This is a genomic window from Micromonospora sp. WMMB235 (genome assembly GCF_001855515.1).
Classification (GTDB): Bacteria; Actinomycetota; Actinomycetes; order Mycobacteriales; family Micromonosporaceae; genus Micromonospora; species Micromonospora aurantiaca.
Genome location: NZ_MDRX01000001.1, coordinates 3,060,713 through 3,173,570 on the forward strand (window position 1 = coordinate 3,060,713; position 112,858 = coordinate 3,173,570).

102 protein-coding genes, 1 tRNA gene and 1 pseudogene (1 of these 104 only partly in view) are annotated in these 112,858 nt (G+C 72.8%); 38 read left to right on the plus strand and 66 right to left on the minus strand.

All coding sequences use genetic code 11. The features are described 5' to 3' along the window. The 4 genes from BFV98_RS12780 to BFV98_RS12795 form a co-directional block, all read right to left on the minus strand. A protein-coding gene (locus tag BFV98_RS12780; protein WP_013284520.1) for a VWA domain-containing protein crosses the window boundary here: on the minus strand, nt 1–893 show its 5' portion. It extends 67 nt beyond the left edge of the window; the window shows 893 of its 960 coding nt (coding positions 1–893); it begins with the start codon at nt 891–893; its stop codon lies beyond the left edge, outside the window. Beyond that, entirely contained in the window at nt 890–1,906 is a 1,017-nt protein-coding gene (locus BFV98_RS12785; RefSeq protein WP_013474326.1) for a DUF58 domain-containing protein, read from the minus strand. The genes BFV98_RS12780 and BFV98_RS12785 overlap by 4 nt, the downstream gene beginning before the upstream one ends. After that, nucleotides 1,903–2,952 (minus strand): MoxR family ATPase, encoded by a 1,050-nt coding sequence (locus BFV98_RS12790; protein WP_013284518.1) that lies wholly within the window; start codon nt 2,950–2,952, stop codon nt 1,903–1,905. The genes BFV98_RS12785 and BFV98_RS12790 overlap by 4 nt, the downstream gene beginning before the upstream one ends. Nucleotides 2,953–3,144: 192 nt before the next feature. Then, complete coding sequence (locus BFV98_RS12795; RefSeq protein ID WP_013284517.1) at nt 3,145–3,666, minus strand: hypothetical protein; 522 nt, start codon at nt 3,664–3,666, stop codon at nt 3,145–3,147. Between the two features lie 289 nt (nt 3,667–3,955). Between BFV98_RS12795 and BFV98_RS12800 the strand changes: the two genes are divergently transcribed. Then, entirely contained in the window at nt 3,956–4,939 is a 984-nt protein-coding gene (locus tag BFV98_RS12800; protein ID WP_071098858.1) for an endonuclease/exonuclease/phosphatase family protein, read from the plus strand. 1 nt (nt 4,940) lies between these two features. Here the strand turns inward: BFV98_RS12800 and cimA are convergent, their stop codons facing one another. After that, entirely contained in the window at nt 4,941–6,539 is a 1,599-nt protein-coding gene (cimA, locus tag BFV98_RS12805; RefSeq protein WP_013284515.1) for a citramalate synthase, read from the minus strand. Between the two features lie 315 nt (nt 6,540–6,854). On the opposite strand from cimA, the gene BFV98_RS12810 reads away from it, so the two are divergent. The 4 genes from BFV98_RS12810 (at nt 6,855) to BFV98_RS12825 (ending at nt 9,398) form a co-directional block, all read left to right on the plus strand. Continuing rightward, nucleotides 6,855–7,415 carry a peroxiredoxin gene (locus BFV98_RS12810; protein WP_013474324.1) on the plus strand — a complete coding sequence of 187 codons (561 nt, stop codon included), beginning with the start codon at nt 6,855–6,857 and terminating at the stop codon, nt 7,413–7,415. A 2-nt stretch (nt 7,416–7,417) separates the two neighbouring features. Continuing rightward, nucleotides 7,418–7,948 (plus strand): carboxymuconolactone decarboxylase family protein, encoded by a 531-nt coding sequence (locus BFV98_RS12815; protein WP_013284513.1) that lies wholly within the window; start codon nt 7,418–7,420, stop codon nt 7,946–7,948. A 193-nt stretch (nt 7,949–8,141) separates the two neighbouring features. Beyond that, the gene (locus tag BFV98_RS12820; protein ID WP_013284512.1) at nt 8,142–8,606 is read left to right on the plus strand and encodes a hypothetical protein; all 465 of its coding nucleotides are present in this window, start codon (nt 8,142–8,144) and stop codon (nt 8,604–8,606) included. 51 nt (nt 8,607–8,657) lie between these two features. Continuing rightward, nucleotides 8,658–9,398 carry a tyrosine-protein phosphatase gene (locus tag BFV98_RS12825; RefSeq protein ID WP_071096414.1) on the plus strand — a complete coding sequence of 247 codons (741 nt, stop codon included), beginning with the start codon at nt 8,658–8,660 and terminating at the stop codon, nt 9,396–9,398. A 52-nt stretch (nt 9,399–9,450) separates the two neighbouring features. Here the strand turns inward: BFV98_RS12825 and BFV98_RS12830 are convergent, their stop codons facing one another. Further along, on the minus strand, nt 9,451–10,545 hold the full coding sequence (locus tag BFV98_RS12830) for a branched-chain amino acid aminotransferase (RefSeq protein ID WP_013284510.1): 1,095 nt from the start codon (nt 10,543–10,545) through the stop codon (nt 9,451–9,453). 188 nt (nt 10,546–10,733) lie between these two features. Then, nucleotides 10,734–11,765, minus strand: coding sequence for a 3-isopropylmalate dehydrogenase (locus tag BFV98_RS12835; protein ID WP_013284509.1), 1,032 nt, complete (start codon nt 11,763–11,765; stop codon nt 10,734–10,736). A gap of 218 nt (nt 11,766–11,983) precedes the next feature. On the opposite strand from BFV98_RS12835, the gene BFV98_RS12840 reads away from it, so the two are divergent. Then, nucleotides 11,984–12,856 (plus strand): FAD:protein FMN transferase, encoded by an 873-nt coding sequence (locus BFV98_RS12840; protein WP_071096415.1) that lies wholly within the window; start codon nt 11,984–11,986, stop codon nt 12,854–12,856. Between the two features lie 324 nt (nt 12,857–13,180). Further along, on the plus strand, nt 13,181–13,534 hold the full coding sequence (locus BFV98_RS12845) for a hypothetical protein (RefSeq protein WP_030270079.1): 354 nt from the start codon (nt 13,181–13,183) through the stop codon (nt 13,532–13,534). A gap of 60 nt (nt 13,535–13,594) precedes the next feature. Here BFV98_RS12845 and serA read toward each other — a convergent pair whose 3' ends face one another. The 5 genes from serA to BFV98_RS12870 form a co-directional block, all read right to left on the minus strand. After that, nucleotides 13,595–15,193: a phosphoglycerate dehydrogenase gene (serA, locus tag BFV98_RS12850; RefSeq protein WP_013284506.1), complete on the minus strand. Its 1,599-nt coding sequence runs from the start codon at nt 15,191–15,193 to the stop codon at nt 13,595–13,597. Between the two features lie 317 nt (nt 15,194–15,510). Next, nucleotides 15,511–16,524 (minus strand): ketol-acid reductoisomerase, encoded by a 1,014-nt coding sequence (gene ilvC / locus BFV98_RS12855; protein ID WP_013474320.1) that lies wholly within the window; start codon nt 16,522–16,524, stop codon nt 15,511–15,513. Between the two features lie 58 nt (nt 16,525–16,582). Continuing rightward, on the minus strand, nt 16,583–17,098 hold the full coding sequence (gene ilvN / locus BFV98_RS12860) for an acetolactate synthase small subunit (RefSeq protein ID WP_013284504.1): 516 nt from the start codon (nt 17,096–17,098) through the stop codon (nt 16,583–16,585). Nucleotides 17,099–17,159: 61 nt separating this feature from the next. Continuing rightward, nucleotides 17,160–19,055 carry an acetolactate synthase large subunit gene (locus BFV98_RS12865; protein ID WP_071096417.1) on the minus strand — a complete coding sequence of 632 codons (1,896 nt, stop codon included), beginning with the start codon at nt 19,053–19,055 and terminating at the stop codon, nt 17,160–17,162. A 180-nt stretch (nt 19,056–19,235) separates the two neighbouring features. Next, nucleotides 19,236–21,671: a bifunctional diguanylate cyclase/phosphodiesterase gene (locus tag BFV98_RS12870; protein WP_071096419.1), complete on the minus strand. Its 2,436-nt coding sequence runs from the start codon at nt 21,669–21,671 to the stop codon at nt 19,236–19,238. A gap of 110 nt (nt 21,672–21,781) precedes the next feature. Here BFV98_RS12870 and ilvD point away from each other — a divergent pair, with 110 nt between their 5' ends. Both ilvD and BFV98_RS12880 read left to right on the plus strand, forming a co-directional pair. Beyond that, nucleotides 21,782–23,629 carry a dihydroxy-acid dehydratase gene (ilvD, locus tag BFV98_RS12875; RefSeq protein WP_083395268.1) on the plus strand — a complete coding sequence of 616 codons (1,848 nt, stop codon included), beginning with the start codon at nt 21,782–21,784 and terminating at the stop codon, nt 23,627–23,629. Between the two features lie 93 nt (nt 23,630–23,722). Next, entirely contained in the window at nt 23,723–24,433 is a 711-nt protein-coding gene (locus BFV98_RS12880) for a hypothetical protein (RefSeq protein ID WP_071098859.1), read from the plus strand. Between the two features lie 64 nt (nt 24,434–24,497). Here the strand turns inward: BFV98_RS12880 and BFV98_RS32255 are convergent, their stop codons facing one another. Both BFV98_RS32255 and BFV98_RS12885 read right to left on the minus strand, forming a co-directional pair. Continuing rightward, on the minus strand, nt 24,498–24,671 hold the full coding sequence (locus BFV98_RS32255) for a hypothetical protein (RefSeq protein ID WP_013284489.1): 174 nt from the start codon (nt 24,669–24,671) through the stop codon (nt 24,498–24,500). Nucleotides 24,672–24,715: 44 nt separating this feature from the next. Next, nucleotides 24,716–25,417 (minus strand): TetR/AcrR family transcriptional regulator C-terminal domain-containing protein, encoded by a 702-nt coding sequence (locus tag BFV98_RS12885; RefSeq protein ID WP_083395269.1) that lies wholly within the window; start codon nt 25,415–25,417, stop codon nt 24,716–24,718. Nucleotides 25,418–25,503: 86 nt separating this feature from the next. On the opposite strand from BFV98_RS12885, the gene BFV98_RS12890 reads away from it, so the two are divergent. Then, nucleotides 25,504–26,178, plus strand: a complete 675-nt coding sequence (locus BFV98_RS12890; protein WP_071096425.1) for a DUF4386 domain-containing protein — start codon at nt 25,504–25,506, stop codon at nt 26,176–26,178. Here the strand turns inward: BFV98_RS12890 and BFV98_RS12895 are convergent. The 6 genes from BFV98_RS12895 to BFV98_RS12920 form a co-directional block, all read right to left on the minus strand. Further along, complete coding sequence (locus BFV98_RS12895) at nt 26,175–27,866, minus strand: SulP family inorganic anion transporter (RefSeq protein WP_071096427.1); 1,692 nt, start codon at nt 27,864–27,866, stop codon at nt 26,175–26,177. The two genes, BFV98_RS12890 and BFV98_RS12895, sit on opposite strands and share 4 nt — an antisense overlap. Further along, nucleotides 27,863–28,201: a helix-turn-helix transcriptional regulator gene (locus tag BFV98_RS12900; RefSeq protein WP_013284484.1), complete on the minus strand. Its 339-nt coding sequence runs from the start codon at nt 28,199–28,201 to the stop codon at nt 27,863–27,865. Before BFV98_RS12900 ends, BFV98_RS12895 begins: the two co-directional genes overlap by 4 nt. 78 nt (nt 28,202–28,279) lie before the next feature. Continuing rightward, nucleotides 28,280–30,718, minus strand: a complete 2,439-nt coding sequence (locus tag BFV98_RS12905; RefSeq protein ID WP_071096429.1) for a glycoside hydrolase family 2 protein — start codon at nt 30,716–30,718, stop codon at nt 28,280–28,282. Further along, entirely contained in the window at nt 30,715–31,575 is an 861-nt protein-coding gene (locus BFV98_RS12910; RefSeq protein ID WP_030270116.1) for a carbohydrate ABC transporter permease, read from the minus strand. The genes BFV98_RS12905 and BFV98_RS12910 overlap by 4 nt, the downstream gene beginning before the upstream one ends. Next, nucleotides 31,572–32,585, minus strand: a complete 1,014-nt coding sequence (locus tag BFV98_RS12915; protein WP_013284481.1) for a carbohydrate ABC transporter permease — start codon at nt 32,583–32,585, stop codon at nt 31,572–31,574. Before BFV98_RS12915 ends, BFV98_RS12910 begins: the two co-directional genes overlap by 4 nt. Before the next feature lie 70 nt (nt 32,586–32,655). After that, entirely contained in the window at nt 32,656–33,939 is a 1,284-nt protein-coding gene (locus BFV98_RS12920; RefSeq protein WP_013284480.1) for an ABC transporter substrate-binding protein, read from the minus strand. Nucleotides 33,940–34,289: 350 nt separating this feature from the next. Here BFV98_RS12920 and BFV98_RS12925 point away from each other — a divergent pair, with 350 nt between their 5' ends. Further along, nucleotides 34,290–35,315, plus strand: coding sequence for a LacI family DNA-binding transcriptional regulator (locus tag BFV98_RS12925; protein ID WP_013284479.1), 1,026 nt, complete (start codon nt 34,290–34,292; stop codon nt 35,313–35,315). Between the two features lie 11 nt (nt 35,316–35,326). Here BFV98_RS12925 and BFV98_RS12930 read toward each other — a convergent pair whose 3' ends face one another. Then, entirely contained in the window at nt 35,327–37,708 is a 2,382-nt protein-coding gene (locus tag BFV98_RS12930) for an EAL domain-containing protein (RefSeq protein ID WP_071096430.1), read from the minus strand. A 430-nt stretch (nt 37,709–38,138) separates the two neighbouring features. On the opposite strand from BFV98_RS12930, the gene BFV98_RS12935 reads away from it, so the two are divergent. Beyond that, nucleotides 38,139–38,522, plus strand: coding sequence for a PH domain-containing protein (locus BFV98_RS12935; RefSeq protein ID WP_071096432.1), 384 nt, complete (start codon nt 38,139–38,141; stop codon nt 38,520–38,522). Nucleotides 38,523–38,533: 11 nt separating this feature from the next. On the opposite strand, the gene BFV98_RS12940 is transcribed toward BFV98_RS12935, so the two are convergent. After that, on the minus strand, nt 38,534–39,460 hold the full coding sequence (locus BFV98_RS12940) for a 2-hydroxyacid dehydrogenase (protein ID WP_071096434.1): 927 nt from the start codon (nt 39,458–39,460) through the stop codon (nt 38,534–38,536). Between the two features lie 143 nt (nt 39,461–39,603). Between BFV98_RS12940 and BFV98_RS12945 the strand changes: the two genes are divergently transcribed. From BFV98_RS12945 to BFV98_RS12955, 3 genes are all read left to right on the plus strand, one after another. After that, nucleotides 39,604–41,409: a SpoIIE family protein phosphatase gene (locus BFV98_RS12945; protein ID WP_071096436.1), complete on the plus strand. Its 1,806-nt coding sequence runs from the start codon at nt 39,604–39,606 to the stop codon at nt 41,407–41,409. Between the two features lie 85 nt (nt 41,410–41,494). Beyond that, nucleotides 41,495–42,670 (plus strand): sorbosone dehydrogenase family protein, encoded by a 1,176-nt coding sequence (locus tag BFV98_RS12950; protein WP_071096437.1) that lies wholly within the window; start codon nt 41,495–41,497, stop codon nt 42,668–42,670. Nucleotides 42,671–42,723: 53 nt separating this feature from the next. Beyond that, entirely contained in the window at nt 42,724–44,337 is a 1,614-nt protein-coding gene (locus tag BFV98_RS12955) for a metallophosphoesterase (protein ID WP_071096439.1), read from the plus strand. 578 nt (nt 44,338–44,915) lie between these two features. On the opposite strand, the gene BFV98_RS12960 is transcribed toward BFV98_RS12955, so the two are convergent. The 7 genes from BFV98_RS12960 to ligA all read right to left on the minus strand — a co-directional run bounded on the left by BFV98_RS12960 (nt 44,916) and on the right by ligA (nt 57,139). Then, nucleotides 44,916–47,273 (minus strand): pyruvate dehydrogenase, encoded by a 2,358-nt coding sequence (locus BFV98_RS12960; protein ID WP_071096441.1) that lies wholly within the window; start codon nt 47,271–47,273, stop codon nt 44,916–44,918. A gap of 116 nt (nt 47,274–47,389) precedes the next feature. Further along, nucleotides 47,390–48,883, minus strand: a complete 1,494-nt coding sequence (gene gatB / locus BFV98_RS12965; RefSeq protein WP_071096443.1) for an Asp-tRNA(Asn)/Glu-tRNA(Gln) amidotransferase subunit GatB — start codon at nt 48,881–48,883, stop codon at nt 47,390–47,392. Nucleotides 48,884–49,007: 124 nt separating this feature from the next. Beyond that, the gene (locus BFV98_RS12970) at nt 49,008–50,159 is read right to left on the minus strand and encodes a putative Ig domain-containing protein (protein ID WP_255368093.1); all 1,152 of its coding nucleotides are present in this window, start codon (nt 50,157–50,159) and stop codon (nt 49,008–49,010) included. 254 nt (nt 50,160–50,413) lie between these two features. Further along, entirely contained in the window at nt 50,414–51,889 is a 1,476-nt protein-coding gene (gene gatA / locus BFV98_RS12975) for an Asp-tRNA(Asn)/Glu-tRNA(Gln) amidotransferase subunit GatA (RefSeq protein WP_030270135.1), read from the minus strand. Beyond that, complete coding sequence (gene gatC / locus BFV98_RS12980) at nt 51,886–52,191, minus strand: Asp-tRNA(Asn)/Glu-tRNA(Gln) amidotransferase subunit GatC (protein WP_013284468.1); 306 nt, start codon at nt 52,189–52,191, stop codon at nt 51,886–51,888. Before gatC ends, gatA begins: the two co-directional genes overlap by 4 nt. 105 nt (nt 52,192–52,296) lie before the next feature. Then, nucleotides 52,297–54,834: a bifunctional diguanylate cyclase/phosphodiesterase gene (locus BFV98_RS12985; RefSeq protein ID WP_071096446.1), complete on the minus strand. Its 2,538-nt coding sequence runs from the start codon at nt 54,832–54,834 to the stop codon at nt 52,297–52,299. Nucleotides 54,835–54,985: 151 nt separating this feature from the next. Further along, nucleotides 54,986–57,139 (minus strand): NAD-dependent DNA ligase LigA, encoded by a 2,154-nt coding sequence (gene ligA, locus BFV98_RS12990; protein WP_143025328.1) that lies wholly within the window; start codon nt 57,137–57,139, stop codon nt 54,986–54,988. Between the two features lie 182 nt (nt 57,140–57,321). On the opposite strand from ligA, the gene BFV98_RS12995 reads away from it, so the two are divergent. Continuing rightward, the gene (locus BFV98_RS12995) at nt 57,322–57,951 is read left to right on the plus strand and encodes a type II toxin-antitoxin system PemK/MazF family toxin (protein WP_071096448.1); all 630 of its coding nucleotides are present in this window, start codon (nt 57,322–57,324) and stop codon (nt 57,949–57,951) included. Between the two features lie 38 nt (nt 57,952–57,989). On the opposite strand, the gene BFV98_RS13000 is transcribed toward BFV98_RS12995, so the two are convergent. The 7 genes from BFV98_RS13000 to BFV98_RS13030 form a co-directional block, all read right to left on the minus strand. Further along, nucleotides 57,990–59,057 carry an ADP-ribosylglycohydrolase family protein gene (locus BFV98_RS13000; RefSeq protein WP_071096450.1) on the minus strand — a complete coding sequence of 356 codons (1,068 nt, stop codon included), beginning with the start codon at nt 59,055–59,057 and terminating at the stop codon, nt 57,990–57,992. Nucleotides 59,058–59,083: 26 nt separating this feature from the next. Further along, nucleotides 59,084–59,452, minus strand: coding sequence for a VOC family protein (locus tag BFV98_RS13005; RefSeq protein ID WP_030270144.1), 369 nt, complete (start codon nt 59,450–59,452; stop codon nt 59,084–59,086). 37 nt (nt 59,453–59,489) lie between these two features. Next, nucleotides 59,490–60,494 carry a methionine synthase gene (locus BFV98_RS13010; RefSeq protein WP_071096452.1) on the minus strand — a complete coding sequence of 335 codons (1,005 nt, stop codon included), beginning with the start codon at nt 60,492–60,494 and terminating at the stop codon, nt 59,490–59,492. 30 nt (nt 60,495–60,524) lie between these two features. Further along, a complete protein-coding gene (gene mnmA, locus BFV98_RS13015) occupies nt 60,525–61,601 on the minus strand; it encodes a tRNA 2-thiouridine(34) synthase MnmA (protein WP_013284461.1) in 1,077 nt (358 codons plus the stop codon). A gap of 37 nt (nt 61,602–61,638) precedes the next feature. Continuing rightward, nucleotides 61,639–62,814 (minus strand): cysteine desulfurase family protein, encoded by a 1,176-nt coding sequence (locus BFV98_RS13020; protein WP_071096453.1) that lies wholly within the window; start codon nt 62,812–62,814, stop codon nt 61,639–61,641. A gap of 108 nt (nt 62,815–62,922) precedes the next feature. After that, the gene (locus tag BFV98_RS13025; RefSeq protein WP_071096455.1) at nt 62,923–63,594 is read right to left on the minus strand and encodes a class F sortase; all 672 of its coding nucleotides are present in this window, start codon (nt 63,592–63,594) and stop codon (nt 62,923–62,925) included. Further along, nucleotides 63,591–64,424, minus strand: coding sequence for a DUF4397 domain-containing protein (locus BFV98_RS13030; protein ID WP_013474295.1), 834 nt, complete (start codon nt 64,422–64,424; stop codon nt 63,591–63,593). The genes BFV98_RS13025 and BFV98_RS13030 overlap by 4 nt, the downstream gene beginning before the upstream one ends. Before the next feature lie 240 nt (nt 64,425–64,664). Here BFV98_RS13030 and BFV98_RS13035 point away from each other — a divergent pair, with 240 nt between their 5' ends. Together BFV98_RS13035 and BFV98_RS13040 are read left to right on the plus strand one after the other, a co-directional pair. Then, entirely contained in the window at nt 64,665–65,270 is a 606-nt protein-coding gene (locus BFV98_RS13035; RefSeq protein WP_013284457.1) for an RNA polymerase sigma factor, read from the plus strand. Next, nucleotides 65,224–65,991: an anti-sigma factor domain-containing protein gene (locus BFV98_RS13040; RefSeq protein WP_013474294.1), complete on the plus strand. Its 768-nt coding sequence runs from the start codon at nt 65,224–65,226 to the stop codon at nt 65,989–65,991. The genes BFV98_RS13035 and BFV98_RS13040 overlap by 47 nt, the downstream gene beginning before the upstream one ends. A gap of 97 nt (nt 65,992–66,088) precedes the next feature. Here BFV98_RS13040 and BFV98_RS13045 read toward each other — a convergent pair whose 3' ends face one another. The 4 genes from BFV98_RS13045 to BFV98_RS13060 all read right to left on the minus strand — a co-directional run bounded on the left by BFV98_RS13045 (nt 66,089) and on the right by BFV98_RS13060 (nt 69,221). Further along, a complete protein-coding gene (locus tag BFV98_RS13045; protein ID WP_013474293.1) occupies nt 66,089–67,048 on the minus strand; it encodes an electron transfer flavoprotein subunit alpha/FixB family protein in 960 nt (319 codons plus the stop codon). Between the two features lie 12 nt (nt 67,049–67,060). Further along, the gene (locus BFV98_RS13050; protein ID WP_013284454.1) at nt 67,061–67,840 is read right to left on the minus strand and encodes an electron transfer flavoprotein subunit beta/FixA family protein; all 780 of its coding nucleotides are present in this window, start codon (nt 67,838–67,840) and stop codon (nt 67,061–67,063) included. Nucleotides 67,841–68,016: 176 nt separating this feature from the next. Next, complete coding sequence (locus BFV98_RS13055) at nt 68,017–68,421, minus strand: hypothetical protein (RefSeq protein WP_013284453.1); 405 nt, start codon at nt 68,419–68,421, stop codon at nt 68,017–68,019. 2 nt (nt 68,422–68,423) lie between these two features. Beyond that, nucleotides 68,424–69,221 (minus strand): GNAT family N-acetyltransferase, encoded by a 798-nt coding sequence (locus BFV98_RS13060; protein WP_071096457.1) that lies wholly within the window; start codon nt 69,219–69,221, stop codon nt 68,424–68,426. 41 nt (nt 69,222–69,262) lie between these two features. On the opposite strand from BFV98_RS13060, the gene BFV98_RS13065 reads away from it, so the two are divergent. From BFV98_RS13065 to BFV98_RS13075, 3 genes are read left to right on the plus strand one after another with little or no spacing between them, the layout of a single operon-like run. Continuing rightward, nucleotides 69,263–69,649, plus strand: coding sequence for a YidH family protein (locus tag BFV98_RS13065; RefSeq protein ID WP_013284451.1), 387 nt, complete (start codon nt 69,263–69,265; stop codon nt 69,647–69,649). Further along, nucleotides 69,646–69,945, plus strand: coding sequence for a DUF202 domain-containing protein (locus BFV98_RS13070; RefSeq protein WP_071096458.1), 300 nt, complete (start codon nt 69,646–69,648; stop codon nt 69,943–69,945). The genes BFV98_RS13065 and BFV98_RS13070 overlap by 4 nt, the downstream gene beginning before the upstream one ends. A gap of 26 nt (nt 69,946–69,971) precedes the next feature. Next, nucleotides 69,972–70,370, plus strand: coding sequence for a PLD nuclease N-terminal domain-containing protein (locus tag BFV98_RS13075; RefSeq protein WP_013284449.1), 399 nt, complete (start codon nt 69,972–69,974; stop codon nt 70,368–70,370). A gap of 55 nt (nt 70,371–70,425) precedes the next feature. Here the strand turns inward: BFV98_RS13075 and BFV98_RS13080 are convergent, their stop codons facing one another. Continuing rightward, nucleotides 70,426–72,048 carry an acetolactate synthase gene (locus BFV98_RS13080; RefSeq protein ID WP_013474291.1) on the minus strand — a complete coding sequence of 541 codons (1,623 nt, stop codon included), beginning with the start codon at nt 72,046–72,048 and terminating at the stop codon, nt 70,426–70,428. A 70-nt stretch (nt 72,049–72,118) separates the two neighbouring features. Beyond that, entirely contained in the window at nt 72,119–72,892 is a 774-nt protein-coding gene (locus tag BFV98_RS13085; RefSeq protein WP_013284447.1) for an enoyl-CoA hydratase/isomerase family protein, read from the minus strand. A gap of 131 nt (nt 72,893–73,023) precedes the next feature. Between BFV98_RS13085 and BFV98_RS13090 the strand changes: the two genes are divergently transcribed. Then, complete coding sequence (locus BFV98_RS13090) at nt 73,024–73,602, plus strand: DUF6232 family protein (protein WP_071096460.1); 579 nt, start codon at nt 73,024–73,026, stop codon at nt 73,600–73,602. On the opposite strand, the gene BFV98_RS13095 is transcribed toward BFV98_RS13090, so the two are convergent. Next, complete coding sequence (locus BFV98_RS13095; RefSeq protein ID WP_071096462.1) at nt 73,548–73,979, minus strand: nuclear transport factor 2 family protein; 432 nt, start codon at nt 73,977–73,979, stop codon at nt 73,548–73,550. The two genes, BFV98_RS13090 and BFV98_RS13095, sit on opposite strands and share 55 nt — an antisense overlap. A gap of 58 nt (nt 73,980–74,037) precedes the next feature. On the opposite strand from BFV98_RS13095, the gene BFV98_RS13100 reads away from it, so the two are divergent. Continuing rightward, on the plus strand, nt 74,038–74,520 hold the full coding sequence (locus BFV98_RS13100; protein WP_071096464.1) for a DUF6232 family protein: 483 nt from the start codon (nt 74,038–74,040) through the stop codon (nt 74,518–74,520). A 15-nt stretch (nt 74,521–74,535) separates the two neighbouring features. On the opposite strand, the gene BFV98_RS13105 is transcribed toward BFV98_RS13100, so the two are convergent. Beyond that, nucleotides 74,536–76,017, minus strand: coding sequence for an alpha/beta fold hydrolase (locus BFV98_RS13105; protein WP_071096466.1), 1,482 nt, complete (start codon nt 76,015–76,017; stop codon nt 74,536–74,538). Nucleotides 76,018–76,111: 94 nt separating this feature from the next. Here BFV98_RS13105 and BFV98_RS13110 point away from each other — a divergent pair, with 94 nt between their 5' ends. Next, nucleotides 76,112–76,876 carry a hypothetical protein gene (locus BFV98_RS13110; protein WP_013284442.1) on the plus strand — a complete coding sequence of 255 codons (765 nt, stop codon included), beginning with the start codon at nt 76,112–76,114 and terminating at the stop codon, nt 76,874–76,876. Nucleotides 76,877–76,921: 45 nt separating this feature from the next. On the opposite strand, the gene BFV98_RS13115 is transcribed toward BFV98_RS13110, so the two are convergent. Both BFV98_RS13115 and BFV98_RS13120 read right to left on the minus strand, forming a co-directional pair. Next, nucleotides 76,922–77,818 (minus strand): ribokinase, encoded by an 897-nt coding sequence (locus BFV98_RS13115; RefSeq protein WP_071096468.1) that lies wholly within the window; start codon nt 77,816–77,818, stop codon nt 76,922–76,924. Between the two features lie 16 nt (nt 77,819–77,834). After that, on the minus strand, nt 77,835–78,674 hold the full coding sequence (locus BFV98_RS13120) for an ABC transporter ATP-binding protein (protein ID WP_013474286.1): 840 nt from the start codon (nt 78,672–78,674) through the stop codon (nt 77,835–77,837). Between the two features lie 132 nt (nt 78,675–78,806). On the opposite strand from BFV98_RS13120, the gene BFV98_RS13125 reads away from it, so the two are divergent. Next, nucleotides 78,807–79,811 (plus strand): ABC transporter ATP-binding protein, encoded by a 1,005-nt coding sequence (locus BFV98_RS13125; protein ID WP_071096470.1) that lies wholly within the window; start codon nt 78,807–78,809, stop codon nt 79,809–79,811. Continuing rightward, nucleotides 79,808–80,818 (plus strand): ABC transporter permease subunit, encoded by a 1,011-nt coding sequence (locus BFV98_RS13130; RefSeq protein WP_013474284.1) that lies wholly within the window; start codon nt 79,808–79,810, stop codon nt 80,816–80,818. Before BFV98_RS13125 ends, BFV98_RS13130 begins: the two co-directional genes overlap by 4 nt. Before the next feature lie 85 nt (nt 80,819–80,903). Here the strand turns inward: BFV98_RS13130 and BFV98_RS13135 are convergent, their stop codons facing one another. Continuing rightward, on the minus strand, nt 80,904–82,109 hold the full coding sequence (locus BFV98_RS13135) for an ROK family transcriptional regulator (RefSeq protein ID WP_013284437.1): 1,206 nt from the start codon (nt 82,107–82,109) through the stop codon (nt 80,904–80,906). Nucleotides 82,110–82,233: 124 nt separating this feature from the next. Here BFV98_RS13135 and BFV98_RS13140 point away from each other — a divergent pair, with 124 nt between their 5' ends. The 4 genes from BFV98_RS13140 to BFV98_RS13155 all read left to right on the plus strand — a co-directional run bounded on the left by BFV98_RS13140 (nt 82,234) and on the right by BFV98_RS13155 (nt 85,364). Then, nucleotides 82,234–83,688, plus strand: coding sequence for a glycoside hydrolase family 3 protein (locus BFV98_RS13140; RefSeq protein WP_013284436.1), 1,455 nt, complete (start codon nt 82,234–82,236; stop codon nt 83,686–83,688). Between the two features lie 122 nt (nt 83,689–83,810). Beyond that, complete coding sequence (locus BFV98_RS13145) at nt 83,811–84,245, plus strand: hypothetical protein (RefSeq protein ID WP_013284435.1); 435 nt, start codon at nt 83,811–83,813, stop codon at nt 84,243–84,245. After that, entirely contained in the window at nt 84,242–84,724 is a 483-nt protein-coding gene (locus tag BFV98_RS13150; protein ID WP_030270169.1) for a thiol-disulfide oxidoreductase DCC family protein, read from the plus strand. Before BFV98_RS13145 ends, BFV98_RS13150 begins: the two co-directional genes overlap by 4 nt. Beyond that, nucleotides 84,663–85,364 carry a TetR family transcriptional regulator gene (locus BFV98_RS13155; protein WP_013284433.1) on the plus strand — a complete coding sequence of 234 codons (702 nt, stop codon included), beginning with the start codon at nt 84,663–84,665 and terminating at the stop codon, nt 85,362–85,364. Before BFV98_RS13150 ends, BFV98_RS13155 begins: the two co-directional genes overlap by 62 nt. Nucleotides 85,365–85,547: 183 nt before the next feature. On the opposite strand, the gene BFV98_RS13160 is transcribed toward BFV98_RS13155, so the two are convergent. Beyond that, complete coding sequence (locus BFV98_RS13160) at nt 85,548–86,213, minus strand: GNAT family N-acetyltransferase (RefSeq protein ID WP_176921692.1); 666 nt, start codon at nt 86,211–86,213, stop codon at nt 85,548–85,550. Nucleotides 86,214–86,443: 230 nt separating this feature from the next. Between BFV98_RS13160 and BFV98_RS13165 the strand changes: the two genes are divergently transcribed. Both BFV98_RS13165 and BFV98_RS13170 read left to right on the plus strand, forming a co-directional pair. Then, nucleotides 86,444–86,629 (plus strand): hypothetical protein, encoded by a 186-nt coding sequence (locus BFV98_RS13165; protein WP_013284431.1) that lies wholly within the window; start codon nt 86,444–86,446, stop codon nt 86,627–86,629. 108 nt (nt 86,630–86,737) lie between these two features. Continuing rightward, entirely contained in the window at nt 86,738–87,256 is a 519-nt protein-coding gene (locus BFV98_RS13170) for a hypothetical protein (RefSeq protein ID WP_013474282.1), read from the plus strand. 48 nt (nt 87,257–87,304) lie between these two features. Here BFV98_RS13170 and BFV98_RS13175 read toward each other — a convergent pair whose 3' ends face one another. Next, nucleotides 87,305–88,042: a Clp protease N-terminal domain-containing protein gene (locus BFV98_RS13175; RefSeq protein WP_013284429.1), complete on the minus strand. Its 738-nt coding sequence runs from the start codon at nt 88,040–88,042 to the stop codon at nt 87,305–87,307. A 64-nt stretch (nt 88,043–88,106) separates the two neighbouring features. Here BFV98_RS13175 and BFV98_RS13180 point away from each other — a divergent pair, with 64 nt between their 5' ends. Beyond that, complete coding sequence (locus tag BFV98_RS13180; RefSeq protein WP_071096471.1) at nt 88,107–89,819, plus strand: Na+/H+ antiporter; 1,713 nt, start codon at nt 88,107–88,109, stop codon at nt 89,817–89,819. A gap of 27 nt (nt 89,820–89,846) precedes the next feature. Here the strand turns inward: BFV98_RS13180 and BFV98_RS13185 are convergent, their stop codons facing one another. Together BFV98_RS13185 and BFV98_RS13190 are read right to left on the minus strand one after the other, a co-directional pair. Then, nucleotides 89,847–92,501 carry a DUF4132 domain-containing protein gene (locus tag BFV98_RS13185; RefSeq protein WP_255368094.1) on the minus strand — a complete coding sequence of 885 codons (2,655 nt, stop codon included), beginning with the start codon at nt 92,499–92,501 and terminating at the stop codon, nt 89,847–89,849. After that, complete coding sequence (locus BFV98_RS13190) at nt 92,502–92,810, minus strand: hypothetical protein (protein WP_255368095.1); 309 nt, start codon at nt 92,808–92,810, stop codon at nt 92,502–92,504. It lies immediately after the preceding gene. A 112-nt stretch (nt 92,811–92,922) separates the two neighbouring features. On the opposite strand from BFV98_RS13190, the gene BFV98_RS32995 reads away from it, so the two are divergent. Together BFV98_RS32995 and BFV98_RS13200 are read left to right on the plus strand one after the other, a co-directional pair. Then, nucleotides 92,923–94,425, plus strand: a complete 1,503-nt coding sequence (locus BFV98_RS32995) for a sigma-70 family RNA polymerase sigma factor (protein ID WP_304441953.1) — start codon at nt 92,923–92,925, stop codon at nt 94,423–94,425. A gap of 98 nt (nt 94,426–94,523) precedes the next feature. After that, nucleotides 94,524–95,504 (plus strand): DUF2804 domain-containing protein, encoded by a 981-nt coding sequence (locus BFV98_RS13200; protein ID WP_071096477.1) that lies wholly within the window; start codon nt 94,524–94,526, stop codon nt 95,502–95,504. Here BFV98_RS13200 and BFV98_RS13205 read toward each other — a convergent pair. The 7 genes from BFV98_RS13205 to amcA (BFV98_RS32260) all read right to left on the minus strand — a co-directional run bounded on the left by BFV98_RS13205 (nt 95,489) and on the right by amcA (BFV98_RS32260) (nt 101,255). Continuing rightward, nucleotides 95,489–97,246 carry a glycoside hydrolase family 2 protein gene (locus BFV98_RS13205; protein WP_071096479.1) on the minus strand — a complete coding sequence of 586 codons (1,758 nt, stop codon included), beginning with the start codon at nt 97,244–97,246 and terminating at the stop codon, nt 95,489–95,491. The genes BFV98_RS13200 and BFV98_RS13205 overlap by 16 nt on opposite strands. Then, nucleotides 97,243–98,571 (minus strand): MFS transporter, encoded by a 1,329-nt coding sequence (locus BFV98_RS13210; RefSeq protein ID WP_071096480.1) that lies wholly within the window; start codon nt 98,569–98,571, stop codon nt 97,243–97,245. Before BFV98_RS13210 ends, BFV98_RS13205 begins: the two co-directional genes overlap by 4 nt. Before the next feature lie 138 nt (nt 98,572–98,709). Continuing rightward, the gene (locus tag BFV98_RS13215) at nt 98,710–99,372 is read right to left on the minus strand and encodes a pentapeptide repeat-containing protein (RefSeq protein WP_071096482.1); all 663 of its coding nucleotides are present in this window, start codon (nt 99,370–99,372) and stop codon (nt 98,710–98,712) included. 62 nt (nt 99,373–99,434) lie between these two features. Next, a complete protein-coding gene (gene amcA / locus BFV98_RS13220; protein ID WP_013284420.1) occupies nt 99,435–99,617 on the minus strand; it encodes a multiple cyclophane-containing RiPP AmcA in 183 nt (60 codons plus the stop codon). Next, nucleotides 99,614–100,750: a cyclophane-forming radical SAM peptide maturase AmcB gene (gene amcB / locus BFV98_RS13225; RefSeq protein ID WP_013284419.1), complete on the minus strand. Its 1,137-nt coding sequence runs from the start codon at nt 100,748–100,750 to the stop codon at nt 99,614–99,616. The genes amcA (BFV98_RS13220) and amcB overlap by 4 nt, the downstream gene beginning before the upstream one ends. Beyond that, nucleotides 100,747–101,094 (minus strand): hypothetical protein, encoded by a 348-nt coding sequence (locus BFV98_RS13230; protein WP_013284418.1) that lies wholly within the window; start codon nt 101,092–101,094, stop codon nt 100,747–100,749. The genes amcB and BFV98_RS13230 overlap by 4 nt, the downstream gene beginning before the upstream one ends. Then, the gene (amcA, locus tag BFV98_RS32260; protein ID WP_013284417.1) at nt 101,091–101,255 is read right to left on the minus strand and encodes a multiple cyclophane-containing RiPP AmcA; all 165 of its coding nucleotides are present in this window, start codon (nt 101,253–101,255) and stop codon (nt 101,091–101,093) included. Before amcA (BFV98_RS32260) ends, BFV98_RS13230 begins: the two co-directional genes overlap by 4 nt. Nucleotides 101,256–101,623: 368 nt before the next feature. Here amcA (BFV98_RS32260) and BFV98_RS13235 point away from each other — a divergent pair, with 368 nt between their 5' ends. Continuing rightward, entirely contained in the window at nt 101,624–102,850 is a 1,227-nt protein-coding gene (locus BFV98_RS13235) for a helix-turn-helix domain-containing protein (RefSeq protein ID WP_030270184.1), read from the plus strand. Nucleotides 102,851–102,856: 6 nt separating this feature from the next. On the opposite strand, the gene BFV98_RS13240 is transcribed toward BFV98_RS13235, so the two are convergent. From BFV98_RS13240 to BFV98_RS33000, 6 genes are all read right to left on the minus strand, one after another. Next, a complete protein-coding gene (locus BFV98_RS13240) occupies nt 102,857–103,531 on the minus strand; it encodes a YdcF family protein (protein WP_013284415.1) in 675 nt (224 codons plus the stop codon). A 124-nt stretch (nt 103,532–103,655) separates the two neighbouring features. Beyond that, on the minus strand, nt 103,656–104,288 hold the full coding sequence (locus BFV98_RS13245; RefSeq protein WP_013284414.1) for a hypothetical protein: 633 nt from the start codon (nt 104,286–104,288) through the stop codon (nt 103,656–103,658). 318 nt (nt 104,289–104,606) lie between these two features. Beyond that, entirely contained in the window at nt 104,607–105,389 is a 783-nt protein-coding gene (locus BFV98_RS13255) for an IS5/IS1182 family transposase (protein ID WP_071095663.1), read from the minus strand. A gap of 288 nt (nt 105,390–105,677) precedes the next feature. Continuing rightward, a complete protein-coding gene (locus tag BFV98_RS31485; RefSeq protein ID WP_176921693.1) occupies nt 105,678–106,358 on the minus strand; it encodes a recombinase family protein in 681 nt (226 codons plus the stop codon). A 535-nt stretch (nt 106,359–106,893) separates the two neighbouring features. Beyond that, nucleotides 106,894–106,969 (minus strand) — tRNA-Lys (locus tag BFV98_RS13265). A 63-nt stretch (nt 106,970–107,032) separates the two neighbouring features. Next, nucleotides 107,033–110,101 carry a VWD domain-containing protein gene (locus BFV98_RS33000; protein ID WP_071096484.1) on the minus strand — a complete coding sequence of 1,023 codons (3,069 nt, stop codon included), beginning with the start codon at nt 110,099–110,101 and terminating at the stop codon, nt 107,033–107,035. A 77-nt stretch (nt 110,102–110,178) separates the two neighbouring features. Between BFV98_RS33000 and BFV98_RS13275 the strand changes: the two genes are divergently transcribed. Next, on the plus strand, nt 110,179–110,913 hold the full coding sequence (locus tag BFV98_RS13275) for a trans-aconitate 2-methyltransferase (RefSeq protein ID WP_013284411.1): 735 nt from the start codon (nt 110,179–110,181) through the stop codon (nt 110,911–110,913). Continuing rightward, a complete protein-coding gene (locus tag BFV98_RS13280) occupies nt 110,903–111,412 on the plus strand; it encodes an SRPBCC family protein (RefSeq protein WP_013284410.1) in 510 nt (169 codons plus the stop codon). The genes BFV98_RS13275 and BFV98_RS13280 overlap by 11 nt, the downstream gene beginning before the upstream one ends. 158 nt (nt 111,413–111,570) lie before the next feature. On the opposite strand, the gene BFV98_RS31905 is transcribed toward BFV98_RS13280, so the two are convergent. Together BFV98_RS31905 and BFV98_RS13285 are read right to left on the minus strand one after the other, a co-directional pair. Then, nucleotides 111,571–112,020 (minus strand): hypothetical protein, encoded by a 450-nt coding sequence (locus BFV98_RS31905; RefSeq protein WP_167545735.1) that lies wholly within the window; start codon nt 112,018–112,020, stop codon nt 111,571–111,573. Nucleotides 112,021–112,094: 74 nt separating this feature from the next. Further along, nucleotides 112,095–112,567, minus strand: a pseudogene (locus BFV98_RS13285) (hypothetical protein); the annotation flags it as partial. Nucleotides 112,568–112,858: the final 291 nt, after the last annotated feature.

Sequence of the window (112,858 nt, forward strand, 5' to 3'; positions counted from 1 at the left end):
CCGATGAAGCGGGCCGAGATGTCCTGCCGCTCGGTGCGGTAGCCGACCGAGGTGCCGATGTCCTCGTAGACGTCCTTCAGCTCGGCGGTGGTGGACGCCTCGTGGAAGCCCCCGCCGGTCTGCTCGGCGACCGCCCGCAGCGTCTGGCCGTCCACCGGCACCTGGATCGCCCGGCCACCCCTGTCGACCGAGCCGCCGGGCGTGCCGAAGGAGATGGTGTGCACCGGCACCTTCGCGGCGACCGCCTGGTCGGCGGCCTCCATCGGGTCCATGCCGGAGGTGTTCGCGCCGTCGGAGAGGATGATGATCCGGGCCGGCGGCGGATCCTTGGCGGCGGTGGCGTCCAGGCTCTTGACCGCGCCGAGCGAGGTGCTGATCGCCTCGCCGATGGCGGTGCCCTGCACGCCGGTGATGCCCTCGGCCAGCCGCCCGATCCCGTCGTGCAGCGCCTCCCGGTCGGTGCTCGGCGGCACCAGCACCGCCGCGCTGCCGGCGAACGCGACGAGGCCGACGTTGAACTCGTCCGGCAGCCCGTCGACGAACCGCCGGCCCGCCTCCTTGGCCGCTGTCAGCCGGTCCGGGTCCACGTCACCGGCGAGCATCGAGGTGGAGACGTCCACCGCGACCATCACCGTGGCCCGCTCCCGGGGCACCCGCACCTCCGCCTCGGGCCGGGCGAACCCGACCACGAGCAGCGCCAGCATGGCGAGGAACAGGCCCGCCGGGACGTGCCGCCGCCAGGCCGGGCGGCGCGGGGCGACCCGGTCGAGCAGGCGCAGGTTGGTGAAGCGCACCGCGTACCGGCTCTGCCGCCGTTGCAGCACCAGGTAGCCGGCGACCAGCGCGACGACGGCGAGCAGCAGCCAGAGGCGGGCGGGTGACTGCCAGGTCATGCGACACCTCCGCGGGCCGCGGCCGGCACGGTGGCCAGCCGGCGCTGCTCGTGCACGTACCGGACGACGTCCGCGCACCAGTCCCGGTCGGTGCGCAGCGCCAGGTGGGTCGCGCCGGCCCGGCGCAGCGTGCGGCGTACCTGGTCGCGCTGCTCGGCGGCGGCATGCGCGTACCGCTCGCGCAGGCCCGGGTCACCGGTCCACACCTCGCGGTGCCGGCCGCTCTCCGGGTCGACGAGCGTGACCAGGCCGACGTCCGGCAGTTCCAGCTCGCGCGGGTCGGTCACCTCGACGGCAAGCACCTGGTGCCGTACCGCGAGGCGGCGCAGCGCGGCGGCCCACGGCGGCGGCGCCGCGTCCGGGTCGTCGGGCAGCTCGTCGAGGAAGTCGGAGACGATCACCACGAGCCCGCGCCGGGTGGCGACACGCTGAAGGCCGTCCAGCCCGTCGGCCAGGCCCGGCACCGCGTCCGTCCGGCCCGCGCCGGCCGCGCCCGCGCCGTCGGAGTCCGGCAGGTCGCCGGTACGCGGAGCGCCGAGCAGCGCGCGGAGCAGCCCGAGCAGATGGGTACGCCCGCTGCGGGCCGGGAACCGGCGCAACCCGCGCGGGGTGAGCACCTGGGCGCCGAGCCGGTTGCCGACTCCCGCGGTGAGGAAGCCGATCGCCGCCACGGCGGCCACCGCCAGTTCCCGTTTGTCCAGCGTGGACGTCCCGTACTCCATGCTGGGGCTGGCGTCGACGAGCAGCCAGGTGGTCAGTTCCCGGTCCGCGTCGACCTCCCGGACGTGCGGGACGGTGGTCCGGGCGGTGACCGCCCAGTCCATCCGGCGTACCTCGTCCTCGCCGGGGCGGTACTCGCGGCTGCCGGCCGCCTCGCTGCCCGGTCCGGGGAGCAGGCCGCGGTACCGGCCGTGCAGCAGCCCGTCGAGCCGCCGGGTCACCGTCAGCTCCAGCCGGCGCAGCCGCTGGTCCGGGGCGAGATCGGCGAGCCCGGGTCCGGCCTCGCCGGTCATGCCGCCGCCAGGTCGTTCACCGTCTCGGTGGGCCCGTTCACCAGCCGGGGCGGCGGCACCGCCTCGATCACGCGGCGCACCACGTCCTCGCCGGAGATCCCGTCGGCGATCGCGTCGAAGGAGAGCACGAGCCGGTGCGCCAGCACGTCCACCGCGAGTTCCCGGATGTCCTCGGGGAGCACGTAGTCCCGGCCGTGGATGAGCGCCTGGGCGCGGGCGGCGGCCACCAGGCCGAGCGTGGCCCGGGGGCTGGCCCCGTACGCCAGCAGGGGCGCGACGTCGGGCAGGCCGAAGCGCTCCGGGTCGCGGGTGGCGAGGATGAGGCGGACCACGTACTCGGCGAGCGCGTGGTGGACGAAGACGTCGGTGGCGCGGCGCTGGAGTTCGCGCAGCCGGACCGGGTCGAGCACGGTACGCGCGGTGGGCCGGTCGGTGCTCATCCGGTAGAGGATGGCCAGTTCGTCGGCGTCGCTCGGGTAGTCGACCACCACCTTCATCAGGAAGCGGTCACGCTGTGCCTCCGGGAGCTGGTAGACACCCTCGGACTCGATCGGGTTCTGGGTGGCCAGGACCAGGAACGGGTCCGGCACCGGCCAGCTCCGGCCGGCGATGGAGACCTGCCGCTCGGCCATCGCCTCGAGCAGCGCCGACTGCACCTTGGCCGGGGCCCGGTTGATCTCGTCGGCGAGCACCAGGTTCGCCATGATCGGCCCCAGCTCCACGTCGAACTGTTCGGTGGAGGCGCGGTAGATGCGCGTGCCGACGATGTCGGAGGGGACCAGGTCGGGGGTGAACTGGATCCGGGAGAACGTGCCACCGACCACTGTGGCGAGTGTCTGCGCCGCCAGCGTCTTGGCCACCCCCGGTACGCCCTCCAGCAGGCAGTGCCCGTCGGCGATCAGGGCGGTGAGCAGGCGGTCGACGAGCCGATCCTGCCCGACGATCACGCGTTTGACCTCGACGAGGGTCTGTTCCAGCTCGACGCCGCTCGCGTCGGCGTCGACCGGGCTGAGCACGCTGGCCGGGGTGTCCGAGATGTCCGTCACGGTGCTTGCTTCCCGGGCCGGACCGGCGACAAACGTCGGATTATCGGCCCCTGGGCGGTGGTCGGCGGGCCGGACCGGCAGCTTCTCCCCAGCCGGGCGGGAACGACACGAAGCGGCGCGGCACCGGCCGGAGGGGCACGGAACACGACACCGGCCCCCGCCGGAGCGGGGGCCGGTGCGGGGCCGGACGGATCAGTTGGCGATGACCAGGTGGAACGGCCGGTCCGAGGCGCTGCCGGAGGAGCTGCGCGTCTGCACGAAGACGGCGTTCGGGGTGAGCGTGCGGGGCGCGACCGACACCTCACCGGCCGGCGGCACGTTCGCCGTGTCGTTCGTGCCGATGGTCGCCACGTACGCCTTGGCGGACACGTTGTAGTCCAGCAGCACCTGGTACTGCCCCGGCGACACCCCGATGCCCGGGGTGAACCGGAACGAGGACACCACGTTGCCGGAGTGCTGCAACAGCGTGCCGTTGGCCGCCACGACGGCCCAGGCGACCTGGCCGGCGGCCGGCGGGGCCAGGGTGGCCCGCATCGCGGTCCGGGCGGCCTGCCGCTCGACGGCGGTCACCGGCGGCTGCGCCGTGGAGTGCCGCGGGCCGGGCTGCGGCTTCGCCTCCGGCTGGGCGGCAGCGGCGATCCCGCCACCGGCCAGGCTGAGCGACAGCGCGGCAAGCGCCACCACCGTCGCCTTCCGCTTGAAGAATGTGGCCATGAGTTCTCCCTTTGTAGACCGTGGTGATACGGCGACTGCGCGCGTCAAATTGCGGATCATCGGGTATCCGCTCGGGAGCGCACCGCTCGTGAGCTGGCCTTACTACAGAGAGTCGCGACGTCTCAACCAGGTGGAACCTAGCACCGGAAAATGTGGGCGGTCAATAGCGTTATTGCGTGTCCGACCGATCGGCAAAGATGCCCGGAAAATTGCGAGGAACAATTCACGAAATTGTTTCGGAGGGCATCGCGCCGACCCGGCTCCGGGTAGCCTCACCGTCGTGATCACCATGCCGCGACCAGCCCGGGCCGGCACCCGGGGCGGCCGCCTGGCCACCGCCGCATGCTGGCTCGCCGTCGCACCGGTCGCCGCGTGGGCGCTGGTACGCCTGACCGGGCTGGAACGCGGTCCGCTGGTGCAGGCGGTCGCGTTCACGCCGTACGCCGCCGCCGTGGCCCCGGTCGTGGCGGTGGCGGCACTCGCCCTGCGGCGCCGCACCCCGGCGGTGGTCGCGGTGCTGGCCGCGCTGGCGCTGATCGGCGCGGTGGCGCCCCGCGCGGTCCCCGGCGACCGGCCCGCCGCCGACGGGCCGACGCTGCGGCTGCTCACCGCCAACCTGCGCCTCGGCTCGGCCGACCCGGCGGCGCTCGTGGACCTGGTCCGGACTCGGCGGGTCGACGTCCTCACGGTGCAGGAGCTCACCCCGCCGCTGGCTGCCGAGCTGGACCGGCTCGGCCTGGCCGAGCTGTTGCCGCACCGGTCGCTGACCCCCGAGGTCGGCTCGACCGGCTCCGGCGTGTACGCCCGGCACCCGCTGCGCGACACCGGCCACCGGCGCAACAAGGGCTTCTTCTTCACCCAGGCGTACGCCACGGTGACGCTGCCCGGGGCGCCACCGGTGCGGGTGGAGTCGGCGCACCCGGCCGCGCCGTACGCCCCGCACGTGGTGCCGGACTGGTGGACCGACCAGCGCGCCCAGCCGCCGGCCACCCCGGACGGCGGGCTGAGCGTGCTGGCCGGCGACTTCAACGCCACGCTCGACCACGCGGCGCTGCGGGACCTGATCGCCACCGGCTACACCGACGCGGCGGACGCGGCCGGGGCGGGGTTCGGCGGCACCTGGGGGCCCTACGACGGCGACCCGATCCCGCCGGTCACCATCGACCACGTCCTCGTGGACAGGCGCATCGCGGTGCGCGCCGCCCGCACCTACCCGGTGCCGGGCAGCGACCACCGCGCGCTGCTGGCCGAGCTGCGCCTGCCGGCCGGGTGAGTCAGGCCGCGCTCCCGCCCGGCACCCGGGCCCGGTCCAGGCCGTAGGTGAGCGCGTCGACCAGGGCGTGCCAGCTCGCCTCGACCACGTTCGGGTGCACGCCCACTGTGGTCCAGTCGCGGCCGGCGCCGGCGGTCTCCACGAGTACGCGCGTGACAGCGCCGGTGCCGTGGCTGCCCTCCAGGATGCGCACCTTGTAGTCGGCCAGCTCGAACTCGCGCAGCTCCGGGTAGTGCCGGGCCAGGCCGACACGCAGCGCCTCGTCCAGCGCGTTGACCGGGCCGTTGCCCTCGGCGGTGGCGATCACCCGCTCGCCGCGTACCCGGATCTTCACCGTCGCCTCGGAGACCACCGCGCCGTCCTCGCGGTGCTCGACGATCACCCGGTACGACTCCAGCGCGAACGGCCGGGCCGGCGCGGCATCCGGCAGCTCGGAGCGGACCAGCAGCTCGAACGAGGCGTCGGCGGCCTCGAACGACCAGCCGTCGGCCTCCAGCTCCTTGACCCGCCCGGTGACCCGGGACAGGGCGTCCGGATGGCCGGCCAGGTCCAGACCGAGCTCGCGGCTCTTGAGCTCGATGCTGGCCCGGCCGGCCATCTCGGTCACCAGGATCCGCATGTCGTTGCCCACCACAGCGGGTTCCACGTGGTTGTAGAGCAACGGGTCGACCTTGATCGCGCTCGCGTGCAGCCCCGCCTTGTGAGCGAAGGCGGCGGCCCCGACGTAGGCCTGGTGGGTGTCGGGGGCGATGTTGGCGATCTCGGAGATGGCGTGCGAGACCCGCACCATCTGTTCCAGGCAGCCCTCCGGTAGGACGGGCATGCCCAGCTTGAGCTGGAGGTTGGCGACGATCGCGAAGATGTCGGCGTTGCCGGGGCGCTCGCCGTACCCGTTGGCGGTGCCCTGCACGTGCCGGACGCCCGCCTCGACAGCGGCGATGGTGTTGGCGACCGCGCAGGCGGTGTCGTTCTGGGCGTGCATGCCGAGCCGTTCCGGCGCGATGCCGGTCCGCGCCACCAGTTGCTCGACCACGGCGGTGACCTGGGAGGGCAGCATGCCTCCGTTGGTGTCGCAGAGCACGAACCGCTCGGCGCCGGCGGCCAGCGCGGTCTCCGCCACGGCGGCGGTGTAGCCCGGGTCGAACCGGAACCCGTCGAAGCAGTGCTCCCCGTCGACGAAGACGCGCCGCCCCTGCGCCACCAGGTACGACACGGTGTCGCGGATCATGGCGAGGTTCTCCTCGGCGGTGGTGCGCAGCGCGCGCTCCACGTGCCGCAGGTCCGCCTTGGCGACCAGGGCCACGGCCGGGGTCCGGGCGTCGAGCAGGCCGCGCACCTGCGGGTCGTCCTCGACCGCGAGGCCGGCCTTGCGGGTGGCCCCGAAGGCGACCAGGATCGCGTGCCGCAGCTCCAGCTCGGTACGGGCGCGGCGGAAGAACTCGGTGTCCTTCGGCACCGCGCCCGGCCAGCCGCCCTCGATGAAGCCGACTCCGAGGTCGTCGAGCAGGCGGGCCACCGCCAGCTTGTCGACCACCGAGTACGTGAGCCCTTCGCGCTGCGCGCCGTCGCGCAGCGTCGTGTCGTACACCTGGAACGTCATCGGAGTCCTCTTCTCGTGCCCTGGGGAGCAAACAAAAAGACCCCCCGCGGATGCGGGAGGTCTGCGCGCTCGGCGGGGGAAGGGCCGGCGCGCTAGCTGCTAATGATCAGGACGAAGCTGGTCACGACCCGTACTCTGCCACCCCGGCCCCGGTTTTGGGAGGCGAAACCCATATTCCGGGACGATCGCGCGTGCGGTGATCGTCTTCACACCCGGCCACCGCCCGCCACGAGCGCAAACGGGGCTACGGAAGAATCTTGAACTGATCCAGTTACTGGCCCGGCCACCTCGCCCGGCCACGTTCAAGGAGGACCCGTGCTCACTGTCGGTGACCACTTCCCCGAGTACGAACTCACCGCCTGCGTGTCGCTCGACGCCGACAAGGCGTTCGAGACGATCAACCACAAGTCCCACGAGGGCCAGTGGCGCGTCGTGTTCTTCTGGCCGAAGGACTTCACCTTCGTCTGCCCCACCGAGATCGCCGAGTTCGGTCGCCTCAACGGCGAGTTCGCCGACCGCGACGCCCAGGTGCTCGGCGTCTCCGTCGACAACGAGTTCGTCCACTACGCCTGGCGCAAGGACCACCCGGACCTGCGCGAGCTGCCCTTCCCGATGCTCAGCGACATCAAGCGTGAGCTGACCTCCGCCTGCGGCGTGCTCGGCGCCGACGGTGTCGCGCAGCGGGCCACCTTCATCGTGGACCCGAACAACGAGATCCAGTTCGTCATGGTGACCGCCGGTTCGGTCGGCCGCAACGTCTCCGAGGTGCTGCGGGTGCTCGACGCCCTTCAGACCGACGAGCTGTGCCCGTGCAACTGGAACTCCGGCGGCGCGACGCTCGACGCCAAGGCGCTTCTCGCCGGCGCCGGGGCCTGACCATGGGCCTGGACGCGATCAAGGCGGGCCTGCCCGAGTACGCCAAGGACATCCGGCTCAACCTCGGCTCCACCATCACCACCTCGACGCTGAAGCCGGAGCAGGCGTGGGGCACCGCCCTGGCCTGCGCGGTGGCGGCCCGCAACCCGGTGGTGCTGCGGGAGATCGCCGCCGAGGCGGCCGGTCACCTCACGCCCGAGGCGGTCGAGGCGGCCAAGGGCGCGGCGGCGGTCATGGCGATGAACAACGTCTACTACCGGGCCAAGCACCTGATCGGCGACGAGCAGTACGCGTCGCTGCCGGCCCGGCTGCGAATGCAGATCATCGCCCGCCCCGGTGTGGAGAAGACCGACTTCGAGCTGTGGTGCCTCGCCGTCTCGGCGATCACCGGCTGCGGCGTCTGCCTGGAGTCGCACGAGAAGACGCTGCGCGCGGCCGGGTTCAGCCGTGAGCAGGTGCACGAGGGGCTGCGGATCGCCGCCGTCGTACACGCCGCCGCGGTGACCCTGGACGCGGAGGCCGCACTGGCCTGATCGACCGGCCCGCACGTGCCCGACCGGCACCGCACGGGCCGACGACCCGAGGGGCCGGCGTCACCACCGTGGCGCCGGCCCCTCGGCGTCGGCGGGCCGGCCGGCGGCGGGTTGGTGCCCGGACAGGGTGGGTAACCCTCCCGACTGACGACGGCGCCGCGACGGCCGCGGCCCTGGGGACGGGAGGCGGCACATGGACGGACTGGACCCGCGCGCCACGCACGGCGGCACCGAGCCGATCCTCGACGACGGCCGGGGCACGGTCGCCGGGGGCGCCCCGGCGGGCGCCTTCGACCCGTGGCGCTACCGCGACGAGGCGGGTGTGGCGAGCGCCGACCTGACCGGCTACAAGGTCGAGGCCACCGACGGCGCCATCGGCAAGATCGACCGGGCGAGCCACGAGGTGGACGACAGCTACCTGGTCGTGGACACCGGGCCGTGGATCTTCGGCAAGAAGGTGATGCTCCCGGCCGGGACCGTGAACCACGTCGACCACGACGCCCGCACCGTGCACGTCGACCGGGAGAAGGACCAGATCAAGGCCGCCCCGGAGTACGACGAGTCCAGCCACGCCGAACCGGGCTACCGGGACCGGCTGGGCGGCTACTACGGCGAGAACCACTCGGCGCTGCCGCCGGACGTGCCGCCGCGCGCCTGACATCCCGGCGACGGCCGGCGGGGACGGACGAACGCCCCGCCGGCCGTTACCGTGTCGGATGTGGACGCCGCGCAGAGCCCCTTCCCCGCCCTGTTCAACTTCCGCGACGTCGGCGGATACGCCGCTCGGGACGGGCGCACGGTCCGCCGCGGCCGGCTCTACCGCTCCGACTCGCTGCACCGCATCGACGAGACCGACCGGAGCGCGTTCACCGCGCTCGGCATCCGTACCGTCATCGACCTGCGCCGGCCGTCCGAGGTGGAACGCGACGGGCGGGTGCCCGACTACGACGGGCTGACCTACCGGCACATCCACCCCGAGCACGCCGACTGGGGCGCGAACCGGTTCGACGCCTCCGGCGTCAGCCTGGCCCGCTACCTGGCCGACCGGTACGCCGACCTGGCGCGTACCGGAACCGCCGGGCTCGCCGAGGCGGTCGGGCTGATCGCGGACAGCGCCAACGCCCCGGTGGTGGTGCACTGCGTCGCCGGCAAGGACCGCACCGGCATCGTCTGCGCGCTCACGCTGGCAGTGCTCGGGGTGCCCGACGAGGACGTGGTAGCCGACTACGCGCTCAGCACCGCCGCGTCGCGGCGCTTCACCGAGTGGGTCCGGGCCACGCTGCCGGACGCGGAGGAACCGCCGCCGCCGTTCCTGGAATCGCCGGCCGAGGCGATGGAGCTGTTCCTCGCCGAACTGCGCACCGGCTACGGGTCCGTCGAGGGCTACCTGACCCACGCCGGCGTCACCGGGGCGCAGGTGGAGTCCCTCCGCACCCACCTCCTGGACTGACCCTGCCTCGCGGTGATCGAGGAGCGAACCCCTCGATCACCGCGAAGCGCCGTCAGAGGACCCGGGTGACCCAGCCGTACGGGTCGGCGGCGCGCCCGCGCTGGATGTCGACGAGCTTCTGCCGCAGCGCCATCGTGGCCCGGCCCGGCTCGCCGCCGCCGATGAGGAACTCGCCGTCGGGGAAGCGCACGCCGCCGATCGGGGTGATCACGGCGGCGGTGCCGCAGGCGAACACCTCGCGCAGCCGGCCGCTCGCCGCGTCGGCCCGCCAGTCGTCGAAGGCGACCGGCGCCTCCCGCACCTCGTGCCCGGCCTCGGCGGCGAGGGTGAGGATCGCGTCGCGGGTGATGCCCGGCAGGATCGTGCCGCCCAGCGGCGGGGTGACGATGCTGCCGTCGTCGTAGACGAAGAAGACGTTCATGCCGCCCAGCTCGTCGACGTACCGCCGCTCGACCGCGTCCAGGAACACCACCTGGTCGCAGCCCGCCTCGATCGCCTCGGCCTGGGCCGCCAGCGAGGCGGCGTAGTTGCCGCCGCACTTGGCCGCGCCGGTGCCGCCGGGCGCGGCCCGGGTGTAGTCCGGCGAGACCCAGACCGTCACCGGCTTCACGCCACCGGCGAAGTACGCGCCGGCCGGCGAGGCGATCACGCAGTAGAGGTATTCGTTGGCCGGGCGCACACCGAGGAAGACCTCGCTGGCGAACATGAACGGACGCAGGTAGAGGCTGGCGTCCTCGTGCTCCGGGATCCACGCCTGGTCGATCTCGACCAGCCGGCGCAGCGACTCCACGAACGTCGCCTCCGGCAGCTCCGGCATGGCTAGCCGGCGCGCCGACGCGGCGAACCGGGCCGCGTTGGCCTCGGGACGGAACATCGTCACCGCGTCACCGGTGCGGTACGCCTTTAGCCCTTCGAAGATCTCCTGCGCGTAGTGCAGCACCGCCGCGGCCGGGTCCATCGGGATCGGCGCGCGCGCCTCCAGGCGGGCGTCGTACCAGCCCTTGCCCTCGGCGTAGCGGATGGTGACCATGTGATCGGTGAAGACCCGGCCGAAGCCCGGGTTCGCCAGCAGGGCGGCCCGGTCGGCGGCGGATACCGGCGCGGGATTCGGACGGATCTCGAAATCGAGCATGTCACCACCGCTCATCGCGCTGACCTCCCTGCGGGTTCACGGCATGCGGGATCGCACGCCGACGTCACTGGTGCCAGAAACTTACCCCGAACGGTCGTTCAGCGGATAGCTCCGCCCCGGCGGATGCGACGCGCCGGACGGTCTGGTGGGCCCGGTGACGGGTCTGGCGGCCCGGTACCGGGCCGCCAGCAGGGTCGGCCCGGTCAGGCTACGGCGTACGCGGCGAGCCGGTCGCCGACCTCCTCGGTGCGCAGCGGCGTCCCCGGCGTACGCCCGGCCAGCTCGGTGCCGACCGCGGCGGTGACCCGGGCGGCGGCGTCGGCGTGGCCGAGCTGGTCCAGCAGCAGCGCGGCGGACAGTACCGCGGCGACCGGGTCGGCGACGCCCTGGCCGGCGATGTCCGGCGCCGAGCCGTGCACCGGCTCGAACATCGACGGGTAGCGCCCCTCGGGGTTGATGCAGCCGCTGGCCGCGAGCCCGATGCCACCGGTCACGGCGGCGGCGATGTCGGTGAGGATGTCGCCGAACAGGTTGTCGGTGACCACCACGTCGTACCGGGACGGGTTCGTCACCAGGAACATCGCTGCGGCGTCGATGTGCTGGTATTCCGTGGTCACGTCCGGGTGCTCGGCGGCCACCGCGGCGAAGGCGCGCGCCCAGAGCGACCCGGCGTGGGTGAGCACGTTCGTCTTGTGCACGAGCGTGACCTTGCGCCGCTCCCGGCGGCCGGCGCGGGCGAACGCGTCGCGGATCACCCGCTCGACGCCGTGCCGGGTGTTCAGGCTCTCCTCGGTGGCCACCTCGGCCGGGGTGTCCCGGTGCAGCGCGCCGCCGGCGCCCGCGTACAGCCCCTCGGTGCCCTCGCGGACCACCACGAGGTCGACCTCGCCGGGCTTGACCGCCGCGAGCGGACCGGCCACGCCGGGCCAGAGCCGGGACGGGCGCAGGTTGACGTACTGGTCGAAGGCGAACCGGAGCTTCAGCAGCAGACCGCGCTCCAGCACACCCGGCGGCACGGTCGGGTCGCCCACCGCGCCCAGCAGGATGGCGTCGTGACCGGCCAGCTCGTCGAGGACGGAGTCGGGCAGCACCTCGCCGGTGCGGTGATAGCGCGCCGCGCCCAGGTCGTACTCGGTGGCCTCGATCCCGGGCACCACCGCGTCGAGGACCTTGCGGGCCTGCGCGACCACCTCGGGTCCGATGCCGTCGCCGGCCACCACCGCGATGTGTGCCACCTGGCGCTCCTCGTCTCGTCGTTAGGCGCAACCGTACGTCGCCGTCCCGGCCCCCGGTACGAATCTTCCATCATCCGGGACGGCGAATCACAGGAGGCTCCCAGCCGACATTCATGGTGCGGTCATCTCCACTGCTTAGGGTCGAGTTCACGGGTCGACGGGGGCCCGGAATGCGGCACCGCCGCGACGTAGCGGCGACCACCGAGGGGGCAGGTGTCATGCGGATCGAGCACCGGCGGGCCCACTGGGCGGACGAGCAGCCACGTACCCGCTGGGTCGACCAGTCCGCGTTCCGCCCGACCCGCCCGGACCTGCACCTGGGCGCCACGAACCACCGCGTCGAGCGGTCCGGTGCCGCGGCGTCCGGCCGGATCAGCGTCCGCCACACCGTCACCACCTCGACCGCCGACTACACCATGCTCCTCAACGCGCCGGAGTGGTTCGGCCACCGGGCGGTCAGCGAGGCGCTGCGCGACGCCGTCGCCGAGCTGCGCGCCGTCGACCTCACCTACGGCCCGAACCGGCCGGACAGCCTCGTCTCCCGGCTGCGCCGCGACGAGATCAGTCCCGACTCGTACCCCCCGCTGGCCGACCTGATCGACCTCTGCGCCGCGATGCGGGCGGCGACCGACGGCTGGTTCGACGCCTGGGCCGTGCCGGGCGGCTTCGACCCGGGCGGCCTGCTCGGCGGCTGGGCGGTGGAGCGGGCCGCGGCGCGGTTGCGCGCCGCCGGCATCCACGACTACGCCGTGCTCAGCGGCGCCGACCTGACGGTACGCGGACACGCCGCCCACGGCGGGCCGTGGCGTGTCGCCGTGCACCACCCCACCGACATCCGACGGACACCTGTCGTGCTGGAGATGACGACGGGCGCGGTCGGCACCTCGGGCGTCACCGGCCGGCGCGGGCACGTCGTCGACCCGCACACCGGCGAGCCGACCGACCGGCTCGTGGCCGCCACCGTGCTCGGCCCGAACCTCGCCGTCGCCGACGCCTACGCCACCGCCCTGTACGCCGCCGGACCGGCCGGGCTGGCCTGGTTCCGTCACGACACGGACTACCGCCCGCTGTTCGCGCACCACCGGCGCTGAGTCGCCGTCCGCCCGCACGACACCGGCCGGGAGCGCGATCGGCCCCCACGGTCTCGGCAACGACCGTGAGGGCCGGTCAGCGACGAGTGCGCGTGGCTCGCGCAATCGAGGGGTGCGGGCCGAGGGGCCGGGCGCCCGACCGCGCCACCCGAAGACGGGCCGGGGATCGACTCAGCGGAAACCGCATCGGTACGCTAGCGAATCGACGCAACTCGACGCAAGAGTCTCCACAGCGGACGCCTGGTGAACGATGTCGGCAATCAGCGGTGAACGCACGGTGGGGCAGAGGTGACGGGCCGGGCCCGGGATGGCACGCTGTCCGCCGTGAGTTTCGATCTGAGCGTGTGGGCCCTGCCGAACGGGGCGACACCGGAGCAGGTGCGGGCGGCCGTGCAGCAGTGCCGCGAGGGCCGCCACGGCGAGCAGCACCCCGACCCGCGACTCGTCGCCTTCTACCGGGCGATCACGGCGAGCTATCCGGACCGCCCGGCCCGGCCCGGTACGCCGTGGGAGGCGCCGCTGCACACGGCGGCCGACCACATCGAGATGAACCTGAACCCGGCCTGCCCCGATCAGGTCCTGCTGGACGTCGAGCGGCTGGCCGGCGAGCACGACCTGATGCTCTTCGACGCGCAGGACGGCTCGGTCTACCCGCCACCGGCCCGCGTCCGTTCCTGACCCACCGGGACGACGAAGGGCCCGGCCGATCCGGCCGGGCCCCGATGTGTCCTGTCCGGACTACACGTCGCGCAGGTCGGCCGCGCTGGCCGCGACCGCGCCGATCGAGTCGGCGGCGGAGGTGAGCAGGTCGGCGCCGAGCGCCTGGTCGACGGTCAGCGTCATCAGCGTCTCGCCACCGGCCTCGCGGCGGGCCACCTGCATGGCCGCGATGTTGACGCCGGCCTCGCCGAGCAGCGTGCCGACGGTGCCGACCACGCCGGGCCGGTCCGCGTAGCGCAGGAAGACCAGGATGCCCTCCGCGCCGATCTCCACGTCGAAACCGTCCACCTCGGTCAGCTTGAACACGTCGCGGGTGCCGGTGTGTGCCACGGTGCCGGAGACACGGACGGTACGCCCGTCCGGCAGCGCCCCGCGCACGGTCACCAGGTTCGGGTGGTCGACGGTCTCGCCCGGCGTGGCCAGCGTGACCTCGACGCCCCGCTCGGCGGCCAGGTGCGGCGCGTTGACGTAGGTGACCTGCTCCTCCACCACGGAGCTGAACAGGCCCTTGGTCGCGGCGAGCTTGAGCACCGACACGTCGTGGGCGGCGATCTCGCCGCGCACCTCGACGGTGACGCTGGCGGCCACCCCGCCGGCCAGGGCGGTGAACGCCCGGCCCAGCCGCTCGGCCAGCGGCAGCAGCGGGCGGACGTCCTCGGCGACCACGCCGCCGGCCTGCACGTTCACGGCGTCCGGGACGAACTCGCCCTGGAGCGCGAGCTTGACGCTCTTGGCCACCGCGAGACCGGCCTTGTCCTGCGCCTCGTTGGTGGAGGCGCCCAGGTGCGGGGTGGCCACCACGTTGTCGAAGGCGAACAGCGGCGAGGAGGTGCACGGCTCCTTGGCGTACACGTCGACACCGGCGCCGGCGACCCGGCCCTCCGCGATCGCGTCGGCGAGCGCCTGCTCGTCGACCAGGCCGCCGCGGGCGGCGTTGACGATCCGGACGCCCGGCTTGACGATCGCCAGCTCCTTCTCGCCGATCAGGCCGACCGTCTCCGGCGTCTTGGGCAGGTGGATCGAGATGAAGTCGCTCTCCCGCAGCAGCTCCTCCAGCCCGACCAGGCGGACGCCGAGCTGCGCGGCGCGGGCCGGCTGGATGTACGGGTCGTACGCGATCAGCCGGGTGCCGAACGCGGCGATGCGAGACGCGAAGAGCACGCCGATGCGGCCGAGGCCGACCACGCCCACGGTCTTGCCCTGGATCTCGACGCCGGTGTACTTGGACCGCTTCCACTCCCCCGCCTTGAGCGCGGCGCTGGCGCTGGCGGTGTTGCGGGCGACCGCGAGCAGCAGCGCGACGGCCTGCTCGGCGGCGGAGACGATGTTCGAGGTGGGCGCGTTGACGACCATGACGCCCCGGGCGGTGGCGGCCGGCACCTCGACGTTGTCCAGACCGACGCCGGCCCGGGCGACCACCTTCAGCCGCGGCGCGGCGGCGATCGCCTCGGCGTCGATCTGGGTGGCGCTGCGTACGATCACCGCGTCGGCCTCGGAGAGGGCGGAGAGCAGAGCGGGGCGGTCGGTGCCGTCCACGTGGCGCACGTCGAAGTCGTGCGCGAGCACCTCGATGGCGGCGGGGGCGAGTTCTTCGGCGATCAGTACGACAGGATTCATCGGTCCTCGTAGACGCTCGGTAATGGTTCGGCCTGGGGCGCCGGGACGCCGCGCTGCGCCCTGCGCCGATCCGTGCCACGGCCGTCGGGTGCGCTCGGGCACCACACCAAGGAATGGTAGGTGCCTGCCCGCTCTCCGGGTCGCGGACTGCGGGGTGAGCGCCCTCACACAGGTCCGTCGCACGCCTGTCATCCCCCGTTCACCGGGGGCGGTGCGGGACGAGGCGTTACTCACCGTGTCCCAGCACGTGAACGAACGGCGGCCCGCGGCCGGACGCCGGGGAGAGCGTCGGGCCGCGGGCCGCACGAGGGAGAAGCTCAGGCGGTCTCGGTGATCGGCCGGTCGACCCAGCTCATCATGGCCCGCAGCTTCTGCCCGGTCTCCTCGATCGGGTGCGCCGCGCCCTCGGCCCGCCACTTGGCGAAGTTCGGCCGGCCGGCCTCGTCCTCGGCCACCCACTCGCGGGCGAACTCGCCGGACTGGATCTCGCCGAGGATCTTGCGCATCTCGTCCTTGACCCGCGAGTCGATGACGCGCGGGCCACGGGACAGGTCGCCGTACTCGGCGGTGTCGGAGATGCTGTAGCGCATGCGGGCGATGCCGCCCTCGTACATCAGGTCGACGATCAGCTTCAGCTCGTGCAGGCACTCGAAGTAGGCCACCTCGGGCGCGTAGCCGGCCTCGGTGAGCACCTCGAAACCGGTCTGCACCAGCGCCGCCGCGCCACCGCACAGCACCGCCTGCTCGCCGAACAGGTCGGTCTCGGTCTCCTCGGTGAACGTGGTCCGGATCGCACCGGCCCGGGTGCCGCCGATCGCCTTGGCGTACGCCAGGGCCAGGCCGAACGCGTTGCCGCTGGGGTCCTGCTCGACCGCGACCAGGCAGGGCACGCCCTTGCCGTCGACGTACTGGCGGCGGACCAGGTGACCGGGGCCCTTCGGGGCGACCATCGCCACGTCCACGTCGGCCGGGGGCTTGATCAGGCCGTACCGGATGTTGAAGCCGTGGCCGAAGAACAGCGCCTTGCCCGCGGCCAGATTCGGCGCGATGGCGTCGGCGTAGAGACCACGCTGGGCGGTGTCCGGCGCCAGGATCATGATCACGTCGGCCTCGGCCGCCGCCTCGGCGGGCGTGAGCACCCGCAGGCCCTGCTCCTCGGCCTTCGGCCGGCTCTTCGAGCCGGCGGGCAGGCCGATCACCACGTCGACGCCGGAGTCGCGCAGCGACAGCGCGTGCGCGTGGCCCTGGCTGCCGTACCCGATCACGGCGACCTTGCGGCCCTGGATCAGGCCCAGGTCGGCGTCGTCGTCGTAGAACACCTCAACGCTCATTGACTTCCCTTTCGTACGGCGGTGCCCGTCGGCCCGTCGAAAAACTTGTGGGTACGGATCAGGCGGCGCGCAGGGCCGGGCCGGCGGTGATGGCCCGCGAACCCCGCCCGATCGCCACGGTGCCGGACTGGACCATCTCCTTGATGCCGAACGGCTCCAGGTCGCGCAGCAGCGCGTCGAGCTTGTCCGGCGTGCCGGTGGCCTCGATGGTCAGCGTGTCCGGCGCGACGTCGACCACCCGGGCGCGGAACAGGCCGACCGTCTCCAGCACCTGGGCGCGGGCCGCGCGGTCCGCGCGGACCTTGACCAGCAGCAGCTCCCGCGCCACCGACACCTGCGGATCCAGCTCCACGATCTTGAGTACGTTGACCAGCTTGTTGAGCTGCTTGGTCACCTGCTCCAGCGGCGAGGACTCGGCGTTGACCACGATGGTGATGCGGGAGACGTCCGGGTTCTCGGTCTCGCCCACGGCGAGGCTGTCGATGTTGAACCCGCGCCGGGAGAACAGCCCGGAGACGCGGGCCAGGACACCCGGCTTGTTCTCCACCAGCACGGACAGCGTGTGCATAGTCATAGCTGTGCCTTCCTCGTCATGCCCTCATGGCCCTCGCTGCGCTCGGTGCATTCGGTCATGACTACAACTCGTCCTCGTCGAAAGCGGGGCGCACACCCCTGGCGAACATGATCTCGTCGTTGCTGGTGCCGGCGGCGACCATCGGCCAGACCATCGCGTCCTTGCCGACCACGAAGTCGATGACCACGGGCGCGTCGTTGATCGCCATGGCCGCCTCGATGGTCTTGTCCACGTCGGCGGCGTTCTCGCAGCGCAGCCCGACGCAGCCGAGCGCCTCGGCGAGCTTGACGAAGTCCGGGATGCGGTGCTTGTGCGTGCCCAGCTCGGTGTTGGAGTAGCGCTCCCCGTAGAACAGGGTCTGCCACTGCCGCACCATGCCGAGATTGCCGTTGTTGATCACGGCGACCTTGATCGGGATGCCCTCCAGCGCGCAGGTGGCCAGCTCCTGGTTGGTCATCTGGAAGCAGCCGTCGCCGTCGACCGCCCACACGGTGGTGTCCGGCTTGCCGACCTTCGCGCCCATCGCGGCCGGGACGGCGTAGCCCATGGTGCCCAGGCCGCCGGAGTTGAGCCAGGTGTGCGGCTTCTCGTACGAGATGAACTGGCTGGCCCACATCTGGTGCTGGCCGACGCCCGCCACGTAGACCGCGTCCGGGCCGGCGATCTCGCCCAGCCGCTTGATCACGTACTGCGGGGAGAGCGTGCCGTCGGCCGGCTCCTCGAAGCCCAGCGGGTACCGCTCGCGCAGGTCGTCGAGCTGGGCCCACCAGTCGGTCAGGTCGGCCGGCGGGTGCCCGGCCTGCTCGGCGGTGACGGCGGCGATCAGCTCGTCGATCACGTGCCGCGCGTCACCCACGATCGGGACGTCCGCGTGCCGGTTCTTGCCGATCTCGGCCGGGTCGATGTCGGCGTGCACCACAGTCGCGTCCGGCGCGAACGAGTCCAGCTTGCCGGTCACCCGGTCGTCGAAGCGGGCGCCCAGCGCCACGATCAGGTCGGCCTTCTGGAGGCCGTAGACCGCGGCGACGGTGCCGTGCATGCCGGGCATGCCCAGGTGCTGGCGGTGCGAGTCGGGGAACGCGCCCAGCGCCATCAGCGTGGTGACCACCGGGATGCCGGTCTGCTCGGCCAGCTTGCGCAGCCCCTCGGTGGCGCCGGCCTTGAGCACGCCGCCGCCGACGTAGAGGACCGGACGGCGGGCGCCGGTCATCAGCCGGGCCGCCTCGCGGATCTGCTTGCCGTGCGGGTGCAGCGTCGGCCGGTAGCCGGGCAGGTCGAGCGTGGGCGGCCAGGAGAACGTCGCCGGCGCCTGGAGCACGTCCTTCGGGATGTCGACGAGCACCGGGCCGGGCCGGCCGGTCGCGGCCAGGTGGAACGCCTCGGCCAGCACGCGGGGGATCTCGTCGGCGGTCTGCACCAGGAAGTTGTGCTTGGTGATGGGCAGCGTGATGCCCTGGATGTCCGCCTCCTGGAAGGCGTCGGTGCCGATCGACGGCCGGGCCACCTGCCCGGTGATCGCCACCATCGGGACCGAGTCCATGTACGCGTCCGCGATCGGGGTCACCAGGTTCGTCGCGCCCGGACCGGAGGTGGCGATGCAGACGCCGACCCGGCCGGTGGCCTGCGCGTAGCCGGTGGCCGCGTGCCCGGCGCCCTGCTCGTGGCGGACCAGGATGTGCCGGACCGTGGAGTCGTAGAGCGGGTCGTAGGCGGGCAGGATCGCGCCGCCCGGAATGCCGAAGACCACGTCGACGCCGAGCGCCTCAAGTGACCGCACGAGCGAACCGGCGCCCGAGACCTCCGCGGTGGCGGGCTCCCGTACGGGCGTCTCGGTGGTGGCGGCCGCCGGGACGGTACGGCCGGGGCGGGCGGCGGGGTCGGAGTCACCGGCCGCGCCGGTGCCGGAGCGGGCACGGCGGGCGGAGTGGGCGAGGGTCTCTGGCGTGGGTCTCGTCATGGCGGTTCAAGCCTTCGGAAGTGAGTGGGTGACGCGCTTCTCAGGATGGGACGGGGAGGTCCCGGCGATGGTCCGACGGCAACAAAAAAGCCCACGTGCAGGATGCACGGGGCCAGCGCACTCTCGGTGGGAGAGTGCGCTCAGGTAAGTACTCGCGGCGACCGGTTCGACGACATGCGGCTAAGCCTGACGCATCTCACGCGATGAGTCAACTGATCCCACATTTTGGTTCACGGACGTGGGCGTGTCGGTCGCCGCGACCCCCTCCGCGCCCGGTGCCACCTGCGAAGATCCCTCCATCGAGGGACGCGGGGCGGGCGGATTGTTGCGCAGCCGGGGCAGCAGCGGCGACGGGGCGCGCGCCGGCGCGGGCGGCGGCACCGGCGGCATCGCGGTGTGCCGGTTGCCGGGCGCCGTGGCCGCCTCCAGCATCGCCTCCAGGTGCTCGGCCGGTACGCCCCAGCCGAACAGCGCGCCCTGGCCGAACCGGCACCCGGCGGCCACCACCGCGGCCAGCTCGGTCGGGTTGGTGACGCCCTCGGCGATCACCTCCAGCCCCAGTTGGTGCCCCAGGCGCATGACGATGTCGACCATCGGGGCGAACGCCGGACCGTCCCGCCCGACCGGCCGGACCGGCTCGTGCTCGGCGACCAGACTGTGGTCGATCTTGAGGATGTCGATCGGCAGCCGCCGGAGCTGGCCGAGCGACGAGTAACCGGCGCCGAAGTCGTCGAGTGCGATCCGGACGCCGGTCAGCCGCAGCGCGGTGAGCCGCCGGATCAGCTCGTCCAGGTCGGTGGCGACCGCGTGCTCGGTCACCTCCAGCACCAGCCGCTGCGGCGGCACGTGGTGCGCGCGCAGCGCGTCGGCGACCTGGACCACGTACTCGGGGGCGTGCAGCTCGCGCGGCGACACGTTCACCGACACCCAGACGTCGTGCCCGTCGGCCAGCCAGCGGGAGAGCTGGTAGCAGGCCTGGTGCAGCACCCACGCGCCGAGCTTGGCGATCATCCCGCACTCCTCGGCGAGCGGGATGAACTCGTCCGGCCGGACGTTGCCCAGCTCCGGGTGCCGCCAGCGCAGCAGCGCCTCCGCGCCGACCGGCCGCACCGACGGCAGCGAGGCAACCGGCTGGAAGACCAGCCGCAGCTCGTCGCGCTCGATCGCGCCGCGCAGCTCGTGCTCCATCCGGGTACGCCGGCTCAGCAACTGGTCGTAGGTGGCGTCGTAGCGCTCGATCCGGTTCTTGCCCCGCTGCTTGGCGTAGCGCAGCGCCAGGTCGGCGTTGCGCAGCAGCAGCTCGACGTCCTGCTCCCGCTGCCCGGCGGCCACGCCGATGCTCACCGACAGGAAGACCGGCCCGTCGCCCTGCTCGTACGGGCGGCCGAGCACCCCGAGCAGGCGGTCCGCGACCGGGCCGGGGTCGGCCGACCCGTGCATCAGCACCGCGAACTCGTCGCCGCCGAGCCGGGCGGCCAGGTCACCCGGGCGCAGGTTGCCCCGCAGCCGCCGCCCCACCTCGATCAGCACCGCGTCGCCGACGTCATGCCCGCGCATGTCGTTGACGTTCTTGAAGCCGTCGAGGTCGAGCCCGAGCAGCACGCACGGCACGCCCGCCTCGGCACTGCGGTGCAGGGCACGCAGCAGCCCGCGCCGGTTCGCCAGCCCGGTCAGCGGGTCGGTGTGCGCCAGCTCGCGGAAGTGCGCCTCCCGTTCGGCCAGCCGGATGGCGTAGCCGCGGACGTCGTTGAGGGCGAGGTACTGCCGGGTCACCAGGGCGAACCCCTCGACCGTGCCGGCCACGATGGCGTACCCGTCGAACCCGCCGCCCTGCACCAGGTGGTAGATCGCGGAGGCGGCCATGGCGAACATCGGCACGAAGGCGTACTCGCCGTCGCGGCGGATGAAGTCGACGTCGAGCTGCGTCAGATCGGCCCGGCGCCCGGCCACGGCGGTGGCCAGCAGACCGGCGGCGGTCAGCACCGCGCCGGTGAGCACCATGCCCGGGCCGGCCTGGCAGAGCCCGGCGGACACGGCCAGCCCGCCCGCCGTCACCGCTATCGCGCCGGCGGCGAGCAGCGTGAGCCATCCGCGCGGCGGCGCGACCCGCAGCACGACGATCACTGTGAGCCCCGTGGTGAGCGCCGCGCTGACGGTGGCCAGCACGATCGGCAGGCAGGCGACGGGTGTGGCGTCGCCGAGCAGCCGGGTCGGCTCGCTGAACGCCACCCAGCCGACGAACCAGAGTGCGCTGCCCATGATCAGGCCGTCGAGCAGCAGCCGGGCGGTGGCGGCCCGGGTCGCGGCCGCGCCGGGCAGCCGCAGGACGGCGGCGCCGAGGCCGAGCGCGGCGAGCGTCGTACCGGCGGCGACGAGGACCGCCCATCCGGTCCGCTGGCCCTGCCGGTGCGCCCAGTGGTCACCGGCGGCCAGCAGACCGCCGAGGCCGACCAGGAGGCTGAACAGGGCAGCGCAGGCGGCGACCGCGAGCAGCAGGTGAGCCGGCCGGCGGGGGCCGGTGCGACGCCGCACCGACGCGACGAGCAGCACGGCGGCACCGGCCGCGGCGATCCCGCTCAACACCGCGACGGTGACCATCCCCGGGGACGACTGCACGCGTCAACTCTGCCGGATGAGCGCCTCCCGTGGGGGACCGGGTGTGCAACTGTTGGGACACAGGGTGCGCGCGGCGGAGTCGCCGCGCGGATGGTGTCAGACTGGTTGTCATGCCTGAGCTGCGGTCGAGGACCTCCACCCATGGTCGGACGATGGCCGGTGCCCGGGCCCTCTGGCGGGCCACCGGGATGACCGACGACGACTTCGGCAAGCCGATCGTCGCCATCGCGAACAGTTTCACCCAGTTCGTACCCGGTCACGTCCATCTCAAGGACCTCGGTGGCCTGGTCGCCGACGCGGTGGCCGAGGCCGGCGGCGTCGGCCGGGAGTTCAACACGATCGCCGTGGACGACGGCATCGCCATGGGCCACGGCGGCATGCTCTACTCGCTGCCCAGCCGGGAGCTGATCGCCGACGCGGTGGAGTACATGGTCAACGCGCACTGCGCGGACGCCTTGGTCTGCATCTCCAACTGCGACAAGATCACCCCGGGCATGCTGCTGGCCGCGCTGCGGCTCAACATCCCGACCGTCTTCGTCTCCGGCGGCCCGATGGAGGCCGGCAAGACGGTGGCGATCGAGGGCGTGGTGCACTCCAAGATCGACCTGATCGACGCCATGATCGCCTCCTCGAACGAGGCGGTCACCGACGACCAGCTCGGCGAGATCGAGCGCTCCGCGTGCCCGACCTGCGGCTCCTGCTCCGGCATGTTCACCGCCAACTCGATGAACTGCCTCACCGAGGCGATCGGCCTGGCCCTGCCCGGCAACGGGTCGACGCTCGCCACCCACGCCGCGCGGCGGTCGCTGTTCGTCGAGGCCGGGCGCACCGTCGTCGAGATCGCCAAGCAGTGGTACGAGAACGACGACGCCTCGGTGCTGCCGCGCTCGATCGCCGGCCGGGAGGCGTTCGAGAACGCGATCGCCCTCGACGTGGCGATGGGCGGCTCCACGAACACCGTGCTGCACCTGCTCGCCGCCGCCCGCGAGGCGGAGCTGGACTTCGGCGTGGCCGACATCGACGCGATCTCCCGCCGGGTGCCGTGCCTGGCCAAGGTCGCCCCGAACTCCCCGAACTACCACATGGAGGACGTGCACCGCGCCGGCGGCATCCCGGCCATCCTCGGTGAGCTGGACCGCGCCGGGCTGCTGCACCGCGACGTGCGGTCGGTGCACTCCCCCAGCCTCGACAAGTGGCTGGCCGACTGGGACGTCCGGGGCGGCTCGGCGACGCGAGAGGCGGTCGAGCTGTTCCACGCCGCGCCGGGCGGGGTGCGCACCACCGAGCCGTTCTCCACCACCAACCGCTGGTCGTCGCTGGACACCGACGCGGCCGGCGGCTGCATCAGGGACCGGGAGCACGCGTACAGCGCGGACGGCGGCCTGGCCATCCTGCACGGCAACCTCGCGCCGGCCGGCTGCGTGGTGAAGACCGCCGGCGTGCCCGAGGAGTGCCTGACGTTCCGCGGCCCGGCCAAGGTCTACGAGTCGCAGGACGACGCGGTGACCGCGATCCTCGCCAAGGAGATCGTCGCCGGGGACGTGGTGGTGATCCGCTACGAGGGCCCGAAGGGTGGCCCCGGCATGCAGGAGATGCTCTACCCCACCTCGTTCCTCAAGGGCCGTGGGCTGGGCCGCTCCTGCGCGCTGCTGACCGACGGCCGGTTCTCCGGCGGCACCTCCGGCCTGTCCATCGGGCACGTCTCCCCGGAGGCGGCCTCGGGCGGGCTGATCGCGCTGGTCCGCGACGGCGACGAGATCGTCATCGACATCCCGGGCCGGTCGATCGAGCTGAACGTGCCCGCCGACGAGTTGGAGGCGCGCCGGGTGGCCGAGGAGAAGCGGGACCGCCCGTACACCCCGGTCGACAGGCAGCGTCCGGTGTCGGCGGCGCTGCGCGCGTACGCGTCGATGGCGACCTCGGCCAGCGACGGCGCCTACCGTCGCGTCCCGGAGTGACGTAAGGAAGGGCCCCCTTTTAACGCCTCCGGTAGAGGAGGGGCCCTTCTTAACGCCCGCGCGCCGGTAACCTCCGGCGGCGTGGAGACGACGGTGAGTTACGCGCGACTGGTCCGGCCGGCGATCGACCGGGTCTACGTGGGTGCCAGGTGGGGAGCCCGCGCCCGGATGGAGGCGTTCTACGCCGAGCGCGGCTGCACACTCGGCGCGGAGAACAGCTTCTTCTCCGGTGTACTGGCCCGGCCGATGCCCGCCGAGTCGCTGGCCGACGGCCTGATCTACACGTCCGGAAGCATGGACGAGGAGCTGGCGCAGGGCGTCGTGGTCCGGGACGCCGACGGTGACTGGCACCTCACCGACCTGGGACGCGAGCTGACGCTGTTCGCCCAGCGGGCCACCGGTGAGGCAGCCGAGGAACTGTGGTCGACGCTGCCCGGTGTGCTGCCCGGTCTGCGCATCGTGCCCCGCCTCGCCGACCTGGTCGGCCGGGTGCTGACGCACGCGCAGGCCACCGGCGGGCCGGTGTTCCGGGCGATGTCCCCGCCGTACGAGCCGGAGGGCGCCTCCCCGGCGCTGCTGCTGGTCACCCGGCTGGGCTCGCTGCGCCACCACCGCGCCGACGCGCACCGGGCCGCGTGGCGGGCCGCCGGGCTGACCGCCGACGAGATCCGCGCGCTGCCGGACGGCCCGGAACGCGCGGCGATCGAGGCGGACACCGACCGCCGCGACGAACCGGCGTACGCGGCGCTCACCGAGGCCGAGCGGTGGGAACTGCTGGCCGGCCTCGCCGCCCTGCCCGACTAGCGCTCGTCCTTTCCCGCCCTCGGGTGGGAACGCCATGACCCGTTTGACACCCATGGCGTTCCCCTCACCGCTGGGTGGGGTCCTCCTCGGCCGGTGCGGTGCCGTCGATGGGCAGGCCGAACTCCGCCGGTGAGTTCTCGTCGGTGCCGTCCAGGTCCGCGTGCGGGTCCTCCGGGGTGACGTCGTCGGGGTCGGCGCCTCCGGCGTGCAGTTCGGACAGCTCAACCGGATCAGTCATGCCGTCCTGGTACCCGGCGTGCGCCGCCCGAACCCGCCGGTGCGTCAGCCTGCCCGATGTCGCTCCAGGCCGTCGAAGAGCAGGTCGAGGGTGAACTCGAACTCGGTCTGACTGTCGCACCACCCGAGCGTCGGATCCGCCGCGTCGTGCGTCTCGGCGGCGACCATGGCGGCCAGGTGCGGCAGCCGCTCGGCCAGCGCCACCATCTCGGCCTCCGCTGCCGCCGCGTCGGCCTCCCCGCCCGCGTCCGGCCGGAACACCTCCTGCGCGAAGCCGAGCGCAAGGCTGCCGAAGGCGTGCAGCGCCCGGTGGGCGATCCGGTACGAGAAGCCGCCCTCGACGAGGGTGGCGAGGATGCCGTCGTAGTAGGCGTACACCCCGGCGGGGACGGTCGGGCGGGAGCTGAGCAGCGCCGGGGCCCACGGGTGCCGCAGCATGACCGCACGCGCGGCGAGGAAGCGCAGCCGCAGCCGGGTACGCCAGTCACCGCCGGGCGCGTCGGCCTCGGCCCGTTCGGCGGCTGCGGTGATCTCGGCGGCGACGGCGTCCACGAGGCCGTCGAGCAGTCCGGCCTTGCCGGGCAGGTGGTGGTAGAGCGACATGGCCTCGACGCCGAGTTCGGCGGCGAGCCGGCGCATCGTGAGCGCCGTCATCCCCTCGGCGTCGACCAGGGCGATCGCGCTGGCCAGGGCCCGCTCGCGGCTGAGCGGCTCCCGAGGCTTCCTCGCTCCCATGCGGCTTCCCATCTCCCTTGACCTTACAACGTATGGTTAGCCTTACAACGTAAGGCGACCCCGGCCCCGGCACGTCGATCACCCCCGAAGGAGCCGCCATGCACCAGCTGATCCGTACCGCCCGGGTGACCGGGCTGTTCTACCTCGGGCTCGCCGTCACCGGCGCCCTGGGGTTCCTCACCGTCCGTCCCATGCTCTTCGACGCCGACGACGCGGGCACGACGCTCGCCAACCTGGTGGCCCACGAGCCGCTGGCCCGCCTCGGCATCGCCCTCGAACTACTGGTCGTCCTCACCCAGACGCTCACCGCGGTCTGGTTCCACCGCCTGTTCCGTACTGTCGACGGCACCGCCGCGGGCAGCATCGCCGCCTTCGGGCTCGTCAACGCCGTCGCGATCCTCGGCAGCGCCGCCGTCCTCGCGACGGCCTTGCAGGTCGCGACCGGCGGGCCGGGCGACGCCGACACCGTCCAGCTGCTCTACCTGGTCAGCGGGAACCTGTGGGAGGTGGGCGGGCTCTTCTTCGGCCTCTGGCTGGTGCCGATGGGCTGGTGCGTGCTCCGGTCGGGCTGGCTGCCCCGGCCGCTGGGCTGGGTCCTCGTCGCCGGTGGTGTCGGCTACGTGCTCATGACGTTCGTCGCGTACCTCGCCCCCGGCGCCGGCGCCGTCGGCGACCTGCTGGTGATCCCCGCCACTGTGGGCGAGGTCTGGATCCTCGGCTACCTGATCATCTTCGGCGTGCGCAGGCGGGCACTCGAAGGGACCGAAGCCTAGGCCGGGCTCGCGGCGAGGGCGACACCCCGGGCGTACCGGATGGCGGCCGGGGTGTCCGCGAACACCAGGCCCTCGCGGCGCAGCTCGTCGGCGACGCCGAGCGTGCTGAGCACCTGGTCGTGGCCCGGGGTGATGCCGGAGAGCAGCACCGTGATCCCCCGGCCGCGCAGCCGGGCGATGGCGTCGCCGAGCACCTGGGCGCCGGTCGCGTCGACCGTGGAGACGCGGGACATCCGCAGGATCACCACCCGCACGTCGGCCACCTCGGCCAGTTCCAGCAGGAACGTGTGCGCGGCGGCGAAGAACAGCGGCCCGTCCAGCCGGTACGCGACGATGTGCTCGGCGAGCAGCGCGTGTTCCTCGTCGCTGTGCTCGCCGGTGTCCAGCGGCACCTGTTCCAGCTTGGCGCTGCGGGCCACCGCGCGCAGCGCCAGGACGACCGCGACCGCGAGCCCGACGACCACTGCTGTCACCAGGTCCCAGATCACCGTGACGGCGAACGTCAGCACCAGCACCACCGCGTCGGCGCGAGTGGCCCGCATCAGCGCGAGCAGGGAGGCCGCCTCCACCATCCGTACCGTGGTGGCGAGCAGCACCCCGGCCAGGGCGGCCAGCGGGATACGGCCGACCAGCGGGGCGGCGGCGAGCACGATCGCGGCGAGGGCCACCGCGTGGGTGAGCGCCGCGAGCTTCGAGGACGCCCCGGCGCGGACGTTCACCGCCGTACGGGCGATGGCGGCGGTCGCCGGGATGCCGCCGAAGACCGGGGAGGCGAGGTTGGCCAGGCCCTGGCCGAACAGTTCCCGGTCCGGGTCGTGCCGCTCGCCGACCGTCATGCCGTCCGCCACAGTGGCGGAGAGCAGGCTCTCCAGGGCGGCGAGCGCGGCCACGGCGAGGGCGCTCGGCAGCAGTACGCCCAGCGCGCCGAGGTCCACGAAGTCCAGCGACGGCGCGGGCAACCCTTGCGGCAGCTCGCCGATCCGGGCCAGGTCGATCGGGGCCAGCTCGGCGAGCAGCGTCGCGGCGGCCACCCCGACCAGGGAGAACGGCACGGCGGGCCGCCATCGGCCGCCGAGCAGCATCAGCGCCGCCACGCCGAGCGCCACAGCGATCGCGGCGGGCCGGGGGTGCGCGGCGAACCGGGCGACCGCGTCGGCGGCCACCGCCCACACCTTCTCGCCGTGCGCGGCGGTGACGCCGAGCGCGGCCGGCACCTGTTGCAGCGCGATGACCACGGCGATGCCGGCGGTGAAGCCCTCGATCACCGGGGCCGGCAGGTAGCGGACGTACCGGCCGAGGCGGGCCACTGCGAGCGCGATCAGGATCAGCCCGGCCAGCGCGCCGACCATCAGCACGCCACCGGCACCGAACTGCTGCACCACTGGCACCAGCACGACTGTCATGGCCCCGGTGGGACCGGAGACCTGGAGGTTGGAGCCGCCGAAGATCGCCGCGACGGCGCCGGCGACGACGGCGGTGACCAGGCCGGCCTGCGCGCCGAGCCCGGAGGTGACGCCGAAGGCGAGTGCCAGGGGCAGCGCCACCACAGCGACGGTGAGCCCGGCGAGCAGGTCGCGCCGGGGTGAGCGGCGCGCGTTCTGCCAGTCGGCCCGGCCGGGCAGCAGCCCGGCGAACAGCCGGCCCGCCCGGCGTACGGCGTCACCGGCGCGAAGGGCAGCCGCGCTCACCGGTCCGTCCCGGAGGCCCGCAGTTCGTCCAGCAGGGCGTCCCGGTCGGTGAGGACCGCGCCGAGGATGCGCCGTCCGGCGGCGAGCAGGTCGGCCACGTCGGGGGTGCTGAGCGCGTACATGACCAGCGGGCCGTCCCGGTACGAGGTGACCATGCCGGCGCGGCGCAGCACGGCGAGCTGCTGGGAGAGGTTCGACGCCTCCACGTCGATGGCGGCGAGCAGGTCGCGGACCGGTTTCGGCCCGTCCTGGAGCAGTTCGAGCACCCGGATGCGCACGGGGTGCCCGAGGGTGCGGAACAGCTCCGCCTTGGCCTGGTACAGCGGCACCGACATGACTCACCTCTCCGACGACTCTGAAGACTTTAGCACTTGCAGAAATCTTCAAATCGATGGAGATGCGGGTATGGCCCCTCAGACGAGGTCGTTGACGCAGCGCAGCACCGGGCGGCGGGTGAGCGCGTCGGCGTCGAGCGGGCCGGGCGCGTGCACGGTGAACGTCGCGCTCTCCCCCGGCAGCAGCGTCACCAGCGCCCGGTCCACCTGCGCGGCCGGATCGAGGCGATCAGGGAACAGCGTCAGGTCGCGCAGCACGGTCCGGGCGGTCACCCGGACCCGCCGGCCGCCGTCGACCGGCTCGACAGTCGCGTCCCACTGCGCCGCCGGCCACCGCACGTCGCGGTCCTCGGCGAAGAACCACAGCGCGCGCTCCGCGGCGTCCCCGGCGTCCGCGACGAGCAGTTCCGCGCGGCCGTCGTCCGGCCGCGCCAGCTCCGCCGGCAGCGCCAGCACCACCGAGGAGTACGCCGGGACGTCGAGGTCGACCGAGGTCTTCGCCCTCGGCTCCCCGGTGAACGCCAGCCGGGTGACGGTGGCCGGCCCGCTCCACGCCCGATCGGTCTCGTTCACCGCCACCAGCGCCAGTCCGCCGTCGCGCGGCTGCACCGTCAGCAGCCGGTCGGCGTAGGCGCGGCGCAGCGCGTACCAGAGGGGTTTGCGGCGGCCGTCGCCGTCGATCGCCGACCAGGACGTGACCGGCCAGCAGTCGTTCAGCTGCCACACGACGGTGCCGGTGCAGACCGGCCGGTGCGAGCGGAAGTGCTCCACCCCGAGCTGGATGGCGCGGGCCTGGTTGAGCTGGGTGAGGTAGTGCCAGTCGTCGAAGTCGGCGGGCGGCGGCAGGTGGGCGTCGAGCCCGCGCCGGAGCTTGCCGTCCCCGTCCGCAGCCTTCTGGTGGTGTGCCATGCCCGGCGAGTCGTGCGTGAGCGGGTCGTCGGAGAGTGCCCGGCGCAGCGTCGCGTACGCGGGCGGCGCCTGGTAGCCGAACTCGGCCACGAAGCGTGGAACGTAGTCCCGGTAGCGGGTGTAGTCGTCGGTGTTCCACACGTCCCAGATGTGCGTGGTGCCGTGCGCCGGGTCGTTGGGGTGGACGTCCTCGCTGCCGGACCAGGGGCTCCCCGGCCAGTACGGGACGGTCGGGTCCAGCTCGCCGACGATCGCGGGCAGCAGGTCCAGGTAGTAGCCGCGTCCCCAGGTGCGTCCGGCCAGGGGCTCCTGCCAGTCCCAGTCGTGCCAGCCCCAGATGTTCTCGTTGTTGCCGGTCCAGAGCACCAGCGACGGGTGCCCGGCGAGGCGGGTCACCTGCTCCCGCGCCTCCGCCTCGACCTCGGTGCGGAACGGCTCCTCCTCCGGGTACGCGGCGCAGGCGAACAGGAAGTCCTGCTGCACCAGCAACCCCGTCTCGTCGGCGAGGTCGTAGAAGTCGTCCGACTCGTACCGGCCGCCGCCCCAGACGCGCAGCAGGTTGACGTTCGCGCCGGCCGCTTGGCCGAACCGCTCCGCGAGGCGCTCCCGGGTGACCCGGTTGGGGAACGCGTCGTCGGGGATCCAGTTGACGCCTTTGACGAACACCGGCACGTCGTTGACGTGCAGCGTGAACGGGGTGCCGTGGGCGTCGGGCGTGGTGTCCAGCCGGACCGAACGGAACCCGATCCGGCGGGCGGCGGCGTCCAGCTCCCGGCCGTCGGCGCCGTGCAGGGTGACGTCGAGGTCGTACCGGGGCTGGTCGCCGTACCCGATCGGCCACCACAGCGCGGGGTCCGCGACGGTGAGCGTCACGACGGCGGTCCGCTCCCCCGCCGGTACGGCGACGTCGGCGGTGACCCCGGCGACGGCGGCGCGGACGGTCAGCGGCTCGTCGCCGGCCCGCTCGACCTGCACGTGCAGCTCGACCCGGCCGACGTCGTCGGCCACCGTGACAATCGGCCGGACCGACGCGAGCCGGGCGGTGGACCAGGCGTGCAGGCCGATGTCGCGCCAGATGCCGGCGGTGACGAGCGTCGGCCCCCAGTCCCAGCCGAAGTTGCAGGCGGTCTTGCGGATGAAGTGGAACGGCTCCGGGTACGCGTTGGGCCGGTCACCGAGCCGGTCCCGGTGCGCCTCCGCGTACCGGTACGGGGAGTCGAAGCGTACGGCGAGGGTGTTGCCGTCCGGGCGCAGCAGCGCGCGGACGTCGAAGCGGTACGAGCGGTGCTGGTTCTCGGTGCGGCCGACCTCGACGCCGTTGAGCGTGACGGTGGCGACCGTGTCGAGGCCGGCGCAGACCAGGTCGACCCGCTCGTCGTCACCGGGCTGCCCGGCGAACGTGGTCTCGTAGACCCAGTCGGTGCGGCCGATCCAGGTGAGGCGGTTCTCGTTGTCGTCCAGGTACGGGTCGGGGATGAGGCCGGCCGCGAGCAGGTCGGTGTGGACGCAACCGGGGACCGACGCCGGCACCGCCGTCCCGGCGATCTCCGCCGGCCCGGGCTCGGCCCGCAGCGTCCACCCCTCGTGCAGCAGCGTTCGACGGCTCACGACTTCACCGCGCCTTCCATGATTCCGCGGACGATCTGACGTCCACCGATGAACAGCATGACCAGCAGGGGAACGGTGGCGATGAACGCGCCCGCGAGCACCCGCCGGTAGATCACGTAGTTGCCGCTGGCCAGGTCGGAGACCGCCACCATCGACGTCGGGTAGTCGGTGCCGCTGAGCGTGATCAGCGGCCACTGGAAGTCGTTCCAGGTGGCCACGAACGTGAGCAGGCCGAGCACCGCCAGGGCCGGGCGGATGGCCGGGAGCACGATGGTCGCGTACACCCGCATGGTCGTGGCGCCGTCGACCCGGGCCGACTCGATCAGCTCGTCCGGGACGGTGTTCACGATGAACTGCCGCATGTAGAACACGCCGAACGCGGTGACCAGGCCGGGCGCGATGACGGCGAGCAGCGTGCCGTTCCAGCCGAGCTCGCCCATCACGATGTAGAGCGCGACGATGCCGAGCTGGTTGGGCACGGTGAGCGTGAGCACCACGAACAGCATGAGCGCGCGGCTGCCCTTGAAGCGCAGCTTGGCGAAGGCGAAGCCGGCCAGCGAGCAGAAGAACAGCACCGAGGCGGTCACCACCACCGAGACGATGACGCTGTTGACCAGTGATGCGGCGAAGTAGACGTCCTGGAGGGAGAAGACCTCGTCGACGTTGGTGAGGAAGCGGTCGCCCGGTACGACAGCCGGTGGCAGCTTCGCCAGCGCCTCGTCGTCGCTGGTGGCGATGACGAACATCCAGTAGAGCGGGAACGCGGCGAACAGCATGCTCACCGCGAGGAGCAGGTAGGTCCAGAGCCCGGCCGGGGTGTCCTGTGGCGCCCGGGCCACCACGCGTCGCGTCGTCACCGGCGGCCTCCGGAGAGTCGGTTGGTCAGGAGGTAGTTGACGCCTGCGACCACCAGGATGATCAGGAACAGCGCCCAGGACATCGCGGCGGCGTACCCGAGGTTGAGGTCCTTCCAGCCGACCTTGTAGATGAGCTGGGCGATGGTCTGCCACTCGCCGTCCGGCCCGCCGGTCGCGGCCTGGGCGTTCGGGTCGAACAGCATCGGCTCGGTGAACAGCTGCAACCCGCCGATGGTGGACAGGATGACCGTGAACAGGACCACCGGCTGGATCATCGGGACGGTGATCCGCCAGAGCTGCTTCCACGGCCCGGCGCCGTCGATCGCCGCGGCCTCGTAGACGTCGCGCGGGATGGACTGCATGGCGGCCAGGTAGAGCAGCGCGTTGTAGCCGATCCACTTCCAGTTGACCATGGTGGCGATGGCGATCCAGGCGTGCAGCTTGTCCGCCCGCCAGTCGATCGGGTCGTCCGGGCCGCCGATGCCGAGCAGGCCGAGCGCCCAGTTCGCCATGCCGAAGTCGCGGGAGAAGAAGACGCTGAACACCATCGTCGAGGCCACGATCGGTGTCACGTACGGCAGCAGCACGCCCACCCGCCACCACGTCTGCGCCCGCAGCTTGCGGTTGAGCAGCGACGCGACGAGCAGCGCGAGCAGCAGTTGCGGCACGGTGGAGAGCAGGAAGATGCCGAACGTGTTGTAGAGGGCGTTCCAGAAGTCCTCGTCGGCGAACAGGCGGCTGAAGTTCTCGGCGCCGGCCCAGTACGGCAGCGTCGGGTCGTCCAGCCGGTAGTTGCGCAGCGACACGACCGCGTTGAACAGCAGCGGGAACAGCCCGAACACGAGGAAGAGCAGGAAGAACGGCGCGATCATCAGGTACGGCATGTACCGCATGTCGAAGCGGTACAGCCGGTCGCGCCAGGTCATCCGCCGGTCGCCGGCGCCGGTACGGCCGCGCTTGCGCGCGGGTGGGCGGCCGGGCGGCGCGGGCGCGGCACGGGTGCTGGACATCGGTTCACTCCAGGGCCGGGAGATCGGACGGTGACGGGGCGGACCGGGCCGCCCCGTCACCGCTGACACGTCAGGACTTGGCGGCCTTCTCGGCCTCCTTGACCGCCTCGGACCAGGCGGCGTCGGACTTGAGCGACTTGTTCTCCACCCGCCGGATCACGTTCTCCACCGCCACCCGGGTCGGGCCGTTCTTCCGGCCCAGGTACTGCGGGGTGAGGCCCTGCGCCATCTTCGGGAAGATCTGGCCGACCGGGGCGTCGTTGAAGAACGGGTTCTTGAAGTCGGCGATCGCCGGGTCGGTGTAGAGCGCCGGCTGCGACGGCAGGTTGCCGACCTTCTTGAAGATCTCGATCTGCTGCTCCGGCGCGACCAGCCAGGTCAGCAGCTTGTACGCCTCGTCGACGTTCTTGCCCTGCTTCGGGAGCGTCAGGAAGGAGCCACCCCAGTTGCCGCCGCCACCCGGTACCGCGGCGATGTCCCACTTGCCCTCGGTGCCCGGCGCGGTGTCCTTGATGTGGCCGAGCATCCAGGCCGGGCAGGCGAGCACCGCGAACGCGCCGCTGGTGAAGCCCTTGTCCCAGTCGGCCTGGAAGCTGACCAGGTTGGCCGACAGCCCGGCGCCCACGGCCTTGACCGTGTAGTCGAACGCCACCTTCGGGCCCTGCTCCATCCGGAGCTGGTCCTGCTCGTCGTAGAAGCCGACCGGCTGCTGGCCGAGGATCGGGTTGAACAGGTTGGTGCCGGCGTCGATGAACTTCTTCTTCGTCGTGGCGGTGTACTGCTGGCCGACCTCGATGAACTTGTCCCACGTGGGCCAGAGCGCTGACACCTGGTCGCGTTCGGTGGGCAGGCCGGCGGCCTTGAACAGGTCGGTGCGGTAGCACATGGCCAGTCCGCCGACGTCGGTGCCGAGGCCGATCTGCGTCTTGCCGTCGGCCGACAGCGACTGCTTCCACTTCCAGGGCAGGTACTTGCTCTCGTACGAGCCGGCGCCCTTGTCGAGCAGGTTGACGAACTTGTCGGACTGGCTGCGGAACTGGACCATGAAGCCCTCGTCGATCGCCGCGATGTCCGGCGCCCCGTTGCCGGCGACGAGCTTCTTCTGCAGGTCCTCGTGCTGGGCGTTGTACTCGCCCGAGTTGAGCTGGATCTTGACGTTCGGGTGTTCGGCCTCGTACTTGGCCTTCAGATCCTGGAGCCCGAAGTCGCCCCAGAAGTTGATTTTCAGCGTGACCTGACCACCGGCCGAGTCCGAGCCGCCGGTGGTGCTCCTGCCGCTACAGGCGGCGATCATGACCAGGCTGACGGCACCGACGGCGGCCACGCGCGCCAGGTGCGTCCAGGACCGTTTCATGTCATCCTCCGCGCCGAATGGGAACGCTCCCGATATCGAGGAACGTTGACTGAACCGGATAAGTGAGGCCACCGTACGGTTCACCTTCAGGGCTGTCAACGGGCGGTTACCGATGTGCCCGTCCGGTAACCTCGCCGCCGCTCACGACTGCCGTTCACGGCCGTCCAGGGCAGGTGCCGGGCGATCGGCGCTCTAAGCTGAACCGCACAAGCGACGGCCGCCGGAACCCGTCCACCGCCACCCGCCGGTGGCACCCGGGACCGGCGCGGCGTGCAGTAGCGTCACCAGACGCCGGCGACCCGGCGACCGAGAACGCCCGCGAGGGCCGGACACAGTGGAGGAACGCTTCGGTGAAGCGGCCGACCATCGCCGACGTCGCCCGGCGCGCCGGGGTCTCCAAGGGCGCGGTGTCGTACGCGCTCAACGGCCAGCCCGGTGTCTCCGAGGCGACCCGGCAGCGGATCCTCGCCATCGCCGCCGAGATCGGGTTCCGTCCGAGCAGCGCCGCCCGCGCACTGTCCGGCGCCACCGCCAAGGCGGTCGGGCTGGCGCTGTGCCGCCCCGCCCGGATACTCGGCATCGAGCCGTTCTTCATGGAGCTGATCAGCGGCGTCGAGGCCGAACTGTCGGCCCGCTCGTACGCGCTCACGCTCCAGGTGGTCAGCGACCAGGAGGCCGAGATCGCCGTCTACCGGCGGTGGTGGGCCGAACGCCGGGTGGACGGTGTGCTCGTCTGCGACCTGCGCACCGACGACCGGCGGGTGCCGGCACTGGAGGAACTGCAACTGCCGGCGGTGGTGATCGGCGGACCCGGGCACACCGGCGGCCTGGCGAGCGTCTGGGCCGACGACGCGGCGGCCCTCGTCGAGACGGTGGAGTACCTGGTCGCGCTCGGCCACCGGCGCATCGCCCGGGTCGGCGGGCTGCCCACGCTGCTGCACACCGAGATCCGCACCGAGGCGTTCACCGGCGTGTGCCGGCGGCTCGGGCTGGACGAGGCGACCACCGTCTGGTCCGACTACACCGGTGAGGAGGGCGCGCGCGCCACCCGCCGGCTGCTCAGCTCCGCCGGCCGCCCCACCGCGGTGATCTACGACAACGACGTGATGGCGATCGCCGGGCTCTCGGTGGCCCAGGAGATGGGCCTCACCGTGCCCGGCGACCTGTCCATCGTGGCCTGGGACGACTCGCCGCTCTGCCGGCTGGTGCACCCGCCGCTCACCGCGCTGGGCCGGGACATCCCGGCGTACGGCGCGCACGCCGCCCGGCAGCTCCTGGCCGTGATCGCGGGCGAGCCGGCAGCCGTCGTGCAGGACGAGACGGCGCACCTGACGCCGCGCGGCAGCACCGCCCCACCTCGTACGACGACCCGCTGAACCGGTTCAGCTCACCGGGCGGTGGACGGATACTCCTCGAACCACGCCTCGACCCGCTCGGCGGTCGCCGGCCGGGCCAGCGCGAAGCCCTGGCCGTACCGGCAGCCGGCCCGCCGCGCGCCGGCCACCTGCCCCTCCGACTCCAGCTCCTCGACCACCAGTTCCACGCCGAGCCGGTCGGCCAGGTTCGCCACCACGTCGATCAGTGGGCGCTGACCGTCCCCACCCGGGCCGACCAGGTGCGGACCCACCTTGAGCAGGTCGATCGGCAGTCGGCGGAGCTGCGCGAGCGAGGCGTGCTCGGCCCGGAAGTCGTCGAGCGCGATCCGTACACCGATCGACCGCAGGCCGGCCAGCCGGGCTACCACTGTGGACAGCTCCAGTCCCACCACCGGCTCGGCCACCTCCACCACCAGCCGTTCCGGTGCCACGTCGTACGCGGCCAGCGCAGTCGCGGTACGCGCCACGAAGTCCGGCGCGGCCAGCTCGCGCGGCGTCACGTTCACCGCCATCCACAGCTCGCGGCCGCCCTCCGACCACGCGGCGAGCTGGCGGCAGGCCCGGTCCAGCACCCACCGCCCGATCTCGCCGGTCAGGTCCAGGTCGGCCGCCACCGGCAGCAGCTCCGCCGGGAGCACTGTGCCCAGCGCCGGGCTGCGCCATCGCAGCAACGCCTCCGTACCCACCGGCATCCGGTCGGCGAGCGCCACCACCGGTTGGTAGACCAGGTCCAGCTCACCGCGCGCCACCGCGCCGGGCAGTTCCCGCTCCAGATCCAGGCGGCGGACCAGCTGCTCCTCCAGGTAGGCGTCGTACCACTCGACCCGGTCCCGGCCGAGCTGCACCGCCCGGCGGCGGGCCAGGTCCGCCTGGCGCAGCACGTCCTCCGGATCGCCGCCGCTGGTCTCGGCCAGCCCGACGCTCACCCCGAGCCGGGCGACGCCTCCGGGCCGGGGGTACGGCTCGGCCAGCGCCGCCAGCAGCCGCAGGCCGAGCGCGTACGCGAGCACCGGCCCGAGATCGGTGAGGACGGCGTACTCGGTGTCGCCGAGCCGGGCCACCAGATCGTGCGTCTCGGAGCTTGCCCGCAGCCGGCGCGCGGCCTCGCTGAGCACCGGCCCCTCCGGCACGGCGCCACCCACCCCGTGCAGGTCGACGACGAGTAGCCCGCCGCCACTGCGTTCCGCCATCGCCCGGACCAGATCCACGCGGGTCAGTGGCACGGGCTCCACCGGCCGGGAGTCCGGTCCGAGCCGGCGCCGCAACCACGCCTCGCGGGCCGCGAGCCGTTGCACCCGGCGGCGCTGGTCGGCGGCGGCGAGCAGCTCACCCACCATGATCGGCGGAATGACGGCCAGGCCCAGGGCCATCGCGGCGGTACTGAACTCCCCCGCCGTCATCAGGTGGATCCCGGCGGCCAGCGCGGCGATCCCGGCCGGCGCGGTGAGGCGGGGCCAGGCAGCCGGCGCCGCGTCCCGGCCCGGCCGCTCACCGCCCGAGGTACGCCGGGCGCCTGCGGCCGTGAGCAGCGCCCCGGCCACCAGGGGCGCCGCGACGAGCGGCAGCGCCCGGTCCGGCGCGCCGTAAGCCAGCAGCACCACCAGTAGCGTCAGCCCGCCGAGCGTCAGGGCGGCCCCGGCGTGGCAGCGCGCGGCGCCCGGCCGGCGGCGGCGTTCGGCGACGGCCGCCACCGCGAGCACGGCGAGCACCACCGCGCCGCCCGCCGCCACCATTCCGGCCACGGCCGGGACCGGGCCGCCCGGCAGCAGCATCCAGCCCGCGAAGACCAGGCTGACGCCGAGCGCCAGCACGTCGACGGTACGGCGCACCAGCTCCGGGCCGGACAGCCGCGATCGGCCGGGCAGGCGCAGCAGGGCCGTCACGTGCAGCGCCCCGGTGAGGCACAGCCCGGCCAGCGCGATCGGCAGCCGGTGGGCGGCGTCGCTCAGCGGCAGCACCGCGACGGTGAGCCCGGCGACCAGGACGGCGCTGTCCAGGATGGCGGCGACCCGGCGGGACAGCGCAGCCCGGCGAGCCCGCCGCCCGGTCCTCGGGCCGAGCACCGTCGCGCCGTGCGTCACGGCGGGGTCCGGCGCTTCGCCCGTCGGCACGGGACGGCCGGTCGGCGCGCGGTGGCCGGGCGGTGCGGGACGGTCGGGCGGCGCGGGGCCGTCGGGCGGCGCGGGGCCGTCGGGCGGTGTGGCGGCTCCGGCCAGCCAGGCGAGCCGGACGCAGGCGAGGGCGAAGCCTCCGGCGACGGCGAGCGCGGCGGCTGCGGGGCCGGGCAGGGCACCGGCGACGCCGGCGAGGAGGAACGCCGTGCCGACAGTTGAGACGGCGACATCGGGCAGGACTGATCGCCGACGGGGAACGGCGGGAGGGGGGACGGGCACGGCGGTCGCCTTCGTGAGGGGGCACGGGGGCGGTGCGGTTGCGGTGCGCGGTACGACGTGCGGGGTCGGGGCGGTACGGGAACGCATCGGCGGGGACCGCTGCGGCCACGCCTAGAAACGATCCCGGAAGCGCCCGGTGACGTCACCGCCACAGTGACATCCGTCACATCAACGGCGGTCACCGGCCCGGATCACGTCCAAGATCGACGCGTCGGTCCCGCGTCGGTCTCCCGCGCGAGATCTTGGAAGGAAACGGCTCGCGGAGGGGCCCAACGCTTCCAAGATCTCCAACTCGAGCGAGATCTTGGTACCGGACCGCCCCGCGAGGGGCGGAACCGTACCAAGATCGTCAGCGGGAGCGAGGAGGGACGCGGGAGGGGTGGGGACGCCCGCGGGGTGGCGGGGACTGGCCGGGTGGGATCATCGGGGGGTGAGCCGCGCCGATACCGTCCGTTTCCGTCACAACCAGGCCATCCTGGTCGCCGCGATCGTCGCCTTCATCGGCGCGCTGCCGCTGGCCTCCGCCCGCTGGTGGCTGCTCTGGGTGCTGCTCGTGCCGCTCGCCGTCGCGGTCTGGGCGTGGCGGGCCGGCACCGACGCCGATGCCCGGGAGCTGCGGCTGCGGGCGCTCGTCGGGCAGCGCCGGGTGCCGTGGAACCAGGTCGCCGAACTCGCCGGTGACCCCCGCGGCCGGGCGGTGGCCCGGCTCGACGACGGCGAAGTGGTGATGCTGCCGGCGGTACGCGCCACCGAACTGCCCCGGCTGATCGCCGTCACCAGGCAGGAGCTTCCGGACACCGGCAGCGATCATTAAGCCACCCGCGATCAGTAGCCGTCGACCACCCGGTTCGTCAGCTCCTCCCCGGCCACGTACCGGCGCAACTGCTCGCCCACGAGGCGGTACGCGCGGGGCAGCAGCCCGCGTACCGAGCCGGCGACGTGCGGGGTGAGCAACACGTTCGGCAGCTCCCACAGGGGATGGTCGGCGGGCAGCGGCTCCGGGTCGGTGACGTCCATCGCCGCGCGCAGGCGGCCCGAGGTCAGCTCGGCCACAAGCACCGAGGTACGTGCCACCGGACCGCGGGCGGCGTTGACGAGCAGCGCGCCGTCAGGCATCGCGGCGAGGAAGCGCTCGTCGACCATGCCCCGGGTCTGCTCGGTCAGCGGCACCAGGAGGACCACCACGTCCGCCTCGGGCAGCAGCGCGGGCAACTCGTCCACCCCGTGCACGCCCTGGCCGGGTCGCGGCGTACGGGCCACGAGCGTGAAGCTCACCTCGAACGGGGCGAGCCGGTCGCGTACCGCGGTGCCGATCGAGCCCGCGCCGACGATCAGCACCCGCTTGCCGGCCAGTTCGTCGGTGGGCGCCACCTCGTCGTACGCCCACTCGCGCCGGGCCTGCGCGCGGGCCAGCGGCGCGAATCCGCGCAGCGAGGAGAGGATCGCGGCGACCACCCATTCGGCGGTGGGTGAGTCGTGCACGCCCCGGGCGTCGCAGAGCGTCACGCCGTCGGGGATCCGCCCCACCCAGGCGTCCGCCCCGGCGGAGAGCAGTTGCACCACCTCGACGTCGGGCAGCTCGGCGAGGAGCGCCCCGGCGTCCGGGCCGGACAGGAACGGTGGCACCCAGAACCGCACCCCGGACGGGGACGACGGCGGCCGCCGCGGGTCGTCCAGCAGCTCCACGGTGACGCCGGGCGGCAGCTCGCCGAGCAGCCGGCGGCCCTCCGGGTGCGGGATCCATACCTTCACGACCGCCGACGATATCGGCCCCGGACCGGCCGGCGCGGCGTGACCCGTGACGAACACCGCGCCGGGAATGGAGTGGCGGCCCGGCGGGGTATAACCGAGAACGGGATGCCGGTCGGGTGTTCCGCTTGCTGAGGGCGGTGGCGATGAGCGAGGACGGCCGGGGACGGGTGTCCGTGCCGATTCCGGCGCTCGCCGACCCCGACCGGTTGCGTTCACTCGACGAGACCCGGCTCGACGCCGTACCGGACGAGGCGTTCGACAGGTTCGCGCGTCTGGTCGGCGATCTGCTGGACGTGCCTGTCGCACTCGTCTCCCTGGTGGACGCCGAGCGCCAGTTCTTTCCCGGCGCGACCGGCCTGCCGGAGCCGTGGGCGGCCCGCCGGGAGACGCCGCTGAGCCACTCGTTCTGCCAGCACGTCGTCGACATCGAGATGCCGCTGGTGCTGCCCGACGCCCGCCTCTACCCGCGCGTACGCCTCAACCTGGCGATCGAGGACCTGGGCGTGGTGGCGTACGCGGGCATGCCGCTGACCGACCTGGAGGGGCGGGTGCTCGGCTCGCTCTGCGCGATCGACAGCAAGCCCCGGGCCTGGACGAAGGAGCAGCTGCGGACGCTCGCCGACCTGGCTGCCGCGTGCTCCTCGGAGCTGCGACTACGTATTGCGGTCCGCGGCGCCGAGCAGGCCCGCCGCCGCGCCGAGGAGGCGCACGACCGGCTCGCCATGCTGGCCGGGATGAGCGAGATGCTCGGCGGCACGCTCGACGTGGCCACCGCCGTGGACCGGCTCGGGCACGCGATGGTGCCGCTGCTCGCCGACTGGTGCCTGATCACGCTCGTCGACCCGGCGGGCCGGCCGCGCACCGTCACCGGCGTGCACCGCGACGCCGAGCGCGAGGCCGACCTGACCCGCTTCGCCGAGTTGCTGACCACCGGGCTCAGCGCGGAGTCGCAGATCCGGTCGGTGCTGCGTACCGGGCGGCCGGCGGTGCGCGCAGTGGCCGACCTGGACGACGTGGCGCGCGGGACCAGGCGCCCGGAGCTGGTGCCGCTCGCCGACCGGCTCGGCATCGGCTCCCACCTGACCGTGCCGATCACCGCCGCCGGGGACCGGGTGATCGGGGCCGTCACGCTGGTCAACCGTCAGGGGCGGCGCGGTTTCGACGCCAGCGACCTGCGCACCGCGCAGGACATCGGGGTACGTGCCGGACAGGCGGTCGGCAACAGCCGCCTCTACGGGGAGCAGCGGCACGTCGCCGAGGTGCTCCAGCACAGCATGCTGCCGAGCCTGCCGGCCGTGCCCGGAATCGAGCTGGCCGCCCGCTACCTGCCGGCCGCCGACCGGGTGGAGGTGGGCGGCGACTGGTACGACGCGTTCGTCCAGCCCGACGGCGAGCTGATCGCCGCGATCGGCGACGTCGCCGGGCACGACATCGAGGCGGCGGCCACCATGGGCCAGTTGCGCAACCTGGTGCGGGGCAACGCGTACGGGCGTAACGACCCGGTGGAGGATCTGGTCGCCCACCTCGACCAGGCCATGGGCGGGCTGCGGGTGCCCACCGTCGCCACCGCCGTGCTGGCCCGGGTCCGCCCGGCCGACGACGGGCTGATGGTCTTCTGGTGCAACGCGGGGCATCCTCCGCCGCTGCTGGTCCGCGCCGACGGCACGGTCTCGGTGGCTGACGGCCGCGGGCCGCTGCTCGGGCTGGCCCGGCCGCCCCGGCGTACCGGCCGGACGCTGACCCTGGCACCGGGCGACACGCTGCTGCTGCACACCGACGGGCTGATCGAGCGCCGGGACCAGCCGATCGACGAGGGACAGGCCGAACTGCTCGCCCACCTCGAGGCCGGCGGGCCGGGCGTACCGCTGGACCTGCTCTGCGACCGGCTGCTCGCCGCCGCGCACCGGCGCGAGGACGACGTCGCCCTGCTCGCGCTGCGGGCCGGCTGACCGGCACTCCTCCGAACGGCCGGACGCGGGCAGGGGTGCGCGCGACGTGCCCGGTTCGCCGGTCCGCCCGGCTAGGCTGGGCCGGGTGAGCCCGCGTCTTGCGTACCCCCGTGTCAGCCGCCTCCGGACGGCGCTGGCGGCGTCCTGCGCGGCGTTGCTCCTGGGCACCGCCGGCTGCTCCCTCGGCGAGCCCGAGCCGGACCCGGCCGGCGCACCGCCCAACCTGCCCACACCGTCCGGCACCGCGAGTCCCGGCGGGGCCGGTCAGCAGGTTGTCGCCACCGTGCTGGCCAAGGGGCTGGAAGTGCCGTGGGGCATCGCGTTCCTGCCCGACGGCGGGGCGCTGGTCACCGAGCGGGACAAGGGACGGATCCTCCAGGTCGGCCCGGAGTCCGGCCCGGACGGGCTGGCCGTGCGGCCGGTGCAGACCGTGCCGGACGTCGCCGCCGGTGGCGAGGGCGGCCTGCTCGGCATCGCGGTCTCCCCCGCGTACGCCAAGGACCGCACGGTCTTCGTCTACTACACGGCCGAGGACGACAACCGGATCGCGAAGATGCAGCTCGGGCAGGCGCCGAAGCCGATCCTGACCGGCATCCCGAAGTCCGGCACGCACAACGGCGGCGGGCTCGGCTTCGGCCCGGACGGCCACCTCTACGCGAGCACCGGCGACGCCGGGCGCACCGAGAACGCCCAGGACGCCAAGAGCCTCGGCGGCAAGATCCTCCGGATCACGCCGGACGGCAAGCCTGCGCCGGGCAACCCCACCGCCGGATCGCCGGTCTGGTCGACGGGCCACCGCAACGTCCAGGGCTTCGCCTGGACGCCGGACAAGAAGATGTACGCGGTGGAGTTCGGCCAGAACACCTGGGACGAGATCAACCAGATCAACAAGGGCGGGAACTACGGCTGGCCCCGGGTCGAGGGGCGCGGCGACGACAAGCGCTACGTGAACCCGATCACACAGTGGCCCACAGGTGACGCCTCCTGTTCCGGCCTGGCGGCGGCGGACCGTCTGCTCGTCGCCGCCTGCCTGCGCGGCCAGCGACTCTGGCTGGTGGAGCTGGCCGGCAACGGCACAGTCCTCGGTCAGCCGCGCGACCTGCTCAACGGCCGGTACGGTCGGCTACGGGCCGTCGCGGCGGCGCCGGACGGCTCGCTCTGGGTGAGCACGTCGAACCGGGACGGGCGTGGTACGCCCACCGCCGAGGACGACCGCCTCCTGCGGCTCGTCTTCGCCGACGGGGGCGCCGGCCGGAGCTGATCCGGCCCACCGGGTTTGTCAAGATCGCGCAAGGGGCAGGTCAGAATCTCAGCATGGACGGCCACGAGAACGAACAGCACCGCACCGGGGACGAGACGTCTCCGGAGCGCGGGCGCGCCCGCCGCCTGACGGCGTGGCGGCCCGGTCACCGGCTGCGCCGGCTGGGTGTCGTGCTGGCTCTGCTCGCGGTCACGCTCGGCGGCATCGTGATCGGCACGTACGCGGGCGGCCACGTCGGCACCGACATCGGCCCGTTCCGGGCCGAACTGAAGCTCAGCCCGTCGCTGTCCGGCGGCACCACCGTCGACATCCCGCCGCTGGGCGCGCTGCTGCTGGACAGCCACGACGGCCCGGCGTACCTCACAGTCGAGGTGGGCTCGCTGGATCAGGGGCGCACCGAGGCGCTCATCGACGACCCGGCCAGCATCAGCCGGGCCAGCCAGTCCGCCGTCCAGGACGTCCGCGACGGCGTGATGCGGCTCGGGCTGCGTACGCTCGCCTCGGTCGTGCTCGCAACGCTGCTGCTGGCCGCGCTCGTCTTCCGGGACGTCCGGCGCACCGCCTGGGCCGGCGGTCTGGCGCTGGTCGTGACCGCCGGCAGCCTCGGGATGGCCGCGAGCACGCTGCGCCCGCAGGCGATCGAGGAGCCGCGGTACGAGGGCCTGCTGGTCAACGCGCCGGCGATCGTCGGTGACGCGCGGCGGATCGCGAACGACTACACCAAGTACGCCGAGCAGCTCCAACGGCTGGTCGGCAACGTCAGCAAGCTCTACACCACGGTCTCCGCCCTGCCCGTGGTGCAGCCGTCGCCCGGCACCACACGGGTGCTGCACGTGTCGGACATCCACCTCAACCCGACCGGCTGGCAGCTGATCCGTACCGTGGTCGAGCAGTTCGGCATCGACGTGGTGGTCGACACCGGCGACATGACCGACTGGGGCAGCGAGCCGGAGGCGTCGTTCGTCGGGTCGATCGGCCTGCTCAAGAAGCCGTACGTGTTCATCCGCGGCAACCACGACTCGCCGCGCACCGCCGCCGCGGTGGCGCAGCAGCCGAACGCGATCGTGCTGAACGACTCGGTCACCACAGTGGGTGGGCTGACCATCGCGGGCATCGGCGACCCCCGCTTCACCCCCGACAAGGAGACCTCACCGGCCGGCAGCGGCCTCACCTCGGCCGTCGCCGACCAGGTGATCGGCGCCGGCGAACAGCTCGCCGCCACGATCGACAAGTCGCCGCGCAAGGTCGACATCGCGCTCATCCACGACCCCGCCTCGGCCGGCCCGCTCTCCGGCGACTGCCCGCTCGTGCTCTCCGGGCACACCCACTCCCGGCAGGTGTCGAAGCTGCCGCAGGTGGAGGGCAAGCAGCCGACCACGCTGATGGTGCAGGGCTCCACCGGTGGGGCCGGGCTGCGCGGCCTGGAGGGCGAGAAGCCGACTCCGCTGACCATGACTGTGCTCTACTTCGACCAGCAGAAGCTGCTCCAGGCGTACGACGAGATCACTGTGGGCGGCACCGGGCAGTCGCAGGTCAACCTGGAGCGGCACGTCATCCGCGACCCGGCGAAGGGCGACCAGGTGCCGGTCACCCCGACCCCGACCCGCGGCCCGTCGGAGTCGCCGTCGCCGGGCACGACCACGCTGAGCCCCACCCCCACGAGCTGACCGCCCCGCTTTCTCGCCTTTCTCGCGGTCAGCCCGGCGCCCTGCAGCACTGACACCCGGTCACTCGGCGTCACGAAGCCCGTCCGGCCCGAGGATGTCCCGCCGCCGACTTTGCTTTGCACCCATCGGCGCAGCAGGAACCGAGCGTCACCGTCTGGGTGGGTGCAGAGCGGCGAGCGTTCCACTACGCCCCAGCTCAGGGCGGTGATGCGGATATGGCTGCAGAGCAAAGGGGCCGAGAGGTGATCCCCCGGGTCGCCAGAGGCGGTTACCCTCCGCAGCCATTCCCGCCGTCACTTTCCGTGAGGAATGCCGTCCACCGCGCCACCCGAATCGGCCAGGACGCGGCCCGCCGTGCCGGGGTCGATCCGGGAGCCAGGAGAGCCGGCAGAACCCGGTCGCAGGACGCACCGGGCCGAGTGCCAAGGGCGGGCCGGATCGCCCGAGAGAGCCGGAAGACCGGCGAGCCGAGAGGCTGAGGCCCACCCGGAGGCCGGACCTCACCGCGAGGACCCGGGGCCGTCCGGATGTCCGGCCGGCCCCGTGGCGGCGTGCGGTCAGCGCAACGGACGCGCGCCTCAGCGCAGCGCGATCGCGGCCAGCGCGGCGTTGACGATGCTGCCGGGCAGCAGGTCGTGCAGCTCGTACAGCTCCCGGACACTGCCGGACTGGCCGAACTCGTCCACCCCGAGCGGCACCGCCGGAGCGCCGACCGCCGAGCCGAGCCAGGCCATCGCGTGCGAGGCCGCGTCGTGCACGGTGACCACCGGCACCCGGTCGGCGAACGCCGACCGCAGCGCGCCCGGCACGCTCGGCACGGTCGCGGTCCGCACACCCTGTCGCAGCGTCCGCTGCCACGCCCGGTAGAGGCGGTCCAGGCTGGTCACGTCGACCACGTGCGCGGCCACGCCCTCCTCCGCCAGCTCCGCGGCGGCCGCGAGCACCTCCGGCAGAACCGCGCCGGAGGCGGCGAGCTGCACGACCGGGGCGTCAGCCAGATCGGGGTACGCCTGGTGCGCGTCGACGAGCCGGTACGCGCCGGCCACCACCTGCCGCCGCAGCACGGCGTCCCCGAGCCGTGCCCGGGCCGCCTCGAACGGTGCCTGGTCGATCGGCCGGGTGCTGAGCCGGAAGTAGTAGGCCCCGTCCTCGGCTGGCGCGGCTGTCGCGGCCGGAGCGGAGCCACCGGCGATCTGCCCGAGCGCGTCGCAGAGCAGCCAGTCGAGGCTGCCGGCGTACGCGGGCTCCAGGAACGTCACCCCGGGCAGCTCCAGGCCGACCGATGCGGTGATGGTGGACTGGTGCGCGCCGCCCTCCGGGGCCAGCGTGATGCCGGACGGGGTGCCGGCCACCACGAACCGGGAACCGGAGTACGTGCCGTACAGGAACGCGTCCAGACCGCGCAGCACGAACGGGTCGTAGACCGTCCCCACCGGCAGCAGCGGCTGGCCGGACAGGTCCCACGACAGGCCGAGCTGGCCGAGAAGCAGGAACAGGTTCATCTCCGAGATGCCCAGCTCGATGTGCTGCCCGGCGGGGCTCTCGGTCCAGCGCAGCATCCGGTCCTCGGTCCAGGAACGCTGCTCGGTCGGTGCGAAGACGCCCGTCTTGTTGATGAACCCGGCCAGGTTGGTCGAGGTGGCCACGTCCGGCGCGGTCGTCACCAGGTAGGGCGCAACCTGCGGATCGCGGGCCAGGTCGACCAGCACCCGGCCGAAGACCTCCTGGGTGGAGACGGGCTTGTTCGCGCGTACCCTCGTGGTCTCCGGAACGGTGACGCCCAGCGCACGCTCGCGCGGCGGGCGGGACAGCACCTCCCGGCGCTCGCCGGCCCGGATGCCGGCCGGGGACGCCGGGTCGAGGCGGTCCCACTCGGTCTCCGGGGTCAGGCCCTGCGCGGCGCGCAACGTGTCGACCTGCTCGGTGGTGAGCAGCGCCGAGTGGTTGCGCGGGTTGCCGGCGATCGGCAGGCCCCAGCCCTTGACCGTGTACGCGAAGACGACGCTGGGCCGATCGGTGACGGCGTCGCACTGGGCGTAGGCGTCGAGCATGGCCTGCGCGTCGTGCCCACCCAGGTCGGTGACGAGCGGGCCCAGCTCGTCGTCGCCGATGTCGGCGACGAACGCGGCCACCTCGGCCGGCGCGCCGTCCAGGAACTGCTTGCGCAGCGCCGGCCCGGCCAGCCCGAACAGCGACTGGTACTGCTCGTTGGGCATCCGGTCGATCCAGTCGCGCAGCGCCGCGCCGCCGGGCCGGGCGTACGCCTCGGCCAGCTTGCGGCCGTACTTGACCTCCACGACGTGCCAGCCGGCCGCCTCGAACTGGCCGCGCCACTGGTTGATCCGGATGCCGGGTACGACCCGGTCCAGCGACTGGCGGTTGAAGTCGACGAGCCACATCACGTTGCCGAGCCCGGTGGTTGCCGGGTCGGCGACGGCCTCCCAGATGTTGCCCTCGTCCAGCTCGGCGTCACCGATGATGGCGACGAACCGGGAGTGCGGGCGCGCGCCGAAGTGCGCGTCCACGTAGCGGCGGGTGACGGCGGCGAACAGCGGCGCGGCGGCGCCCAGGCCGACCGAGCCGGTGGAGAAGTCCACCTCGTCCGGGTCCTTGGTGCGTGACGGGTACGACTGGAGCCCACCGCGCGCCCGCAGCTTCGGCAGGTACGACCTGTCGAGGTTGCCGAGCAGGTACTGGATCGCGTGGAACACCGGCGAGGCGTGCGGCTTCACCGCCACCCGGTCCTCGGCGTCCAGGTGGTGAAACCAGAGCGCTGTCATCGCGGTCACAAGGGAGGCGCTTGATGCCTGGTGGCCGCCGACCTTCACCCCGTCACCGGTGTCGCGGTCGTGGTTGGCCGCGTCGACGATGCGGGTGGCGAGCCAGAGCACCCGGCGCTGGATCTCGTCGAGGACGTCGAGGTCGTGCTGGTTCACGGTGACTCCATCCGGGCGTCGCCGTTGACGCCCTGTCCGGGGAGGGGTGGCGAGGCGTTAGGAAGGGCCCCTTCCCATGCACCAGGCGTTAAGAAGGGGCCCTTCCTTACAACACGTCAGGCGCCGAGGCGCGCCAGGATCAGCTCGCGGACGGTCTTCGCGTCCGCCTGGCCGCGGGTGGTCTTCATGACCGCGCCGACCAGCGCGCCGGCCGCCGCGACCTTGCCGCTGCGGACCTTGTCGGCGACGTCCGGGTTGGCGGCGATCGCCTCGTCAACGGCGGCGGTGAGCGCGCCGGTGTCCGAGACGACCTCCAGGTTGCGGTTGGTCATGATCTCGGTCGGCGAGCCCTCGCCTGCGACCACGCCCTCCAGCACGGTACGGGCCAGCTTGTCGTTGAGCTTGCCGGCGTCGACCAGTCCCTGGAGCTCGGCGACCTGGGCCGGGGTGGCACCGACGTCGGCCAGCTCCACGCCGGTCTCGTTGGCGCGGCGGGACAGCTCGCCCAGCCACCACTTCCGGGCCGCGGCCGGGGTGGCGCCGGCGGCCACCGTCGCCTCGATCAGCTCGACCGCGCCGGCGTTGACCACCGACTGCATGTCGAGGTCGGACAGGCCCCAGTCCTGCTGGATCCGCTTGCGGCGCAGCCGCGGCAGCTCCGGCAGGGCGGCCTTCAGCTCGGCCACCCACGCGGTGTCCGGGGCGAGCGGCACCAGGTCCGGCTCCGGGAAGTACCGGTAGTCGGTGGCGGTCTCCTTGGACCGGCCCGACGTGGTGTCGCCGGTGTCCTCGTGGAAGTGCCGGGTCTCCTGCGTGATCCGGCCGCCGGCCTCCAGCACCGACGCCTGGCGCAGCATCTCCGAGCGCACCGCCCGCTCGACCGAACGCAGCGAGTTGACGTTCTTGGTCTCGGTGCGGGTGCCCCACTCCTCGCCCGGCCGGTTCAGCGACGTGTTGACGTCGCAGCGCAGCGAGCCCTCCTCCATCCGCACGTCGGAGACGCCGAGCGAGCGGATCACGTCACGCAGCTCGGTGACGTACGCGCGGGCGACCTCGGGCGCGAGCGCGCCGGTGCCCGGGATGGGCTTGGTGACGATCTCGACGAGCGGGATGCCGGCCCGGTTGTAGTCGACGAGCGACTCGGTGGCGCCGTGGATGCGACCGGTGGCGCCGCCGACGTGCAGCGTCTTGCCGGTGTCCTCCTCCAGGTGCACCCGCTCGATGCCGATGCGCACCAGCTCGCCGTTCACCTCGACGTCCAGGTAGCCGTCGAAGCACAGCGGCTCGTCGTACTGGCTGATCTGGAAGTTCTTCGGCATGTCCGGGTAGAAGTAGTTTTTCCGGGCGAACCGGCACCACTCGGCGATCGAGCAGTTCAACGCCAGCCCGATCCGGATGGTCGCCTCGATGGCGGCCTTGTTCGCCACCGGCAGCGAGCCGGGCAGGCCGAGGCAGACCGGGCAGACCCGGGTGTTCGGCTCGCCGCCGAAGTCGGTCGGGCAGCCGCACCACATCTTGGTGTTCGTGCCCAGCTCGACGTGGGTCTCCAGGCCGATCACCGGTTCGAAGCGCGCGACGACCTCGTCGTACGCGGGCAGTGTCGTCGTCATCTGAGCTCCAGGCGCGATCCGGACAGAACCGTTCCAGCCTAATCGGCTGGCCCGGCCACCCCGATGCCGGGCTTCGAGATCACCGCACGGCGGCCCGCCACGACGACCTGGCCCGGGCCGGGCGTCACTCGGGTGCGGTGAAGCTCCGCCGGCGGTTGTAGGCCAGCACGAGCAGGATGCCGCCGACGGAGAAGGCCACGACGCTCAACAGCAGCAGTACGAGCGGCGAACCCGGCCCGGTGATCGGCAGCCACGCGCCACTCACCTTCGACGGCGAGGGCGTCGGCTGGGGCGCCACGGTGCTGCTGCTCGCCGACGGCGTGGCGGCCGGATCGCTCGGCGTCGGCGTCGCAGTCGGGGCGGCCGGGGTGGGCGTCGAGCCGGTCGGGGTCGCCGTGGGGGTGGCCGGGGCCGGGGCGGCGACGGTCAGGGACACCTCAGTCGTGGCGCTGGTGCTGTATCCCTTCGCCGAGACGGTGAAGGTGAACGTGCCGGCGCTGCCCGGGGTGCCGCGGAGCCGGCCCTCCTCGTCGAGGGTGAGACCGCCCGGCAGTGCCCCGGCGGCCAGGGCGAACGCGATGTGAGAGTCACCGTCGGCGGTGAACCGGAACGAGTAGGGCTTACCGGCAGTGGCGGCGGGCGGTTCGCCGGAGGTGAACGCCGTCTTCGCCTCGGCGACGACGACTGTGGCCTTCTGCTCGTCGAAGCGGTCGTTCTTGTCGGTCATCCGCAACGTGAACGTGTACGTGCCGGGGGTGGTCGGCGCGCCACCGAGGGACGTCCCGACCACGAGCATCCCCGGCGGCAGACCGCCCGACGTCACCGACAGCCGGTACGGCTCGGTGCCGCCTGTGGCCTCGACGGTGTGGATCGCGTACACCCGCCCGAGGTACATGGGCGACCGCGGCGTGCCGGACGTGATGACGACAGTCGGCTCGCGTACCTCGATGGTCGCCGTCTGCTCGTCGAAGAGGTCGTTCTGGTCGGTCATCCGCAACGTGAACGTGTACGTGCCGGGCGTCGTCGGCGCGCCACCGAGCGACGTCCCCACCACGAGCATCCCCGGCGGCAGACCGCCCGACGTCACCGACAACCGGTACGGCTCGGTGCCACCTGTGGCCTCCACGGTGTGGATCGCGTAGACCTGCCCGATGACCATGACCGGCCGGGGCTTGCCCGAGGTGATGGTGACGGTCTCCGTGACGGCGGTGGCCGGTTGCGCGGTGGCGGGCTGCGCGGCGCCCAGCAGCAACGCCGCGACCATCGTCAGGGCCATGACCGGGCGAAGTGTCCCCATCGCACATCCAGCTCTCGGTCGGAACCGCTCGCGTCCGCCAGCGGGCCACAGTCCAGTCGATCCAGCAGACTCGGAGTTTATTCGACCAGTGCCAGTGACCCCGGGCAATCCACTGATCGGTGATCACCGTGTCGCCGCGACGACAGCCGCGCCCGGCGCGGTCGTGGTGACCGCACCGGGCGCGGGACGTCGTCCGGTACGGAGGCGGGCGGCCCGCCTCGGTACCCCTTGGTTCAGAGCGCCGGCGGGGTGAGCGTGCCGACGGCGTTCTCCAGCGCGGCGGCGACCCGGTACATCCGGTCGTCGGCCATAGTCGGCGCCATGATCTGGAAGCCGACCGGGAGCCCGTCGGACAGGCCGCACGGCACCGAGATGGCCGGGCCGCCGTACAGGTTCGTCGGGATGGTGAACAGGTCTGCCAGGTACATCTGGTACGGGTCGGCGGTACGCGACCCGATCGGGAACGCCACGAACGGCGTGGTCGGCGAGATCAGCGCGTCGACCTGCTCGAACGCACTGGTGAAGTCCCGCGTGATGAGCGTGCGGACCTTCTGCGCCTGGCCGTAGTAGGCGTCGTAGTAGCCCGAGGAGAGGGCGTACGTGCCGAGCATGATGCGGCGCTTGACCTCGGGGCCGAAGCCGGCCTCGCGGGTCAGCGACATGACCTCCTCCAGCGACCGGTTGCCGTCGTCGCCGACCCGCAGGCCGAACCGGACGCCGTCGAACCGGGCCAGGTTGGAGGAGCACTCGCTCGGCGCGATCAGGTAGTACGCCGGCAGCGCGTACTTGAAGTTCGGGCACGAGACCTCGACGATCTCGGCGCCCAGCTTCGCCAGCGCCTCGGCGGCGTCGCGAAACGCGGCCATCACGCCGGGCTCCGCGCCCTCACCGGTGAACTCGGTGACCACGCCGAGCTTCACGCCGGTCAGGTCGCCGGTGGCGCCACGCCGCGCCGCGGCCACCACGTCCGGCACCGGGGCCGGGATCGAGGTGGAGTCGCGCGGGTCGTGACCGCCGATCACCTGGTGCAGCAACGCGGCGTCGAGCACGGTACGCGCGCACGGGCCGGGCGTGTCCAGCGACGAGGAGAACGCGACCAGGCCGTAGCGGGAGGTGCCGCCGTAGGTGGGCTTCGCGCCGACGGTGCCGGTGACCGCGCCGGGCTGGCGGATCGAGCCGCCGGTGTCCGAGCCGATCGACAGCGGCGCCTCGTACGCGGCCAGCGCCGCCGCGCTGCCACCGCCGGAGCCGCCCGGGATCCGCTCCAGGTCCCACGGGTTGCGGGTCGGCCCGTACGCGGAGTACTCGGTGGAGGAGCCCATCGCGAACTCGTCCATGTTCGTCTTGCCGAGCATCACCGTGCCGGCGTCGCGCAGCCGCTCGACGATCGTCGAGTCGTACGGCGGGCGCCAGCCCTCCAGGATCTTCGACCCGACCGTGGTCGGCACGCCCTTGGTGGTCAGCACGTCCTTCACCGCGACCGGCACACCGGCGAGCGGGCCCAGTTCCTCACCGGCGGCGCGGCGCTCGTCCACGGCACGCGCGGCCGCCAGCGCCCCCTCGGTGTCGACGTGCAGGAACGCGTGCACCCGGTCGTCGACGGCGCCGATCCGGTCCAGGTGGGCCTGGGTGACCTCGACCGCGGAGGTCTCGCCGCTCGCCACCAGCCCGGCGATCTCGACAGCGGTGAGCTTGGTCAGGTCGGTCATGAGGCCACATCCTCGTCCAGGATCCGCGGGACGCGGAACCGCTGCTCCTCGGCGTCGGGGGCGCCCGACAGCGCCTCCTGCGGGGTCAGGCCCGGCCGCACCACGTCCTCACGGAGCACGTTCGTCAGCGGCACGGAGTGGGACGTCGGCGGGATGTCCGCCGCGGCGACCTCGCCGACCTGCGCGACCGACTGGAGGATCACATCCAGCTGGCCGGCGAAGGTGTCCAGTTCCTCCTCCGTGACGGCGAGCCGCGACAGTCGCGCGAGGTGCGCGACCTCCTCGCGGGAGATGGCGGCCATCAGTGCCCCCTTCGTGGCTGTCCTGAGACGTCTGCGGTGGGCCGGCCGCGCGTGCGGGCGTGCTCGATGACGCGCGGTGACCGGAGCGAGTCTATTGTCCCGCCGTCACGACGACGCCTTCGACTCCCCCTCCGGGGCCGGACCGCTGCGGCTCCCCGCCTCCGCCGGGCGCACCGGACGGTAGCGGGACAGCCAGGCCACCAGGTCCTCGGCCGGCATCGGCCGGGCGTGGAACCAGCCCTGCGCCACGTCGCACCCGGCGGCGTGCAGCATCCGCCAGGTGCGCTCGTCCTCCACGCCCTCGGCCACCACACGCAGCCCGAGCGCCCCGGCCAGTTCGATCATCGAGCGGACGATCGCCGCGTCGTCCGGGTCCTCGGCCATCCCGAGGACGAACGACCGGTCCACCTTCACCTCGGACAGCGGGAGCCGCCGCAGGTGTTGCAGCGACGAGTAGCCGGTGCCGAAGTCGTCGAGCGCGATGCCGACGCCGATGCGGTGCAGTTGGGTGATGCTGGCGAGCACCCGCCGCGGGTCGGCCATCAGCGCGCCCTCGGTGATCTCCACCTGGAGGCGTTCCGGCGGCACGCCGTACCGGGCCAGCCGGTCGGCGATCTGGTCGGCGATCTCGCCGGTGTGCAGGTCACGGACGCTGACGTTGAGCGCGGCCCGCAGCGTGAGCCCGGCCGCCGACCACTTGGCGAGCTGCTCCACCACGTCGTCCACCACGCGACGGGTGAGCAGCCGCATCACCGCGCTCTGCTCGGCGACCTGGATCAGCTCGCCCGGGTCGACCATGCCCCGGCGCGGGTGCCGCCAGCGCAGCAGCGCCTCGACGCCCACCACCTCGCCTGTCGCGATGGCGATCTGCGGCTGGTAGTACATGGTGATCTCGCCCGGGTGCCCGGCCTGCTCGTCCGGCCCGGCCACCGTGCTCCCGTCGGCGGTCGGCCCGATGACGCCCGGCGCACCGGTGCTCACGGCGGCCTCCGCGTCCTGGGTGACGTCGGCGTCGGCGGTCTCGGTCTCCGGCGCGAACTCCGCGTCGCCCACCACGAGCGGACCCGCGACCGGTCCGGCGCCGGCCCGGGCGGCCCGGCGGCGGATCGGGTCGGCGCCGGTGAGGATCCGCTCGATCAGGTCGTCGTCGTGCCGCTCCTCGACGCGCTCGCGGCGCCGTCGCAGCCAGCGGTTCGCCCCGTCGCCGGACCGCCGGCCGCCGTCGCGCGCCGGCCGCTGGTTGCGGGCCGGGCGGTCGGCCCGCACCGGCAGCGCCGGGGTCAGGGCGGCGCCGTCACCCCCGCGTACGCCCACAGTCTCCCCGCCCTGCGCGGACGGGCCGGACTCCAGCACCCGGCGCAGGTCGGCCAGCAAACTCAGGCGCTCGGCCGAGTTGTGGTCGGACTCCGGCGCGTAGACCGCCACCGTGTCGTTGCGGTGCTTCGCGTCATACATGGCCACGTCGGCGTGGCGCATCAGGGTGGCGAAGTCCTCGCCGTGGTCGGGGTAGAGCGCGATGCCGATGGCGCCGCCCACGTCCAGCGGCAGCCCGTCCAGCGGCACCGGTTCGGCGAGCGCGGCGACCACCCGGGCGGCCCGCTCGCGAGCCTGGTCGATGTCGGTGAGCCGGGGTACGACGATGGCGAACTCGTCGCCGCCGAGCCGCGCCACCATGTCACCGGCGCCCACAGCGCCCGTCAGCCGGGCGCTCACCTCGACCAGCAGGCGGTCCCCTACCGCGTGCCCGAGCGCGTCGTTGACGTGCTTGAACCGGTCGAGGTCGAGCAGCAGCAGCGCCAGGTGCGCGTCCGGCGCGCCCCGGGCGGCCCGGTCGCCGTGCAGGTGCACCTGCTCGGCCACCTCGGTGAGCAGCGCCTTGCGGTTGGGCAGCCCGGTGAGCGGGTCCACGTCGGCGAGCTGTTCCCGTTCGGCGGAGAGCCGGGCCATCCGGTAGACGGCGAACAGCGGCACCAGCACCAGCGGGATCAGCGCCGCGCTGGCCCGGGCGGCGGCCACCAGCACCGGCGCGAGCAGCAGCAGCGAACCGGTGGCGAGCAGTTCGTAGGCCAGGCCGCTGCGGACGCTCGGCCACCACCTGTCGCCGAAGCGCAACCGGACCGCGGAGCTGACCAGCCCGTAGTTGACCACGAACCAGGCGACCGTCGCGCCGCCCACCGCCGCCACGTCGGTCCAGTGCAGACGGCCGCCGTCGAACAGCTCACCCGGGCCCAGCCGGGTGACCGCGTACGCGGCGGCGAGCGCGCACGCGTACTGCGCGGCGTTGAAGCCGGTACGCCAGGGGGCGTACCCGAGCCGCCAGCCGCTGACCGCGACCGCCACGGCCTGCACCGCGACGGCCGGACCGAAGCCCCAGCCGAGCAGGATGGCGAAGGTGAAGCAGGTCGACGGGAACACCGCCGAGGTCTGCCGCCGGCCGGGCGGGACGAACGGGCGGGCGTCGCAGGCGACGGCGAGCGCCGCCATCGTCCAGAACGCGGCCGGCAGTTCACTCCATCTGTCGGCGAGCGCGACGAGCGGCCCGGCCGAGACCGCCAGGGCGACCACGCCGATCGCGCCGACGAAGCCGAAGAACGGCCCGCTCCGCCCGGGCGGGACGGAGTTACGCGGGTCGCCGGTCTCCATCGCACCTCCCGGGGAACGTCCTGGCGCGCGCCGTCACGCGTCGTACGCCAATGAAACGCCCTCCGAGGCGATTTCCCCGACACGACAGTCACGAATCGGTCGTAGTCGTAATTAACTTGGTATCCGCCGGACGGTCGCTGTGACCAGCCTGTCAGTCCTCCACCCGGGCCACCTCGCGGGCCGCCTCCGGGCCGGAGTCCAGCAGCACCCGGAATCCGTCCTCGTCGAGGATCGGCAGTTTCAGGGTGGCGGCCTTGTCCGCCTTGGAGCCGGGATTGTCGCCGACCACCACGAAACCGGTCTTCTTGGAGACCGAGCCGGTCACCTTGCCGCCCCGGACCTGGATCGCCTCGGCCGCCTGGTCGCGGCTGAACCCGCCGAGCGTGCCGGTGACCACCACCGTGATCCCGTCGAGCGGTCGCGGCCCCTCGTCGGCGGCCTCCTCGGCCATCCGTACGCCCGCCTCGGCCCACTTGCGCACCACGTCGCGGTGCCAGTCGACGGCGAACCACTCCTTCACGCTCGCCGCGATGGTCGGGCCGACGCTGTCCACCGAGGACAGCTCCTCCTCACCGGCGGCCTCGATCGCGGCGACCGAGCGGAAGTGCCGGGCGAGCGCCTGGGCGGCGGTCGGGCCGACGTGCCGGATGGACAGCGCCACCAGCACCCGCCACAGGTCGCGTTCCTTGGCCTCGGCGAGGTTGTCGAGCAGCTTGGTGGCGTTGCTGCCCAGGCTGCCGTCCTTGTTGACGAAGAACGGCGACCCGCTCAACTGCTCGGCGTCGAGCTGGAACAGGTCGCCCTCGTTGGTGATGATCTGGGCGTCCAGCAGCGCCGCCGCGCCCTTCTCACCGAGCACCTCGATGTCGAGCACCTTGCGGCTGGCCAGGTAGAAGACCCGCTCGCGGATCTGACCGGGGCAGGCCCGCCCGTTGGGGCAGCGGATGTCGACGTCGCTCTCCTTGGCCGGCGCGAGCGGCGTGCCGCAGGCCGGGCAGGTGGTAGGCATGACGAACGGGCGGGCGTCGGCCGGGCGCAGCTCGACCACCGGGCCGAGCACCTCGGGGATCACGTCTCCGGCTTTGCGCAGCACCACCGTGTCGCCGATGAGCACACCCTTGCGTTCGACCTCGCGGGCGTTGTGCAGGGTGGCGTAGGCGACGGTGGAGCCGGCCACCCGCACCGGCTGGAGCACGGCGCGCGGGGTGACCCGGCCGGTGCGCCCGACCTCCACCTCGATGTCGAGCAGCTTGGTGTTGACCTCCTCCGGCGGGTATTTGAAGGCGATCGCCCAGCGGGGCGCGCGGCTGGTCGAGCCGAGGCGGCCCTGGATGGAGACCGGGTCGACCTTGACCACCACGCCGTCGATCTCGTGCTCGACGTCGTGCCGGTGCCTGCCGTAGTAGGCGATGTATTCCGCGACGCCGGCCAGGTCGTCCACCACCCGCCACCGGTCGCTGGTGGGCAGCCCCCACGCCTTGAGCGCGGCGTACGACTCGGACTGCGCGGCTGGCCGGAACCCGGTGCGCGCGCCGACGCCGTGCACCACCAGGCGCAGCGGGCGGGAGGCGGTCACCCGGGGGTCCTTCTGCCGCAGGCTTCCGGCGGCGGCGTTGCGCGGGTTGGCGAACGGCGCCTTGCCCTGCTCGACCAGGCTCGCGTTCAGGTCGGCGAACGCGGCCACCGGGAAGTAGATCTCGCCGCGCACCTCGATCAGGTCGGGCACGTCGGGGAAGTCGCCGGCCGGGGTCAGCCGGGCCGGTACGCCCTTGATGCTGCGCACGTTGGCGGTGACGTCCTCGCCGGTGCGGCCGTCGCCCCGGGTGGCCGCGCGCACCAGCCGGCCCTTCTCGTAGGTGAGGTTGATGGCGAGCCCGTCGACCTTCAGCTCGCACAGGTAGGGCACCGGGCCGCCGGCGTCGCGCTCGACCCGCTCCGACCAGGCGGCCAGTTCCTCGTCGGCGAAGGCGTTGTCGAGCGAGAGCATCCGCTCGGCGTGCGTGACCGGCGTGAAGTCGGTGGAGAAGGTGCCGCCGACCCGCTGGGTGGGCGAGTCGGGGGTGCGCAACGCCGGGTATCCGGCCTCCAGCGCCTCCAGTTCCCGCAGCTGCTTGTCGAACTCCGCGTCGGTGACCGTCGGCGCGTCGAGCACGTAGTAGCGGTACTGGTGCTCGGTCAGCTCCTGGCTGAGCGTGGCGTGCCGCTCCCGGGCCGCCGGGGTCGGCTCGGCACCCGCCGCCGCGTCCTGGGCCGCGTCGACCGCTGGGGGAACCGCTTCTTCGGACACGCCGCCGCCTTCGGACACCGCTGTCGACCTCCCGTGTTCGTGCTACCCGAGAACCGTAGCGGTCGGCTGTGACAGTCGTCCGGCCACCCGCGCCGAGCAGGGCGAACGGACGCCCACCGCGCCACCCGGGCGGGTGGGGCCGGGCCGTGCGACGATCGGTCGGCGGTAGTGGGCCACAACGGTCGGAAGGCGGACGACGGATGCGCGACGGGGTGATCTGGGCGCTGGTGATCGCGGCCTGCGTCGCAGCCGGCTGGCTGTGGAACGACTGGCGCCGCCGGGCGGCCGAACGCGCCGGGACGCGCGACCGGGCCGACGGGAAGCGCGACCGGGCCGACGGACGGCGGCCGGGCACCGGGCGTGGCAGCCGCACCCGCGGACCGGACGGCGAACGCCGCGGCACGGAGCGGACCGGCGGTGGACGCCGCGGTGACCGGGCCGGCACCGGGCCACGGGGTGGCCGCACCGCGACGCCGCCGAGGCCGCGGGGCGCCGGACGGACGAGCCGGGACGAGCCCCGGCCCGGGGATATCTGGTGGGCCGACGTGCCCTACGCCGACGGGACCGGTTCGAAGGTGCGTCCCTGTCTGGTGCTGCGCGTCGACGGCCGGGACGCCGAGGTCCTGAAGATCACCAGCCAGGACAAGTCGGACCGGGACGACCACCTGCCGATCCCGACCCGGGACTGGGATCCGGACGCCGACCACGACAGCTACCTCGACGTCAGCGAGCCGATCCCGGTGCCGCTGGACGCGTTCGCCGACCGGGCCGGCACCTGCGACCCGGACCTGTGGCGGGGCGTCCGCCGGCTGAGCCACCTCACCGGCTGAGCGAGCCGCCTCGCCCCGGCCTCACCCGGAAGGCGGGGTCACGCCGCCGGGCCCCGGCCGTCACGGGGTGAGCCGGCGCCGGGCGCCTCCCCGTCGAACGCGTCGGCGAGCGCGGTGAGCTGGCCGGCGTACTCGATCCGCCCCGCCCACCCGGCCGGCCAGGCGGCCGTGCCGTACGCGGCCCCGACGAACGCGCCGGCCAGCGCGGCGATGGAGTCCGAGTCACCGGCGGTGGTGGCGCCCCGGGCCAGCGCGCCGACCGGGTCGTCGGTGTGGCGCAGCGCGCAGAGCAGCGCGGTGGCCAGCGCCTCCTCGGCGATCCACCCCTCACCGGTGAACCGGCACGGGTCGCCGCCGTCGTCCGGGCGGGCCAGCGCCGCCTCCAGCCGGCCGAGCACGCGCAGGCAGTCGTCCCAGCCCCGGGCGACGAACTCGGCCGCGCTGCTCTCGCCGGGCCGCTGCCACAGGTCACCGAGCCAGTCTTCCCGGTAGACGGTGCGCTGCTCCCGGGCCCGCTCGGTAAGCAGGCCGGGCAGCTCCGGCAGCGCCGCGCCGTCGCGCAGCAGCCGGACCGCGTACGCGGTCAGCTCGCTCGCCGCCAGCCCGGTCGGGTGACCGTGGGTCAGACCGGCCTGGAGCTGGGCCAGCCCGGCCATCGTGTCCAGGTCGACATCGAGCAGCCCGACCGGGGTGACGCGCATGTTCGCGCCGCAGCCCTTGGAGCCGGCGACTGTGGCCTCCTGCCAGCGGGAGCCCCGGGCCAGCTCGGCGCAGGCCCGCAGGCAGGTCATGCCCGGGGCGCGGTTGTTCTCCGGGCTCACCGACCAGTCGACGAAGCGCTGCCGCAGCAGCGGCTCCACCACCTCGGCCGTGTACGCGGGCGCGTCGTGCAGCGCCCACGCCACTGCGAGCGCCATCTGCGTGTCGTCGGTGACCAGGGCCGGGTCGCCGGTCAGCTCGCGCGGACCGCCCGGACCGTAGCGCCGGACGATCTCGGTGACGGTGAGGAACTCGGTCGGCTTGCCCAGGGCATCGCCGTAGGCCAGGCCGAACAGCGAACCGGCGGCGCGGCCGGTGGCGGTGGAGGCGGTCACGGTGGCGATCATGCCCCCGCCGCGCAAGTGGCGGAAGATCAGTCCCAGCAGAGGCAGAACGGGTGGCCGACCGGGTCGGCGTAGACCCGGAAGCCCTCCCCCTCACCGGGGAGCCGCCGTGCGCCGAGCGCCAGCACCGCCTTCTCGGCCGCCTCGATGTCGTCGACGCTCACGTCGAGGTGGAACTGCTGCGGCCGGGCCGGGTCGGGCCAGTCGGGGGTGCGCAGGCCCGGCGCCCGCTGCAAGGCCACCCGCGGCTGGTGCCCGGGTGGGCCGCCGAGCACCACCCACTCGTCGCCGTCGGAGTTCTCCTCCACCACGGGCAGGCCGAGCAGCTCGGAGTAGAAGGCGGCGAGCGCGCGCGGATCGGGGCAGTCGATCACTGTGGAACGCAGTCGTCCAATCATGCCGGTCATCGTGCCCGGCGGGTACGACGGAAAAACGTCAGTCCTCGGCGAGCCGCCGGCCCGCGTCGCGGCAGGCGGTGAGCACCGCGCGGGCGTACCCCGGGGTGGCGCCGGCCAGGCCGCACGCGGGGGTGACCACCACCTGCTCGGCCAGCCGGCGGCGGGGGAAGCCGAGCTGGTCCCAGATCCGCCGGACCCGGTCGGCGACCTCGGCCGACGTCGGCGCCCGGCCGGACGGCGGCGGCAGCGTCGGCGCGGCGCCGGCCAGCAGCCCGAGCCCGGCGTCGATCGCCTCGCCGAGCGGGTCGAGGTCGGTGACGAGCGACAGGTCGAGCGCGACGCCCACCGCACCGGCGGACCGGATCAGCTCCAGCGGCGCGTCCGGCGCGCAGCAGTGCACGAGCGCCGGAACACCGGCCGCCTCGATCACGTCGTGCAGCAGCGCCCGCGCCACCTCGGTCTCCACCGGACGGTGGGTGCCGAATCCGCTCTCGGTGGGCACCCGGCCGGCCAGCACCGCCGGCAGGGACGGCTCGTCGAGCTGGAGCAGCACCGAGGCACGGGGCAGCCGCCGGGTCACCGCCTCGACGTGCCCGCGCAGCCCTTCGCCGAGCGAGCCGGCGAGGTCGCGTACCGCGCCCGGGTCGCGCAGCATCCGGCCGCCGATCGGCAGCTCCAGCGCGGCGGCGAGGGTGAACGGGCCGGCGGCCTGGACCTTGACCGGTCCGGCGTACTCCTCGGCCTGCTCGGCGAGCTGGTCGAGGTCGCGTTCCATCAGGTCGCGGGCACGGCGCAGGTCCCGGCCGGGGCGCGGGGCGATCCGCCAGCGGGCCGCGTACAGCTCGACCGGCAGTTCGACGAGCAGGCCGGCGGTGCGGCCGACGATGTCCGCGCCCGGCCCCCGGGCGGGCAGCTCGGGCAGGTGCGGCAGTGCGGGCAGCTCGCCGAGCACGATCCGCTGCGCCTCGGCGATGTCGGTGCCGGGCAGCGACCCGATGCCGGTCGCCGCGCCGGTGGGCCAGGGCCACGCCTGCTCAGTCACGGCCGCAGCCTATCCGCTGCCCGTCGCCGGTCAGGCGGCGGTGATGGTGGCGGAGCCGAGGACCACGTCACCGGCCGGGTCCGGCCGGTAGGCCACTATCGCCTGGCCGGCTGCCACGCCCCGGACCGGGCGGCGCAGCGACGCGCGCAGGCCGTCGGCGTCGACCTCGACGGCGGCCGGCACCACGTCGCCGTGCGCCCGGAGCTGCACCTCGCACTCGACCGGCCCGTCCGGGCGCGGCCCGCCGGTCCACACCGGGCGGGTGGCGCGTACGTCGGAGACCTCCAGCGCCTCGGCCGGGCCGACCGTCACCGTGTTCGTGGTCGGGGTGATGGACAGCACGTAGCGGGGCCGGCCGTCCGGCGCCGGCCGGTCCAGGTGCAGGCCGCGCCGCTGTCCGACGGTGTACTGGTAGGCGCCGCTGTGGCTGCCCACCACCGCGCCGGTGAGCGCGTCCACCACCTGGCCCGGCGCCTCGCCGAGCCGCTCGGCGAGGAAGCCGCGGGTGTCGCCGTCGGCGATGAAGCAGATGTCGTGCGAGTCCGGCTTGTCGGCCACGGCGAGGCCGCGCCGGGCGGCCTCCGCGCGCACCTCGGCCTTCGTCGAGTCGCCGAGCGGGAAGATCGACCGGTCGAGCTGCGCGCGGGTCAGCACCGCCAGCACGTACGACTGGTCCTTGGCCGCGTCCACGCTGCGCCGCAGCAGGCCGTCCGCGCCGAGCCGGGCGTGGTGGCCGGTCACCACCGCGTCGAAGCCCAGGGCCACGGCCCGGTCCAGCACCGCCGCGAACTTGATCTTCTCGTTGCAGCGCAGGCAGGGATTCGGGGTACGCCCCGCGGCGTACTCGGCCACGAAGTCGTCCACCACGTCGTCGTGGAACCGGTCGGCCATGTCCCACACGTAGAACGGGATGCCGAGCACGTCGGCGGCGCGCCGGGCGTCCCGGGAGTCCTCCAGCGTGCAGCAGCCCCGGGCGCCGGTGCGGTACGTCTGCGGGTTACGGGCCAGGGCCAGGTGCACGCCCGTCACGTCGTGCCCGGCCTCCACCGCCCGTGCCGCCGCGACGGCGGAGTCCACCCCGCCCGACATCGCCGCCAGAACCCTCACCGGCCCACTCCCCTCGTCCTCACCGAGGGTATCCGGGTCAGCGGGGAGTACGGAGGGCGGCCGCGCGGCGGGCCCGCTCCACCGCTGCGGGCAGCGCGGCGATCAGCGCGTCCACGTCCGCGCCGGTGCTCGTGTGGCCGAGCGTGAAGCGCAGCGAGGACCGGGCCCGGTCGTCGTCGGCGCCCATCGCCAGCAGCACGTGCGAGGGCTGGGCCACCCCGGCGGAGCAGGCCGACCCGGTCGAGCAGGCGATGCCCTGGGCGTCCAGGAGCAGCAGCAGCGCGTCTCCCTCGCAGCCGGGGAAGGAGAAGTGCGCGTTGCCCGGGAGCCGGTCGGCCGGGTCGCCGTTGAAGATCACCTCGGGGACGGCCTGCCGGACCCGCTCGACCAGTTCGTCGCGGAGCGCGGCGACGCGGGCGGCGTACTCCTGCTGGCCCTTGACCGCGGCCTCGACGGCGACCGCGAACGCGACGATGCCGGCGGTGTCCAGCGTCCCGGAGCGTACGTCGCGCTCCTGGCCGCCGCCGTGCAGCAGCGGGGTGGCCGCCACGTCGCGGGCCAGCAGCAGCGCGCCCACACCGGCCGGGCCGCCGAGCTTGTGCCCGGTAACGGTGAGCGCCGACACGCCGCTGGCGGCGAAGTCGACGGGGACCTGCCCGACCGCCTGGATGGCGTCGGTGTGGAACGGCACCCCGTGTTCGGCGGCGACGGCGGCCAGCTCGGCCACCGGCTGGACGGTGCCCACCTCGTTGTTGGCCCACATGGCGGTGACCACCGCGACACGCTCGCCGTGCTCGGCCAGCTCGGCGCGCAGTCGCTCCGGATCGAGCCGTCCGGCCGCGTCGACCGGCAGCCAGCCGGCCTGCGCGCCCTCGTGCTCGACCAGCCAGTCCACCGCGTCGAGGACGGCGTGGTGCTCGACCGCGCTGGAGACCACCCGGACCCGGTCGGCCCGGGCGGCGCGACGAGCCCAGAAGACGCCCTTCACGGCGAGGTTGTCGCTCTCCGTGCCGCCGCCGGTGAAGATCACCTCGGAGGGGCGGGCGCCGAGCGCGGCGGCCACCCGCTCGCGGGACTCCTCCACCCGCCGCCGGGCCCGGCGGCCCGCCGCGTGCAGCGACGAGGCGTTGCCGACCTCGCGGGCGGCAGCGACGTACGCCTCGAGTGCCTCGTCCAGCATCGGGGTCGTCGCCGCGTGATCAAGGTATGCCATCACGGTTCAGCCTAACGGCCTGCGTACCAGGCACCGGGGGCCGGACCGCCCCGTCCCACCCGGGGCGGTCCGGCCCGCTCTCGCGCGCTCGCGCGGGAACGGCCGTGATCACGCGGGAACGGCAGTGATCACGATGTTGTCCCGGTAGCTGCGGGTCTTCGCGTCGAACGGCCCGCCGCAGGTGATCAGCGTGAGGCGGGGTTCACCGTCGCGCGCGAAGTACCGCTCCAGCGGGATCTTCGACTTCCGGTACTCCTCCCGGGCCACCACCCGGTAGGAGCGCTCGCGGCCGTCCGAGCCGGTGGCGGTGAGCTCGTCCCCCTGGCCCAGCTCCCGCAGCCGGAAGAACGCACCCTTGCCCTGCTCGGCGCTGTCCACGTGCCCGGCGATCACCACCGAGCCGGCGCCGGCCTCCAGGCCCGGGCCGTAGCGGTACCAGCCGACCTGGTCCACGCTGGGCGGCACCTCGAACTCGTCGGTGCGCTCGTTGACGCCCACCGGATTGACGGTGGCGGTGACCCGGATCGGCGGGATGCTCAGCTTCACCGGCGGCACGATCTCGCTGTCGGCCGGCAGCGTCCCCGGGTTCACCGGTACCGAGCCGCCGCCGGTCGCCGTCGCCGCCGGTGTGGGTGTGGGTGTGGCGCCGGCCAGGGCGGTCACCTCGTCGCCGCCGACGTCCTCGGCGGGCTCGGACCCGCACGCCACCACACCCGCCAGGGTGAGCGCGGCGGCGCCGGCGGCCATCGCCGCCAGCGCCCCGCGGTTGCGCACCGTCACCGGCGACCGGCCCGGGCGGTTGCCGCCACCCGCGCCCCGCCGCCGACCAGGAGCAGCACGCCGGCCCCGGCCAGCACGTACCACCAGGTGTCCACGCCGGTGCCGGCCTGGCCGCCGGTGCCGCTGGGCACGCCGCCCGGCGCCGAGTGCAGGCCGTTGATGGTCTGGGCGACCACGCTCAGGTTCTTCGCCTCGGCCGAGCCGATCGCGTAGACGATGGTGGCGGTGCCCTCCTTCAGGTTCAGGTCGGCCGGGCCGATGGCGACGGTGTCGGTGCCGGCGAGCACCACGTCCGCCTCGACCGAGCCGGCGGCCACGTCCGCCTTCGCCTCCTTCGGGTTGGTCAGGCCCTCGAAGACCGGCTTGCCGCCGGCCCGCACGTCGACGGCCGGGGCGGCGGCGGTGTGCCGGACGATCAGCCGGGCCTTGCCGGCGCCCACCTTGGACACGTCGTTGACGAACGGGGTGATCTGCGGCTCGCCGGCGGCGCTCAGGTGGGCGGCGAGGCTGATGTTCGCCCCGCCCGGCACCGCGGCGTCGTCCACCTTCAGGATCGCCTTGTCGATCGCCTCACCCGGCTTGGTCAGGGCGATGTCGTACTCCCCCTCGGGCAGGGTGAGCGGGCCGGCGACGTCGCCGGGCTTGAAGTTGTTCAGCGTCTTCTCGCCGTTGACGTACACGTCGACCGGGGTGTCCGGGATGCCGTGGACCACGGAGACCTTCGACGAGGCGGCGTAGGCCGGGCTCATGGTGGCGGCGCCGACGCCGGCGAAGGTGAGGGCGGCCACTGCGCCGCCCGCGGCGACCCGACGGAACATCGCGTACTGCATTGTCTGCCTCCTGGTGGTTGGTGCTGATTCGTCAGGCCTGGCTTGCAGAACGGGTTACGCCGGCTCCGTCGCCCCCGGATGCGCCCGGATCCGATTTCTTTTTCCCGTCTCCGGGCGCATCCGCCGGACCCTCCGGCGACGAAGGAGAGGTGACGAGGGTCGTGACCGACACACCGGGAGAGTGGGGCGAAGGCTGTGGGAGTTACAGTCGGGCATGCCCCACGGAAGGCGAGCCGCCCGGTGACGGCGGCGAGGCAGGGCCCCGAACCGCCGGGCGAGGACGACCTCGCCACCCGGTTCCGCGACGGCGACGAGGCGGCCCTGCGAGAGGCGTACGACAGGTACGGGCGAGCGGTGCTGCACCTGGCCACCACGACGCTCGTGAACCGCAGCGACGCCGAGGACGTGACCCAGGCGACGTTCGTCGCCGCCTGGCTCGGCCGGGAGACGTTCGACCCGGCGAAAGGCTCACTGGTCGGCTGGCTGCTCGGAATCGGGCGGCGCAAGGTGGTCGACCGGATCCGGGCCTCGGCCCGGGAGACCCGGGTGGTCGAGACGGTGAAGCAACTGCCGGAGCCGGTCTCCACCGGCCCCGACCCGGACACCGTGGTCGACCGCCTGGTGGTCGCCGACGAACTGGCCCGGCTCCCCGACGAGCAGCGCCGGATGCTGGAGCTGGCGTTCTACGACGACCTGACACACCAGCAGATCGCGGCGGTGACCGGAGTGCCGCTCGGCACCGTCAAGAGTCACATCAGACGCGGCATGCAGAGCCTGAAACGCAGATGGGAGGTGGACGGTGCAGCACCTGGACCACGACCGGCTGGTCTTTCTGGCGCTCGGTGAGAGCGAGGCGGCTGACGGCGAGGCCACCCATCTGGACACCTGCGACCACTGCCGGGGCGAGGTGGAGACGCTCCAGCACGTCGCCGGGCTCGGCGCGGGCACCCAGGGCCTGGCCGAGCTGCCCGACCCGCCGGAGCACATCTGGCAGGGCATCATGGCCGAGGTCCGGGCCGCCGAGCAGCTGCCGGCGCTGACCGACAGGCGCCTGCCGCGCCCGGCCGACCCGGTGGAGCCGGCCGCCGTACCCGTCGTGGCACGTCGTCCGCGGCGGAGCCGGCGCTGGCCGGGTTGGGCGACCACGGCGGTCACCGCCACAGCCGCCGCGGTGATCGGCGTGGCCGGAACCGCCGCGGTGCTCGGCGGCGGCGAGGAGACCGATCCCCGGCCGCCGGTGCTGGCCAGCGCGCCGCTCGCCGCGTTCGGTTCGACGCCGAAGGACGCCTCCGGCGACGCCCGGGTGCTCGGCGACCACCGATTGCATCTGCACGTGGCGAATCTCCCGACCGTTCCGGGGTACTACGAGGTCTGGCTGATCGATCCGAACACGATGGATATGTTCTCCGTGGGTACGCTGAGCAACGGATCAGGGGACGCGCTCCTGCCGATCCCCCCGAACGTCGACCTGCGTACCTACACCGTGGTCGACGTCAGCGCGGAGCAGTACGACAACAAGCCCGGCCACTCCGGCGACAGCCTGCTGAGGGGCACCCTGACGGGCTGATCGGCGGGCCGGCTCAGCTCCCCGGCCCGCCGATCAGCTCCCTACGAGAAAGGCCGCCGCCCGGTGCACCGGGCGGCGGCCTTCTTTCACGCGACGCTCACTTGCGCTTGCGGATCTCCTCGGCGGCCTGCGGGACGACCTTGAACAGGTCGCCGACCACGCCGTAGTCGGCCAGCTCGAAGATCGGCGCCTCGGCGTCCTTGTTCACCGCGACGATGGTCTTCGAGGTCTGCATGCCGGCCCGGTGCTGGATCGCACCGGAGATGCCCAGCGCGACGTAGAGCTGCGGGGAGACGGTCTTGCCGGTCTGGCCCACCTGGAACTGGTGCGGGTAGTAGCCGGAGTCGACTGCCGCGCGGGACGCGCCGACCGCGCCGCCGAGCAGGTCGGCCATCTCCTCGACCAGCTTGAAGTTGTCGGCGTTGCCGACACCGCGACCGCCGGAGACGACGACCGACGCCTCGGTCAGCTCGGGGCGGGAGCCCTTCTGCTCGGCGACCCGCTCGACGACCTTGGCCAGCTTGTCCGCGTCGGTGACCGACACGGTGAGCTGCTCGACCGCCGGGGTGGCAGCGGCCGGGGCCGGGTTGAGCGAGTTCGGCCGGACGGTGACCAGCGGCAGGCCCTTGGTGACCTTGGACTTGACGATGGTGGAGCCGGCGAACGCGACCTGGGTGGCGGTGCCGTCGGCGGCCAGGCCGACCACGTCGGTCAGGATGCCGTTGTCCAGCTTGACCGCCAGGCGGGCGGCGATCTCCTTGCCCTCCTGCGACGAGGCGAGCAGCACGGCGGCCGGCTGGACGCGCTTGACCAGCTCGGCGACCACCGTGGCCTTGGGGGCCACCAGGTAGCCGTCGATCTCCTCGCCCTCGGCGGCGTAGATCTTCTCCGCGCCGTACTCGCCGAGCTTGGCGCTCAGCGCCTCGGCCGCGCCGGCGCCACCGAGGACGACGGCGCTCGGGGTGCCCAGCTCGCGGGCGAGGGTGAGCATCTCCAGGGTGACCTTCTTGACGCCGAATTCCTTCGTGGCTTCGACGACGACGAGAACCTCAGACATGTCAGTGACCTCTCACACGAACTTCTCGGTGGCGAGGAACTCGACCAGCTTCACGCCGCCCTCGCCCTCGTCGGTGATCTTCTCGCCGCCGGAGCGCGGCGGGCGCTTGGAGTGCTCCACCACGGCGCTGGTGGCGCCGTCGAAGCCCACCTCGGCCGGGGCCACGCCCAGGTCGCCCAGGGAGAGCGTCTGCACCGGCTTCTTCTTGGCCGCCATGATGCCCTTGAAGGACGGGTAGCGCGGCTCGTTGATGGTGTCCCAGACGGAGACCACGGCCGGGGTCGAGGCGGTGACCACCTCGTAGCCCTCCTCGGTCTGCCGCTCGACGGTCAGGTTCGACCCGTCGACGGTGAGCTTGCGCGCGCCGGTCAGGGCGGCCACGCCCAGCCGCTCGGCGATCATGTGCGGCATGACCTGGACCCGGCCGTCGGTCGACTCGGCGCCGCAGATGACCAGGTCGGCGTTGAGCTGCCCGAGGGCGGCGGCGAGCACCTTCGAGGTGGCCACCGCGCAGGAGCCGTGCAGGGCGTCGTCCACCACGTGGACGGCCTTGTCCGGGCCCATGGAGAGCGCCTTGCGGATCGACTCGGTCGCCCGGTCCGGACCCATGGTCAGGATGGTGACCTCGCCGCCGTGCGCCTCCTTGATCTTCAACGCCTCTTCGATGGCGTACTCGTCCATCTCGTTGATGACGTTGTTCGCCGAACCGCGGTCGACGGTGTTGTCGTCAGAACGCAGGTTGCGGTCCGCGCCCGAATCGGGCACCTGCTTGACGAGTACGACGATGTTCATCGCGCTTCGACGACCCTCCTGTTTGGTGTAGCGATCACTCGCCCGGTCACGGGCGCAGCCTCCCGCGTGACGCAACGTGGGTCAACCGCGGGCTGCTGTGCACTTCCCCACGGAGCAATGTTACCCGCAAGTAGCATGGCCACCCCGGCGGCCCGGAGTGACGCAACTCACCACCGTCACGCCGGCTCAGCCAGCGCCTGCCGGATCTTCTCGATCGCCGCCGCCTCGGCCGGCTCGATCCCCCGGTGCGCCTGGGCCACCCGCTCCGCAGCGGCCAGCACCACCGACCGGTACGTCTCGACGTCGCCCGGCGACTTGGCGCGCAGGATCTCCACCGACCGGCCCAGCGCGGGCAGCACCACCGACTCGACCTCCAGGACCGAGTCCCGGGGGAGCTGCGGCAGCGGCCCGGTGGTCAGCGCCTCCTTGACCACGCCCCCCACCTCGGCGAGCGCGCCGGAGGCGGCGAAGCTCTCCCGCACCATGGCCAGCACCCCGGGTACGGCGTTGGAGACCAGGAAGACGGCACCGAACGCACCGGTCTTCAGGGTGAGCCGCTCGTCCGCCGTCAACCGTTCCATGATCACGGAGTGTAGACGTACGGCGTGGAGGTGGTGACCGCAACGAGCCCGAGCCGCTCCAGGATGGGGCGGCTGTCCGGCGAGCAGTCCACCTGGAGCAGCGTCTTGCCGCGCTGCTGCGCCAGCCGCGCCCGGTGGGCCACGAGCGCCCGGTAGACGCCCTTCCTGCGCCACTGCGGCAGCGTCGAGCCGCCCCAGAGGCTGGCGAAGCCGGTGCCCCGCTGGTAACGGATCCAGCCGGCACTGATCACGGTCTCGCCCGCCTCCGCCACCACGATCGTGATCGACTGCGGATCGGCCTCGATCTCCCGGACCAGTCCGTACACCAGGTGGCTGCGGTCGGAGTGCCAGACCTCCTCCTCCATCGCGGCGATCCGCTCCAGGTCCGCCCGGCTGGTGACCTCGCGCAGGCGTACCCCCTCGGGGAGCACCGGGACGGCGGCGGCGAGCGGCGCGACCGGGCCGACCACGACCGTCTCCTGGTCCTCCGGGACGAATCCGGCGGCGCGCAGCCGGTCGGCCAGGTCGGCCGGCTCGTCGTGACCGGCGAGCTTCCACTCGACCGGCTCGCCCCGGTCCCAGAAGACCTCGACCTGCCGGGCGATGAGCGCGTCCAGCTCGGCGCCGGCCAGACCGTCGAGCGTCCGGTACGTCAGGAAGCCTCGGTGGTCGAGCCCGAGCACGCGGAACAGCGGGCCGTCGCGCTCGACCGTCACCCCGGCCGGCAGCGGGTCCGGCAGCTCCGGTCGGATCTGGCTGTCGTAGGCGTCGCGCAGCTCGCGCGCGTCAAGATCGGTCATCCCCCCAGGCTAGGCGCGGGGCAAAGCGGATAATCGGCAGCGTGTGGGAGTCGATCAAGAGCTGGTTCGACCCGCGTGAGCTGCGTTCGGTCGGCACCCCGCCGGACTACCGCTTCTCGCTGGCGAACGAACGGACGTTCCTGGCCTGGCTGCGAACAGGTCTCGCGCTGGTGGCGGGCGGGCTGGCCGCCGCGCAGTTCCTGCCGCCGCTGCGCCTGGCCCACCTGCGCGAGACGCTCGCGGTCGCGCTGCTGCTGCTCGGCGCCACCGTCTCGATCCGGGCGGTCGACCACTGGGCGCGCACCGAACGCGCCATGCGGCTGAACGAGGAGTTGCCCGCGTCCCGCTTCCCGGCCGTCCTCGCACTCGTCGTCGCGGTCGGCGCGCTGCTGCTGGTGGCCGCCGTGCTGGTGGGCGGCGCGCGGTGACCCGTGACCCCGGCCTGCAACCCGAGCGCACCCGGCTGGCGTGGCGGCGGACGCTGCTCACGCTCACCGCGGTGCTGCTGCTCCAGCTCCGGTCGGCGTTCGGCGGCCGGGCCGCGGACGCGGCGCCGGCCGGGCTCGCGGTGGTGGTCTGGCTCGCCGTGCTCGTGGTGACGTGGCACCGGGCCACCGGCACCGGACCGCGCCGGTTCGACAGATGGTCGGTGCCGCTGACCGCGCTCGGTGCGGCCGGACTTGCGGTGCTCGGCGTGGCGCACGTGCTCGGCGGGGTGCGCTGACGAGCGGCGGTGAGCCATCATGAGGCATGGCCCGCCTCTACGTGCTGCTCTTCCTGGTCCAGATCGTCCTCGCCGTGTGCGCGCTGATCAGCTGTCTCTCCGCCGACGAGGAGAAGGTCAAGGCGCTGCCCCGGATGATCTGGGTGCTGATCATTCTCTTCTTCCCGCTGGTCGGCTCGATCGCCTGGTTCCTCGTGGGCCGCGAGCGCCCGGCCGGGACCGCCGGCGTCACCGGCACGGCCCGTCCCGCCGCCCCGGCCCGCCGCCCGCTCGCACCGGACGACGACCCGGAGTTCCTCGCCTCGCTGGACGAGCGGTCCCGCCGCGAGGACCAGGAACGGCTGCGGCTGTGGGAGGAGGACCTGCGCCGCCGCGAGGAGGAACTGCGCGGCCGCCCGGACGACAGGGACCGCCCCGAGGTCTGACACGCGCAGCGGGCCGCCCGCCGGTCACCCGGTGGACGGCCCGCACGCGCCGTGGTCAGGCCAGGTTCGACGAACGGGGGTACGCGTCCGCGGGGTCGGTCAGCACGTTCACCAGGTACGGCACGCCCGAGTCGAACGCGCGCCCCAGCGCGGGCCCGAGGTCGGCGGCCTTCTCCACCGTCTCGCCCGCGCCGCCGAGCGCCTCGACCACCTTGTCGTAGCGCAGGCCGGGCTGGAGGTCGGCGGCCACGTCGTAGCCGTACATCGCCCGCATCGGGTGCTTCTCCAGCCCCCAGATGCCGTTGTTGCCGACCACGATCACCACCGGCAGCTTCTGCCGGACCAGCGACTCCACGTCCATCAGCGAGAAGCCGGCCGCGCCGTCGCCCATCAGCACGCAGATCTGCCGGTCCGGGTGGCTGACCCGGGCGCCCATCGCGTAGCCCATGCCGGTGCCGAGGCACCCGTACGGGCCGGGGTCGAGCCAGGTGCCGGGCTGGGCCGGCTCCAGATAGCGGCCGGCGTACGACACGAAGTCGCCGCCGTCGCCGATGGTGATGGCGTCCGGGGCGAGCGCCCTGCGCAGCTCGCCGTAGATCCGGGCCGGGCGGATCGGGTCGGTCTCGGCGGCCATCTCCTCCGCGTCGCGGGCCTTCGCCGCGTCCTCGGCGGTCCGCAGCTCGGCGATCCAGTCGGCGTGGTCGGCCCGGTCACCGGCGTGGTCGGCGAACGCGCCGAGGATCAGCCGCAGGTCACCGGCCGGCGCGGCGGCCGGCTGCACGTGCCCGGCCCGCTGGCTGGGCGCGTCCACGACGTGCACCACCTGGGCGTCGCCGAAGTCGCCGAAGGAGAGCCGGAAGTCCAGCGGGGTGCCGATCACCACGACCACGTCGGCGCCCTTGAGCGCGACCCGGCGGGCCTTGGCGAAGGCGAGCGGGTGCTCCGGCGGCAGCGCGCCCCGGCCCATCCCGTTGGTGAACACCGGCACCCGAAGCGACTCGGCGGCGGCGCGCAGCGCCTCGACGGCGTCGCCCGCGTACACGTCGGAGCCGGCGATGACGACCGGCCGCGACGCGCCGGCGATCAGGCGGGCCGCCTTCGCCACCTCGTCCGGGTCCGGCTCGATCGGCGCCGGCGGCGTGACCGCCGGCAGGTCGGCGTCACCGACCGAGAAGACCGCCTCCAGCGGGAAGTCCAGGAACACCGGGCCGCGGTGCGGGGTGAGCGCGGTGGTCAGCGCCGCCGACACCGCGCGCGGGATGTCGTCGGCGCTGAACACCGTCTCGGCGTGCTTGGTCACCGGCGCGACGAGCGGCAGGTGGTCCATCTCCTGGAGGCTGCCCGAGCCCCAGCGGAACTGCGGCGCCCGCCCACCGAGCACCAGCACCGGTGAGGCGTTGAAGAACGCGCTGGTCAGGCCGGAGACCCCGTTGGTGACGCCGGGGCCGGCGGTGAGCACGGCCAGGCCGGGGCGGCGCTGGAGCTTGGCGACCGCCTCGGCGGCGAACACCGCGGACTGCTCGTGCCGCACGTCGTAGAGGGGGAAACCCGCCCTGTGCGCGGCGTCGTAGAGCGGGAAGACGTGCCCGCCGGACAGCGTGAACATCTCCCGTACGCCGTGCGCGCGTAGTGCCGCGAGTGCCAGATCGCCCCCGTGGCCCTCGATCCGCTCCGTCATGCCATTCCCCTTCGTCGACCGACCGGGGTCACGCTACTGGCCGGTATCGCGGATGTGAACAGCTCTCGCGTCAGCGACCGGTGAAGCCCGGCTTGCGCTTCTCCACGAACGCGGCCATGCCCTCGCGCCGGTCGTCGGTGGCGAACAGCGCCGCGAAGAGCTGGCTCTCCCAGGCCAGGCCCGACGTGAGGTCCATGTCCAGACCGCCGTCGACAGCCGCCTTCGCCGCGCGCAGCGCCTGCACCGGCCCGGTCAGGAACGGCTTCACGTACGCCACCGCGGCGTCGTAGACCTCGGCGGCCGGGACCACCCGGTCGGCCAGGCCGATCCGCAGCGCCTCGGCGGCGTCGACCATCCGCCCGGTCATGATCAGGTCCTTGGCGCGGGCCGGGCCGACCAGGCGGGCCAGCCGCTGGGTGCCGCCGGCGCCCGGGATGATGCCCAGCTTGATCTCCGGCTGGCCGAGCTTGGCGTCCTCGGCGACGATCCGCCAGTCGCAGGCCAGCGCCAGCTCGCAGCCGCCGCCGAGCGCGTACCCGGTGATCGCGGCGACGACCGGCTTGGGGATGCGGGCGATCGCGCCGAGCGCGCTGGACAGGTCGGCAGCGCGCTCCGCCATGTCCACGTAGGACATGTCGGCCATCTCCTTGATGTCCGCACCGGCCGCGAAGACCTTCTCGCCGCCGTACACGATCACGGCGCGGACCTCGGCGTCGCCGGTGGCCGCCGACGCGGCGGCGCGCAACTCCTCCTGCACCTGGGTGTTGAGCGCGTTCATCGGCGGCCGCTCCAGCCGGATGGTGCCGATGCCGTCCTTCACTTCCAGCCTGACGAACTCGCCCACGCTGCCCTCACTTCCTCGTCGAAGTCGCGTGCCAACCTTACGACTCGCCTCGTTGGGGTAGACAGTGTGGTGTCGGCGACTCCCCAGGTCGCCGCCGGAGTCGCCGCAGCCCCGCCACCGGGAGTGAGGCCATGATCACCTACTACGACGACCACTCCGTCCAGGTCACCTCCACAGCGGTACGGGTGGACGGGCGCAGCTACCCGCTGGCCGAACTGACCACCGTGTGGCACCGGCGGGGCGACCGCTCCTGGCGGGTGCTCGCCGGGCGCGGCGCGACCGGGGCCGCGCTCGCCGGGCCGCTGGTGGCCGCCGTGCTGGGCATCGCGCTGGCCGTGTGGCTGCAGCGCTCGGCGGCGGTCACCGTCGCCATCGTCGGCGTCTCGGTGCTGGTCGGCCTTGCCGTCGGCCCGCTCGCGGACTTCCTCTTCGAACACCTGGACCGCTCGTACGCCCGGGGCAGCCGGGAGATGGAGATGTGGGCCGAATGGCGGGGCCGCCCGGTGCGGCTGCTGCACACCCGCGACGCGATGCGCTTCGGGCAGGTCTACCGGGCGGTGCAGCGCGCCATGGAGAGCCTGCCGTCCGCACCGGGTCGCCCCGGGCCGGGCCGTACCGCACCCGGTCGTCCCGCGACCGGTCCTGCCGCGACGGGTCAGAACGTGATCGGCTCGTCCGGCAGCAGGCCGAGCCCGCGCAACAGGCCGTAGGTGTCCTGCTCGCCCCAGAACTGCACGATCCGGCCGCCGGCCAGGCGGTACATCTTGCAGGCGCTCTGCACGGTGGTCGCACCGGTCGCGTCCCGCCGGTACGTCTGCGCCAGCGACACCACCACCCGGTCCCCGGCCGCGAAGATCTCCCGAACCTCTTGGTCGATCACCGTCAGGCCGGGTGAGGAGACGGCGGCCTCGGGGTAGCGCCTGCCGCGCACCGCGGTGCCGGAGCCGTAGATCTCCACGTCCTCGTCGACCACCTCGGCCAGTTCGGCCAGGTCCTTCGTGACGAAGGTGCGCAGGTAGCGCCTGACCACCTCGACGTTGCGCGCCTGCTCGTCACCGCCGGTTCCGGCCCCGTTCCGGTCCGTCATGCCGTCATCCTACCGACGCTCGACCGTCCGGTGTCGACACACGCGGTTAGGCTGATTCATGGTCCTCTATTACCGGGACGACGCCGTACAGGTCACCTCGGAGGCGATCCACGCGGGCGGGCAGGTCGTCGCGCTCGCCGACGTCACGTACGTCTGGCACGCGCGCGGCGCCACCACACTCGCCGTCCGGGGACGGGTGCTGGGCCGCGGGGTGCTGGTCCTGCTGCTGTCGCTGCCACCCCTCGTCGCTGTGGTCTGCGTGCTCTCGCTGGCCTGGTCCGCGCAGGACCGCGGCGAGTGGAAACTGGCCCTGATCATCCTGGCCGCGTTCGTGGTGGCGGGGCTGGCGCTCACCCCGTTCCTGGAGGTGCCGCTCGGGTGGCTGGACCGCTCCTACGAGCGCGGCAACCGGGTGCACGAGCTGTGGGTGCAGCACCACGGCCGGGAGACGATGCTGGTCCGCACGCCCGACGCGCTGCGGTTCGGGCAGATCTACCGGGCCGTGCAACGCGCCGTGGAGCAGCAGACCGACCGCCGCTGAGCCGCCCGGCGACGGTCAGGCCAGCGGCAGCGTGGTCGCGATCGGCCAGGCGAGCACCACCGCCCCGACCGACGACGCCAGCCACCACGGCGCGGCCCGGCGGCGCAACACCACGGCCCAGGCCGCCTGCCAGGCCACCAGCGCCGCGAACAGCGGCACCACCAGCAGCACGAACCCGGGTGCCAGGCCGAGCACCGCGGCGACGGCGAGCACCAGCACGGCGATCCCGCCGGTGGCCGCGTAACGGATGCCGTGGCCGTCCGCGAGCCGTTCGGCGCCGAGCAGGAAGACCAGGCAGCAGAACGTCACCAGGGGCAGCAGCCACCACCGGGCCCCGACCGGCACGGTCGAGGTGAGGCCGAGGTGCAGCGGCAGCGCGACGGCGAGCGCGGCGTACCCGAGGAGCACGACGGCGACGGCAGCGGACCGGACGCCGCCCTCGGTCACCGGTGGCCGGCGGGGTTGCGCGAAGCGTGCCGCGGCGGCCAGCAGCACGCCGGTGAACAGCAGGAACACTGCCACGTACCCGCCCACGGCGAGCGGCAGCCGGGCGGTCGGCAGCAGTGCGGCGAGCGCGGCGCCCAGCCCGGCCGCCGCCACCGTCGCGGCGAGCCACCGGCCCGCACCCGTACGCGGACCGCCGGTGCCCGCCCCCGCCCGGCGCGGTAGCAGCGCCGCCAGCGGCACGAAGCCCAGCGCGAGCCCTGCCAGCAGCAGCCCGGCGCCGCCCGGCCGGGTCAGCGGGGCCGGCGGCGGCCCGCCGGTACGGTCCGGGAGCGCGTCGAGCACCGCGGCGTGGGTACGCGGCGCGAACAGCACCGACACGTGCTCGGTGCCCGGTGCCACCACCCGCGTGCGGGTGCCCGGTGGCGCGTCCCGCGTCGCCTCGTCGACCGCCTGGCGGAAGCCGGCGAACTCCAGCCCGCCCACCACGAGCGTCAGCCTCCCGGGCCAGCCGGCCGGCACGTCACCGCCGTCGGGCAGCGAGATCGCCACGGTCCGGTCGATCTCCGGATGCGCGACCGCGTACCGGGTGACCGCGCCGGCGCCCATCGAGTGCCCGACCAGGACGATCCGGTCCGGGTCGACGCCGGGACGCCCGCGCAGCCAGGCGACCGCCACGTCCAGGTCGTGCCGCAGCAGCGCCCGGCTGCGTTCCTCGTCCCGGCCCGCACCGGGTAGCCGGGCGTGGCTGGCGCCGTGGCCGGCGAAGTCGAGCAGCACCGCGATCCCGCCCCGGCGGGCCACCGAGTCGGCGAGCGGCCGCATCAGCCGGGCCGACCCGGCGAAGCCGTGCGCGATCACCACCCCGGGCCGCAGGTCGCCGCTCGCGCCGTCCGCCCGGACCTCGGTCAGCGGGACTCCCGCCACGGTCGCCCGCCGGGTGCTCAGACCGGCGTCGGCACGGACCAGGAGCAGGGCGCCCAGGACGACGGCGAGCAGCGCGACCACGCCGCAGGCGAGCAGTCGCCGCGACGCCGGGCCGGGGGTGGGCATGCCGGCACCCTACGCCGCGTCGGCGGCCCGGCGTGACCTTCGCCGCCCGGCTGCCGTCGGGCGGCACTGGCAGCGACGCCGCACACTGGATGTCATGGCGATCCCTCTTCCCCGGCCCGGCGCCGTGCTCGGCCTCACCCGTACCGCCCTGGACCAGGCGCTCGGCTCGGCCGCCACGGTGGCCTCGGTACCCGCTCGCGCCTTCGCCGTCCTCGATCAGGTGGAGGCGCTGGTCCGGCGGATCGACGGGGTGGTGGACCGGATCGAGGGCACGCTCGACCGCACCGACCGGGTGCTCACCGACGCCGAGACGGCGGTCCGCGAGGTGGCGGTGATCAGCACCGCCGCCACCGCGGCGATCGACACGGCGACCGAGGTGGCCGCCGCGGCGACGGTGGTGGTCGGCGAGGCGCAGCGGGTCTCCGAGGCGGCGGCCACGGTGGTCGGCCAGGCCGACCGGGTGGCCCGGACGGCGGCCGGCGTGGTGACCGAGGCGGAGACGGTGACCGCGCGGGCGGCGGGCACGCTGGCGACCGCCGAGAAGGCGACGGGCGTCGCGACCGAGCTGCTGACCGCGTACGAGGCGACGCTGCGTCGGGCCGCGCCGATGGCAGCCCGTTTCGTGGAGCAGCTCAGCCCGGAGGAGGTGACCGCCGCGATCCGGCTGGTGGACGAGTTGCCGAAGCTCAAGGACCATCTCACCTCGGACGTGCTGCCGATCCTGGCCACGCTGGACCGGGTCGGCCCGGACCTGCACGACCTGCTGGACGTCACACGCGATCTCAAGCTCGCGGTCGCCGGCATCCCCGGGCTCGGCATGCTGCGCCGCCGCGGCGAGCGCCTCACCGACGAGGTGTAAGGAAGGGCCCCTTCTTAACGCCTCCGGTAGAGGAAGGGCCCCTTCTTAACCGCCGGGGAACAGCTCGTCGATCTCCGCGCGGTGCGGCAGAGCCACCGAGGCGCCGAGCTTGCGCACGCACGCCGCACCGGCGGCCGCCGCCCAGCGCACCGCGTCGGCCAGGTCCCGCCCCTCGCCCCAGGCCACCGCGAGCGCGGCGGTGAACGCGTCCCCGGCGGCGGTCGAGTCGACCACGTCCACCGGCACGGCCGGCACGTGCGTCGGCGGGCGGTCCCGGTCGACGTACCAGGCGCCGTCGCCGCCGAGCGTGAGCACCGCCCGGGGCACCAGGTCGAGCAGCGCCGCCGGCTCGTCCCGGCCGCGACCGGTCAGCGCCTGCGCCTCCGGCTCGTTCACCACGAGCAGGTCGGTGGCCGCCAGCAGTTCGGGCGGCACCGACCGGGCCGGCGCGGCGTTGAGCACCACCCGGGTGCCCGCGGACCGGGCCGCCAGCGCCGCCTCGGCCACCGTCTCGACCGGCACCTCCAGCTGCGCGACCAGCACGTCCGCATCGCGTACGGCGGAAAGCTCGCCGGCGGTCAGCGACGTGAACGCGGCGTTCGCCCCGGGGGTGACCAGGATGGCGTTCTCCCCCGCGCCGCCGACCATCACCAGCGCGACGCCGGACGGGCCGTAGACCACCCGCAGGTGGCCGGTGTCCACGCCGGCCGCCGTCATGCGGGCCCGCAGCGTCACGCCGAACGAGTCCGAGCCGATCGCCCCCAGGAAGACACAGGACGCGCCGGCGCGTACCGCGGCGACCGCCTGGTTGGCGCCCTTGCCGCCGGGCAGCATGACGAAGTCGTCGCCCAGCACGGTCTCGCCGGGCCGGGGCAGCGCGGCACCGATGCCGACCAGGTCCATGTTGGCACTGCCGACGACGGCGATCCGGGTCTGCGGCACTGTGTCGTCCCGTCGCTCAGGCGGCGCGGGCGGCCCAGCGGTCGCCGGACCGCGTGACCACCAGCGGAAGGCCGAACGTCTTCGACAGGTTGTCGGCGGTGAGCACGTCGGCGAGCAGGCCCTGCGCCACCACGGCACCCTCGCGCAGCAGCAGCGCGTGGGTGAAGCCCGGCGGGATCTCCTCCACGTGGTGCGTGACCAGCACCATCGCGGGCGCGTCCGGGTCGTACGCCAGCTCGGCCAGCCGGGCCACCAGGTCCTCGCGCCCACCCAGGTCGAGCCCGGCGGCGGGCTCGTCGAGCAGCAGCAGCTCCGGGTCGGTCATCAGGGCGCGGGCGATCTGGACCCGCTTGCGCTCGCCCTCGGACAGCGTGCCGTACGTGCGGTCGGTGAGGTGGCCGACGCCGAGCTGGCGCAGCAGCGCGGCGGCGCGGACCTCGTCGGTGCGGTCGTAGCTCTCCCGCCAGCGGCCGACCACCGACCAGGCGGCGGTCACCACCACGTCGACGACGCGCTCCTCGGCGGGGATCCGCTCGGCGAGCGTCGCTGTGGACAGGCCGATGCGGGTACGCAGCTCGTTGACGTCGGTACGGCCGATACGCTCGCCGAGCACGTGCGCGACGCCGCTGGTCGGGTGCAGCCGGCCGGCGGCCAGGTTGAGCAGCGTGGTCTTGCCCGCGCCGTTCGGCCCGAGCACCACCCACCGTTCGTCCAGCTCGACCCGCCAGTCGACGTCGTGCACCAGCGCCGTGCCGGAACGCTTGACGCCGACCCCGTCGAGGCTGACCACCAGATCCGCGTCCACGGTCGAGGGGGCGAGGGCGCCCGGGGCGCCGGGGATCAGGTCACCAGTCACCGCTCCATCCAATCACGCACCCGGCCCGGCGCCCCCCACGGGCGGCGCCGCCGCCATAGGGTGGGGCGCCGTGTCGTTGGTCACCGCTTCCGGAAGGACACCCATGCCCGACCGCTGCCGGGAGGCGCGCGGATGAGCGCGGTCATCGAGATCGCCGGCCTCCGCAAGACGTTCCACACGCTGCGCCAGGGGCGCCGGGTCGCCGTCGACGGCTTCGACATGCTGGTCGAGGCGGGCCAGGTGCACGGCTTCCTGGGGCCGAACGGGTCCGGGAAGACCACCACGCTGCGCGCGCTGCTGGGGCTGGTCCGGCCGGACGCCGGGCGGATGCGCGTGCTGGGTGCCGAGTCCCCCGAGCACCTGCCGGACGTGGCCGGCCGGGTCGGCGCGATCGTGGAGAGCCCGCAGTTCTTCGCCAACTTCACCGCGCACCGGACGCTGCGGCTGCTGGCCCTGGCCGGGGGTGTGCCGACCACCCGGGTGGACGAGGTGCTGGAGCAGGTCGGGCTGCGCGACCGGGGCGACGAGCGGGTCAAGGGCTACTCGCTGGGCATGAAGCAGCGGCTGGCGGTCGCGTCGGCCCTGCTGAAGAACCCGGAGCTGCTGATCCTGGACGAACCGGCGAACGGGCTGGACCCGGCCGGCATCCGGGAGATGCGCGACCTGACCCGGTCGCTGGCCGAGGCCGGGGTGACGGTGCTGCTGTCCAGCCACATCCTCGCCGAGATCCAGTTGATCTGCGACCACGTGACGATCGTGAGCCGGGGGCGGCGGGTCGCGTACGGGCCGGTGGAGGAGGTGCTGGCCGGCTTCGACCAGCACCAGTGGCGGGTCCGGGTGGCCGATCCGGAGCAGGCCGGGCAGGTGCTGGGCCGCGCCGGCCTGTCGGTGGCGGTCGCGCCGGACCACCTGGTGGTGACCGGTGTGCAGGATCCGGAGACGATCAGCCGGACGCTCGGCGAGCAGGGCATGTGGGTACGCGAGCTGGTCCCGCTGCGGCCGGACCTGGAGAGCGTCTTCCTGGAGCTGACCGGCGGCAACGAGCACGTGGCGGTGCCGCGGCAGGTCGACGGCGCGCCGCCGAGCGACGGAGTGATCGACCTCGACGTCCGGGAGATCCGGGAGGTGGACGCGTGAACCTGGTCCGTGCCGAACTGGAGCGGCTGGCCGCCCGGCGCTTCGTGCAGCTCATGGTGGTGCTGCTGGCTGCCGCCTTCGCGGTGACCGTGGTGACCACGCTCGCCGGTTCGCACCGGCCCGGCCCGGCGGAGCTGAGCCGGGCGCAGGCGCAGGCGGCGGAGAGCGTGCGCCAGATGGAGATGACGTACGACCGCTGCCTGCGGATCCGCGAGGGCACGATCCCGCCGGGCGAGAACGACTACCTGCCGCGCGACTGCGCCCAGATCGACCCGGCCCAGATCGAGGAGTTGCCGACCACGGCCGACTACCTCAGCGGTGTGTTCGTCTTCGCCAAGGAGGCCGAGCCGCTGCTCTACTTCCTGATCGCGTTCCTGACGCTGTTCGGGTTCCTGGTCGGCGCCTCCTACATCGGGGCGGACCTGAACTCGGGCGGGGTGGTCAACCTGCTGCTGTGGCGGCCCCGGCGGCCGACGGTGCTCGCCACGAAGCTCGGCACGCTGCTGGGCGGGCTGCTCGGCCTGTCGGTGCTGGCGTCGGCGGCGTACCTGGGGTCCTTCTGGTTGATCGGCCAGGCGTCCGGACTGGTCGGGCGGACCGGCGGCGACTTCTGGCCGTCGCTCGCAGCGATCTGGGTACGCGGGCTGATGCTGGTGCTGCTCGCCGCGGCGCTCGGGTTCGCCGTCGCCACGCTGGGCCGGCACACGTCGGCGGCGCTCGGCACCGTGGCCGCGTACGTGGTGGTGTGGGAGCTGGGGGCGCGGCTGGTGTTCCAGATCCTGGAGGTCGGCCGGCCGGACCGGTACATGCTGTCCAGCTATCTGGCGGCCTGGCTGTCCGGTGAGGTGCGGCTCTGGGACAACAACGCCTGCGGCCCCGGGATCTCCGGCTACTGCGACGGCTCCTACACGCTCACCTGGACGTCGGGCCTGGTGGTGCTGCTCGGGCTCACCGGCGCGCTGGTGGCCGCCGCGTTCACGGTGTTCCGCCGCCGCGACCTGATCTGACCGGAGCCGCACCTCGGCAACTCCTTGCGAACCCTGACGCCATGATGAAGGATTCCTTCACATGGCGCCAGGGTGCACGACGCGGTCAGCCGACCGTCGAGCCGAACACCTCGTCGCGTACGGCGTCCAGCGCGGTACGCAGCGCGCCGCGCAGGATCGGCTCCTCGGTCAGCCCGGTGGTCACCACCCGGGGCCGGACCAGCGTGATCGCGGCGACCTCGTGTTGCACGCGCTCGGCCAGCGCCGCCCCGCCCGCCTGCCCGACCGCCCCGGCGAGCACCACGAGCGGCGGGTCCAGCACCACGCAGGTGCTCGCCACACCGAGCGCCAGCCGCCGGGCCAGCTCGTCGAGCATCGGACCACCGGCGGTGCCGGCGGCGATGGCCGCGCGTACCACCTCGGCGGCCCGGGCCGCCGCGACGCCCTGCTCCGCCGCCTCCGGGCTGGCGAAACCGTGCTCGGCGGCCACCGCGCGCACCGCGTCGGCGCCGACGAGCTGCTGGAACGCCGGCTTGGCCCGCTTGGACACGTCGCGCGGGATGGGCGCGCCGGGCACCGGCAGGTAGCCGATCTCGCCGGCCGCGCCGCTGCTGCCGTGGTGCAGCCGGCCGCCCAGCATGATGGCCAGGCCGACGCCCGCGTCCACCCAGACCAGCACGAAGTCGGCGGTGCCACGGGCCGCGCCGGACTGCGCCTCGGCCACCGCCGCGAGGTTCACGTCGTTCTCGAACACGACCGGGGTGTCCAGGTCCTCGCGCAGCGCGGCGAGCAGGCCGCTGTGCCAGCGCGGCAGGTTGAACGCGAACGTGATGTCGCCGGTCTGCGGGTCGACCAGGCCGGGGGTGCCGAGCACGACGCGCCGGACGGCGGACAGCTCCGCCCCGGCGCTGCTCGCCGCCTGGACCACGGCGTTGTGCACCACGCCGACCGGGTCGTCGGTGTCCTTCGTGGACTGCTCGACCCGGCCGGCCACCGTACCGGTGATGTCGGCGCAGGCCGCCACCACCCGCTCCGCGCCCACCTCCACGCCCACCACGTACGCGCTGCTCGGCCGGACGGCGTAGAGCTGCGCGTTCGGGCCCCGCCCGCCGGCCTGCTCGCCGACCCGGGCGACCAGGCCGCGCTCTTCCAGCCGCTCGACGAGCTGGGACGCGGTGACCTTGGACAGCCCGGTCAGTTCACCGATCCGGGCCCGGGTCAGCGGGCCGCGTTCGAGCAGCAGCTCCAGGGCCGCACGATCGTTGAGCGCCCGCAGGAGTCGGGGGGTGCCGGGCAGCCGGGTCGCACTCATGCCAACGTCCTCAATTTTCAGTAAAGTTTTCTAATCACAAAACGCCTGCCGAGGGGTGCCCGTTAGCGTATCGGCCACCCCCATCCGCAGAGGTCGGACGACCCGGCAGGGAAAGGGGATACTCGTGGGTCTGGATCCAGGACTGCGCCGGCTCGCGCTGGGCACGCTGCTGGCCGCGTACCCGGGACCGGTCCCGCCGGACTGGGCGGTCGACCTGCTCGCCGACGGGCTCGCCGGGCACACCCTGTTCGGCACCAACATCCACGACCCGGCCCAGGTGGCGGCGTCCACGGCAGCGCTGCGCGCCGGCCGCCCCGACGTGATCGTGGCGATCGACGAGGAGGGCGGCGACGTCACCCGGCTGGCGCACGCCACCGGCAGCCCGTACCCGGGCAACGCCGCGCTCGGCGCGGTGGACGACCCCGACCTCACCCGCCAGGTGTACGCGGCGATCGGCGCGGAGCTGGCAGCGCTCGGTATCACAGTCGACCTCGCCCCCACCGTCGACGTGAACACCGCCGACGAGAACCCGGTGATCGGCACCCGCTCGTTCGGGGCGGACCCGAAGCGGGTCGCTGTCCACTCGGCCGCCGCCGTCGCCGGTCTCCAGTCGACCGGCGTGGCCGCCTGCGCCAAGCACTTCCCCGGGCACGGCGCCACCGTCGCCGACTCCCACCACGAGCTGCCCACAGTCGACGTGCCCCCGGCGGTCCTGCGGGAACGCGACCTGCCGCCGTTCGCCGCCGTCGTCGATGCGGGCGTCCGCGCGGTGATGACCGCGCACATCCGGGTGCCGGCGCTGACCGGCGACGGCCCGGCCACGTTCAGCCGCGCGGTCCTGCACGACCTGCTGCGCGTCGAGTACGGCTTCACCGGCGCGATCATCACCGACGCGCTGGAGATGAAGGGTGCCGTGCTCGCCGCCGGCGGGGTCGGTGCGGGCGCGGTGCGGGCCCTGGCCGCCGGCGCGGACCTGCTGTGCATCGGCGCCCGGGTGGACGCCGAGCTGGTCGAGTCGGTCGCCGCCGAGATCGTCGCGGCGATCACCGACGGCCGGCTGGCTCGGGAGCGGGTCGAGGAGGCCGCCGGCCGGACCGCCGCGCTCGCCGCCGCCACCGGCCCCGCCGACGCCCCGCCGCCGGCCGCCGACGGCCTCGGCTACGCCGCCGCGCTGCGGGCGGTACGCGTCGAGGGCGACCTCACCCGCGACACCGCGCCGCTCGTGGTGCAGGTGCACGCCACCTCCACCATCGCCGAGGGGCGGGTGCCCTGGGGGCTCGGCCCGCACCTGGCCGCCGGGGTCGAGCAGGCCCGCGCGGTGGCGGGCGACACCGACCCGGACCAGTTGCGGCGACTCGCCGGGGACCGGCCGGTCGTGCTGGTCGGCCGGCACCTGCACCGGCTGCCCGGCGCGCGCGAGCTGGTCGAGGCGCTGGCCGCCACGCATCAGGTGACTGTGGTCGAGATGGGCTGGCCGGGCGCGTGGCGGCCGGCGGGCGCGCGCGCGTTCGTCGCCACCCACGGCGCCAGTCACGCCAACGGCCGTGCCGCCGCCGACGCGCTCGGCCTGACCGCCTGACCCACGCGCCCCACCCGGCCCGCTGCCCTGAAGGGCGGCGGGCCGCTCTCTTGAACGCGTTCAAATTCTGCCGTACGCTCACGGTGTCCGAGATTTGAACACGTTCAAGAGAGGCGACGGGGATGGACGTGAAGGTCTGGATGTACCTGGCCTACCTGACGGTGAGCATCGGCCTCACCATCTGGGTGGCGCGGGCGCTGTCCCGCAACGGGCTGGTGTTCCTGCAGGACGTGTTCGCCGACAGCCGGCTGGCCGAGGCGGTCAACAGCCTGCTGGTGGTCGGCTTCTACCTGCTCAACCTCGGCTACGTCACGGTGGCGATGAAGGAGTCCGGTCCAGTCGGCGACGCCAGCCAGGCGCTGGAGCAGCTCTCGCTGAAGGTGGGGCTGGTCCTGCTGGTGCTCGGCGCGCTGCACTTCTTCAACGTCTTCGCGCTCGGCCGCTACCGCCGCGGCCGCCTGCGGCAGCAGGCCACCCACCCGCCGCTGCCGCCGGTCGGAATGCTCCCGCCGCAGGGCGGACCGGTACCGGCGGGTCCGAACCCGCCGGCCCGGTGACGTCCGCCCCGCGCGGGCGCCGGCAGGATCCCACCGGGCACGGGGCCGGTGGGATCCGCGGGTTCACCGTCCTGTTCGACGCGGACTGCCCGATGTGCCGGGCCGCCCGGCGGTGGCTCGCCTCGCGCGCCCAGCTCGTACCGCTGGAGTTCGTGCCGGCCGGGTCCGCCGAGGCCCGGCGGCGCTTCCCCGGCCTGGACCACGACGCCACACTGCGCGACCTGACGGTGGTGGCCGACACCGGCGCCGTCTACCGCGGCGACGGCGCCTGGTTCGCCTGTCTCTGGGCGCTCGCCGAGCATCGCGGTACGGCCGAGCGGCTGGCCCGGCCGCACCTGCTGCCGCTGGCCCGGCGGGTGGTGGCGGCGGCCTCAGCGGTCCGCGAACGGATCCGGGAACCGGGATACGGTGACGACGATGACCGAGCAGAGTGCGCCGACGACCGCTGCGGGTGGACAGGGGTCGACGGCCCGGGGTGAGCAGACCCGTCAGCTGATCCTGGACACGGCGATGCGGCTGTTCCGCGAGCGCGGATACGCGCGGACGACGATGCGCGCGGTCGCCCAGGAGGCAGGCGTGGCGGTGGGCAACGCCTACTACTACTTCGGCTCCAAGGAGCACCTGGTCCAGGAGTTCTACGCGGGCACCCAGCGCGAGCACCGGGAGGCGGCCGCGCCGGTGCTCGCCCGGGAGCGGGACTTCGGCCCGCGACTGGCCGGGGTGCTGCACGCGGGCGTCGACGTGCTGAGCCCGTACCACGCGTTCGCGGGCGCCTTCTTCAAGACGGCGGCCGAGCCGACCTCGCCGCTCAGCCCGTTCTCCGCCGAGTCGTCGGCGCCCCGGGACATGTCGATCGCGCTGTTCCGCGAAGCGCTGACCGGGTCCACCGTCAAACTCGACGACGAGCTGCGCGAGGCGCTGCCCGAGCTGCTCTGGCTCGGCTACATGGGGGTGGTGCTCTACTGGGTGCACGACCGCTCGGAGGGGCAGGTCAAGACCCGGCAGCTCATCGACGGCGTGGTGCCGCTCGTGGACCGGCTGGTGGGGCTGTCCCGGCTGCGCGTGCTGCGGCCGGTCACCCGTCAGGCGCTCGCACTGATCCACACGCTGCGTCACTGACTTCGCCGCCGCGCCTGCCAGCGATTGCGCAGGTGAGAGTCCGTAACCGGACAGTGGCACACCCCTTGTTGACCACCAGCACTAACACATAGCGTTACCGATGTCGGGGCCTGGGGGAGAGCAGCGGACCGTGGATCCGGCCCGGGATCCACGGTCCGCGCCAGGCCGGGGATCCGGGCCGGCTCAGCGGGGGAAGACGCCGAACGCGGTGAGGCCGCGATCCGGGAACCCGGCCGCCTCGGCCACCCGGCCGGACGCCGCGTTGCCCGGGTCGTGCAGGTAGGTGGGAATTACCCCCTCGTCGAGCACCCGGCGGGCCGCCTGCGCGACCAGGCGCCGGGCCAGGCCGCGCCCGCGCGCCGTCGGCACCGTGCCCACCGCCAGCTCGTGGCCGTACGCGTCGTGCCGCTTGATCCCCACGCCGGCCCGGTACGCGCCGTCGGCGCCCCGGACCACGAGCACCTCCCGGTCGAACAGCCGCAGCCACGGCGGCAACCCGGCCAGCGTGGGCGGCACCCACTCCCCCACCTCGGGCAGTGGCGCCGGGTCGGTGCACCACCGGAAGACCGAGGTGTGCGCGATGAACTCCGGCATGCCGACCGCGCCCGGCAGGTCGGGCAGCCACTCCCCGAGCGGCCGGTCCCGCACCAGCGTCCGTACCGCCTCGACCCGGTCGGCGGCCACCGAGAGGACGGTGCTGCCGCCCGCTGTCACCGCGACGGCCGGGCGCAGCCGCCCGTCCCAGGCCGGGCGGGCGCGGCGGTAGGACCGGACCACGTGCAGCCCGGGGCCCGCCGGCCACTGCCCCAACCAGGTCGCCAGATGAAGGAAGACCCGCCGGTCGAGCACGTGATCATGGTACGCCGGGACGCCGCGCCCGTGCCTGCGGAATTCGCCGATCGCGGCGCGGTTGAGACGCGCGGCACGCGGGTAGAGGGTCGGCACGCCAGCGACGGGCGCCGATTCCTGGTTCCGCCACCGGCCGCAGGAACCCCGGGCGCTTCGCGGAACCGAAGGCATCGCCCCTGCGTCATATTCATTTCCATACATGGACAAGTTTCTCTGGGACGGTAGTGGTCATGCCTCACGAACCGAATGACCGATTCCAGCAGGACGCGGAGCGCGGCTGGCGGGCCGCCGCAGACGCCGGACGGTTCCCGGCGCAGCCGGCGTACCGCGAGGCCCGCGACCGGGCGCTCTCCTGGGCCGAGCTGAACGCGCAGCCGGCCGGCACCGCCGCCTGGCGTGGCCTCACGCCCCTCTGAGAGGGCGGGCGGCGACACACCGGCCGGGCGGGCGTACCGGCCTTCGCACACCTGTGCGGTAGCGTCTTGTGGTCCGATTTCCGGCCTACGACAGGAGAAGCTCCGCGCATGGGCAAGAAGACGATCCACGTCTCCGACTTCACCGGTCAGGTGCTCAGCCCCGACGACGAGGTGGTCAAGGTCGTCGTCCTGGAGCACCCGGACCTGGTCGCCGGCCCCGTGCAGCTGGACGCCACCGCGGTCGAGGTGGAGAGCATCGACGACGCGGCGCTCGACGTCGCGGTGGTGGAGATCCACGACCGGCACGGCCACGGTGAGCCGCGCCGGGTGGTGCTGACCGCCAGCGAGTTCGACGCGATGGCGACCGACGTGCCGATGGCGCAGCTGCTGCGTACCGCCGAGCGGGTCAAGCCGCCGAAGGCCCGCCGCGCCACCGAGAAGATCGACTACGGCACCATCGAGCACGCCGGGCGCCCGCACCGCGGCCGGGTCACCGAGGAGGAGGCCCGGCTGGTCCGGGAGCACCTCGACGAGGTGAACAAGCGGCTGGCCGACGCCGGCATCCGCCAGGTCGACCCCGCCGACCCGGAGCACGCCGCCCGGTACGGCTTCCCCACCGCAGACTGACACCCGGACGCCGGGCACGCGCCCCCGTGACGCGTGCCCGGCGCGGTGTCAGGCCCCTTTCCGGGTGATCTCGGCGAGCGCCGCCTCGAACGCCGACTCCAGCGCGGACTTCTCCAGGCCGAGGCCGCGCAGCACGCCGTCGTCGCCCTCCTCCTCCAGCAGGGCGAGCAGGATGTGCTCCGTACCGATGTAGTTGTGCCCCATCCGCAGCGCCTCCCGGAAGGTCAGCTCCAGGACCTTCTTGGCCCGTGCGTCGTAGGGGATCAGGTCCGGGACCGGGTCGGCCTTCGCCGGCAGCGTCGCGGTGACGACCTCCCGCAGCCGTTCCAGGGGTACGCCCCGAGCCACGATCGCCGCGGCGGCCAGCCCTTCCGGCTCGGCGAGCAGTCCGAGCGCGACGTGCCCCGGGGTGATCTCGGCGTTGCCCGCGGCCCGCGCCTCCTCCTGCGAGGCCAGCACCACGTTGCGGGCGCGCGGGGTGAACCGGCCGAACCCGGAGTTCGGGTCGAGCGCGGCGGCGGTCTCCGCCTTGGCAGCGGAACGCTTCTGGGCGGCCTGCTTCGTCACGCCCATGCTGCGGCCGATCTCCGTCCACGAGGCGCCGGAGCGGCGCGCCTGGTCGACGAAGTGCCCGATCAGGTGGTCGGCCACGTCGCCCAGGTGGTCGGCGACGAGAACGGCGCCGGCCAGCTGATCGAGCGCGTCGGTGTGCGCCTTCTTGATGCCGTCGATGAGGTCGTCGAGTCGTACCGGCTGGGTCATCTTGAGCGGTTCGGTCTCCTCCATGCGTCAACCATAGGTTGACGATCCGCGACCGTCAACCCTCGGTTGACGGCACCGTCCGCATCGCATGATGATCTCGACGCGGGTACTGTCGGTCGAGGTGAGCACCCATTCGACACTGCTGTTCGTGCTCGCCGCCGTCGCGGTCGTCATCGCCGTGCGGTGGGTGGCCTCCCGGACCGGCCTGCCGGCAGCCGCGCTGCTGCCACTCATCGGCATCGCGTACGCGCTGCTCCCCGGCCCCAACGTCAGCCTCGACCCCGACCTCGTGCTCATGGTCGTGCTGCCGCCGCTGCTCTACAGCGCCGCGCTGGACTCCTCCCTGCTGGACATCCGCCGCAACCTGCGGATCGTGGTCAGCCTCTCCGTGGTGCTGGTGCTCCTCACCGGACTGCTCGTGGGCATCGGGTTCCACCTGTTCGTGGCCGGCGCGACGCTGGCGGCAGGCATCGCCGTCGGTGCCGCGATCGCGCCGCCCGACCCGGTCGCCGCCCTGGCCGTGGGCCGCCGGGTCAACCTGCCGCCGAAGATGGTCACGATCATCCAGGGCGAAGGGCTGCTGAACGACGCCACCGCGCTGACCATGCTCAGCGTCGCTGTGGCCGCCGCCGTGGGCGGCACGTTCTCGTTCCCCGCCGCGATCGGGCAGTTCGTGCTGGCGGCGGCCGGCGGCATCGCGGTGGGCGTGGTCGTCGCACGGGCGAAACGGCTGGTCCGGCCGCTCACCGCGGACCCGCTGCTGTCGAACGCGATCTCGCTCGCGACGCCGTTCGTGGCGTACCTGCTCGGCGAGGCGCTGCACGTCTCCGGCGTACTGGCAGTGGTGGTCGCCGGCCTGATCGTCGGCCACCAGACGCCGCAGTTCGGCTCCGGGGCCGCCCGCCTCCAGACCAACGCCGTGTGGCGGCTCGTCGACTTCCTCCTCGAAGGCTTCGTCTTCCTGCTGATCGGCCAGCAGCTCCCCGCCGTCATGCGGGGCCTGCGCCAGTACGAGACGTCGACAATCGTCATCGCCGTCGCCGTGTCGGTCGGCGTGGTGCTGCTTCTGCGCCCGGCCTGGCTGATCCTGACCCAGTGGCTCCCCCGGTCGCTGCACACCCGGCTCGGTGGCGTCGCCGAACAGGACGACACCGACGACCCTGATGCCGCACGCCGGCTCGGTGGCGTCGACCGCAACGCCCGCGGGCTGACCTCCCGCGAGGTGGTGGCCCTGAGCTGGTCCGGTACGCGGGGCGTGATCAGCCTGGCCGCGATCTTCACGCTGCCGCTGACCACCCGTAGCGGAGATCCCTTCCCCGATCGTGACCTGCTGCTGTTCTGCACCTTCGTGGTCGTCCTGGTGACGCTGGTCGGGCAGGGCCTGACGTTCGCGCCGCTCGTGCGCATGCTCGGCCTGCGCGCCAACGAGGCCGACCAGGCCCGGGTACGCAACGAGGCCCGCTCGGCCGCGGTGGAGGCCGCGCTGGCCCGCCTCGACCTCGTCGCCGCCGAGGAGCCCGACAGCAGGGTCGCCGTCAACACCACGCGGGTACAGTTGCAGACCCGGCTGGCCCGCTACCGAGGGCGGCTCGACCTGCTCCAGCAGAGCGGATCGTCGGAGCTGCCCACCTCACCGGAGTACGAGACGGCGCTGCGGGTCCGCAGGACAGTCCTCGAAGCGCAGCGCGAGGAGTTGCTGCGGTGGCGCGACTCCGGGCGGCTGCCGGACGAGGAACTACGCGTGCTGGAACGCGAACTCGACCACGAGGAGCTGCTGCTGCCGAAGCGGGCGCCGGGCTGACGTCGGGCCAGGCGCCCGCCGGCCGTCTCACAGTTGGCGCAGGATCACCGGATCCTTGATCTTCTTGTCGGCGGCCAGCAGCAACGCCTTGCTGATGATCTCGGCGAGCCGGCTGTCACCCTCGAAGGGCAGGTACATCTCCGGCTCCTTCGCCTTCGCCGAGTCCGGGATGATGCACAGGTACCGCTCGTCCGGTGCGATCAGGATGTTCCCGGAGCCGCAGTGGATGCGGTACGTGTGCAGGTCGCCGCGTACCTCAAGGAACCTGTCGGTGAGCGTGCACCGGTCGGCGATGGCCAGCCGGGGGATCAGCTCCGCCAGCACGTCCCGGCGCGTCCGGCCGGTCGGGGTCAGCTCGCCGAAGCTGCTCTGCGCCCAGTAGTCGCGATACCGGCCCTGCGGCCCACCGTCGTACCAGTTCGGGTCGGCGCCCACCCCGGCCGCGGCCACGAACAGGTCGACGTCGCGCATCACCTCGCTCAGCACGACCGGCGGCACCTCCGCCAGCGGAAGCGGCAGGCGCTCTCCCCGGATGAAGAACAGCTGGTCGGTCCCCATCGTGTCGAACACGAGGTCGTCGCCCCGGTCCTCGATCCCGGCGACACCCAGTTCGGCGCGCAGCCCCCAGTCCGGGAGGGCCAGCCAGGGCAGGTCGTACGAGGCCCCGTCGTTGCGGTGCTGGACGTACGACCAGCCGCGCCGGGACAGCAGCGCGTTGAGCCGGTGCTGGCGCACGATGTGCGCGGCGAACCGGTTGGAGTACATGCCCGTGGCCCGCTCCGCGTCGGTGAGCAGGTACTGCTCCCGGTGCGCCTGCTTGAACGGCTGGGTGATCCCGTGCCGGGTCAGGAAGTCCCGCCACGGCCCCACCGCGTCGGGGTCGAGCACCGGATGCCACAACCGGACCGTCGCCTCGTCGGCCGGCTCGACCACGGTGTCGTCCACTGTTCGCAGCGCCTCACCGGCCCAGCAGCAGGCCACGCCGTCGACGGTCCAGATGAGACGCCGGGCCAGCGTACGGGCCAGCGGATGGTCCAGGAACCGCTCGCGCCACTGCTCGACGGTCCACGAACGGTCGCGTCGCAGCAGGCCTTCCAGCCGGTCGCGGGTGGCGACGAGCGTCGCGGCGACGTCGGCGACAGTCGCCTTCAGCTCCTTCACCTCGTCGCCGTGGTCCCTGCGCACCTGGGCCGGAGGCGTCTTGACCACCTTGCCGTCCGCGTTGCGCCACACCACTACGGCGTCGACACCGCGCACCTCCAGCTCGTACGAGCAGTCGCCCAGCTTGTCCGCGAGCGGCAGCCCGAAGCCGGGCAGGGCCATCTCCTCGACGTCCTCCCGGCTGACACCGCGCGCCTCGGCGTGCCGGGTCAGCCCCTTCTCCACCAGGCGCAGGGTGCTCTTGTAGGTCAGCCGCGAGGACAGCCGGGCCAGTTGTGCGAGGGCGGCGGGGTGATCGGTGTCGACGAGCGCCGCCACAGCGACGTTCGCCAGTTTCGGGCTCGCCGGGCCGTGGCCGGAGATCTTGCGGGCGGCCCGTTCCGCGATCTGGCCGAGGCTGCGCAGTGCCTGCTCGGACGGCTGGCACATCGTCCGCATCCAGATCAGTCCCCACAGCAGCCCGACGTTGTAGCGGTCGATCATCCGTGGTGGCATGTCCTTGATGTGGCCGGGGCAGCACGCGGTCATGCGCAGCGGCAGGCTGCGCGCCTGCCCGACGAGCGGGAGCCAGTCGTCGAGCCGGGCGGTGAAATCGTCGACGCCCACCGCGTCGAGCAGCGACCGGGCCTGCTTGCGCCAAGCGGCCGTCGGCTTCGCCTTGTCCACCTCGACCGGACAGTGCGCCAGCAGCGCCTCCCACGCGGACCGGCGATCCGCCGGCATCGCCTCGACGTCCGCGATCGCGCGGTCGGCCCACTGCTCACCGACGTTGGGGATCGGCCACATCCGTTCGGCCTCGTCGCTGATGTCGCTCAGCGAACGTTCGAGCCGGGTCCGGCGCCAGGTCGCCAGCGCCGCCGGGTTCACCCGCCCGGCCGACGCCTCCGCCTGGATGGCCTCCCAGGTGAACCGATTGAGGTGCCAACTCCAGTAATTGAATCCCAGCCAGGCCTGAGTGCCCAGCCGGCCGAGCCAGGCCGAGCCGTCGAGGCCGCCGCCGGAGCGCACGACACGGATCAGTCTGGTCTGCTTGTCACCGCTCTCCCCCGGCACCGTCAGCGCGTCGAAGACCACCTGGCGCACCGGCGCCGGTTGCGCGGCCAGAAGTTCTTCCGTCCGGCGCCACGCCTCGCCCCGGGCCCGGTCCCACACGCTCACGTCCTGGTGCGGCCGCCCTGGCAGGTGGCCGACCATTGTCAGCGCGGCGGCGGCACGGCGGTCATGATCCGCGTCGTCGCCGGCCAGGTCGGTCACGGCGGCGGCAACCGACTCGGCATTCCGCACGGCTTCCGACAGCAGCTCCTCCTGCGGCGGAGCGGGATCACCGGACCGGCGCGTGTCGTTGAGCGCGGCGAGCAGCGCCGGAACCGAGCCGGCCGGCGCCCAGCCGAACACGGCCACCACACCGTCGAGGAAGTGCCGCAGGTGATGCTCGTTGAAGGCCTGGTCGTCGCTCTCGCGCCAGCCACTGGCGGCGTCGACCACCTCGCGCAGTGCCGCCTGCACGTCCTGCGTGTCCACTCAGCCACCCACCAGTGGGACGAGTTTGAGGAAGGTGACCCGGGATCCGGCGTGCAGGTGGACCTTCTCGCCCAGGTCGGTCACCTGGCGGTCGTCGACGAGCACCACGAAGGCGTTGCGGCGGAACGCGTCGAGCGTCAGACGGGTACGCTCCCCCGCGTCGACGTCCACACCGGACTCGGCGATCTCGAGGGTCACCCGCCGCCGGATCAGCTCGTCGAGGCGTACCTCCTCCTCGAAGACCTCGATGGTCCACGTGGGCCCGCTCGGAGCACCGACGACCTCGTCGGTGACTGTGATCAATGGCATGGCGGAGAAGGTAACGCCTCCCACCGACACCGCACACATTTGTGTGACCTGACCGCCTACCGGACAGTCTCCACCGTGTACGAGATCGTTCCGTGAAGGCGAGGTTGTGAGCGTGTCCTCTCACGCGTACCCGGGCAGGGCCGAGATGTCGACGGTGGTGGACGCGGCACGCCGCGGCGACCGGGCGGCGGTGGACGAGCTGGTCTCGCACTGTCTGCCGCTGGTCTACAACATCGTGGGCCGGGCCCTGAACCGGTCGGCGGACGTCGACGACGTGGTGCAGAACACGATGCTGAGCGTGGTCCGCGGGCTGCCGGGCGTACGCGAGCCGCAGCTTTTCCGCTCGTGGCTCGTCGCGGTCACCATGAACGAAATCCGCACCCACACGCAGCGCCGGCACACCACACCGGCGCCGCCGGAGGACATCGACAACGTGATCGACCCGCGCGCGGACTTCGAGGACCTGACCCTGACCCAGCTCCGCCTCGCCGACCAGCGCCGGGAGGTCGTCCTGGCCACGCGCTGGCTGGACGACGACCACCGCCACCTGCTGTCGCTGTGGTGGCTGGTCGAGGCCGGTCACCTCAGCCGCGCCGACCTGGTCGACGCCCTGAAGCTGGCCCCGCACCACGTGACAGTGCGCGTCTCCCGGATGAAGGCGCAGCTGGACACCGCCCGGCTGGTCGTACGGGCCCTCACCGCCCGGCCCGGTTGCGCCGGCCTGGCCGACACGGCCGGCGGCTGGGACCGCCGGCCCGCGCCGGTGTGGCGCAAGCGGTTCGCCCGCCACATCCGGGACTGCCCGCACTGCCCGGACGCGACGAACGACCTGGTCCCCGCCGAGCGGCTGCTGGCCGGCCTGGCGCTCACCCCGATCCCGGCCGGGCTCGCCTCGGACGTCACGCACCACCTGCGCACCGTCGCCTCGCCGTCGCACGTCGTCCCGGCCGGCACGCAGATCGTGACCGCCGGGGCTCGGTCGACGCTCTCCCTGTCCAAGACCCTGATCGGCGTCGTCGCCGCCGTCGCCGTGCTCGGCGGGGGCGGGCTCGTCCTCGCCAACTACCCGGAGGAGCCGGGCCGGCAGCCGGCGAGCGCGGCAGCCGCGCAGCCCTCGGCCGCGACCGCCGCACCGGCGCCCACACCCTCCCCGACTGCGGTGGAGCCTTCAGCGACCACGGTGAAACCGTCCCCCACCACGGCGCGCCCGAGTCCCGCCAGGTCGGTGAAGCCGTCCCCGAAGCCGACTCCGTCGCCGTCCCGGTCGGCCGGCACGTCGACGGGTGTATCCGCCGCGGAACGGCGGCTGCTGGTGCTGCTCAACGAGCGGCGTCGCGCGCTCGGGCTGACCGAGGTCAAGCTCGGCGCGGCGCAGCACCGCGACGCGGAGGCCTGCGTACGGCAGAACCTGAACGCCGGCAGCGGGCTGAAGCACTGCGGGCACGAGGTGCTGTTCGCGTCGTCCGGCACCGCCACGCCCGAGCAGATGATCGAGGCGTGGTTCAACAGTCCCGGCCACAAGACGGCGCTGACGTACACCGGTTCCCGCTTCGCCGGCCCGGCCATCGTCTCCAACGGCAGCCGCCAGGTCGCCGCCATCAACATCGACTACTGAGGTACGGCGAAGGCCCCGGCCCGGTGCCGTACACCAGGTCGGGGCGCCCACCCGGCGGGACCCGGATCACCGCCGGCGAGTGTCGCTACGCTCCCCTGATGACGCACGAGAAGGAGATCGTCGAGCCGGTCGACCTGTGCATGCCGGACGGGCGGCTCAACCCCGCCGCGGTCGGCTGGACCCGCCGGCCGCTGCACCAGGCGAACCTGCGCGGCTGGGGAAGGGCCAAGCGGTGGGAGTACTGGGGGATCGTGACGCCCACCCACATCGTCGGCCTCGTCGCGTCGTCGCTGGACTACGCCGGGGTGCACGGCGTCTACGTGCTCGACCGCGCCACGAAGGTCGAGACCGGCAAGGACGTCGTGGTCCCCTTCGCCCGTGGCGCCGTGCTGCCGCCGGTCAGCGGCGTGGGCACCGTGTACGCGCGCGGGGGCAGCCTGTCGATCGACATCGACCAGACCACCGAGGGCAGCACGATCCGTGCCACCGCACCGGGCATCGAGATCGACCTCGTGGTGCCGCTCCCGCCCGGCCACGAGTCGCTCGGCGTCGTGGTCCCGTGGAGCACCCGCCGGTTCCAGTACACGGTCAAGGACGTCGGCCGCCCGGTGCGGGGCTCGCTGCGGGTGAACGGCACGACGCACGTCGTGCCCGAACGGGACTCGTTCGCCGTGCTCGACCACGGCCGGGGCAAATGGCCGTACGCGATCACGTGGAACTGGGCGGCGGGCAGCGGACCGGACGTGTCGATCCAACTCGGCGGCAAGTGGACCGACGGCACCGGCTCGACCGAGAACGCGCTGTTCGTCGGCGGCCGGCTGCACAAGCTCGGCGCCGAACTGCACTGGAGCTACGACCGCCACGACTGGCTGCGGCCGTGGCGGATCAGCGGTGATCGGGTCGAGGTGGAGTTCCACCCGTTCCACGAGAAGATCTCGCGCACCAACCTCGGCGTCGTGGCCAGCGAGACCCACCAGTGCTTCGGGCACTTCTCCGGCTGGGCCCAGGCGGACGACGGCGAACGGGTGGCTCTGGACGGCCTGGTCGGCTGGGCGGAGGAAGCTCAGAACCGCTGGTGACGCAGCTGTGCGTTGACCTGCCGCACCACTTCCTCGGGAAGCTTGACCACGCGCCGGTCGTACGTGAGCAGGCCGTTGAGCTCGTCCTCCACGTCGGACAGCTGGGTGTAGACGGTCGCGCTCAGACCAGCCCGGATCGCGGGCACGATCTGCTCGGTGTGCAGCCGCGTGAACGCCTCCGCCAGTTCCTCGGCGCTCCGGCACCGCCGGTAGCCGAAATCCTTGCGGCTGAACGCGTGCCCGTCGACGCGCAGGTTGTAGCCGCCGTACTCGGACAGCACCAGCACCCGGCGGTCACCGCGTCGCCGCGGCACCCGGAAGCGGCGGAAGTAGACGTGCAGGCTGCGCAGGTCGCCCCCGCGCTGGTCGTGCCATCCGCTGGCGTGGTCGACAGTACGGGTGGGGTCGAGTTCGGCGACGTCGCGGGCGATCCGGGCCGCGTCGAACTGCCCCCAGCCCTCGTTGAAGGGCACCCACACGGCGAGGCTCACCACGTTGCGCAGGTGCTCGACGGTGTCGCGCATCTCGGTCCGGAACCGGGCCCGTCCCCCGGCGTCGGCGCGGCCGAACCAGCGCCGCCACGGGCCCCGGTCGGGCAGCCGCAGCGGCGTCACCGCCGGCGCGGTGACGACCAGCGGGTGGTAACCGCTGCCGCCGTTGACCATGTCCTGCCAGACCAGCATCCCCAGCCGGTCGCAGTGGTAATACCAGCGCAGCGGCTCGATCTTGATGTGCTTGCGCAGCATGGTGAACCCGAGCCGCTTCATCGTGGCGATGTCGGCGATCATCGCCTCGTCGGAGGGCGCCGTGTACATGCCGTCCGACCAGTAGCCCTGGTCGAGGATCCCGGCGTGGAAGTACGGCCGGCCGTTGAGCAGCAGGCGGGGCACGCCGTCCCCGTCCGGTCCGACACCGAACGAGCGCATGCCGAAATAGCTGCGGACCCGATCCGCGCCCAGCTCGACGGTCACGTCGTAGAGGAACGGATCCTCCGGGCTCCACTGCCGTACCTCGGGGATCGGGATGCGCACCGCCACGCCGACCGGCGCGGTGGCCTCGGCCACCGCGATCCCGTCGGCCAGGATCCGGATGCCGGCGTCGCCGGCATCCGCCGTCGCGTGCGCCGTCACCTCGACGCACCGCTCGTCGAGGAGCGGCGTCAGGGTGAGGTGCCGCAGGTGTACGGCGGGCACGCTCTCGGCCCACACCGTCTGCCAGATCCCGGACTGGGCGGTGTACCAGATGCCGCCACGGCGCAGCCGCTGCTTGCCCCGGGAGTGGTGGCCGGTGTCGCTGTCGTCCTGGACCGCCACGACCAGGACGTTGGCGTCCTCGCGGAGCGCGTCGGTGATGTCGCAGGTGAACGGCAGATACCCGCCGGTGTGGCCGCCGACCGGGACGTCGTTCAGGTAGACCCGGCAGGTCTGGTCGACCGCGCCGAAGTGCAGCAACAGGCGCGAGCCGGCGGCGTGGAAGCCCGCCGGGAGGGTCAGCGGACGGCAGTACCAGAGCGTCTCGCCCGGCTGGAGCTGCCGCCCGACGCCGGAGAGCGCGGACTCCGGCGAGAACGGCACGAGGATCTGGCCGTCGTAGCGTTCGGGCTCGGCGGGGGAACCGGTGATCGCGTACTCCCACCGGCCGTTGAGGTTGAGACAGCTGTCCCGGGCGAACTGGGGACGGGGATACTCGGGCAGGACACGCTCCGCGTCGAGCGTGGCACCCCACGGGGTCAGCAGCGTCATGCCGGGGCCCCCTGCTCCCGCCGCCGCAGGGCCACGGCCGGCACCGCGATGAGGACCAGCACGGCCAGTGCCATGAGGAAGATGCCCGGCGTCGGGACCTGCTTCACCACGCCGAGATCCTCGTACACCTCGTCGGCGCCGGTGATCACGGCGGCGCCGAGGTACGGGCCGACGAGCATCGGAATGAGGATGGCGAAGACCATCCGCAGCCCTTGGACATGGCCGGCCCGGCCCGGTGGTGAGTAGTCGCGGACGAGGGCGCCGATCGGGGCGAGGACGAGCATGAAGCCCGACATCATCACGATCCCGGCGGCGATCACGGGAACCATGCCGCGGGCGAGGAACATGAGCGCCAGGCCGGTGCCGTAGACCACTACCGCCGGCAGCAGGAAACGCACCTTGCCGACGCGGTCGATGAGCCGCCCGCTGACCACGCTCACCGCCGACGCCGTGACGAGGACGACGGCCAGGACGACGGCGTACCCCTCGATTCTCAGGTACCGCTGCAGGTAGATGATCAGATACGGCAGGAACACCTGCGTGGAGATCCCCCAGACGGACCAGGCCGCCAAAGCGAGGTAGAGCCCCGGGTTGGCCCGCATGGCGGCCGGGCGCAGACCATGGACGACAGCCCGCAGGTAGCCGCCCTCGTGCCGGACGACTGACGGGCTGTCCTCGACCAGGAACCAGGCCAGCACCCCGGCCACCGCCATGATCACGCCGATGATCACGAAGAACAGTTGCCAGTTCCCGGCGCGGGCCAGCCCGTCGAACCCGCCGAAGATCACCAGCATCGAGACCAGCGGCATGATGGCGAGCACCGACTCGACCCGGCCACGGTTCGCCGGCACCGTCACGTCGGTGACCCACGCCTGGAACGCCGCGTCGTTGGCCCCCGAGCCGAGGAAGGACATCAGGCAGTCCAGCGTGATGACCGCGATCGCCGTGACCAGCACGACGTTCGCCACGGGCGCGATGTCCTCCACGAAACCCACTGTCAGGAAGCCGAAGGCGGCGGTGGAGACGCCCCACAGCAGGTAGCCGCCGGCGATGAACGACCTGCGCCGGCCGGTCCGGTCGGAGAGGGCGCCGAGCAGCAGGGTGGCGACAGTGGCGGTCACGGCGCTGGCGGCGACCATCGTGGCGATCGCGTTCGGATCGTCGGTGATCGTGTCGTACACGAACAGGTTCAGGTAGATGTTCTCGATGGTCCAGGCCATCTGCCCGACGAGTCCGAGGACGATCAGCGCGGTCCAGGTGCGGGGCCGCAGGCCGGCTGGACCGGCCGACGTGGCCGGGGTGAGCACGCTCCGGGTGGCGGACACGACGGCCTCCTTCGACGGGTCAGAATATGATCCGTCCCGTCCGGCCGTCGATGGGTCCGGGGTCGGCCACGCCGCCGCTGGAGAGCGGGCACGACGAAAAGGCCCTGGTACGGAGTAGCCGGACCATGGCCTTCGTCATCAGTCTTTGCGGACGGCGAGGTTGAGGGCGGCGACGGTCAGCTGGGTGAGGTCAGGAAGTTGGTCCTCGCCGAGCGTGACACCGCGCAGGTTGTCCAGCGACGTCTTGAGACCGTGGAGGCGACTGCCCCGCAGATCGGTCCCGTCGAGGTGACAGGAGTCCAGTTCCAGACCGGCGAGGTCACACGACCGCAACACCAGGCGAGGTAGTCGGCAGGAAGACCACGCGCCGTTCGTGAGAGTGCAGTCGGTGAACGCGACCGAGCCGGCGGCGGCGACGCGCTGGAGGCTGGCGTAGTCGAAGCGGCAGCCGTCGAACAGGACGTCCTTGAGGCGTACGTCAGTGAGTCTCGCGCCGGTGAACCGGGAGCCGGTGATCGCGCAGCGTTCGACGGTGATGCCGGTCAGGGTCGCTCCGGAGAAGTCGGTGCGGGTGATCTCGCAGCCGTAGAGGCTGCCGGCTTCCCAGGTGCTCTCGCTCAGGTCCGCGCCGGCGATCAGGCTGCTGCGGATACTGGCGTCCTCGAGGTGCGCGGCGCGCCACGTCGCGCCGTTGACGAGTGCCTCGGTGAGGCCGTCGGCGAGGTCCGTGGTGGTGTCGAGGTCGTCCGGATCGAGGTCCGGCAGCAGGATCTTCAGGTCGCCGATCGTGGTGGTGCGCATGTGTCCTCAACCTGTGTGGGCGCGGGGTGGGCACGCCACCCCGCGCGTCCCGTCGCGGAGGGCTACTTCTTCTTGTTCCAGTTGTCCCAGCCGGGTCGGCTGTCGAACTTACCCTTGTTGTCCCAGGTGGGGCGGTTGTCGAACTTCGCCGCGTCGATCGACGCTACCGACCGCTGCGGGTCGACGCCGAGGCGGGCGAGGTGCTCGGGTGCGGCGTTGATGAGGACTGCAAGGGCCTTGGTCATGGTGCTTCTCCTTGCGGGGTGAGGTGGTCCGCGGCGGCGCGGACGAGGGCCTGTCGGGTGGTTCGGCAGTAGGTCGTTTCTCGGGCGGTGAACGTCGCGTGCTCGAAGTAGCGGTTGCCGGCCTGCGCGCCCCGGCAGAAGTCGTAGAAGGCGCAGTGGTCGGCGCAGTCGTTGAGGGCCGTAAGGAACTCGGCGACGTAGTCCAGGTCGCCGGCGCCGGCAAGCATGGCGGTGATCGGCTGTTGGAGGACGTTGCCGGCAATGAAATCGCCGTATCGCGGCTCGGTGATGCCGAGCAGCTCCGGTGACAGCAGCACCACCTGCCCATCCCAGGAGACGGTCGGGATCGGCTCGTAGGGCGCGTGATCGACGTGGCCGGAGCGGGTGGCGGCAATATAGTCGGCCAGGCGGTCCACGTCGCGGATCCGCAGCGTGCTGCCGCCGACGCGCCGTGCGATGAGCTGCTGCCAGAACCGGTACGCGTCATCCTCCGCGACCGGTGCGCGGTCGGCGCCCTCCTGCTCTTCGATGTTGAAACCCACAGACTCGCAGCCCGGCAGGCCGGTGAAGAAGTCGACGAGTGCGTCCGCGTGTTCGATGGTTTCCGGGGTGACCACACAGATCACCGAGTACCTCAGCCCCGTGCCGGCCAGCATGTGCATGCCGCGCAGGGTGCGGGCGTCCGTCGGGTTGCCGGCCCGGTCGAGGCGGTTGCGGTTCAACGCGCCCGGTCCGTCGATGCTGACCCCGACCTCGAACCCGTAGGTGGTGAACAGCTCGCACCACTGGCGGTTGATCAGCGTCGCGTTCGTCTGGATCTCGTGACACACCAGCCCCGCGCGCCGCAGCTCCTCGAACGGGGCCAGCAGATCCCGGAACAGCCCGATGGGTGTGGCGGTGGGTTCGCCCCCGTGCCACACGACACTCACCGGATGACCGCTGTTCTGCTGGGCGATCGACTCGGCGCAAGCCTGCGCGACCGCGCCGCTCATCAGACGCAGGGATCTCCGGTCGGGCAGGTAGCAGTAGGTGCAGTCTAGGTTGCAGAAGCTCGTCGGCTGCACGACCAGGGTGTGGAAGCTGCCAGCGACCGCCGGCTGGCCGGTGGAGTCGATGAGTCCGATACCGTTCACGAGGTGGCCTCCTCGATGCTGACGGCCGTGGTGGTACTGACGCGGTAGGCGTGGGTGTGGCGGGCGGGCCAGCCGAGGAACCGGTCGAACATGTCGGCGGCGCTGCCCGTGACGCTCGGGTTCAGCCGGTGCAGGTCATCTATCGCGTCGTGCAGGCAGCCGGCCAGGTAGAGGAACAGGCTCACCGGCACTTCTCGGTACTCGGCCAGAAGCGCGAGCTTCGCCGCGCCGCAGGGCCACGGCTGACCGCACCGGCGACACCGCCACAGCGGGCGCATCGGCAGATGTTCCACCTCGGCTGGCGCGAGCCGGTTCGCCGCGAGACGGCGCTGTGGCCCGGTCACCGGCGACCGCCCTCGCGGGCTTGCTGCTCGAACAGCCGACGCCACACGAAGGTGAGAAGCGGCAGATCAGCCGGCCACACCCGTCCCGGCGAGGCCGTCCACCTCGGCTCGGGAAGCCGGGACTGGCCGGCCATGGCGTTACGCGAGACGTACACCGTCATGCCGCCACCCCCACCAGGGACGATGAGCGGCGGGCTCGCCGGGGGATCGGCGAGCCCGCCGCCGCACCACGGCGGCTGGGAGCGGACCGCCGATCACCCACCCACGCAGCCCTCATGGCGGTACGCAGGCGGGGAAAGCCTCGAGACAGTTCGCTCCCGGACGGGCCGAGCCAGCGGCCCAGACCGTGGTGTGGAGCGCCGCTCATCGATCCCTCCATCTGCAGCTCCTGTCAGTCATCCCGACACCGGCATCGACACGTGCCGTTGATCCGAGGTGAACTGAACGTAGGGGCGACCCCTTCGGAGGACCGGGAAAATCCGTACCGGGTCCAGCAGCCTTCAGCGGGCAGGGTGATGGTGTGCGAGGGATGACGGACGACATGACGATCGGCCAGCGCGTCGCCTTCTACCGGCGTCGGCGAGGGCTCTCCCAGGAGGTGCTGGCCGGTCTGGTCGGCAAGACGCAGGAGTGGTTACGCAAGGTCGAAACGAACCGGGCCGACCTGGACCGGCTGTCGGTCATACGCGCGATCGCCAAGGCCCTCGACGTGTCCCTCGGCGACCTGATCGGTGCACCGAGCCTGTTCGAGTGGTCGGACGACTCGGGACGCGAAACTATCCCCGCCCTGCGGGCCGCTCTCCACGACTATCGTCACCTCGCGCCAACGCTGGCCCGCACGGGCGATGTCGAGGCCCTCACCCTACGCGAGATCGAGATCGATGTCGCCGAGATCTGGACCGCCTACCAGCACTCCCGTTATGGCACCCTCGCCCGCCGGCTGCCCTACCTCATCCACGACTGCCTCACCGCCACCGAGGCGTACGACGGAGACGACGGCCGGCGCGCACATGCGATGACCGCCTACGCCCACCAACTCGCCGCGTTGTTCCTCACCAAGCTCGGCGAAGGTGACCTCGCGTGGACCGCCGCCAGCCGAGGGCTGGCCGCCGCGAACGCCAGCCACGATCACGTCGTCATCGGCTCACTCAGCCGCTCCGCCGCGCACTCGCTGGCGTCCATCGGTGAATATGCCCAAGCCCGGGGCCTCGCCGCCACGGCGGCGCAGTTCCTGGGACCACGGCTCGCCAAGCCGACTCCGCAACTGCTGTCGGTCTACGGCAGCCTGCACCTGGTCTGCGCGCTGGCCGCCGCCCGGGACGACGACCGCGCCTCCGCCGACACCCACATCGCCGAAGCCGATGCCGCCGCACGGCGACTCGGTGCCGATGGCAACCACGTGTGGACCGCATTCGGCCCGACCAACGTGTCGATCCACAAGACGACCGTGGCAATGGAACTCGGCGACGTGCAACGCGCCATCGCCATCGGCGCCCCACTCGACACCAGCACCGTGCCCGTCGAGCGGCAGGTTCGGCACGCCATCGAGACCGCCCGAGCCCTTGCCCGGTGGAACCGCATCGACGACGCGCTCGCGGCGCTTCTGGACGCCGAGGTCATCGGCCCCGACCAGGTGCGCTACCACCGGCTCTCCCGCGACCTCGTCCGGGACATCCTCACCCGCCCCCGACCACCTCGACTGGCCGTCGAACTCAGCGACCGGATGGGCGTTCGGTCGGGAGGGCCGCGCTGGTAGCTGGGCTCAGATCAGTCGGCTCGTGTAGCCAGCGGCCACCAGGCGCTGGAAGGCCTCCCGTACCTCGTCCGGCATCTCCTGCGGGATCGCGAACCCGCGCTCGGCGTACACCTCGATCCGCTGTGTGTCGCCGACCAGCATGTCCACCACCCGCCGCGGGTCGCCGATGCTACTCACGTAGTCGTCCAGTTCGAGTGGATTCGACGCGCACACCACATCAACCTCCGGCCACATAAGCCTGCAGGTGGCGTAGGCCCGACGCTGCTGGTAGGGCCGCGACATGATCAGCACCGACCGCACCGGGATCTGGCGTTCGGCCAGGAGCGCACGGGAGAATTCGAGGTTCTCGGCGGTGTTCGTGGCACGCGGCTCCACGAGGACCGCTTCCGGGGGCACACCCTGCTCAACGGCGTACTCGCGGTAGTGCACCGCCTCTCCACGCGGGAAACGTTCGACAGTGGTCGGGGCGTTCGCGCCGGTGAACACGATCCTTGGGAACAGGCCCTCGTGAAACAAGCGCGTCGCGATGACAGCCACTCCGAGGTCATGGCTGCCCAACCCGATCCCCACGTCGCACGGGCGCAACTTGTGACGCATGTCGTGGTAGCGCCACAACGTCTCCACGTCAGCCCGGACCTCCTCCGGGAGCACGTGAGTCGGCACCGCCGCCTGCTGGTCCATCAGCGCCCGCCAGGTAGGGCCGTCACCAGAGTCTGCTCCACGCCCCGTTCCCTCATGGCGTCAGCGTAGGCCAGGCTCCGGTCGGTCCGAATCAGCTCTAGCTTCTCCGCCCACCGAGGGATATTCAGACAGAGCCGACGCCATCAGCGCCATCGGCAGCCGCCTCAGGTAGGTCGATCAACCGATGACGCGTGTCGCCCATCCTCGGGGTGCGCCACACCTGCTCGTGGGGCCAGTGCTGGTGCAGAAGGTCGACCGTCGTGACCGCCACCGGCGCCCGCAACGGCCGGCTCATCAGATCCGCCAGCAGGTTGGCCTCCCGGGCCGCGTCGCGGGCGATGACCAGCACCGCACAGACCGGCACGACGGGGTCGGTGCGCCGGTAACCGGCCAGGACCCCGCCGAGGCCTGCGGTGGACTGCTCGCGCTCGGCGATGGCATCACCGACCGGACCTGGATCGACGTGCGCCAAGTACCGCACGCACCGGCCGTCTTCGAGCCACACTCCATACCCGTCAGCACGTAGATGCGCCATATCCCGCTCCCGCAACCACACCGACGTGTCCAACGTCGCCGACCACTGGAACAACCCGCACCGGCCTGGATCCTGCCGAGACACCGCCAGCAACGCCAGGAACAATAGGTAATGCACAGCACCCCACTGTCGCTGACCCAAGTGCAGCGGCACCAACCGCCCGGAGACTGCGAGGTCGCGGGCGAGCAGCTCGGTGCCCTGCTTGGTGATCCGGTACCCCACGCGTGCGCCCGGTCCTCCGCCGACCGCTCCCGGCCCACCAGCCCCGCAGCGTGCGGCCACGTCAGGTTCCGGTGCGCGGTTAACCGAGGCACCCCCAGCACCACCGCGACGTCATCCGTCGTAGCCACACCGTGCAACGCCAGGAGCGACAGGATTGGCCACCGCCGAGGCGTCACCTGCACACCCTCGGCCGCCCACCGATGATCCCCTACCCATCAACGGCCGGCCATCCCGATCGAAGCCGGTGGCTCCACGATGGAGCTTCCACACCCTCAAAACGGGGTTTGTGAGACGTTTTCCATGATCACTGAGCCCTTTTCATCCTGCGTAGCGGTTGGCTTCGACGTGATGCAGAACGAGGATGGCCTGCACGATCGGGGTCGCTCGCCGTGGACAGCAGCGCAGCTTGGTCAGGATCTTCCAGGTCTTGAGGGTGGCGATCGCGCGTTCGCCGCAAGCGCGGTTTTGCGCGTGGGCGCGGTTCACGGCCTTCTGCCGGCGTGACAGCTTCGGGCGGAAGCGGCGCCGTTTGAACGGTGTGCGCAGGCTGCCGCGGGCTCCTTGGTAGCCCTTATCGGCGAAGGTCATCACGTCTTCCCTGGTCAGTGCGTCGATGATGCCGTGGGTTCGGGCTGCGGTCAGGTCGTGGACCGAGCCGGGCAGCGCTGGTGAAGCCCAGACGAGCCGGCCAGCGGCATCGGCGATGACCTGCACGTTCACGCCGTGGTGCTTGTGTTTCCCGGAGTAGTACGGCTTCTGGTCGGCGACCCGGTCGATCGGTATCAGGGTGCCGTCCAGGATCGCGTACGCCAGTCGGCGGATCCGTTCCATGGCGGTGGCCAGGTCATTGGCGGCCGTCGCGAGCAGGGCTATCGCTTCCTGCACGTAGCGCCAGGCGGTGGCGACACCGATCTCGAAGCCGGCGGCGAGGCGGGTGTAGGTGTCGCCGTTGCGCAGATGAGCCAGAGCGAGCAGCGCCTGCCGGCCGGGGTCGAGGCGCCGCCACCGGGATCGGCGCTGTTGACGGTGGCCGCGGATGCGTTCGGCGAGGTGGTTCAGGGTGCGGCTGGACAACGGAATCGTGGCGGGGTAGGACAGCATGGCGAGGCTCCCGGTTGGGGCTTCGAGTCTTGGTCGACAGCTGTCCTACCTGGAGCCTCGCACCCATCGATCACCGGGCCTGCCACACCCCTCCTGAGCTGCAAGATCAGCTTGGAAAAGGTTCACTGTTCATGGATTCATCTGAAAAGCTGATGATGGAAGCCGCAGAACCGGCATTCCGCCTTCAGGCAAAACCGGGCCGTCTCCGACGCCAAAGGACCGATGACCACGGCCAGCCGGGGACCTCGCTGGCCCGGACCCCGCCGCGTCCCCACCGACGCCACGCCTTTAAGCCTCTTCCGCGGATTTCTCGATAGATGCACAGCTTTGATCATTCAAACAATCTAGGAGAAACCGCCGATACTGCCGAGCATCCTGCGTGCGCAGCAGACGTGAGACGTGCGAGGGATACCAGCGTTCACCGCCACCCGGGGTTGGCGCCCCTTTCTCATTCAATTGCTCTGCGATATCGACTTGGCGGACGCCCAGCAGGGACTTCTCGACCACTGCCCGAAGCACGTCGTCCTTACAGCGCCTGGGGCGTCCGAGCCGTATGCCGATGGAACGGGCCTCGGCGAGGCCTTCTATGGTTCGTGCAGAGCGCAGGCCACTGCTGCCCACGTTATCGGCCTGATCGTCGAGCATGTCATCAAGGATTTCCAGCGCCCAGCCGAACTCGATGGCGTGACGTCTGAGCCCTCCTGCGATGAAGTTGGTTGGGCCGAGCCGGTCCCACCGCGTGACGAACAGTGCTTGAGCGGCGCCCATCTCCAATCGTCTCAAGGCTTCCGGTAGTCGCACGGGGCGTTCGGCCGCCTCATCGCGGATCGTCCACACGAGTTCGTACGGCACGGGAAGCTGGCGGGCGACGACTGCCCGGCGGATCGCTGCCGCCTGCGCGCTCAAGACCGCAGCGGACTCCTCCGGCAAAGAGCGTACGTAAGCAAGAACCGGCACCGTTCGGCGCATCGGACCACGGTACGCGCTCCCCCGCGTTGACGTCACGGTGCACCACCCGCACGTCGGAACAGGCTGACCAGCAACGCAAGTACTCGGAAGGCATCGTTGCGTCGCTGCCGCTGCGGGTGCAGCACAGCCACCGCGGCTGCCAAGGCGGCCAGCGCCAGGAAGACACCCAAGGCGATAGCTAGCAGGGAGCCACCCGGCAGGTCCCCCAAGATCATATTGCCCTCCCTCTCGTCGTGAAAGAAGAGAGGGAGACCGACGTGGACGACCGAATACAGATTCGCCGGGCGATGGTCCGTTCCCACTAAACGATCGCATCTTCCTTGTGCCCAAGAGCAAACAGAACCGACATAACTGGCCTACAGGGTCCTGCAGCCACGCTCCCGCCGACCGCCGACGGCTCGACGTAGCCGCATCGTCTCGGCCACGCTGGCCCGGTCCACCGGCTCCCGAGCAGTCGCCGAGCAACCGCCCGGCAACCACGTACACGAAAAAGGCCCCGACCCGGTGTGAACCACCTGGTCAGGGCCTTGATCGTTGGTGCGCCGCCAGGGACTCGAACCCCGAACCCGCGGATTAAGAGTCCGCTGCTCTGCCAGTTGAGCTAGCGGCGCTCGCTGACAACGGGACGAGACGTTAGCACGCCCGCACACCACCCCGGAAACGCAGGGTCGGCCTCACCGCAGCGCCAGCGTGACCTGCCCTGTCGCGGCCCCGGACGGGTCCACCACCAGGGTGTACGCCCCGGAGGCCGGCAACACGGTTGGCCCGATTTCGCCGGCCCCGTTGATCACGCAGCCCGTGCCGACGGTGCTGCCGTCGGGCGCGTGCAGGGCCAGCACGCCGCACTGGTCCGGCAGGTCGGAGGCGGTCGCGCTCACCGTCACGGACGCGCTGGCCGTGACGGTGAACCGGTAGCCGGTGATCGCGCCGGGCCGGTCCACGACGGCGACGACAGGCGGTCCGCCGACCGAGATCGTCGCCTCCCGGTCCCGGCTGGCGATCAGCCGCAGCGTGGTCGTGCCGGTGCCGCGTTCGGTCGGGTCGACCACCACGGTGTACGTCCCGTCGGCGGGCAGCAGCGTGCCGTCGATCTCGCCGGCGCCGTTGATCACGCAACCGCTGCTCAGCAGCCGTCCCTCGGCGTCCCGCAGCTCCAACGGCGAGCACTGGTCGGTGAGCGTGCTCGTCGGCACCTCCACGTAGACGCGCTCCCCCGCGCGCCCGGTGAACCGGTAACGCGCCCACGCGCCGGGTTGCGCGACGGTGGCGGTGACCGCCGGGCCGTTCGGCTGCACCGTGCCGTCGCTGTCCCGGGCCGAGTACACCCGCACGGCGGCGCGGCCGGTGTCGCCGGGTGCGGCGACGACCCGCAGCGCGTACGTGCCGGTGGCGGTGAGGTCGACGCGGTCGACGTACCCGGCGCCCTTGATGTTGCATCCGCTGGCGATCTCCCGTCCGCCCGGCTCGGTGAGCACGTACGGCGAGCAGCGGTCGCCGATTCCCGGCGCGGTGGCGTCGACGAAGACGGCGTCCCCGGCGCGGGCGGCGAACGTCAGCGGCTCTCCGCCGGGGGTGAGCGTGGCGGTGGCGACGGGTACGGCGGTGATCGGGGTGGCGGCCGGCGGGGCGACCCGTTCGGTGGTGGCGCCGGCCACGGCGAACTCGGGTCGGCCGCTGACCGCGACGTCGAAGACGCATTCGGCGAGCTGGGCGGGCGCGGTCACGCCGGCCCAGCGGCAGACCTGTTCGGCCGCCGCGCGCCGGGCCGGGTCGAGGTCGCCGACGGTGACCTCCCGTTCCGGGAACGCGCGGTCGGTGAAGGTGCCGGTGTCCTGCCCGTCGTCGTAGTGCAGCAGCGAGCGTTCCGGGGTGATCCGCCAGCTGTCCGCGTACGCGGGATAGAGCTTCCCGAACGGCACCGGCTGGGCCAGCGCCGCCCCGGAGGCGGGCGCGATGTCGTCGTCCGGGTCGCCGTCGAAGTCGCCGAGCAGTCCGCGTACCTTCCCGGCCCTGGTTTCGGCGAGCCGGACCAGCACGCGGTAGCCGTACCGGCCGATCTGGTCCACCGCCGCCGCGGACCCGTCCGGCCACGTCACGTCGTACCCGTCGGTGGGGCCGGTGTCCGACGGACGGCGGGTGAGGATGCCGCCGCCGACCAGGTCGGTGCGGTCCGGCAGCGCGGCCGGTGACGCGCCGTCGACGTGCACCCGGGTGCCGCCGTCGGTGAGGGTGAGCGCTATGCGGTGCGCGCCGATCCGGAACGCGACAGCCGAGTTGACCGAGGCGGTACGCGTGCCGGCCATCGGGGCCTGCCGGACCTGCACCTCCAGCGGGTCGCCGCCGGTGGACGCGACCAGCGTGAACTCGCCGACGGCCTGGAAGTCGTAGGCGACCCGGTCGAACGTGACCAGGTGCGGGTCGCCGTTGCTGCCGCCGCAATCAGCGCCGTCCTCGCAGAGCTTCACCGGGCCTTTCGGCGGCGGTGTCTTCTTGGCCGGTTTCTTGCACTCGTCGAGGTTCTTCGGCAGCGGCTTCCCGTCGTACTCGGTGCGCGGCGGCAGCCCTTTCGCCGCCCGGTAGCGGTTCTCCGCGAGCGTCGCCTTCACCTCGGCGGTACGGATGCCGGTGCCGCCGCACTCGCCCTGCGGCACCGCGTTCCGGGAGATGTCGTCGGCGTGGTTCAGCTCGTGGTAGAGCGCGGCGCACGGGTCGCGGGCCACCCCGTCGCCGTACGGGTCGGTGGAGTTCGGGTTCCACGTGACGGTCGAGGAGCCCTTGCCGTCGGCGCTGTCCGGCGTCTCGAACGCGCCCGATCCACCTGTGGTCGGGATGATCCGCACGCGGGGACTCTTCTTGTCGCGCAGCCGGGGCAGCAGGCCGGACGGGTCGCCGCCGGGTAACGCGAACCCGGCCAGGCAGCCGTCGACAGCCGCCTGGAAGTCGACGCCGCTGACCGGCACCCCGGCGGTCGGGTCGACGCCGTAGTCGGCCCGCGCCGGCCGGGCACCACCGCCGACGTACGCGCCGACGGCCACCAGCAGCACCAGGGCCACGGCGGCGGCTGTCGGCCGGCGTCGTCGGCATACCAGCAGCAGCACGACCAGCGCGACGACGAGCAGCGCGAGTGCTCCCCCGCCGACGAGCCAGAGCCAGCGCCGGCCGGTCCCGCCGTCGTCGGACACGGTGAACGTGGCGGTCCGCAGCGCTGTCGCGCCCGCACACGGGTTCGTCGCGCCGGTCACCGGCAGCGTCACGTAGCCGGCGGTCACCTCGTACCGGCCGGGTGCGCCGACCGGCCAGAGCGTGTCCAGCCCACCGCCGTCCGGGGTGGCGGCCACCGAGCGGAGCACGACCTCGCCGTCGCGCAGCCGTACCCCGGTCGACGCCACGACGGCGGTCGCTCCCGGCTCCACTGTGGTGAGCCCGGCGGTGGCGGCGGCGCCGATCCCGTCCTCGAAGAAGCTGCGGGCCAGCGTCGGCTCGACGTCGCGCCCGTCCCGGCGTACCCCCGTGACCTGCACGGTGCCGACGGGCCCGGTGGCGAGCGCGCACGCCGACCCGGTCGTGTTCGTGACGGTGAGGTCGAGGCGGACCTGGTCCCCGGCCTGGTAGTCGGCCTGGCCGGGCCGCAGGGCCAGGCCGAGGCCGCCGTCGGCGGGCGCCGCGGCGCCGCTCGCCGACCCGGTCGCCAGAGCGGTCGCGAGTACGCCGAGCGCCGCCGCCAGCCGCAGGGTCCACCTCATGGTGCGGACTGTAGAAGCGGGTGGGCCGGTTTCCGCGCGGTCTGTCGGGGACCGGTCGGAGCCGTATCCTGCTGGTGATGAATGTCTTCGGCACGGTCGCCGACCTTTACGAGCGCGCCCGGCCGGGATATCCGCCGGAGATCGCCGGGTCGATACTCGCCTACCACGGCGGCGCACCGGCGTCGGTGGCCGAGGTCGGCGCGGGCACCGGGAAGGGCACCGAGGTGCTGGCCCGCCTCGGTGCGCCCCTGACCTGCGTGGAGCCCGACGCGCGAATGGCGGCCCGGCTGGCCGAGCGGTTCCCGGAAGCGCGCATCGAGGCAACGACGTTCGAGCGGTGGTCGCCGCCCGCCGGTGGGGTGGACGTGCTCGCCTGCGCGATGGTCTGGCACTGGCTGGACCCGGCCACCCGCAACGCCCTTGCCCGCCGCGCCCTGGCGCCCGGCGGCACCCTCGCCGTCTTCGGGCACCGCTACGACTACGCCGACGCCGCCCAGCAGGCCGCCGTTCGGGCCGCACTGCGATCCGTCGACCCCACCGTCCGGGAGCGGCCCGTCGACTGGTTCCACCGGGACGTCCTCGACAGCGGACAGTTCGACGACGTACGCCGCGAGGTGTTCCGGCGGGAACTGCCGCTGGACAAGGAGCGGTACCTGGCGCTGATGCGCACGTTCGGGCCGTACCTGTCCCGCACCCCGGACCAGCAACGACGCGGGATCGCCGCGCTGGACCGGCTGGTCGACGACTTCGGCGGCACCGTCGTGCTCGACCTGCGGACCACGCTGGTGCTGGGCCGGGCCGATGCTCGGTGACCGGTGGGGTGTCTCCGACGACGAGACACGTCGCCGGTACCCGTGCGACCACTTCGTCCCCGCGCCCACGTTGCGGGCGTGGCGCGGGGTGAGCGTGGACGCGCCACCTTCCGCCGTGTGGCGGTGGGTCGCCCAGATCCGGCTCGCGCCGTACTCGTACGACTGGATCGACAACCTCGGCCGCCGTTCACCGCAACGGTTGGTGAACCTTCCCGAGCCGGTGGTGGGCGAGGCGTTCACGACTGCCGGCGGGCGGCGGCGGGGCCGGATCCTCGCGGTCGAGCCGGGGCACCACCTCACCGGCGAGATCATGGGCGCGGTGCTGTCGTACGTCCTGGTGCCCGACGCCGGGAACACCACCCGCCTGCTGCTCAAGGTGGTGATGCGGACGAACCCGGTGATCGCCCTCGGTGGCTGCCTCGGCGACCTGGTGATGGCCCGCCGGCAGTTGCTGAACCTCAAGCGGCTCGCCGAGTCCGGCGATGGGTCGGCTCGCTGACCGTCGTGGCTAGACCCCCGGATACGTTCACGACCGGCAGAGGTTCTCGACCTACGCTACGCCGATGGCCGGGCTGGTCAGTGGCTCTCCTTACCCTGATGACGGCCATCGGCCCGTTGCTGTGGTGGATCGGCGTGGGCACCGCATCTGCACCCTGCTCAGCAGCTGCCAGCAACCGGTGCGCGCAACTCCGCACTTCGTTCTCGCCCGGTTCGCGCTATCGAAACTCCCCCAGCTGGTTCATCAACGTCATCCGGAGAGCTGGTGAAGAGTTCAACTCCGGTTGACGAGATTGCGTACGACGAGTCGCCGTCGAAATCAACCGTGAGACCGCCCTGAGCTAGCTCCTCAAGCACGGCCGCGAGAGGCCTTCCCGTTAATTGAGTTCCACCAAGTGACACGGCTGTTTCGCCTCCGATCTCTATGAAGGCGAGGCGGTCCAGCTCGTCGTAGGACAGCATGACCATTCCATCTTCATAGATGTCGGTCACCCCCGTGCCCGGCACTCGCTCGAAGGCCTTGTAGCTTCCGAGCCGCTCGCGGTGACTGGAACGGCTCTCCCCGAACCGGGCACGATCAAGGCCGACCCCAGGCAGGACTTCCAACACGCTTGCCCCCAGAATGATCGCAGCCTAGAAGCGTGAAAAGGAGTTGGACAGCTGAATACCCATGGCCATCCCGTTATCAGCTCATGCACCCGCGCCAGATGATCACGGACTGCTCCGGATCGTCGTTCGCCGACACCACACCCGACGGAACAGCCCGTCGTAGTCCGGGCCGCCCTTGCCATCGATCAACGCGAACTGCACCGCCGGACTCGCCGCGAGCTGACAGAACCGGGCGTTCAGCAGTGAGGTCTTGCCGAAGCCGGCCAGCCCCGCGACCACCACCCCGACACGCCCCAGGAACGAATGGTGACCGGCTGGCCATCAGCGTCAACACCCGCTGACCATGTCCGCGCGTGGTCGGCGGTCGTGGTCAGCCCGTCCCAGGCGTCGGTTGGGTGAGCGGGTCGACCAGCAGCGCCCGCAGCCGGACCAAGCCGGGACGGACTTGTTCTACCCGTACCTGGGGCACGCGCCATGCGCCGGTGAGATGCCCGGCGGCGTTCTGGAACTCGGCCAGGCCGAGCCGGTCGACCGTCGAGGCGTCGACCACGCCGAGACCCCGCCGGCAAGCCAGGTCGGCCAGCCGAACCATCTACCTACTCTTATCGATATATCGGCATGTGTTGCGAGTATCTGACAGCAGCCGTGACAGCAACCGCCATGAACTACAGCGCACGTCCACGCACGGCGTGACAACACGACTACCGCGGCGCCCGATCGGGCGCCGCGGTAGTCGTGTTGTCAACCGAGGGGCGTCAACTCGTAGCTGTCCATGAGTAGCCTGACCACACGAGTCAGATTCTCAATCGAGTTCGCCTCGCGCAAGTTCTCAAATGTG

What these genes read in the sequence shown, in the direction of transcription:
- BFV98_RS12785 (WP_013474326.1), bottom strand. Translation starts at nt 1,906, where the DNA reads ATGACCGGCGAGGCCGGACCCGGGCTCGCCGATCTCGCCCCGGACCAG.
- BFV98_RS12795 (WP_013284517.1), bottom strand. Translation starts at nt 3,666, where the DNA reads ATGGCCACATTCTTCAAGCGGAAGGCGACGGTGGTGGCGCTTGCCGCG.
- BFV98_RS12800 (WP_071098858.1), top strand. Translation starts at nt 3,956, where the DNA reads ATGCCGCGACCAGCCCGGGCCGGCACCCGGGGCGGCCGCCTGGCCACC.
- cimA (WP_013284515.1), bottom strand. Translation starts at nt 6,539, where the DNA reads ATGACGTTCCAGGTGTACGACACGACGCTGCGCGACGGCGCGCAGCGC.
- BFV98_RS12815 (WP_013284513.1), top strand. Translation starts at nt 7,418, where the DNA reads ATGGGCCTGGACGCGATCAAGGCGGGCCTGCCCGAGTACGCCAAGGAC.
- BFV98_RS12820 (WP_013284512.1), top strand. Translation starts at nt 8,142, where the DNA reads ATGGACGGACTGGACCCGCGCGCCACGCACGGCGGCACCGAGCCGATC.
- BFV98_RS12830 (WP_013284510.1), bottom strand. Translation starts at nt 10,545, where the DNA reads ATGAGCGGTGGTGACATGCTCGATTTCGAGATCCGTCCGAATCCCGCG.
- BFV98_RS12840 (WP_071096415.1), top strand. Translation starts at nt 11,984, where the DNA reads ATGCGGATCGAGCACCGGCGGGCCCACTGGGCGGACGAGCAGCCACGT.
- serA (WP_013284506.1), bottom strand. Translation starts at nt 15,193, where the DNA reads ATGAATCCTGTCGTACTGATCGCCGAAGAACTCGCCCCCGCCGCCATC.
- ilvC (WP_013474320.1), bottom strand. Translation starts at nt 16,524, where the DNA reads ATGAGCGTTGAGGTGTTCTACGACGACGACGCCGACCTGGGCCTGATC.
- ilvN (WP_013284504.1), bottom strand. Translation starts at nt 17,098, where the DNA reads ATGACTATGCACACGCTGTCCGTGCTGGTGGAGAACAAGCCGGGTGTC.
- BFV98_RS12865 (WP_071096417.1), bottom strand. Translation starts at nt 19,055, where the DNA reads ATGACGAGACCCACGCCAGAGACCCTCGCCCACTCCGCCCGCCGTGCC.
- ilvD (WP_083395268.1), top strand. Translation starts at nt 21,782, where the DNA reads ATGCCTGAGCTGCGGTCGAGGACCTCCACCCATGGTCGGACGATGGCC.
- BFV98_RS32255 (WP_013284489.1), bottom strand. Translation starts at nt 24,671, where the DNA reads ATGACTGATCCGGTTGAGCTGTCCGAACTGCACGCCGGAGGCGCCGAC.
- BFV98_RS12885 (WP_083395269.1), bottom strand. Translation starts at nt 25,417, where the DNA reads ATGGGAAGCCGCATGGGAGCGAGGAAGCCTCGGGAGCCGCTCAGCCGC.
- BFV98_RS12890 (WP_071096425.1), top strand. Translation starts at nt 25,504, where the DNA reads ATGCACCAGCTGATCCGTACCGCCCGGGTGACCGGGCTGTTCTACCTC.
- BFV98_RS12900 (WP_013284484.1), bottom strand. Translation starts at nt 28,201, where the DNA reads ATGTCGGTGCCGCTGTACCAGGCCAAGGCGGAGCTGTTCCGCACCCTC.
- BFV98_RS12915 (WP_013284481.1), bottom strand. Translation starts at nt 32,585, where the DNA reads ATGTCCAGCACCCGTGCCGCGCCCGCGCCGCCCGGCCGCCCACCCGCG.
- BFV98_RS12920 (WP_013284480.1), bottom strand. Translation starts at nt 33,939, where the DNA reads ATGAAACGGTCCTGGACGCACCTGGCGCGCGTGGCCGCCGTCGGTGCC.
- BFV98_RS12945 (WP_071096436.1), top strand. Translation starts at nt 39,604, where the DNA reads ATGAGCGAGGACGGCCGGGGACGGGTGTCCGTGCCGATTCCGGCGCTC.
- BFV98_RS12955 (WP_071096439.1), top strand. Translation starts at nt 42,724, where the DNA reads ATGGACGGCCACGAGAACGAACAGCACCGCACCGGGGACGAGACGTCT.
- gatB (WP_071096443.1), bottom strand. Translation starts at nt 48,883, where the DNA reads ATGACGACGACACTGCCCGCGTACGACGAGGTCGTCGCGCGCTTCGAA.
- BFV98_RS12970 (WP_255368093.1), bottom strand. Translation starts at nt 50,159, where the DNA reads ATGGCCCTGACGATGGTCGCGGCGTTGCTGCTGGGCGCCGCGCAGCCC.
- gatA (WP_030270135.1), bottom strand. Translation starts at nt 51,889, where the DNA reads ATGACCGACCTGACCAAGCTCACCGCTGTCGAGATCGCCGGGCTGGTG.
- gatC (WP_013284468.1), bottom strand. Translation starts at nt 52,191, where the DNA reads ATGGCCGCCATCTCCCGCGAGGAGGTCGCGCACCTCGCGCGACTGTCG.
- BFV98_RS12985 (WP_071096446.1), bottom strand. Translation starts at nt 54,834, where the DNA reads ATGGAGACCGGCGACCCGCGTAACTCCGTCCCGCCCGGGCGGAGCGGG.
- BFV98_RS12995 (WP_071096448.1), top strand. Translation starts at nt 57,322, where the DNA reads ATGCGCGACGGGGTGATCTGGGCGCTGGTGATCGCGGCCTGCGTCGCA.
- BFV98_RS13000 (WP_071096450.1), bottom strand. Translation starts at nt 59,057, where the DNA reads ATGATCGCCACCGTGACCGCCTCCACCGCCACCGGCCGCGCCGCCGGT.
- BFV98_RS13005 (WP_030270144.1), bottom strand. Translation starts at nt 59,452, where the DNA reads ATGATTGGACGACTGCGTTCCACAGTGATCGACTGCCCCGATCCGCGC.
- BFV98_RS13020 (WP_071096453.1), bottom strand. Translation starts at nt 62,814, where the DNA reads ATGGCATACCTTGATCACGCGGCGACGACCCCGATGCTGGACGAGGCA.
- BFV98_RS13030 (WP_013474295.1), bottom strand. Translation starts at nt 64,424, where the DNA reads ATGCAGTACGCGATGTTCCGTCGGGTCGCCGCGGGCGGCGCAGTGGCC.
- BFV98_RS13045 (WP_013474293.1), bottom strand. Translation starts at nt 67,048, where the DNA reads ATGTCTGAGGTTCTCGTCGTCGTCGAAGCCACGAAGGAATTCGGCGTC.
- BFV98_RS13050 (WP_013284454.1), bottom strand. Translation starts at nt 67,840, where the DNA reads ATGAACATCGTCGTACTCGTCAAGCAGGTGCCCGATTCGGGCGCGGAC.
- BFV98_RS13055 (WP_013284453.1), bottom strand. Translation starts at nt 68,421, where the DNA reads ATGGAACGGTTGACGGCGGACGAGCGGCTCACCCTGAAGACCGGTGCG.
- BFV98_RS13060 (WP_071096457.1), bottom strand. Translation starts at nt 69,221, where the DNA reads ATGACCGATCTTGACGCGCGCGAGCTGCGCGACGCCTACGACAGCCAG.
- BFV98_RS13075 (WP_013284449.1), top strand. Translation starts at nt 69,972, where the DNA reads ATGGCCCGCCTCTACGTGCTGCTCTTCCTGGTCCAGATCGTCCTCGCC.
- BFV98_RS13080 (WP_013474291.1), bottom strand. Translation starts at nt 72,048, where the DNA reads ATGACGGAGCGGATCGAGGGCCACGGGGGCGATCTGGCACTCGCGGCA.
- BFV98_RS13090 (WP_071096460.1), top strand. Translation starts at nt 73,024, where the DNA reads ATGATCACCTACTACGACGACCACTCCGTCCAGGTCACCTCCACAGCG.
- BFV98_RS13095 (WP_071096462.1), bottom strand. Translation starts at nt 73,979, where the DNA reads ATGACGGACCGGAACGGGGCCGGAACCGGCGGTGACGAGCAGGCGCGC.
- BFV98_RS13100 (WP_071096464.1), top strand. Translation starts at nt 74,038, where the DNA reads ATGGTCCTCTATTACCGGGACGACGCCGTACAGGTCACCTCGGAGGCG.
- BFV98_RS13105 (WP_071096466.1), bottom strand. Translation starts at nt 76,017, where the DNA reads ATGCCCACCCCCGGCCCGGCGTCGCGGCGACTGCTCGCCTGCGGCGTG.
- BFV98_RS13110 (WP_013284442.1), top strand. Translation starts at nt 76,112, where the DNA reads ATGGCGATCCCTCTTCCCCGGCCCGGCGCCGTGCTCGGCCTCACCCGT.
- BFV98_RS13125 (WP_071096470.1), top strand. Translation starts at nt 78,807, where the DNA reads ATGAGCGCGGTCATCGAGATCGCCGGCCTCCGCAAGACGTTCCACACG.
- BFV98_RS13135 (WP_013284437.1), bottom strand. Translation starts at nt 82,109, where the DNA reads ATGAGTGCGACCCGGCTGCCCGGCACCCCCCGACTCCTGCGGGCGCTC.
- BFV98_RS13145 (WP_013284435.1), top strand. Translation starts at nt 83,811, where the DNA reads ATGGACGTGAAGGTCTGGATGTACCTGGCCTACCTGACGGTGAGCATC.
- BFV98_RS13155 (WP_013284433.1), top strand. Translation starts at nt 84,663, where the DNA reads ATGACCGAGCAGAGTGCGCCGACGACCGCTGCGGGTGGACAGGGGTCG.
- BFV98_RS13165 (WP_013284431.1), top strand. Translation starts at nt 86,444, where the DNA reads ATGCCTCACGAACCGAATGACCGATTCCAGCAGGACGCGGAGCGCGGC.
- BFV98_RS13170 (WP_013474282.1), top strand. Translation starts at nt 86,738, where the DNA reads ATGGGCAAGAAGACGATCCACGTCTCCGACTTCACCGGTCAGGTGCTC.
- BFV98_RS13175 (WP_013284429.1), bottom strand. Translation starts at nt 88,042, where the DNA reads ATGGAGGAGACCGAACCGCTCAAGATGACCCAGCCGGTACGACTCGAC.
- BFV98_RS13180 (WP_071096471.1), top strand. Translation starts at nt 88,107, where the DNA reads ATGATGATCTCGACGCGGGTACTGTCGGTCGAGGTGAGCACCCATTCG.
- BFV98_RS13190 (WP_255368095.1), bottom strand. Translation starts at nt 92,810, where the DNA reads ATGCCATTGATCACAGTCACCGACGAGGTCGTCGGTGCTCCGAGCGGG.
- BFV98_RS13200 (WP_071096477.1), top strand. Translation starts at nt 94,524, where the DNA reads ATGACGCACGAGAAGGAGATCGTCGAGCCGGTCGACCTGTGCATGCCG.
- BFV98_RS13205 (WP_071096479.1), bottom strand. Translation starts at nt 97,246, where the DNA reads ATGACGCTGCTGACCCCGTGGGGTGCCACGCTCGACGCGGAGCGTGTC.
- BFV98_RS13215 (WP_071096482.1), bottom strand. Translation starts at nt 99,372, where the DNA reads ATGCGCACCACCACGATCGGCGACCTGAAGATCCTGCTGCCGGACCTC.
- amcA (WP_013284420.1), bottom strand. Translation starts at nt 99,617, where the DNA reads ATGACCAAGGCCCTTGCAGTCCTCATCAACGCCGCACCCGAGCACCTC.
- amcA (WP_013284417.1), bottom strand. Translation starts at nt 101,255, where the DNA reads ATGACGGTGTACGTCTCGCGTAACGCCATGGCCGGCCAGTCCCGGCTT.
- BFV98_RS13235 (WP_030270184.1), top strand. Translation starts at nt 101,624, where the DNA reads ATGACGGACGACATGACGATCGGCCAGCGCGTCGCCTTCTACCGGCGT.
- BFV98_RS13240 (WP_013284415.1), bottom strand. Translation starts at nt 103,531, where the DNA reads ATGGACCAGCAGGCGGCGGTGCCGACTCACGTGCTCCCGGAGGAGGTC.
- BFV98_RS13255 (WP_071095663.1), bottom strand. Translation starts at nt 105,389, where the DNA reads ATGCTGTCCTACCCCGCCACGATTCCGTTGTCCAGCCGCACCCTGAAC.
- BFV98_RS31485 (WP_176921693.1), bottom strand. Translation starts at nt 106,358, where the DNA reads ATGCGCCGAACGGTGCCGGTTCTTGCTTACGTACGCTCTTTGCCGGAG.
- BFV98_RS33000 (WP_071096484.1), bottom strand. Translation starts at nt 110,101, where the DNA reads ATGAGGTGGACCCTGCGGCTGGCGGCGGCGCTCGGCGTACTCGCGACC.
- BFV98_RS13275 (WP_013284411.1), top strand. Translation starts at nt 110,179, where the DNA reads ATGAATGTCTTCGGCACGGTCGCCGACCTTTACGAGCGCGCCCGGCCG.
- BFV98_RS13280 (WP_013284410.1), top strand. Translation starts at nt 110,903, where the DNA reads ATGCTCGGTGACCGGTGGGGTGTCTCCGACGACGAGACACGTCGCCGG.